Source organism: Streptomyces sp. NPDC056883 (genome assembly GCF_042788835.1).
In the GTDB taxonomy this organism is placed as follows: domain Bacteria; phylum Actinomycetota; class Actinomycetes; order Streptomycetales; family Streptomycetaceae; genus Streptomyces; species Streptomyces stoeckheimensis.
In genome coordinates this window covers 324,590-419,966 of the sequence record NZ_JBHUBS010000007.1, presented here as the reverse complement: position 1 = coordinate 419,966, position 95,377 = coordinate 324,590, and the positions used below count along the sequence as shown (strand labels likewise).

General features: G+C 71.6%; 75 protein-coding genes (1 of these 75 only partly in view). 30 read left to right on the top strand and 45 right to left on the bottom strand.

What is annotated here, in order from left to right; all coding sequences use genetic code 11:
* Positions 1-112: 112 nt before the first annotated feature.
* From msrB to ACFRU2_RS20495, 4 genes are all read right to left on the bottom strand, one after another.
* Positions 113-520, bottom strand: a complete 408-nt coding sequence (gene msrB / locus ACFRU2_RS20510) for a peptide-methionine (R)-S-oxide reductase MsrB (RefSeq protein ID WP_382973971.1) — start codon at positions 518-520, stop codon at positions 113-115.
* Positions 521-556: 36 nt separating this feature from the next.
* Positions 557-1,951 (bottom strand): UDP-N-acetylmuramate--L-alanine ligase, encoded by a 1,395-nt coding sequence (gene murC, locus ACFRU2_RS20505; protein WP_382973969.1) that lies wholly within the window; start codon positions 1,949-1,951, stop codon positions 557-559.
* An 88-nt stretch (positions 1,952-2,039) separates the two neighbouring features.
* Positions 2,040-2,507, bottom strand: coding sequence for an indole-3-glycerol phosphate synthase (locus ACFRU2_RS20500; RefSeq protein ID WP_382973967.1), 468 nt, complete (start codon positions 2,505-2,507; stop codon positions 2,040-2,042).
* Positions 2,508-2,654: 147 nt separating this feature from the next.
* Positions 2,655-3,428 carry a pyrimidine reductase family protein gene (locus tag ACFRU2_RS20495; RefSeq protein ID WP_382973965.1) on the bottom strand — a complete coding sequence of 258 codons (774 nt, stop codon included), beginning with the start codon at positions 3,426-3,428 and terminating at the stop codon, positions 2,655-2,657.
* Between the two features lie 36 nt (positions 3,429-3,464).
* On the opposite strand from ACFRU2_RS20495, the gene zapE reads away from it, so the two are divergent.
* The 5 genes from zapE to ACFRU2_RS20470 all read left to right on the top strand — a co-directional run bounded on the left by zapE (position 3,465) and on the right by ACFRU2_RS20470 (position 8,998).
* Complete coding sequence (gene zapE, locus ACFRU2_RS20490) at positions 3,465-4,568, top strand: cell division protein ZapE (RefSeq protein ID WP_382973963.1); 1,104 nt, start codon at positions 3,465-3,467, stop codon at positions 4,566-4,568.
* A 61-nt stretch (positions 4,569-4,629) separates the two neighbouring features.
* Entirely contained in the window at positions 4,630-5,061 is a 432-nt protein-coding gene (locus ACFRU2_RS20485; protein ID WP_382973961.1) for an OsmC family protein, read from the top strand.
* Positions 5,062-5,217: 156 nt separating this feature from the next.
* A complete protein-coding gene (locus tag ACFRU2_RS20480; protein ID WP_382974038.1) occupies positions 5,218-6,660 on the top strand; it encodes an alkaline phosphatase PhoX in 1,443 nt (480 codons plus the stop codon).
* A gap of 455 nt (positions 6,661-7,115) precedes the next feature.
* On the top strand, positions 7,116-8,042 hold the full coding sequence (locus tag ACFRU2_RS20475) for a PPK2 family polyphosphate kinase (RefSeq protein WP_382974036.1): 927 nt from the start codon (positions 7,116-7,118) through the stop codon (positions 8,040-8,042).
* Positions 8,043-8,059: 17 nt separating this feature from the next.
* Positions 8,060-8,998, top strand: a complete 939-nt coding sequence (locus ACFRU2_RS20470) for a polysaccharide deacetylase family protein (RefSeq protein ID WP_382973959.1) — start codon at positions 8,060-8,062, stop codon at positions 8,996-8,998.
* Positions 8,999-9,023: 25 nt separating this feature from the next.
* Here ACFRU2_RS20470 and ACFRU2_RS20465 read toward each other — a convergent pair whose 3' ends face one another.
* A complete protein-coding gene (locus tag ACFRU2_RS20465; RefSeq protein ID WP_382973957.1) occupies positions 9,024-9,233 on the bottom strand; it encodes a hypothetical protein in 210 nt (69 codons plus the stop codon).
* Between the two features lie 100 nt (positions 9,234-9,333).
* Here ACFRU2_RS20465 and ACFRU2_RS20460 point away from each other — a divergent pair, with 100 nt between their 5' ends.
* The 5 genes from ACFRU2_RS20460 (at position 9,334) to ACFRU2_RS20440 (ending at position 15,426) form a co-directional block, all read left to right on the top strand.
* Positions 9,334-10,092 (top strand): aminoacyl-tRNA hydrolase, encoded by a 759-nt coding sequence (locus ACFRU2_RS20460; RefSeq protein WP_382974034.1) that lies wholly within the window; start codon positions 9,334-9,336, stop codon positions 10,090-10,092.
* A gap of 154 nt (positions 10,093-10,246) precedes the next feature.
* Positions 10,247-11,704 carry a DUF692 domain-containing protein gene (locus ACFRU2_RS20455; protein WP_382973955.1) on the top strand — a complete coding sequence of 486 codons (1,458 nt, stop codon included), beginning with the start codon at positions 10,247-10,249 and terminating at the stop codon, positions 11,702-11,704.
* Positions 11,701-12,777: a TIGR04222 domain-containing membrane protein gene (locus tag ACFRU2_RS20450; RefSeq protein WP_382973953.1), complete on the top strand. Its 1,077-nt coding sequence runs from the start codon at positions 11,701-11,703 to the stop codon at positions 12,775-12,777. The genes ACFRU2_RS20455 and ACFRU2_RS20450 overlap by 4 nt, the downstream gene beginning before the upstream one ends.
* An 84-nt stretch (positions 12,778-12,861) precedes the next feature.
* Entirely contained in the window at positions 12,862-13,647 is a 786-nt protein-coding gene (locus tag ACFRU2_RS20445; RefSeq protein WP_382973951.1) for a TIGR04222 domain-containing membrane protein, read from the top strand.
* 81 nt (positions 13,648-13,728) lie between these two features.
* A complete protein-coding gene (locus tag ACFRU2_RS20440; protein ID WP_382973949.1) occupies positions 13,729-15,426 on the top strand; it encodes an alpha/beta hydrolase in 1,698 nt (565 codons plus the stop codon).
* Positions 15,427-15,531: 105 nt separating this feature from the next.
* Here ACFRU2_RS20440 and hemQ read toward each other — a convergent pair whose 3' ends face one another.
* Both hemQ and hemG read right to left on the bottom strand, forming a co-directional pair.
* The gene (gene hemQ / locus ACFRU2_RS20435) at positions 15,532-16,245 is read right to left on the bottom strand and encodes a hydrogen peroxide-dependent heme synthase (protein WP_243331434.1); all 714 of its coding nucleotides are present in this window, start codon (positions 16,243-16,245) and stop codon (positions 15,532-15,534) included.
* Between the two features lie 4 nt (positions 16,246-16,249).
* On the bottom strand, positions 16,250-17,752 hold the full coding sequence (hemG, locus tag ACFRU2_RS20430) for a protoporphyrinogen oxidase (RefSeq protein WP_382973947.1): 1,503 nt from the start codon (positions 17,750-17,752) through the stop codon (positions 16,250-16,252).
* A 182-nt stretch (positions 17,753-17,934) separates the two neighbouring features.
* Between hemG and ACFRU2_RS20425 the strand changes: the two genes are divergently transcribed.
* Positions 17,935-18,987 carry a DUF4349 domain-containing protein gene (locus ACFRU2_RS20425; RefSeq protein WP_382973945.1) on the top strand — a complete coding sequence of 351 codons (1,053 nt, stop codon included), beginning with the start codon at positions 17,935-17,937 and terminating at the stop codon, positions 18,985-18,987.
* Between the two features lie 64 nt (positions 18,988-19,051).
* On the top strand, positions 19,052-20,440 hold the full coding sequence (locus ACFRU2_RS20420; protein ID WP_382973943.1) for an FAD-dependent oxidoreductase: 1,389 nt from the start codon (positions 19,052-19,054) through the stop codon (positions 20,438-20,440).
* On the opposite strand, the gene ACFRU2_RS20415 is transcribed toward ACFRU2_RS20420, so the two are convergent.
* Together ACFRU2_RS20415 and hemE are read right to left on the bottom strand one after the other, a co-directional pair.
* Positions 20,437-21,522 (bottom strand): NADAR domain-containing protein, encoded by a 1,086-nt coding sequence (locus ACFRU2_RS20415; protein ID WP_382973940.1) that lies wholly within the window; start codon positions 21,520-21,522, stop codon positions 20,437-20,439. The genes ACFRU2_RS20420 and ACFRU2_RS20415 overlap by 4 nt on opposite strands.
* Positions 21,523-21,624: 102 nt before the next feature.
* A complete protein-coding gene (gene hemE / locus ACFRU2_RS20410; RefSeq protein WP_382973937.1) occupies positions 21,625-22,689 on the bottom strand; it encodes a uroporphyrinogen decarboxylase in 1,065 nt (354 codons plus the stop codon).
* A 91-nt stretch (positions 22,690-22,780) separates the two neighbouring features.
* On the opposite strand from hemE, the gene ACFRU2_RS20405 reads away from it, so the two are divergent.
* The 6 genes from ACFRU2_RS20405 to ACFRU2_RS20380 all read left to right on the top strand — a co-directional run bounded on the left by ACFRU2_RS20405 (position 22,781) and on the right by ACFRU2_RS20380 (position 30,304).
* Complete coding sequence (locus ACFRU2_RS20405) at positions 22,781-23,443, top strand: DUF3000 domain-containing protein (protein WP_243331447.1); 663 nt, start codon at positions 22,781-22,783, stop codon at positions 23,441-23,443.
* A 278-nt stretch (positions 23,444-23,721) separates the two neighbouring features.
* Positions 23,722-24,384, top strand: coding sequence for a response regulator transcription factor (locus ACFRU2_RS20400; RefSeq protein ID WP_214956508.1), 663 nt, complete (start codon positions 23,722-23,724; stop codon positions 24,382-24,384).
* A 133-nt stretch (positions 24,385-24,517) separates the two neighbouring features.
* Complete coding sequence (locus ACFRU2_RS20395) at positions 24,518-25,831, top strand: HRDC domain-containing protein (RefSeq protein ID WP_382973934.1); 1,314 nt, start codon at positions 24,518-24,520, stop codon at positions 25,829-25,831.
* Between the two features lie 123 nt (positions 25,832-25,954).
* The gene (locus ACFRU2_RS20390) at positions 25,955-26,809 is read left to right on the top strand and encodes a ferritin-like domain-containing protein (RefSeq protein WP_382973931.1); all 855 of its coding nucleotides are present in this window, start codon (positions 25,955-25,957) and stop codon (positions 26,807-26,809) included.
* Positions 26,810-26,939: 130 nt separating this feature from the next.
* A complete protein-coding gene (locus ACFRU2_RS20385) occupies positions 26,940-28,166 on the top strand; it encodes an acetyl-CoA C-acyltransferase (RefSeq protein WP_250742043.1) in 1,227 nt (408 codons plus the stop codon).
* A complete protein-coding gene (locus ACFRU2_RS20380) occupies positions 28,163-30,304 on the top strand; it encodes a 3-hydroxyacyl-CoA dehydrogenase NAD-binding domain-containing protein (protein ID WP_382973928.1) in 2,142 nt (713 codons plus the stop codon). The genes ACFRU2_RS20385 and ACFRU2_RS20380 overlap by 4 nt, the downstream gene beginning before the upstream one ends.
* Before the next feature lie 105 nt (positions 30,305-30,409).
* On the opposite strand, the gene ACFRU2_RS20375 is transcribed toward ACFRU2_RS20380, so the two are convergent.
* From ACFRU2_RS20375 to ACFRU2_RS20350, 6 genes are all read right to left on the bottom strand, one after another.
* Positions 30,410-31,681 (bottom strand): phosphodiester glycosidase family protein, encoded by a 1,272-nt coding sequence (locus ACFRU2_RS20375; RefSeq protein ID WP_382973926.1) that lies wholly within the window; start codon positions 31,679-31,681, stop codon positions 30,410-30,412.
* Complete coding sequence (locus ACFRU2_RS20370; RefSeq protein WP_382973923.1) at positions 31,674-32,393, bottom strand: hypothetical protein; 720 nt, start codon at positions 32,391-32,393, stop codon at positions 31,674-31,676. Before ACFRU2_RS20370 ends, ACFRU2_RS20375 begins: the two co-directional genes overlap by 8 nt.
* The gene (locus ACFRU2_RS20365; RefSeq protein WP_382973921.1) at positions 32,390-33,157 is read right to left on the bottom strand and encodes a rhamnogalacturonan acetylesterase; all 768 of its coding nucleotides are present in this window, start codon (positions 33,155-33,157) and stop codon (positions 32,390-32,392) included. Before ACFRU2_RS20365 ends, ACFRU2_RS20370 begins: the two co-directional genes overlap by 4 nt.
* Before the next feature lie 19 nt (positions 33,158-33,176).
* Complete coding sequence (locus tag ACFRU2_RS20360) at positions 33,177-37,616, bottom strand: glycosyltransferase (protein WP_382973918.1); 4,440 nt, start codon at positions 37,614-37,616, stop codon at positions 33,177-33,179.
* Entirely contained in the window at positions 37,613-38,794 is a 1,182-nt protein-coding gene (locus tag ACFRU2_RS20355) for a CDP-alcohol phosphatidyltransferase family protein (RefSeq protein ID WP_382973915.1), read from the bottom strand. The genes ACFRU2_RS20360 and ACFRU2_RS20355 overlap by 4 nt, the downstream gene beginning before the upstream one ends.
* A gap of 218 nt (positions 38,795-39,012) precedes the next feature.
* Entirely contained in the window at positions 39,013-40,614 is a 1,602-nt protein-coding gene (locus tag ACFRU2_RS20350) for a hypothetical protein (protein WP_382973912.1), read from the bottom strand.
* A 175-nt stretch (positions 40,615-40,789) separates the two neighbouring features.
* Between ACFRU2_RS20350 and ACFRU2_RS20345 the strand changes: the two genes are divergently transcribed.
* Positions 40,790-41,857, top strand: a complete 1,068-nt coding sequence (locus tag ACFRU2_RS20345) for an LCP family protein (RefSeq protein ID WP_382973909.1) — start codon at positions 40,790-40,792, stop codon at positions 41,855-41,857.
* A gap of 52 nt (positions 41,858-41,909) precedes the next feature.
* Here ACFRU2_RS20345 and ACFRU2_RS20340 read toward each other — a convergent pair whose 3' ends face one another.
* The 7 genes from ACFRU2_RS20340 to ACFRU2_RS20310 form a co-directional block, all read right to left on the bottom strand.
* Positions 41,910-42,425: a GNAT family N-acetyltransferase gene (locus ACFRU2_RS20340; protein ID WP_382973906.1), complete on the bottom strand. Its 516-nt coding sequence runs from the start codon at positions 42,423-42,425 to the stop codon at positions 41,910-41,912.
* Between the two features lie 22 nt (positions 42,426-42,447).
* Positions 42,448-43,962, bottom strand: a complete 1,515-nt coding sequence (locus tag ACFRU2_RS20335) for an amino acid permease (protein ID WP_382973904.1) — start codon at positions 43,960-43,962, stop codon at positions 42,448-42,450.
* Positions 43,963-44,063: 101 nt separating this feature from the next.
* A complete protein-coding gene (gene dxs, locus ACFRU2_RS20330; RefSeq protein ID WP_382973901.1) occupies positions 44,064-45,980 on the bottom strand; it encodes a 1-deoxy-D-xylulose-5-phosphate synthase in 1,917 nt (638 codons plus the stop codon).
* A gap of 252 nt (positions 45,981-46,232) precedes the next feature.
* Positions 46,233-47,504: a sugar ABC transporter permease gene (locus ACFRU2_RS20325; RefSeq protein ID WP_382973898.1), complete on the bottom strand. Its 1,272-nt coding sequence runs from the start codon at positions 47,502-47,504 to the stop codon at positions 46,233-46,235.
* Entirely contained in the window at positions 47,501-48,289 is a 789-nt protein-coding gene (locus ACFRU2_RS20320) for an ATP-binding cassette domain-containing protein (RefSeq protein ID WP_112447331.1), read from the bottom strand. Before ACFRU2_RS20320 ends, ACFRU2_RS20325 begins: the two co-directional genes overlap by 4 nt.
* Positions 48,290-48,454: 165 nt before the next feature.
* Positions 48,455-49,558, bottom strand: a complete 1,104-nt coding sequence (locus ACFRU2_RS20315) for a substrate-binding domain-containing protein (protein ID WP_250742056.1) — start codon at positions 49,556-49,558, stop codon at positions 48,455-48,457.
* Between the two features lie 130 nt (positions 49,559-49,688).
* A complete protein-coding gene (locus tag ACFRU2_RS20310) occupies positions 49,689-50,903 on the bottom strand; it encodes an ROK family protein (RefSeq protein WP_382973896.1) in 1,215 nt (404 codons plus the stop codon).
* A 600-nt stretch (positions 50,904-51,503) separates the two neighbouring features.
* Here ACFRU2_RS20310 and mgtA point away from each other — a divergent pair.
* Both mgtA and ACFRU2_RS20300 read left to right on the top strand, forming a co-directional pair.
* Positions 51,504-54,224 (top strand): magnesium-translocating P-type ATPase, encoded by a 2,721-nt coding sequence (mgtA, locus tag ACFRU2_RS20305; RefSeq protein ID WP_382973894.1) that lies wholly within the window; start codon positions 51,504-51,506, stop codon positions 54,222-54,224.
* A 33-nt stretch (positions 54,225-54,257) separates the two neighbouring features.
* Complete coding sequence (locus ACFRU2_RS20300) at positions 54,258-54,989, top strand: MgtC/SapB family protein (RefSeq protein WP_382973891.1); 732 nt, start codon at positions 54,258-54,260, stop codon at positions 54,987-54,989.
* Here ACFRU2_RS20300 and ACFRU2_RS20295 read toward each other — a convergent pair.
* The 5 genes from ACFRU2_RS20295 to ACFRU2_RS20275 all read right to left on the bottom strand — a co-directional run bounded on the left by ACFRU2_RS20295 (position 54,982) and on the right by ACFRU2_RS20275 (position 62,611).
* Complete coding sequence (locus ACFRU2_RS20295) at positions 54,982-55,911, bottom strand: carbohydrate ABC transporter permease (protein ID WP_375950674.1); 930 nt, start codon at positions 55,909-55,911, stop codon at positions 54,982-54,984. The two genes, ACFRU2_RS20300 and ACFRU2_RS20295, sit on opposite strands and share 8 nt — an antisense overlap.
* Before the next feature lie 12 nt (positions 55,912-55,923).
* Positions 55,924-56,868: a carbohydrate ABC transporter permease gene (locus tag ACFRU2_RS20290; RefSeq protein WP_250742061.1), complete on the bottom strand. Its 945-nt coding sequence runs from the start codon at positions 56,866-56,868 to the stop codon at positions 55,924-55,926.
* 43 nt (positions 56,869-56,911) lie between these two features.
* The gene (gene ngcE, locus ACFRU2_RS20285) at positions 56,912-58,363 is read right to left on the bottom strand and encodes an N-acetylglucosamine/diacetylchitobiose ABC transporter substrate-binding protein (protein ID WP_382973889.1); all 1,452 of its coding nucleotides are present in this window, start codon (positions 58,361-58,363) and stop codon (positions 56,912-56,914) included.
* Between the two features lie 305 nt (positions 58,364-58,668).
* Complete coding sequence (gene acnA, locus ACFRU2_RS20280; protein WP_382973886.1) at positions 58,669-61,383, bottom strand: aconitate hydratase AcnA; 2,715 nt, start codon at positions 61,381-61,383, stop codon at positions 58,669-58,671.
* A gap of 154 nt (positions 61,384-61,537) precedes the next feature.
* Positions 61,538-62,611 carry a LacI family DNA-binding transcriptional regulator gene (locus tag ACFRU2_RS20275; RefSeq protein ID WP_382973884.1) on the bottom strand — a complete coding sequence of 358 codons (1,074 nt, stop codon included), beginning with the start codon at positions 62,609-62,611 and terminating at the stop codon, positions 61,538-61,540.
* A gap of 93 nt (positions 62,612-62,704) precedes the next feature.
* On the opposite strand from ACFRU2_RS20275, the gene ACFRU2_RS20270 reads away from it, so the two are divergent.
* Positions 62,705-64,735, top strand: coding sequence for an amidohydrolase (locus ACFRU2_RS20270; protein WP_382973881.1), 2,031 nt, complete (start codon positions 62,705-62,707; stop codon positions 64,733-64,735).
* Positions 64,736-64,807: 72 nt separating this feature from the next.
* On the opposite strand, the gene ACFRU2_RS20265 is transcribed toward ACFRU2_RS20270, so the two are convergent.
* Positions 64,808-65,677: a haloalkane dehalogenase gene (locus tag ACFRU2_RS20265; RefSeq protein WP_382973878.1), complete on the bottom strand. Its 870-nt coding sequence runs from the start codon at positions 65,675-65,677 to the stop codon at positions 64,808-64,810.
* Between the two features lie 119 nt (positions 65,678-65,796).
* Here ACFRU2_RS20265 and ACFRU2_RS20260 point away from each other — a divergent pair, with 119 nt between their 5' ends.
* From ACFRU2_RS20260 to ACFRU2_RS20250, 3 genes are all read left to right on the top strand, one after another.
* Positions 65,797-66,288, top strand: coding sequence for a MarR family winged helix-turn-helix transcriptional regulator (locus ACFRU2_RS20260; RefSeq protein WP_382973876.1), 492 nt, complete (start codon positions 65,797-65,799; stop codon positions 66,286-66,288).
* Between the two features lie 78 nt (positions 66,289-66,366).
* A complete protein-coding gene (locus ACFRU2_RS20255) occupies positions 66,367-67,896 on the top strand; it encodes a helix-turn-helix domain-containing protein (protein ID WP_382973873.1) in 1,530 nt (509 codons plus the stop codon).
* Positions 67,897-68,054: 158 nt separating this feature from the next.
* Positions 68,055-68,462 (top strand): hypothetical protein, encoded by a 408-nt coding sequence (locus tag ACFRU2_RS20250; protein ID WP_382973870.1) that lies wholly within the window; start codon positions 68,055-68,057, stop codon positions 68,460-68,462.
* A gap of 121 nt (positions 68,463-68,583) precedes the next feature.
* Here ACFRU2_RS20250 and ACFRU2_RS20245 read toward each other — a convergent pair whose 3' ends face one another.
* Positions 68,584-69,231: an ADP-ribosyltransferase gene (locus ACFRU2_RS20245; RefSeq protein WP_382973867.1), complete on the bottom strand. Its 648-nt coding sequence runs from the start codon at positions 69,229-69,231 to the stop codon at positions 68,584-68,586.
* A gap of 201 nt (positions 69,232-69,432) precedes the next feature.
* On the opposite strand from ACFRU2_RS20245, the gene ACFRU2_RS20240 reads away from it, so the two are divergent.
* Both ACFRU2_RS20240 and ACFRU2_RS20235 read left to right on the top strand, forming a co-directional pair.
* Complete coding sequence (locus ACFRU2_RS20240) at positions 69,433-70,050, top strand: excalibur calcium-binding domain-containing protein (RefSeq protein ID WP_382973864.1); 618 nt, start codon at positions 69,433-69,435, stop codon at positions 70,048-70,050.
* Between the two features lie 118 nt (positions 70,051-70,168).
* Positions 70,169-71,569 carry a cytochrome P450 gene (locus tag ACFRU2_RS20235; RefSeq protein WP_382973862.1) on the top strand — a complete coding sequence of 467 codons (1,401 nt, stop codon included), beginning with the start codon at positions 70,169-70,171 and terminating at the stop codon, positions 71,567-71,569.
* A gap of 48 nt (positions 71,570-71,617) precedes the next feature.
* Here the strand turns inward: ACFRU2_RS20235 and ACFRU2_RS20230 are convergent, their stop codons facing one another.
* Positions 71,618-73,180: an MFS transporter gene (locus ACFRU2_RS20230; RefSeq protein ID WP_382973859.1), complete on the bottom strand. Its 1,563-nt coding sequence runs from the start codon at positions 73,178-73,180 to the stop codon at positions 71,618-71,620.
* A 111-nt stretch (positions 73,181-73,291) separates the two neighbouring features.
* Between ACFRU2_RS20230 and ACFRU2_RS20225 the strand changes: the two genes are divergently transcribed.
* Entirely contained in the window at positions 73,292-75,379 is a 2,088-nt protein-coding gene (locus ACFRU2_RS20225; protein ID WP_382973857.1) for a prolyl oligopeptidase family serine peptidase, read from the top strand.
* 104 nt (positions 75,380-75,483) lie between these two features.
* Here the strand turns inward: ACFRU2_RS20225 and ACFRU2_RS20220 are convergent, their stop codons facing one another.
* From ACFRU2_RS20220 to ACFRU2_RS20200, 5 genes are read right to left on the bottom strand one after another with little or no spacing between them, the layout of a single operon-like run.
* Complete coding sequence (locus ACFRU2_RS20220; protein WP_382973855.1) at positions 75,484-76,509, bottom strand: ABC transporter ATP-binding protein; 1,026 nt, start codon at positions 76,507-76,509, stop codon at positions 75,484-75,486.
* A complete protein-coding gene (locus ACFRU2_RS20215) occupies positions 76,506-77,540 on the bottom strand; it encodes an ABC transporter ATP-binding protein (RefSeq protein ID WP_382973852.1) in 1,035 nt (344 codons plus the stop codon). Before ACFRU2_RS20215 ends, ACFRU2_RS20220 begins: the two co-directional genes overlap by 4 nt.
* Positions 77,540-78,526: an ABC transporter permease gene (locus ACFRU2_RS20210; protein ID WP_382973849.1), complete on the bottom strand. Its 987-nt coding sequence runs from the start codon at positions 78,524-78,526 to the stop codon at positions 77,540-77,542. The genes ACFRU2_RS20215 and ACFRU2_RS20210 overlap by 1 nt, the downstream gene beginning before the upstream one ends.
* Entirely contained in the window at positions 78,523-79,533 is a 1,011-nt protein-coding gene (locus ACFRU2_RS20205; RefSeq protein WP_382973847.1) for an ABC transporter permease, read from the bottom strand. The genes ACFRU2_RS20210 and ACFRU2_RS20205 overlap by 4 nt, the downstream gene beginning before the upstream one ends.
* A gap of 31 nt (positions 79,534-79,564) precedes the next feature.
* Positions 79,565-81,310, bottom strand: a complete 1,746-nt coding sequence (locus ACFRU2_RS20200) for an ABC transporter substrate-binding protein (protein WP_382973844.1) — start codon at positions 81,308-81,310, stop codon at positions 79,565-79,567.
* A 177-nt stretch (positions 81,311-81,487) separates the two neighbouring features.
* Here ACFRU2_RS20200 and ACFRU2_RS20195 point away from each other — a divergent pair, with 177 nt between their 5' ends.
* Positions 81,488-82,930, top strand: a complete 1,443-nt coding sequence (locus ACFRU2_RS20195; RefSeq protein ID WP_382973841.1) for a hypothetical protein — start codon at positions 81,488-81,490, stop codon at positions 82,928-82,930.
* Here the strand turns inward: ACFRU2_RS20195 and ACFRU2_RS20190 are convergent.
* From ACFRU2_RS20190 to ACFRU2_RS20150, 9 genes are all read right to left on the bottom strand, one after another.
* Positions 82,927-83,637 carry a GntR family transcriptional regulator gene (locus tag ACFRU2_RS20190; protein ID WP_250742080.1) on the bottom strand — a complete coding sequence of 237 codons (711 nt, stop codon included), beginning with the start codon at positions 83,635-83,637 and terminating at the stop codon, positions 82,927-82,929. The two genes, ACFRU2_RS20195 and ACFRU2_RS20190, sit on opposite strands and share 4 nt — an antisense overlap.
* An 88-nt stretch (positions 83,638-83,725) precedes the next feature.
* Positions 83,726-84,658 carry an ornithine cyclodeaminase family protein gene (locus ACFRU2_RS20185; RefSeq protein ID WP_382974032.1) on the bottom strand — a complete coding sequence of 311 codons (933 nt, stop codon included), beginning with the start codon at positions 84,656-84,658 and terminating at the stop codon, positions 83,726-83,728.
* A 23-nt stretch (positions 84,659-84,681) separates the two neighbouring features.
* The gene (locus ACFRU2_RS20180; protein ID WP_382973838.1) at positions 84,682-85,713 is read right to left on the bottom strand and encodes a proline racemase family protein; all 1,032 of its coding nucleotides are present in this window, start codon (positions 85,711-85,713) and stop codon (positions 84,682-84,684) included.
* On the bottom strand, positions 85,710-86,714 hold the full coding sequence (locus tag ACFRU2_RS20175) for a proline racemase family protein (protein ID WP_382973836.1): 1,005 nt from the start codon (positions 86,712-86,714) through the stop codon (positions 85,710-85,712). The genes ACFRU2_RS20180 and ACFRU2_RS20175 overlap by 4 nt, the downstream gene beginning before the upstream one ends.
* A gap of 27 nt (positions 86,715-86,741) precedes the next feature.
* A complete protein-coding gene (locus ACFRU2_RS20170; protein ID WP_382973833.1) occupies positions 86,742-87,671 on the bottom strand; it encodes a dihydrodipicolinate synthase family protein in 930 nt (309 codons plus the stop codon).
* A 112-nt stretch (positions 87,672-87,783) separates the two neighbouring features.
* Entirely contained in the window at positions 87,784-89,229 is a 1,446-nt protein-coding gene (locus ACFRU2_RS20165; RefSeq protein WP_382973830.1) for an NAD(P)/FAD-dependent oxidoreductase, read from the bottom strand.
* Positions 89,210-89,545 carry a (2Fe-2S)-binding protein gene (locus ACFRU2_RS20160; protein WP_382973828.1) on the bottom strand — a complete coding sequence of 112 codons (336 nt, stop codon included), beginning with the start codon at positions 89,543-89,545 and terminating at the stop codon, positions 89,210-89,212. Before ACFRU2_RS20160 ends, ACFRU2_RS20165 begins: the two co-directional genes overlap by 20 nt.
* 449 nt (positions 89,546-89,994) lie before the next feature.
* The gene (locus tag ACFRU2_RS20155; RefSeq protein ID WP_382973826.1) at positions 89,995-91,149 is read right to left on the bottom strand and encodes an NAD(P)/FAD-dependent oxidoreductase; all 1,155 of its coding nucleotides are present in this window, start codon (positions 91,147-91,149) and stop codon (positions 89,995-89,997) included.
* Between the two features lie 48 nt (positions 91,150-91,197).
* Complete coding sequence (locus ACFRU2_RS20150) at positions 91,198-93,618, bottom strand: collagenase (RefSeq protein ID WP_382973824.1); 2,421 nt, start codon at positions 93,616-93,618, stop codon at positions 91,198-91,200.
* 180 nt (positions 93,619-93,798) lie between these two features.
* On the opposite strand from ACFRU2_RS20150, the gene ACFRU2_RS20145 reads away from it, so the two are divergent.
* On the top strand, positions 93,799-95,190 hold the full coding sequence (locus ACFRU2_RS20145; protein ID WP_382973822.1) for an aminopeptidase P family protein: 1,392 nt from the start codon (positions 93,799-93,801) through the stop codon (positions 95,188-95,190).
* Between the two features lie 75 nt (positions 95,191-95,265).
* Here ACFRU2_RS20145 and ACFRU2_RS20140 read toward each other — a convergent pair whose 3' ends face one another.
* Positions 95,266-95,377, bottom strand: the final stretch of a protein-coding gene (locus ACFRU2_RS20140) for a hypothetical protein (protein WP_382973819.1). The gene runs 254 nt beyond the window's last position; the window shows 112 of its 366 coding nt (coding positions 255-366); its start codon lies off the right edge, out of view; it ends in the stop codon at positions 95,266-95,268.

The window sequence follows — 95,377 nt, the reverse complement described above, 5'->3', positions numbered from 1 at the left end:
TTTTGGGTGGGTTGGAGAAGGGGGGGTGGGGGAGGAACCGGGCGGAAACCCCTGAGAAGAAGGGGGGGGGGGCTTGGGTGCCGGGCTTTGCCGGGCCAGAACCCCGGCCCCGTCAGCCCTCGGCGGGCGTGAGCCGCAGGGAGATGCTGTTGATGCAGTACCGCTGGTCCGTGGGGGTCGGGTAGCCCTCGCCCTCGAAGACGTGGCCCAGGTGGGAGCCGCACCTCGCGCACAGGACCTCGGTGCGGACCATGCCGTGGGTGACGTCCGCCTTCAGTTCGACCGCGTCGGAGTCCTTCGGGTCGTAGAAGGACGGCCAGCCGCAGTGCGACTCGAACTTCTCCGTGGAGCGGAACAGTTCGGAGCCGCAGCCGCGACAGCTGTAGACGCCCTCCGTCTTGGTGTCCGTGTACTCACCGCGGAATGCGGGCTCGGTCCCGGCGAGGCGCAGTACCTGGTACTCGGACGGGGTCAGCTCCGCCTGCCACTGCTCGTCCGTCTTCTCTACCTCGTACGACATGACTGATCTCCCGTTTTCCCGCTCTTCCCAGAGCCGTCAGTTCGACAGACGGGCCAGGATGGCCGGCCCCAGGTCCGTGACGTCGCCCGCACCCATGGTGAGAACGAGATCGCCGGGCTTGGCCATTCCCGCGATGACGTCGGCGACGGCTTCCTTGGCGTGCTCGGGGGTGACGTCGGCCCCGGCGGCGCGGGCGGCGTCGATGATGATCTCGCTGGTGATCCCGGGGACCGGGTCCTCGCGGGCCGGGTAGATGTCCAGGACGACCGAGGCGTCGGCGAGGGCGAGGGCCTGGCCCATCTCCTTGCCGAGTTCCTGGGTGCGGGAGAAGAGGTGCGGCTGGAAGACGACCAGGATGCGGGAGTCCCCGGCGGCTCCGCGGATGGCCTCCAGGTCGGCGGTCATCTCCGTCGGGTGGTGCGCGTAGGAGTCGATGACCTGGACCCCGGCGGCCTCGCCCTTGAGCTGGAGGCGGCGCTTGACCCCGGTGTACTTGCCGAGGGCGGAGGCCAGGTTGTGCGCCGGGATGCCGAGCGCGACGCCGGCGGCGAGGGCCGCGACGGCGTTGTGCGCGTAGTGGCGGCCGGGCACCGACACGGTGAAGGTGAGCATCCGGCCGTCGATGACGACCGTGACCTCGCTGGTCAGGCCGCGCGGGGTGATCTTGGTGATCCGGACGTCGGCGGTGGGCTCCTCGCCGTACGTGACGATCTGGAGGGCGGGGTTGCCGCTGACCCGGCCCGCGATCTCGGCCGCGCCCGCCTGGCCGTGGGCGATGACCAGGGTGCCGCCGGCCGGGATCTTGCCGACGAAGGTCTCGAAGGACTCGTAGATCTCGTCCATCGACGCGTAGTTCGCGTGGTGGTCGAGTTCGGCGTTGAGGATGATCGCGACCTGGGGCGTGTACTTGTGGAAGCTGCGGTCGCTCTCGTCCGCCTCGGCCACGAAGATGTCGCCCTCGCCGTGGTGGGCGTTGGAACCGGGGGCGTCCAGGTCGCCGCCGATGGCGTACGAGGGGTCCAGGCCCAGCGCCGAGAGGGAGACGGCCAGCATCGAGGTGGTGGTGGTCTTGCCGTGGGTGCCCGCGACGGCGATCGGCCGCAGGCCGTCCATCAGCCCGGCCAGGGCGTCGGAGCGGTGCACGACGGGGATGCCGAGCTCGGCGGCGCGGGCCAGCTCCGGGTTGTCGGCGCGGATGGCGCTGGAGACGACCACGCAGGTGGCGTCGTCGGCGAGGTGGCCGGCGGCGTGCCCGATGTGGACCGTGGCGCCGTGGGCGCGCAGCGCCTGGGCGGTCTCGGAGTCACGGGCGTCGCTGCCGGCCACCTGGGCGCCGCGCTGGGCCAGGATCTTCGCGATGCCGGACATGCCGGCGCCGCCGATGCCGATGAAGTGGGGCCGTTCCATGGCGGTCGGCAGGCCGGGCTTCATTCAGGTAGCTCCAGGATCGAGTGCGTACGTACGGCAGCCGGTGCGCGCGTACGGGGACGTACGGATGCGCGGTCCGGCCGCCTCCACCCTATTCCTTGTGGGCGAAGAGCTTGAGCACCGGAACGCCGACCTTGTGGCGCGCCCGCGAGGCCCAGTCCCGGTGGAAGAACTCCTCGACGTAGTGCGGGGCGGTCAGCACGATCACCTCGTCGGCGTTGGTCTCGTCGACCACCGCCTTCAGCTTGTCGAGCGGATGCTCGTCGACGATCTGCCCGACGGCCTTGGCGCCCTTGGCGCGCAGCGACGCAAGGGAGTGTTCGATCGCCAGTTCGGCCGGACCGCGGGCCGCCTCGCCCTCCGGTTCGTCGCCCTCGTGAATGGCCTCGGGAAGCTCACCGAGCGCTACGTCGTCGATGGCGCGCAGCAGCCGGTCCCGGTCGCCGCGGGGCTGCATGAGGACGATGAAGGAGACCTGCTCGTCTCCGTGGAGGGTCGTGACGAAGTCCACGTCGACGGGGGTCAGCGGCTGCTCGATCATCAATACGCTCGTGAACACGGACGCCCTCTCCTTCGTGGGCCGAGGCCGGCCGGCCGGCCCCTGCGGAAACCATCCTGCCCCGCTGTCGCACGGGGCCTGTGCGGTTATACCTGCCCACTACTGTGCCCAGCGGAAGCTAAGCGGAACGACAAATTCCGCCCCTCTTCAGATCCGACGGTAACGCGTGAAGAGAAACCCGGCCTCTTCCAGCAGGCAGGCCGGTGCGAGCCGGTGCGGAACCGTGACGGAGGGGCCGCCGGAGATCCGCTGGGCGTCACCCGCCGTGAGCACCGGCGAGATCGTCAGGCACAGCTCGTCCAGCGCGTCCGCGGCCACGAACTGCCCCAGCAGCCGGGGCCCGCCCTCGGTGAGCTGGCGGCGCAGCCCCCGGTCCGCGAGTTCCCGTACGGCCCGGGCCGGATCCACACCCGTCCCGTCGCCGGCCACCACCACCTGCGCCCCGGCCTTGGCGGCCTCGGCGACCCGGTCGGCGGGGGCGGCGGCGCCCGTGAGCACCAGGGTGGGCACCAGCGGGGAGGTGAACAGCGGCAGCGAGAAGTCCAGGTCCAGGCTCGCGGAGACCACGGCGATGGCCGCGGCGGGCCCCTGACCCGCGGCGGCGCGGCGGGCGGCGAAGGCCTCCCGGGCCCGCGCGGGGCGGTAGCCCTCCTGGCGAACCGTTTCCGCGCCGACGACCACCACATCGGCCAGGGCCCGCAGGGTGCCGAAGATCCGCATGTCGGTCTCGCCCGAGATCGGCTGCGAACGCCCGTCGTGCTGGGCCGCGCCGTCCAGCGTGGAGACCATGTTGGCCCGCAGCCAGTGGCCGTCCGGGCCGAGCCCGGGGTACTCGTACGCCTCGGCGAGTTCGTCCAGCGACCACTCACGGTCGGTCTGGTCCGCTGATGTCTGATCGGTCACAGGGAACAGGCGTCGCATCGGTGCAGTGTGCCACGCCCCGTAGAGTTAAGAGCTGTGTCAACATCACTCTCGCCCTCAGCGTCAGCCTCCGGGCGGCCCCCGATAGCCGACGCGGGACCGCAGTCCCTGTGCGCCCGCGAGCCGCGGGTGCCCGCCGAACGGCTGGTGGCCGAGATGGTGCCGCCACCGCGCTTCGACTCGGTGCGCTTCGACACCTACGACCCGGACCCGGCCCAGCCCAGCCAGTCCGAGGCCGTCACCGTCCTCGCCGGCTTCGCCGCCGGCCTCGGCGGGGCGCACGCGAGCGGCTCCGGCAAGCGGCGCTGGTTCGCGAAGAAGCCGGCGGTCTCCACCGCCCCCCGCGGGGTCTACCTCGACGGCGGCTACGGCGTCGGCAAGACCCACCTGCTCGCCTCCCTCTGGCACGCCACCCCGGCCGAACCGGCGCTCAAGGCCTTCGGCACCTTCGTGGAGCTGACGAACCTGGTCGGCGCGCTCGGCTTCCAGCAGACGGTGCAGACCCTCGGCGGGCACCGCCTGCTGTGCATCGACGAGTTCGAGCTCGACGACCCGGGCGACACCGTCCTCGTCTCCTCCCTGCTCAGCCGCCTGGTCGAGCAGGGCGTGGCGCTGGCCGCCACCTCCAACACCCTGCCCGGCAAGCTCGGCGAGGGCCGCTTCGCCGCCGCCGACTTCCTGCGGGAGATCCAGGGGCTCTCCGCGCACTTCCGCCCGCTGCGCATCGACGGCCAGGACTACCGCCACCGCGGCCTGCCCGAGGCTCCCGCGCCGTTCTCCGACGAGCAGGTGACCAAGGCCGCGTACGCCACCGACGGCGCGAGCCTCGACGATTTCCCGGGGCTGCTGGAGCACCTCGCGCGGGTCCACCCCAGCCGGTACGGGGCCCTGACCGACGGCATAACGGCCGTCTGCCTCACCGATGTCGGCCCGGTCCCGGACCAGTCGACGGCGCTGCGGCTGGTGGTCCTGGCCGACCGGCTCTACGACCGGGAGGTCCCGGTCCTGGCGGCGGGCGTCGCCTTCGACCGGCTGTTCAGTGACGAGATGCTGAACGGCGGCTACCGCAAGAAGTACTTCCGAGCCATCTCGCGGCTCACCGCGCTGGCGCGCGACGCAAAGCCCCTGGTGTCCCAGTAGGTTTGGGGACGTCGGCCCGTTCCACGGGCCGGCCGTTTCCACTTCTGCGAAGGGATCCACCATGGCTGGCGCCACCCGCAATGCACACGCCGTCTGGGAAGGCGACCTGTTCGAAGGCAAGGGCGTCGTCACGCTCGACTCGTCCGGCCTCGGCAGCTACCCCGTCTCCTGGCCCGCACGGACCGACGCGGAGGCGAACGGGCGGACCAGCCCGGAGGAGCTCATCGCCGCCGCGCATTCGAGCTGCTTCAACATGGCCTTCTCGAACGGTCTCGCGAAGGCGGGCAACCCGCCGACCAAGCTGACCACCTCGGCCGCCGTCACCTTCGTGCCGGGCAAGGGCATCACCGGCATCCACCTCACCGTCGAGGGCGAGGTGCCGGGCCTGGACAACGACGCGTTCGTCGCCGCGGCCGAGGACGCCAAGCAGAACTGCCCGGTCAGCCAGGCCCTGACGGGTACGACCATCACCCTCAGCGCGAAGCTGGCCTGACACCCGCCCGTCCGGCGCGGCCTGGATCGGCCGCGCCGGGCACCGGCGGCAGGGGACGGCGCGGCGGAGCCTGACCCGCCGGGCAGCCGTGGTACCACGGCTCGGTCCTCTGTCCTGACCCACCGCCGGGAGTTCCCCATGCCGCCCAAGCCGCCGATGTCCCTCAGCCGGCGCAGCCTGCTCGCCGCCGGTTCCGTCTCCTTCGCCGGAGCGCTCGGCGCCCTCTTCGCCGGAGCCGGCCCCGGGTCGGGGGCGGGGTCGCGAGCGGAGGCAGGAGCGGGAGCGGGAGCGGGAGCGGGCAAGGGAGCGCCCGCGAGCACGGGCGCGGGTACGCGCAAGGCCGCCCCGGTCTCCCGCCACGGCTACGGCCCGCTCGTGGCCGACCCCGCCGGGCTGCTCGATCTGCCCGCCGGGTTCGCGTACCGCGTCCTCTCCCGCGCCGGCGACCCGCTGCCGTCGGGCGAGGGCACCGTCCCGGGCAACTTCGACGGCATGGCCGCCTTCGACGCCGGGCAGGGCCGCGTCCGGCTGGTGCGCAACCACGAGAACCGCACCACCGCCGCCCTGCGGGTCCCTCCCGTCGAGGGGCTCACCTACGATCCGTACGCCCGGGGCGGCTGCACCCTCCTCGAGCTGGACCCGACCGGCCGGGTCACCACCGAGCGCGTCGCCCTCGCGGGCACCGCCGTCAACTGCGCGGGCGGCCGTACTCCCTGGAACACCTGGCTGTCCTGCGAGGAGACCGAGGACCGGGCGGGCACCGCCGGCTACACCCGCGACCACGGCTACGTCTTCGAGGTCGACCCCGCCGACCCCCGCCGCTCCGGGGCCGTCCCGCTCACCGCGATGGGCCGCTTCGCGCACGAGGCCGTCGCCGTGGACCCGTACAGCGGTGTGGTCTACGAGACGGAGGACGCCTTCGTCGAACCCTTCGGGCTCTTCTACCGGTTCCTGCCCGCCCGCCCCCTCGGCGGCCTCGGCTCCCTGCGCGCGGGCGGCGAGCTGGAGGCCCTGCGGGTCCCCGGTCTGGCGAACCTCGCGGTGGTGGACGAGCCCGGATCCGAGTTCCCGGTGGAGTGGGTCCCGGTGCCGGACCCGTCCGCGGCCGCGACCCCGATCCGGCTCCAGGACTTCGGACCCGGCGGGATCACCCACGCCCAGAAGCTGGAGGGCTGCTACTGGGGCGACGGCGGCGTCCACTTCGTCTCCAGCTACTCCCGCACCCGCGAGGGCTCCCCCGCCGACCACCACGGCCAGGTGTGGTTCTACGACCCGCTGCGCGCGCGGCTCCGGCTGGACGTGGTCTTCGGCCCGGCCGCCGACATCCAGCTGCCCGGCGACTCCCCGGACAACATCTGCCTGGCCCCCGACGGCGGCCTGATGGTGTGCGAGGACGGCGGCGGCGCCCAGTACGTCTTCGGCGTGACCCCGGGCGGCGAGGTCTACCCGATGGCCCGCAACGCGGCCGACATCGGGAAGCCGGGGGCGCCGGAGTGGGGCGAGTTCGCCGGGGTCACCTTCTCCCCGGACGCCCGGACGATGTACGTGAACGCCTATACGCCCGGGACCACCTTCGCGGTGACGGGCCCTTGGCAGTGACCCGTACCGCCTTCCGGCCCGCCCGTACCGCCTTCCGACCCGTCCGGCCTGGCCTTTCGTCACGTCGCGGTCCACTGCGTTGTGGTGGAGGATCGTAGGGAGTCGACGGAGCGAGGTAGGTAGCGGTGGCCAAGAAGGACAGCAAGTCCACCAAGTCCGCCAAGGGCGCCAAGGCCGAGAAGGCGAAGGCCGGGGCATCGGCCAAGGCGGAGAAGGCCGAGAAGCCGGAGAAGGCGGAGAAGGCCTCAAAGGCGGACCGGGCGGAGGCCAAGGCAAGGGCCAAGGCCGGGGCGACGGCCGGGGCCGCCAAGGGCGCCGGCTCCGAGAAGCCCGCCAAGGCGGAGAAGAAGGCCGATCCCGAGACCGGCAGCACCACCGGCACTGCCAGCGCCGCCGCCACCGCCACCGGCGGGAAGCCGAAGTCCAAGCCCCTCTCCCTCCGCGAGCTGCTCCGCATCTCGGCGGAGAACTCCAAGGGGTCCAAGGGCGGCGCCCGCAAGTCCGGCGGGCACGGCCACGGACACGGGAACGCGTACGGGTACGACGCCCCCCTGAGCCCCCTGCTCCGCGTCCCCTCCGGCGAGCGCGTCGACCTCGGAGCCTTCCACACCGGAGCGACCCCGGCCGGTCCCACCGACAAGGCGGCCGGCGTGGCCGCCACCGCGCTGATGGGCGAGCGGCTCGCCTCCCTCCAGGAGCGGCTCTACGCCGCCAGCACCGCCGGCGACCGCCGCCGGGTCCTGCTCGTGCTCCAGGGCATGGACACCAGCGGCAAGGGCGGCACCGTCAAGCACGTGATCGGCCTGTTCAACCCCTCCGGCTGCCGGATCAAGGCCTTCAAGGCGCCCACTCCGGAGGAGCAGAACCACCCCTTCCTGTGGCGCGTCATGAAGGCGCTCCCCCAACCGGGCGAGATCGGCATCTTCGACCGTTCGCACTACGAGGACGTCCTCATCGCCCGCGTCCGCGACCTGGTGCCGCGCAGTCAGCTGGGCCGCCGCTACGCGCAGATCAACCGGTTCGAGAAGTCCCTCGCCGACGACGGGGTCACCGTGGTGAAGGTCTTCCTCCACATCGGCTACGAGGAGCAGCGCAAGCGGCTCCTGGAGCGGCTCGACAACCCGGACAAGCACTGGAAGTTCAACGTGGGCGACATCGAGGAGCGCTCCGCGTGGCCCGCGTACCAGCAGGCGTACGAGCTGGCCCTGGAACGCTGCTCCACGGACGTCGCGCCCTGGTACGTGGTCCCCTCCGACCGCAAGTGGTACCGCAACTGGGCCATCAGCAAACTGCTGCTGGAGCATCTGGAGGGCATCGCGCCGCAGTACCCGAAGGGTGACTTCGACGTGGAGGAGTGCCGCACCCGTCTGCTTGCCACATAGTCATATATTTTGCGCATGTGACCATCTCAGTGCGCAGGACGGCTGCCGTCGCGGCCGTAGCAGCTCTCAGTGCCGCCCTCGCCGCGTGCGGGGGCGGCACCGGTACGACGGACGCCGGCGGCCGGGCCCGGATGGGAGCCTCCGCGGCCCCCTCCGCTCCGGCCTCCGCGGCCCCTTCCGCCGCGGGGTCCGCCACCCCGCCGCCGAGCCCCGGGAGCAGCCCGCCGGCGACGCCGCAGGCCGGCGCTCCGGGCAAGGCGCCGACCATGGCTCCCGGTCCGGGCGGTCTGACCCCCGTCTTCGACCGCGCGAAGCAGCGGACCGACAAGACGGTGGCGCTGACCTTCGACGCCGACATGACTTCCGACCAGGGGCCGCGTGCGGCGGGCGGCGAGCACTTCGACAACCCGCAGCTGATCTCCACGCTGCGCACCCTCAAGGTGCCCTCGACGGTGTTCATGACGGGCCGCTGGGCCGAGGAGTACCCGGACCAGGCGAAGTCCATCGGCACGGACCCGAACTTCGAGATCGCGAACCACTCGTACAGCCACCACGCCTTCAAGTCGCCCTGCTACGGGCTCCCCACCCTCGACGAGGCCGCCGCCCGCGCCGACGTGGACCGGGCCTTCGAGGCCTTCCGCAAGGCGGGCGCGGTCAACACCGTCCCGTACTTCCGCTTCCCCGGCGGCTGCTACGACGACCAGGCGCTGCGGGCCATCTCCACGGCCAAGGTCACGGCCGTCCAGTGGGACGTGGTCAGCGGGGACGCGTTCGCGAAGGATCCCGACGCGGTGGCCGAACAGGTCCTGTCCGGGGTGAAGCCCGGCTCGGTCGTGGTCATGCACTGCACGCGCAGCGCCGCCCCGGTCACCGAGGAGGCCATCCGGAAGATCGTCCCGGAGCTGCGCAAGCGCGGCTACCGCTTCGTCAAGGTCTCCGACCTCATCGGAAAGTAGCCGGCCGCGGCGGAGCCGGCCGGAGTCAGCCGGAGCAGGCCGTGCGCTGCGCGTCCTGCCACTCGCACACCGGGCACAGCACCACGCCCGGTGTCGCGACCCCGTACTCGGTGGGCTTCCCGCACTCCACGCAGTCGGCGTAGGGCGGCCCGGCCACCCGCCCGGCGGGGGCCGCGGGGGCGGGACAGTACGAAAGGTCGGTGGAGTCGGGCGCGTGCTGCTCCGTCTGGTCCATGCGTACGAGCCTACTGCGCGGCCCGCGCGGTCAGTGGGCGGCGGCCGTCCCGGGCCCCTCGGGCATCGGCCCGGAGGCGGAGGCTGGCATCCTTGGCCGGATGAGCACCGAGGACACGCGCCACAGCACCCTTGTACCCGCAGTACCCGCAGTCGGGTCCGACAGCCCCTTCCGGCAGGAGCGGATCGCCCGCGACGACGCACCGCAGTACGTCCTCCCGCTGGTGGTGCGGATCGAGAAGGCGGAGCCGCCGGCCCGGACCGACGCCCTGGAGACGGCCGCCCGCGCCGTGCTCGTCCTGCTCACCGACGAGCGGTCGGCCGGCGAGGGCGAGTGGGCGGCGGCGGTCCGGGACTGGCAGGACGCGCGGATCCGCAAGGTGGTGCGCCGGGCGCGCGGGGCGGAGTGGCGCAAGGCGGGGACCCTGCCGGGCCTCACGGTGCAGGGCGCGGACTCGGAGGTACGGGTCTTCCCGCCGGTCCCGCTCGACGGCTGGCCCAAGGAGCTGGCCAAGCTCCAGGTGTCGGGCACCGATCTGGACGACCCGGAGCCCGTCGCACCGGCGGAGGCCGGACTGCCGGTCCTCTGGCTCAACCCCGGCCTGGACATGTCCGCCGGCAAGGCCATGGCCCAGGCCGGACACGCGGCGCAGCTGGCCTGGTGGGAGCTGACGGGCCCGGAACGGGCCGCGTGGCGGGAGTCCGGCTTCCGGCTGGCCGTACGGACGGCCGCGCGCGAGCGGTGGGCGGAGCTGTCCGGGAGCGGGCTGCCGGTGGTGCGGGACGCGGGGTTCACGGAGATCGCGCCCGGCTCCTGCACGGTGGTCGCGGACCATCCTGCGCTGCGGGCGCGGCTGTAGCAGGGGTCCGCCGGGCCCGGCCGTCCCGGCATCCGGAAAGGGGCCCGGGCCGGGAACCTCAAATGTTGCTCTGAACGTCCCCCTGGGCGGGTTGGCCCGGCTCCGTCGGGGCCATGACATCGGCACACGGACCGATGAGAGGGGGCGAGGGGACATGAAGCCCATGGCACACCTGGGGGTGGGCATCGGCTGGCGGCCGGAGATCGCGGGGGCGGTGGAAGGCCTGCCGGGCCTGGACTGGGTCGAGGTGGTGGCGGAGAACATCTGCCCCGGCCACCTGCCGGAGTCCCTGCTGCGGCTGCTCGAGCGGGGGGTCCGCGTGGTGCCGCACGGCGTCTCGCTGGGCATCGGCGGCGCCGACCGCCCGGACCCGGCGAAGCTGGCCGCGCTCGGGGAGCGGGCGGTGGCGCTGGGGGCTCCGCTGGTCACCGAGCACATCGCCTTCGTACGGACCTCCTCGGTGGCGCCGGGACCGCTGCTCGAAGCCGGGCACCTGCTGCCCGTGGCGCGGACCCGGGACGCGCTGGACGTGCTCTGCGAGAACGTACGGATCGCGCAGGACGCGCTGCCGGTGCCGCTCGCGCTGGAGAACATCGCGGCGCTGGTGTCGTGGCCCGGGGAGGAGCTCACCGAGGCGCAGTTCCTGACCGAGCTGGTGGAGCGGACCGGGGTGCGGCTGCTGATCGACGTGGCCAACCTGCACACCAACCGGGTCAACCGGGGGGAGGACCCGGTCGCCGTGCTGGACGGGATCCCGCTGGAGGCGCTGGCGTACGTGCACGTGGCCGGGGGTGTGGAGCGGGGTGGGGTGTGGCACGACACGCATGCGCATCCCGTGCCGCCGGAGGTGCTGGCCGTTCTTGCGGAGCTCCGCTCCCGGGTGGACCCGCCGGGGGTCCTGCTGGAGCGGGACGACGACTTTCCGCCGGAGGCGGAGCTCGCGGGTGAGCTGGCCGCGATCCGGGGGGTGCTGGGCGGCCCTGCGGGGGCTGTCCCCTACCCGCCCTTCCACCGTTCCCCGGGCGCTGCCCGGACCCCCCTGGGGCTCCGCCCCAGACCCCGCGCCTCAAACGCCGGCGAGGCTGGATCGGGCTCGGCCCCGGATCTCGCCGCCAACCGCGGCGAGGGGGGATTGGGCCCCGCCCCGGTCCTCGCCTCCAACCGCGGCGAGGCTGGCTCGGGCTCCGGTGAGGGTGGGTCGGGTGCCGTGCGGACGCGGGTCGGGATCGGGCAGGCCGCGCTGTTGTCGGCGCTGGTGGGCGGGACGCCCGTGCCCGAGGGGTTCGACCGGCAGCGGGTGCGCGTGCAGGCGCGGGCGCTCGCGGCCAAGCGGGCCGGGATCGTGGCGAAGGTGGCGCCCGAGCTGACCGGGATCCTGGGCGGGGAGGACGCGTACCGGGAGGCCTTCCTCGGCTATGCCCGGCACCGGCCCATGACCGCCGGATACCGGCGCGACGCACTGGACTTCGCCGAGCACCTGCTGGTCCGGGACCTGCCCGCCGACCCCGCCGCCCGGCGCCGACTCACGCTCTGGTGGCGGGACCGGGCCGGGGCCAGGCCGCCGGGCCGGGCCGTGCGCTGGGCCCGCGCCCTCGTGGGGAGGGCGGCGTGAACTTCTTCGACCTCCTCGCCGTGGCCGTCTGGATCGGCGTCATCACCTCCAGCGTGCTGCTCCTGCGCGGCCTGCGGCGGTCGCGGCCGGCCACCCTCGGCCCCGCCCCGCGCCTGCACGACCTGTCCGAGGCCGCCTTCATGGCCGGCGGGCCCGGCGCGGTGGTGGACGCCGCGCTCGTCTCGCTGCTCTGCGACGGGCGGATGCTGGTCGGCGGGCCCGGCATCGTCCAGGTACGGCCGGGGGTGCGGGGCGGCGACCCCGCCCAGCGGGCCGTGCTCCAGGCCTGCCAGGGCGCCCCGTCCGGGTGGCTCTACCAGATCCGCTACGCCGCCATGCGGGACCCGGCCGTGCAGGAGACCGGCGACGCGCTGGCCGCCCGCGGGCTGATCGCCACCCCCGGCGGCCGCCGGCGCTGGCCGCGGCACGGGGTGATCCAGGCCGTCGTGTGCGGGGTGGTGCTGCTCCTCTCGCTGCCGCTCACCTTCGTCGCCTTCGTGCTCCAGGAGGGGGCCGGGCCCGTCGGGGTGCCGTTCATCGCCGAGGTGCTGCCCGTTCTGCTGGGCGGCATCGTCGTGGGCGTCACGGGCGCCTCCCGCGCCCGGCAGCGGATCACCCCGGCGGGGGCCGCGGCGCTGCGCGCCGTCCGCGCCCACTACGGGGCCGACCAGAGCCCGTACGTCCAGACCTCGCTGTTCGGGCTGCGGGGCCTGCGGGACCCGTACCTGCGCGAGCAGTTGGTGCCCGCGGCCCGCGGGACCCGGCTGGCGGCCGCCCAGTCCCGTGTGCGTACCGGCGATTCGGGGTCCTCCTGGGAGTCCGGGGCCGAGGTGATCCCGGTCGTCTGGTGCGCGGGGTCCGACGGCGGCGGGTCCGACGGCGGCGGTGGATCCGGCGGGTCGGGCTGCGGTTCCTCGGGCTCGGTCTGCGGCTCCTCCGGGAGCGGGTGCGGGGGCGGCGGGTCCAGTGGGTCGAGCTGTTCCGGCAGCTCCGGCGGCTCGAGTTGTTCCAGTGGCTCCAGCAGCTCGAGTTGTAGCAGTTCGTCCAGTTCCAGCTGTGGCAGCAGTTCCTGATCATCCATCACGGACCCGTCACGAGCTGCTCACACCTCGACGGAAGCCTGTACCTGCAGGTTCCACATCTTGTAGAACTCGGACATGTTCTGGGTCCTGTTCCTCCTCCTTGCCTGGGCAGGGCTGCTGTTCGCGTGCACCCGCCTCCTGCGGGCCGCCGCCGAACCGGCGGACCCCGCGCCCGGCACCGCCGCACGCCACCACCACGACGAGCTGAGCCTGTACGAGGCCGCCTACCTCGCGGGCGGTCCGGAGCGGGTGGCCGAGCTGACGCTGCTGTCCATGCAGCGCCAGCGGCGGCTGCTGCTCGCGTACACGGGCTGGGCGACGGTGGTGGACCCGGTGGGGCGCGATCCGCACGAGTGCTCGGTGCTCGGCGCGTTCGGGCCGGACGGGCAGGAGCCGGTGACCTCCGTACGGGCGGTCGCGGCGCGGGATCCTGCCGTACGGGCCCTCGCGGACCGGCTCGGGGAGGCCGGTCTCGCGCTGCGCGAAGGGGCCCAGCAGGAGATCGACGCGGGGATCCGGGCGGTCCGGCAGGCCACCGTGCTGGTCCTCGCCATGGCGGCGGCCGCGCTGTGCGTACCCGATCCGGGCACCACGACCACGATGATCCTGTGCTGGTTCGCCCTGCCGCTGATCCTGGCGCTGGGCTGCCTGGCCATAGCCCGTGTCGAGGGCCACGCGCAGTCCGGGTGGGCCTCCCCCGCCGGCCGGCGGCTCCTCGTGGAGCTGGGGCGGGAGCGGGGCGTCCGGGGCTCGCTCACGGCGGTGGCCCTGCGGGGGCTGCGCGCGGTCACGGAACCCGAGCTGCGGGCGGCGCTCGCCTACGGCAGGCGGGGCCGGATCCCGCGGCAACAGGGGCATTGAGCGCGACACCGGCCGGTGGTCCTGTACAGGGGGCCGCCCGCCGGATCTCATCGGACGGTCCGATGAAATGAGAGGCCCGCCATGCGCATGCCCCGGGTGCCCGCCACGGTCGTGCCGGCCGCCCTCGCGCTGGCCGTTTCCCTGCCGATGACCTCCGCCGCCGGGGCCGCTGTCGGGGCCGCTCCCCCGGGCCCGCCCCGGGTGACGGCGGCCGCTGCGGCCACTACGGCCACCGAGGCCGCCAGGGCCGCCGGTGCCGGACTCGCAGCCCGTCAGGCAGCCCGCGACCGACTGGAGTTCGGGCCGTGCCCCGTCGCCGAGGGGCTCGGGCCGGACGTGCGGTGCGGCACGCTCCGGGTCCCGGTCGACTACGCCCGACCCTTCGGGGAGCAGACCGAGATCCTCGTCAGCCGGGTCGCCGCCTCCGGCGCGGGCGGGGTCCGGCGGCAGGGGGCGCTCGTGTACAACCCCGGCGGACCGGGCGGCAACGGCCTGTTCTTCCCGCTCGTCGCCGGCCTGCCCGAGTGGCGCCGCATCGGGGCCGCCTACGACCTCGTCGGCTACGCCCCGCGCGGTGTGGGCCGCTCGGAGCACCCGCTGTCCTGCCAGGACCCGGCGCAGTACGCCCAGGCCCCGGCCGGGGCCGCCGGGGCGCGGCCGGACGCCGCCGCCAAGGAGGCGCGGATCGCCGCTGCGCGGGCCTACGCCCGCGGCTGCGCGGAGCGGGCCGGGGCCGCCCTCGGCTCGTACACGACCCTGAACAACGTCCGCGACCTGCACGTGCTGCGCGCCGCGCTCGGCGAGAACGGGCTGACCTTCATGGGGGCCTCGTACGGCACGTACCTCGGCTCGGTCTACGCCACCCTCTACCCCGGCCACGTCCGCCGGATGGTCTTCGACTCGGCCGTCGACCCCGATCCGCAGAAGATCTGGTACCGCAACAACCTCGCCCAGGCCCCCGGCTTCGAGCGCCGCTGGGCCGACTTCCGCGCCTGGACGGCCCGGCACCACGCCGCGTACGGGCTCGGCGCCACCCCCGAAGCGGTGCAGGCGAGTTACGACCGGGTGCGGGACGCGCTCGCCCGCGAGCCGGCGGGCGGGGTGGTCGGCACCGGGCAGCTGCACTCCGCGTACTTGCGGGCCGCGTACTACGACGAGGTCTGGCCGGGCCGCGCGGCTGCCCTGGCGGCGTTCCTGCGCGGTGATCCGCGCCCGCTCGTCTCGCTCGCCGCTCCGGATCCGGCAGCGGCCGTCGAGGGCGAGAACGCGACCGCCGTCTACACGGCGACCCTGTGCAACGACGCCCCGTGGCCCGGCGACTGGGAGACCTGGGACCGCGACAACACCGAACTGGCCGGCACGGCCCCCTTCGAGACCTGGGCCAACGCCTTCCTCAACCTGCCCTGCGCCTTCTGGCCGGTGCGCGAACGGCAACGGCCGGTGGACGTCGGGCCACGGCCGGACGCGCCGCTCCCCCGCACGCTGATCGTCGCGGCCGAACGCGACGGCGCCACCCCGTACGAGGGCGCGCTGGAGCTCCAGCGGCGGCTCGGGCCGCGGGCGGGGCTGGTGACGGAGGTGGGGGCCGGCACCCACGGGGTGGTCGGCGGACGCAATGACTGCGTGGACGCCCACGTGGAGCGGTACTTGCTGACGGGTGACACGGCAGGGTCACGTGTCACGTGTGCGCCGCATCCGGAGCCCGCACCGGTGTCGCTGGACGACCGGGCAGCGATCGCCCGGGGGCACCCCAGGGCGTTGCTGCCGCCAGTCGTCTGAACTTCCGGGCGGGATCTCCGGCTGCGTCGATTCGGGGGCAGGGCCTCCCGATCCCCGGAGGACGCCGGTCAGCGGTCCTCCGGTCCTTCCCCCCAGGGGAGGTCTCTAGGCGAGTCCGGCCACCAGATCGGCGACGGACTTGCGGCGCCCGGTGTAGAAGGGCACCTCTTCGCGGACGTGCATGCGGGCCTCGGAGGCGCGCAGGTGGCGCATGAGGTCGACGATGCGGTACAGCTCGTCGGCCTCGAAGGCCAGCAGCCATTCGTAGTCGCCGAGCGAGAAGGAGGCGACGGTGTTGGCGCGCACGTCGGGGTAGCCGCGGGCCATCATGCCGTGGTCCTTGAGCATGCGGCGGCGGTCCTCGTCGGGCAGCAGGTACCAGTCGTAGCTGCGCACGAAGGGGTAGACGCTGACGTAGTCGCGCGGCGTCTCGTCGGCCAGGAAGGCCGGGATGTGGGACTTGTTGAACTCGGCCGGGCGGTGCAGGGCCATGTTCGACCAGACCGGCTCCAGCGCGCGGCCCAGCTTGGTGCGGCGGAACAGGTTGTAGGCGGTCTGCAGCTCGTCGGAGGTCTCCGCGTGCCACCAGATCATGATGTCCGCGTCGGCGCGCAGGCCGGAGACGTCATAGGTGCCGCGGACGGTGATGTCCTTGGCGGCCAGCTGGTCGAACAGCTCCTGGACCTCGTCGGCGAAGCCGGCGCGGTTCTCGGGGAGCACGTCCTTCAGCTTGAAGACGGACCACAGGGTGTAGCGGATGACCTCGTTGAGGTCCTTCGCCTTCTTCCCCGCGTTGGGAATCTTCTCTGGTGCAGTCATGTGTCTATTGTCCCGTGTGCTGATCAGTGGTCGGTGCCAGGGGTGCCCCAGCGGCCCCCAACGTGGCGATCACCACGTCGGCGGCCTTGCCGGCGCTCGCGATGCAGGCCGGGATGCCGACCCCGTCGTACAGCGCTCCGCACACCGCGAGGCCCGGCAGGGCCGCGACGGCGGAGCGGATCCGGGCCACCCGGCCGAGGTGGCCTACGGGGTACTGGGGCAGGCCGCCGTCCCAGCGGGTGACGGTGGTGGCCACCGGGCGGACGGCGGGCGCGAGGCCCACGGCCGCGCCGAGGTCGGCGAGGGAGACCTCGACCAGTTCTTCGTCGGAGCGCTTCAGGTCGCCCTCGTCGCCGTGGCGGCCGACGGAGGTGCGCAGCAGGAAGAGGTCGGGATCGGTCCCGGCCCAGGCCCACTTGTTGCTGGAGAAGGTCGAGGCCTTGATCGTCCGGCCGTCCACGGGCGGTACGAGGAATCCGCTCGCGCCGCCGTCGGCGATCCCGGCCGGCAGGTCGGAGCGGCGCAGGGCCATCGTGACCAGGGCCATGGAGGCGTACTCGACCCCGCGCAGCTCGGAGGCCGCGGAGGGCGCGATCCGGTCGAGCAGACGGGCGGCGGGTCCGGCCTGGACGGCCAGGACCACCGCGTCGGCCTCGATGGGCTCGGCGCCGCCCGGACCGTCGGCGACCACGCGCCAGCCGGTGGCGGTACGGGTCAGCTCGCTCGCGGGGCTGTCGAGGAGGATCCGGGCTCCGGCCGTCCGGCAGGCCTCGGCGACGGCGAGCGGGAGCCTGCCGATGCCGCCGTCGATGCCGGAGAAGACGGGACCGGTCTGCCCCGCCCGGGCCGCCCGGGCCTGCAGTTCCCGTACGCCCTCGCCCAGGGAGGCGTGGGTGCGGGCGACGTCGAAGAGCTGCGGGACGGCGGCCCGCATCGAGATGCGGTAGGCGTTGCCTGCGTAGACCCCGCCGAGGAGGGGTTCCACGAGCCGGTCGACGACCTCGCGGCCCAGGCGGGCGGCGACGTACTCGCCGAGGGCCACGTCCTCGCCGATCGCAGCGCTCTCGGCGGGCCCGAGCGCCCGCTCGGCTCCGGCCCGGGCCAAACCCTCCGCGGACAGCACCCCGGATGCGGCGAGCGGGCCCAGGTCGCCGGGCACGCCCATGACGTGACCCCCCGGCAGGGGGCGCAGCACGCCGCGGGTCCAGAGCCGGGCGGTGGCGGTGGCGGGCGGCTGCAGGGCCTCGCCGAGGCCCACCGCGCGGGCCAGTTCGAGTGCTTCGGGGCGGCGGGCGAGTACGGATTCGGCGCCGAGGTCCACGCACAGGCCGGCCAGTTCGCCGGAACGCAGCTTGCCGCCGAGGCGCGGGCCGGCCTCCAGGAGGGTGACGCGAAGGCCCTCGGCGAGCAGCCGGTGGGCTGCCGCGAGGCCCGCGATGCCGCCGCCGATGACGACGACGTGGCCGGCGGGGGCCGGCCGGTCCGTACGGGTGTCCGCTTCGTGCATGGACACATCGTCTCAGACCGCTCATCGGGCGATCACCGAGGCCTGACCGTGACCGCTTCGGCATCACCTCGGAACCGTGCGTACGAAACCCGCGAGGAGGCCGCGTACGTCAGAACGTCGAAACGTCAGAGCCTCGCAGCCCGGACACCCACGCATCCGACGACTACCAGGGGGACCCAACGATGCAGACCCAGCACAGACGTTACGGGCGGTACGGACGGCGTTCCGCGACGGCCCTCGCCGCGCTCTCCCTGACCGGGGCCCTCGTCCTCACCGGCTGCGGCGCCGACGGCGCCACCTCGGACAAGGCGGCGGTCGCGGCGGACGCGAAGGCGCCGGAGGCGGCCGTCGGGCAGGGCGGGGCGGCGGCTGCCCCGGCGGCGTCGGGGGCCCCGGCCCCGGGCGCCGACAAGAACCAGCCGCAGGCTCCCGCCGTCCGCACGCAGATCATCCGGACGGCGACGCTGGGCGTGGAGACGGCCGACGTCCAGAAGGCGACGGCCGGGGCCCGGACGGCGGCGGAGAACGCGGGCGGGTACGTGGGCAACGAGGGCACCACGCGAGCGCCCGACGGGTCGATGACCTCGACGGTGACCCTGCGGGTGCCGGGCGAGCGCTTCGACGCGGTCCTGGCCGCGATGGAGGGCGCCGGGAAGCTGCTCAACCGCAAGGTCGAGGCGCAGGACGTGACGCAGAAGGTCGCGGACGTCGACAGCCGGGTCAAGTCCCAGCAGGCGAGCGTGGCGCGGGTGCGGGAGATGATGGAGAAGGCCTCGGGGCTGTCCGAGGTGGTCACCCTGGAGTCGGAACTCAGCAAGCGCCAGGCCGATCTGGAGTCGCTGCTCGCCCAGCAGACGGCGCTGAAGGACCAGACCTCGCTCGGCACGATCACGCTGACGTTCTCGGAGCCGGGCAAGCCGCCGGCCAAGGAGGCCGAGAAGCCGGATCCGGGCTTCCTCGACGCCCTGGCGGGCGGCTGGAAGGCCTTCGCCGCCGTGCTGCTCTACATCCTGATGGCGCTCGCCGCGGCCTCGCCGTTCCTGCTCAGCGGCGGGTTCCTGCTGCTCGCCTTCCGGCAGTACCGCAAGTGGCGGCCGGCGAAGGAGAAGCCCGGCGCGGCGCCGCGCCTTCCCGCACAGGGCGGGCCGAACTGGCCGGGTCACACGGCCGCCACACCGGCGGACCCGGCGGATCCGGCCGATTCGAACGCGACGCCGCCGCAGGTCCGGGACTGACCACCCGTGCGCCCGTACCGTGACCCCCGCAGACTTCGGCGGCGGGGAAGGACGGTACGGGCGCATGGCGAACGGCACGGAGCGGCTGGTGGTGGTGGGCGGTGACGCGGCGGGGATGTCCGCCGCGTCACAGGCCCGGCGGCTCAAGGGCCCGGCGGAGCTGGAGATCACCGCCTTCGAGCGCGGGCACTTCACCTCGTACTCGGCGTGCGGGATCCCGTACTGGATCGGCGGCCTGGTCGACGGCCGGGACGAGCTGATCGCCCGGACGCCCGAGGAGCACCGCGCGCGGGACATCGACCTGCGGACGCGGACGGAGGTCGTGGAGCTGGACCTCGCGGGGCAGCGGGTGCGTGCCCGGGATCTGGACTCCGGTTCCGAGTACTGGACGGGGTACGACAAGCTCGTCCTCGCCACCGGCGCCCGGCCGGTCCGCCCCCGGCTGCCCGGCATCGGCGCGCACGGGGTGCACGGGGTGCAGACGCTGGACGACGGGCAGCGGCTGCTGGCGGATCTGGAACGTACGGCGGGCCGCCGGGCGGTGGTCGTGGGCGCCGGGTACATCGGCGTGGAGATGGCGGAGGCCCTGCTCGGGCGGGGCTTCGAGGTCACCGTGCTGCACCGGGGCGAGCAGCCGATGTCCACGCTGGACCCGGACATGGGCGGTCTGGTGCACGGCGCGATGAACCGCATGGGGATCCGTACGGTCGCGCGCGCAGAGGTGACGGAGATCCTCACGGACGGGGAGGGCCGGGCCCGCGCGGTGACCACGGCGGCCGGGGACGAGTACCCGGCGGACGTGGTCGTCCTGGGCATCGGCGTCGAGCCGCGCACGGCCCTGGCCCGCGCGGCGGGCCTGCCGCTGGGCGAGTCGGGCGGCCTGCTGACCGACCTCGCCATGCGGGTCCGCGGCCACGAGAACATCTGGTCGGGCGGCGACTGCGTGGAGGTCCTGGACCTGGTGGCGGGCCGGATGCGGCACATCCCGCTGGGCACGCACGCCAACAAGCACGGCCAGGTCATCGGCTCGGGCGTCGGCGGCGGCTACGCGACCTTCCCGGGCGTGGTCGGCACGGCCGTGAGCAAGGTCTGCGACCTGGAGATCGCCCGTACGGGCCTGCGCGAGCGGGACGCCCTGTCCGTCGGCCTCCGCTTCGTCATGGCGACGATCAGCTCGACGAACACGGCGGGCTACTACCCGGAGGCGGCGGAGATGACGGTGAAAATGCTGGCGGAACGCCGCACGGGCCGCCTCCTGGGCGTCCAGATCGTCGGCGGCGCGGGTTCCGCGAAGCGGGTGGACGTCGCAGCGGTGGCCCTGACGGCCGGCATGACGGTGGAACAGGTGGTGTCCCTGGACCTGGGCTACGCGCCCCCGTTCTCCCCGGTGTGGGACCCGGTCCTGGTCGCCGCCCGCAAGGCGGTCTCCGCGGTACGGGCGGCGGGGGTCTAGCCGGCCCGGCCCGGGCCGGGGCCCACGCCCGCGGCGAGGAGTTCGGAACGGATCAGCTCGAGCAGGCGGCCGACCCAGTTCCGGCCGCCGCCGCGGGAGCCCTCGTCGCGCCAGAAGGGGGAGTCGGAGCCGCTGTAGAGGATCGCGCCCTCCCCGGTGGCGGCCAGCAGCTCGGCGAGCCGCGGGTGCTGGTCGAACTTGGCCCGGAGCAGCCCGGCCATGACGGCGAGCCGCCGGGCCGCCCAGTCCGCGCGGCCCGCGGCCCCTCCGCCCAGCTCCTGCGCCTCGCGGGCGGTCGCGGCGGCGCGGATCCGGTCGTGGTCGGCCCGGTCGGCGGCGAAGAGCGCCCAGTAGCCGTGCACCACGGTGGGGTATGTCTCCCCTGCGTAGGTGAAGGGGGCGTCGTAGTCGTTGCGCAGCGCGAACGCGCCGAGTTCGGCGGGCCATCCCCGGGGATACACGGTCTCGCTGAGGACGACCGGTGGCTGTGGGGCCCCGACCGGCACATCCGCGTACCGGACGGCCCGCTTCTGCTCGGCCCGCTCCACGCTCGCGTCCACGTCGGTGAAGTAGTCCAGGGCACCTTGGTGCAGTTCCGGCGTGGCAACCGGCCCGTCCCCGTCCACCGGCTCTCCGAGGTCGGTCACCAGGATCCGCAGCGGCCGGTCCTGCCGGTCCATGTCCCCCAGGACGAAGACCCGCCGGTGGGCCGGGACGGCCAGGTAGGCCTCCCGGAGCAGGGACCGGTTGGGCTCCGTGGTGTCCCGCTGGTAGCCGCGGACGGCCTCCCAGAGCCGTTCGGCGGTGGTGGGCCGGCCCGCCAACCGGGAGATCTCGTCGGCGACTTCCGCCAGGAAGCTCTCGTCGGTCCGCGGCTCGGGGTAGCGGGCGAGCCACTTCGAAGGGGGGACGGTCCGCTCGCGGCCGTCCGGCCGTGTGAGCGCGACCTTCCCCGAAGCCAGCAGCCGCGCGAGCCCGGCGAGATCGGTCGCCCCGTAGCCCCCTCGACTGATCCTGCCGTCCGCGTAGACGAACAGGTCCTCGGGGAAGTAGCCGTCTCCCAAGTCGTGCTTGCCCCACACGAGGCACCAGGCCCCGTTTATTGTTTCCCCGTCGGATATGCGAAACGTCGGCCCGTGCCATGTCATGCACGGCACGGTACCGACGTCGGCGCAGTCTCGGGTCTAGACCGCCGTCTGCGTGTGGACGTAGTCCACCAGGCGGGTCAGGGCGTCCGGGTTGGTCGTCGGGAGGACGCCGTGGCCGAGGTTGAAGATGTGGCCCTCCAGGCCGGACGCGGCGGCCAGGACCTCGTCCGTCTTCTTCTCGACCGCCTCGGGGGTGGAGAAGAGGACCGCCGGGTCCAGGTTGCCCTGGAGCGCCTTGCCGGGGCCGACCCGCTTGACGGCTTCGTTCAGGGAGACGCGGTAGTCGACGCCCATGACGTCCGCACCGGCCTCGCCCATGAGGCCGAGCAGTTCGCCCGTGCCCACGCCGAAGTGGATGCGCGGGACCCCGTACGAGGCGACGGACTGGAGGACCTTCGCGGAGGCGGGCATCACGGAGCGGCGGTAGTCCGCCGGGGCGAGCGCGCCGACCCAGGAGTCGAAGAGCTGGACGGCGGAGGCGCCGGCCTCGATCTGCACCTTCAGGAAGGAGGAGGTGATCTCGGCGAGGCGGTCCAGCAGGTCGGCCCAGAGCTCCGGGTCCCCGTACATGAGGGCCTTGGTGTGCTCGTGGTTCTTGGAGGGGCCGCCCTCGACCAGGTAGCTCGCGAGGGTGAAAGGCGCACCGGCGAAACCGATCAACGGCGTGGAGCCGAGTTCACCCGTGAGCATGCCGATCGCCTCGGTGACGTACGAGACGTCCTCCGGGGTGAGGTCGCGCAGCTGTGCGAGGTCCTCGCGGCGGCGGATCGGCTGGGCGACGACCGGGCCGATGCCCGGCTTGATGTCCAGGTCGATGCCGATGGCCTTCAGCGGGACCACGATGTCGGAGAAGAAGATGGCCGCGTCCACGTTGTGGCGCCGGACCGGCTGCAGGGTGATCTCGGTGACCAGGTCGGGCCGCATGCAGGATTCCAGCATCTGCGTGCCCTCGCGCACCTTGCGGTACTCGGGGAGCGAGCGCCCCGCCTGTCGCATGAACCACACGGGGGTGTGCGGTACCGGCTCGCGCCGGCACGCCTTCAGGAAGGCGGAATCGTACGTCTGGCTCGGCGTGCCCGTGGGGCGGGTGTTGGCGCTCACGACTCAAATCTTCGCACGTATGAAGAAGTGCCCGGCCCGGCGCGGGTGTCCCTGCGCCGTACGGGCGCTCGTTCCGCCTAGTCTTCCCCGCATGGCTGCGGCTCAGGGACGATTTTCAGATGGCGCTGACGGTACGGACAGCGCGAAGGACAGCTCCGTCCCACTCCCGTTCCGGCGGGCGGTCGACGGCTTGAAGAAGGCGAGGCTGCGGCAGGGGATCGAGATCGATCCCACCAAACCGCCACAGAGACTGGCACCCCACGCGTACGCGCTGGAGGCCGCGGTCGTGGACGGTGACGAGGACCTGGCCGACGGCCGGCTCATCCTCCTGCACGACCCGGCCGGGCACGACGCCTGGCAGGGCACCTTCCGGCTGGTGACGCTCGTACGGGCGGAACTGGAGCCGGAGATGGCCGTGGACCCGCTCCTCCCCGAGGTGTGCTGGTCCTGGCTGACGGGGGCGCTGGACGCGCGCGGGCTGACGTACGGGGAGGCGAGCGGGACCGTCACGATGGCCGCCTCGCACTACTTCGGCGGGCTCGGAGAGCGGCGTCCGGCGACGCAGATCGAGATCAGGGCCTCCTGGACGCCGCGCGAGGGAGTGGGCGGGGTGCCGGACACCGCCGCACACCTGTCGGCATGGTGCGAACTGCTGTGCCAGATCGCGGGGCTGCCGCCGGTCGGACCGACCGAGACGGTGACGGGCGTGGTCTCGCTGCCCCAGCGGCGCGGTCCGCATCACCCTCAGGGGTAACAGCCCGAGGCCACGGCCCCTCCCGGCGCGCCGACCCGCACCCGTTGCCGGGTCGGATCGCCGGGGCCGGATGTCGTTACGGGGCGCCCCTTGCGGGCTTCTGATCACCCTATGATCGATCGTGCGTCCGAATTGCCCGAATTGTTACTCACCAAATCGTGATCATTCCCTAAAGCCGGGCGGGTGACGTGCCGAAGGAGTCATAGACCATCCGCACGGTTCGCACCGGCTTCCTTCCCCGAGCCGGCCGTCCCGCCACTCCCCCCCAGGAGGCCTAGGTGTCCGTTCTTCTCGAGCAGCCCGCAAGCCTGGTCGCCTACCGCCCGAACAAGCCGACGGCCATGGTCGTCGTGGCCGACCCGCGCGTGCGTTCCACCGTGACCCGCCATTTGTGGGCCCTCGGAGTACGCGACGTGATCGAGGCGTCGTCCATCGCGGAGGCCCGCCCACGCATCGGCAGCCCGCGCGACATCTGCGTGGCCGACGTGCACCTGCCCGACGGTTCCGGTCTCACCCTGCTCTCCGAGACCCGCGCCGCCGGTTGGCCGAACGGCCTGGCCCTGTCCGCCGCCGACGACATCGGCGCCGTGCGCAACGCCCTCGCGGGCGGAGTGAAGGGCTACGTCGTCACCGGCACCCGGACCAACATCGGGCTCCCGTCCCGGCCCGGCGCCGCCCCCATCGGCGCCGCCGCGGCCCGTATGCACCGCCGTCCCCCGGGTGCCCCGAGCCACCCGGGCGGCTACCGAGAGCTCTCCGGCCGCGAGGTCGAGGTCCTGCGCCTCGTCGCGGAGGGCCAGTCCAACAAGGCCATCGGCGTTTCGATGGGCCTGTCCGCCCTGACCGTCAAGTCCCACCTCGCACGGATCGCCCGCAAGCTGGGCACCGGCGACCGGGCCGGGATGGTCGCCGTCGCCCTGCGGACCGGGATCATCCACTGACCCGGCCGATATCCCCCGAAGTCCCCTGGGAGAACTCCCGGAGAACCCGGGGAAACGTCCGTCCTCCCCCCTCGCGCCCGTCGCCGGAACGTTCCGGCGACGGGCGCGTCGTATCCACGGATACCCTTGACCGGTGACCGACGCCCAAGAAACCGCAGCAGGCCTGCGCACCACCACCGGGGGCGGCCCCCCGGACGACGAGGTTTCGTCCGACGGGCTGCCGATTCCCTTGCTAGAACCCCGTGAGGGCATCCCCCCGGTGGTCGCCGACGCGGCCGCGCTCGCCGAGGTGGTCGCGGCCTTCGCCGCGGGCACCGGACCCGTCGCCGTGGACGCCGAGCGCGCCTCCGGCTACCGCTACGGCCAGCGTGCCTACCTCGTACAGCTGCGCCGCGAGGGTGCGGGCTCCGCACTGATCGACCCGGTGGGCTGCCCCGACCTCTCCTCCCTCGGCGAGGCCCTGTCCGGCACCGAGTGGATCCTGCACGCCGCCACCCAGGACCTGCCCTGCCTGCGCGAAATAGGCATGGCGCCCACCTCCCTCTTCGACACCGAGCTGGCCGGCCGACTGGCCGGCTTCCCGCGGGTCGGACTCGGCGCGATGGTCGAGGGGGTCCTCGGCTACGTGCTGGAGAAGGGCCACTCCGCCGTCGACTGGTCGACCCGTCCGCTCCCCGAGCCGTGGCTGCGCTACGCCGCGCTCGACGTGGAGCTGCTGGTGGACCTGAGGGACGCGCTGGAGAAGGAGCTGGACCGGCAGGGCAAGCTGGAATGGGCCCGCCAGGAGTTCGACGCCATCTGCGCCGCACCGCCCGCGCCGCCGCGCAAGGACCCGTGGCGCCGTACGTCCGGCATGCACAAGGTGCGCCGGCGCCGGCAGATGGCCGTGGTCCGGGAGCTGTGGGAGTCCCGGGACCGGATCGCGCAGCGACGTGACGTGTCACCGGGCAAGGTCCTGGGTGATGCCGCGATCGTCGAGGCCGCGCTCTCCATGCCGCTGAACGTGCAGGCCCTCTCCGCCCTGCCCGGCTACGGGCAGCGCATGGGCCGGCGCCAGCTGGACCAGTGGATGGCCGCCGTGGACCGGGCGAAGGCCCTGCCCGAGGCCGAGCTGCCGCTGCCCGGGGCCACCCCGGCGGGTCCGCCGCCGCCGCGCTCCTGGGCGGACAAGGACCCGGAGGCCGCGGCGCGGCTGGCTGCGGCCCGTACGGCCGTGTCGGCACTGGCGGAGGGGCTGAACCTGCCGCAGGAGAACCTGATCACTCCCGACACGGTCCGCCGGCTGTGCTGGGAGCCGCCGCTGCGGCTGGAGGCCGACGCGGTGGCCGAGGCGCTGGCGGGCTACGGAGCCCGCCCGTGGCAGATCGAACAGGTGACGGACGCCCTGGTCACGGCTCTGGCCGCGACCGCGCCCGTGGCGGCGCCGGCGCCCGAGCCGGAAGACTGACGCACCCGCACCCGCAGTTCGTGACGGAGCCCCCCGGCCCTTCGGCCGGGGGGCTCCGTCATGTCCCGGTTCCGCTACAGCCGGGCCCGGCTTCTTTTGAACACGCTCAAAGACCACTAGTTTTTGAACGTGATCAAACATGGGTGGGGATACGACACGTGGCTGGCCGATTTCGAAACCGAACGGGAGCGCCGGGCCGAGCGCGGCGATCCGGACTGGGGCCGGGCCGCCGCACTCCCTCCGGAGCTGGTCCGGAGCCTGCAGCGGTTCCAGGTCGGGGAGGACGGGGACGGCTCCGCGCTGATCGGCAAGGCCGACCGCGCGGGTGACCCGGTGTACGCGCGGGCCGTACGGCTCTTCGTGGCGGAGGAGCAGAACCACGCCCGGATGCTGGCACTGCTGCTGGAGGCCGGAGGCGCGGGAACCCTGGCCGGGCACTGGAGCGACACGGTGTTCGTCCGGCTGCGGCGACTGCTGGGCCTGCGGGTGGAACTGCTCGTGCTGATGGTGGCGGAGGTGGTGGCCCTGCGGTACTACCGGGCCGTCCGGGACGGAGCCCGCGACCCGCTGGCCTCCGAGGTCGCCCGGCTGATCCTCGCCGACGAGGAGCGCCACGTCCCCTTCCACTGCCTGCGCCTGCACGAGGCGCTGGCGCCCCTGCCCGCCCCCGCCCGCCGGGCGGCGGTCACGGCCTGGCGGGCCACGCTCGCCGCCGCGGCCGTGGTGGTCGCCGTCGACCACGGCCCGGCCCTGCGCACCCTGGGCGTCCGCCGCCGCACCTTCGTGGCGGACACCGTCCGCGCCTCGGCCCCCATGGCCGCCGCCATCGCGGCCGCGGGCTCCCCCGACCCCGCAGGCCCCGCAGGCCCCGCAGGCCCCGCAGGCCCCGTACGCGCCCCGAGGGGGCGCCTGCGGGCGCCGTCGGGCCGGTCCGGCCGCACCTTCGCAGCGCGTGCGCGCCGGGGCGGCGGAGTGTGACCTTCGCCGCTCCTTCCAGGGGGGCTGTCCATGCCAGTTACCGGCAAGTAGCATGGAGAGGTGAGCGGGCGCTCAGCAATGAGCTCGCCCCCGCGCAGCAGTGCACACCCGCACCTGGAGGAGAGCCAACGTGCCTCGTACCGTCAGGGACGTCGTCTTCGTCGACGGCGTCCGCACCCCGTTCGGCAAGGCGGGCCCGAAGGGCATCTACAACGAGACCCGCGCCGACGACCTCGTCGTCAAGGCCATCCGGGAGCTGCTGCGCCGCAACCCGGACCTGGACCCCGCCAAGATCGACGAGGTCGCCATCGCCGCGACCACGCAGATCGGCGACCAGGGCCTGACGCTGGGCCGCACGGCCGGCATTCTCGCGGGCCTCCCGCAGTCCGTCCCGGGCTACTCCATCGACCGCATGTGCGCCGGCGCGATGACCGCCGTGACCGCCGTCGCGGGCGGTGTGGCCTTCGGTGCGTACGACGTCGCCCTCGCCGGCGGTGTCGAGCACATGGGCCGCCACCCCATGGGCGAGGGCGTGGACCCGAACCCGCGCTTCGTCTCGGAGAAGCTGGTCGACGAGTCCGCCCTGTTCATGGGCATGACCGCCGAGAACCTGCACGACCGGTACCCGACGATCACCAAGCTCCGCGTCGACGAGTACGCCGTGCGCTCGCAGGAGAAGGCCGCCAAGGCGTACGCCGACGGCAAGATCCAGCCGGACCTGGTGCCGATCTCGGTGCGCAACAACAACGAGGCGGCCGGTGAGACGGGCTGGGGCCTGGTCACCGCCGACGAGCCGATGCGTCCGGGGACCACCCTGGAGAACCTGGCGAACCTCAAGACCCCCTTCCGTACCCACGGCAAGGTCACCGCGGGCAACGCCGCCGGTCTCAACGACGGTGCCACGGCCGCGATCATCGCGTCCGAGGACTTCGCCCGCGAGAACAACCTCCCGGTCAAGATGCGCCTGGTCTCGTACTCCTTCGTGGGTGTCGAGCCGGAGGTCATGGGCTACGGCCCGATCCCGGCCACCGACAAGGCCCTCGCGCAGGCCGGTCTGACGATCGACGACATAGGCCTCTTCGAGGTCAACGAGGCGTTCGCGGTCCAGGTCCTCGCGTTCCTGGAGCACTACGGCATCGCCGACGACGACGCCCGCGTCAACCAGTACGGCGGGGCCATCGCCTTCGGTCACCCGCTCGCCTCCTCCGGCGTCCGCCTGATGACCCAGCTGGCCCGCCAGTTCGAGGAGCAGCCGGAGGTCCGCTACGGCCTGACCACCATGTGCGTCGGCTTCGGCATGGGCGCCACGGTCGTCTGGGAGAACCCGAACTTCACCGCCGAGGGAGACAGCAAGTGAGCACCACCACCACTGAGCTCCTGAAGGGCGCGGCCGAGCTGTTCCCGGACGAGGTCGTCACGCGCGCGCTCGTACGCCACCTGGACCTGCCGTTCGGCGCCGGGCGCTTCGCGCTCGTCACGCTGGACAACGGCCTGGACCACACCAAGCCGACCACCTTCGGCCCGCAGTCCCTCGCCAACCTGAACGCGGCGATCGACCAGGTCGAGCAGGAGGCCCTCGCGGGCTCCATCGTCGGTGCGGGCCTGACCGGCAAGCCGTTCATCTTCGCGGTCGGCGCCGACCTCAAGGGCGTCGAGCTGCTGAAGAAGCACGACGAGGCGCTCGCCATCGGCAAGGGCGGCCACGACGTCTTCAAGCGCCTCGCGGCGCTGGCGGTCCCCACCTTCGCCTACTACAACGGCGCGGCGATGGGCGGCGGTGTCGAGGTCGGTCTGCACTGCACCTACCGCACCGTGTCCAAGGCCATCCCGGCCTTCTCGCTGCCCGAGGTCTTCCTCGGCCTGGTTCCGGGCTGGGGCGGCTGCGCCCTCCTCCCGAACCTGATCGGCGCGGACCGCGCGGTCTCGGTCATCATCGAGAACTCGCTGAACCAGAACCGTCAGCTCAAGGGCAAGCAGGTCTTCGAACTCGGCATCGCGGACGCGCTGTTCGAGGGCGCGGACTTCCTGGAGCAGTCGCTCCTGTGGACCGCGAACGTGCTGAACGGCACCACCGAGGTCGTCCGCGACGAGATCGACCGCGGCGAGGCCTGGGACGCGGCGGTCGCCCGCGGCCGCTTCATCGCCGACTCCAAGGTGCACGGCGCGGCCCCGGCCGCCTACCGCGCGCTGGAGATCATCGAGGCTGCCAAGGACGGCGACCTGCAGAAGGGCTTCGACGCCGAGGACACCGCGCTCGCGGACCTCATCATGGGCGGCGAACTGCGCTCCGGCATCTACGCCTTCAACCTGGTCCAGAAGCGCGCCAAGCGCCCGGCCGGCGCCCCGGACAAGAACCTGGCCCGCCCGGTCACCAAGGTCGGCGTCGTCGGCGCGGGCCTGATGGCCTCGCAGCTGGCGCTGCTGTTCCTGCGCCGCCTGGAGGTGCCGGTGGTCCTCACCGACATCGACCAGGAGCGCGTGGACAAGGGTGTGGGCTACGTCCACGCCGAGATCCAGAAGCTGCTCGGCAAGGGCCGCATCAACCAGGACAAGGCCAACCGCCTGACCGCCCTGGTGACCGGTGTCCTGGACAAGGCCGAGGGCTTCGCGGACGCGGACTTCATCATCGAGGCCGTGTTCGAGGAGATGTCCGTCAAGCAGAAGGTGTTCGCGGAGGTCGAGGCGGTCGCCCCGGCGCACGCGATCCTCGCCACCAACACCTCCTCGCTGTCGGTCTCGGAGATGGCCTCCAAGCTCCAGCACCCGGAGCGCGTGGTCGGCTTCCACTTCTTCAACCCGGTCGCGATCCTCCCGCTGCTGGAGATCGTCCGCGGCGAGCAGACCGACGACGCCTCGCTGGCCACGGCCTTCGGTGTCGCGCGGAAGCTGAAGAAGACCGCGGTCCTCACCAAGGACGCCCCGGCGTTCGTCGTGAACCGCATCCTGACCCGCTTCATGGGCGAGATCCAGAACGTCATCGACGAGGGCACCCCGGTGGTCACCGCCGAGAAGGCCATCGAGCCGCTCGGCCTGCCGATGTCCCCGCTGGTGCTCCTGGAGCTCGTCGGCCCGGCGATCGGTCTGCACGTCTCCGAGACCCTGAACCGCGCCTTCCCGGAGCGCTTCACGGTGTCCCCGAACCTGGCGGCCGTGGTCAAGGCCGGCAAGCGCGGCTTCTACGTCTACAACGCGGAGAACGGCTTCAAGCCGGAGCTCGACCCCGAGGTCGCCGCGCTCCTGGTCCAGGGCGACACCGTCCTGACCGAGGAGCAGGTTCGCGACCGCGTCCTGGACGCGGTGGCGCAGGAGATCGGCCTGATGCTGGAGGAGGGTGTCGTGGCCGAGGCCCAGGACATCGACCTCTGCCTCATCACGGGCGCGGGCTGGCCCTTCCACCTGGGCGGGGTCACCCCGTACCTGGACCGCGAAGGCGTCTCCGAGCGGGTGAACGGCAAGAAGTTCCTGGCGCCGGGCGTGGCGAGCGTTCCCGCGTAACGAGCGGCAGCCGGCAGCACGAAGAGCGGGCCGTACGGGAGGAGATCCCGTACGGCCCGCTTTTCACTGCCCGCTTTTCACTGCTCGAATTTCAGTGCTCGAACTTCACTGCTCGAAGATGCCGATCCCGTTGGCCACGGGCCGCTCCGAGGGCTCCGCGCCCTCGGCCCCGCGCGGGGTGTTGCGCAGCTCGTCGCGCACGATCATCGTGGTCGAGCCGCCGCCGTCGAACATCAGGGCGTCCCGCGCCCCGAGCGAGGCCATGAGCTTGGCCGTCTGCATGACCGTGGCGCCCGCGTCCACCCCCGGTGCCCGGCCGTCGATGGTCACCAGGAGGAGGCTTCCGTTCTTGGTGACGCCGACGGCGGTCCGCGGGGCCGTCTTCGTGGGCGACGTCGGCTCGCCGATGTCGGGGACTCCGTCGCGCAGCAGCCGGTAGCGGCCGCCCACCGCCGTCTCGACGGGACCGGGGACCACCGCTCCGGACGCGTCGTTCATGACGAAGGAGGTGGTGAGCGCGGCACCGGGCTGGGCGTTCGTGCGCAGCCAGTCGGTTCCGGTTCCGATCCCGTAGAGGGTGCTGCCGTTCTTGGGAACGGCCCCTCCGGCGGGTTTGCGGACGCTCGTCACCCGGCCGTCGGCGTCGAGCAGGACCTCCATGCTGCCCGGCGGGCCGGGAGGCGTGCGCTCTCCCCACTCCGGGGTGAAGGCCACGAGCTCGTCGGTGTCCGTGCAGAGCCCGCCGTACGGTTCCTGCATCGGCTCCTCGGTGACCGCCAGGAGGTCACCGCCGACGCCCCCGCAGCCGAGGACGCGGCCGGGCACCCGGTTGATGCCGTCCAGTTCCTGGGGCACGCCGTCGTCCGAGACCACCACCCCGTCGGTGGAGACCTCGTCGACCCGGGCGCTGAGCTTGCCGCGGTTGTAGCCCAGGAGCAGGGTGGGCCGGCCCTTGATCGCCTCGCTGAGGACCTTGCCGCCCTCGGTGTAGAGGCCGAGGGGGTCTCCGTCGTAGCCGGCGTAGCTCTTGCCGGTGCTGATGTCGAAGAAGGAGGCGTTGACGGCGGCCAGCGCCCCGAAGGACTCGGCCATCTTGCGCACCGTCTCGGCGTGCGCCACGGCGGGGCCGTGCATGCCCGCCACCCTGACCTTGGCGTCGGGACGGATGGTCAGGACCCGCACGTGCGAGCTCTCCTCGCCGTCGAGCTTGCGCACGGACTCCTTGTACGTGACCCCTTCGGGCAGCTTGAGGTCCTCGGGCTGGGTGCCCGAGGGGACCGGGTCGTCCGGGGGCCGCGGGTCCGCGGTGCATCCCGCGAGGGCGACGGCCACGGACACGGCCAGCGCGGCGGCGGCGAGCCGCGTGCGCCTAGCCACGGACGGCGCCGAGCGCGCCGGGAGACGCACCGAGGTCGCCGACGCGGACGACCACGTGGCCCTCGGCCACGTGCCCGCCCTGATCCTCGTAGGTGCACACGAAGCGGTCGTAGCCGTGGAACGAGTGGGGGGCCTGGTAGGTGACCGTGCCGTCCGGAGAGCAGCCGAGCATGCCGTACCGGGCGAGGGTCACTCCGGTCACCCGCAGTCCCTCGGCGCCCGCCGGCAGCGACACCACTTCGCCGGGGCGCAGGTCCAGGCGTCGCGCCGGGATGCTGTGGCGGCGCACGTAGTAGCCCTTGTCCTCGATGCCCGAGGAGGCGGAGAGCTTGTCGCCCTGGAAGGGCATGACGCCGACGACCGCGCGCGGCACCACGACCGCGCCGTCCGAGCCCTCGTCCAGGACGCGTACCGTGAAGGTCGCGGTGGCCGGCTCGTCGCCCGACGCGAAGAGCGCGTAGCGGCCGTTGGGCAGCTTGCGCAGGCCGCCCTGGAGGTCCTCGACGACCACTCCGTCCTCGAGGCTCTCGCCGAGGACGTAGCCGTACGTGCGGAACGCTCCGCCCGACGGGGTCACCGTCATGGCGATCTGGAACTGCGTGCCCGGCACCAGGGGGTACGCCGGGTCCGCCGTGGCGAGCACGTCGAGCACCCCGGTGTACGGCCCTTGAGTGGCCCAGGCTCGGACCAGGGGGAACCAGTTCCCGCTCACTTCATGCCTCCCGCGACACGTGTCTTGGTCATCTGATCGAAGACGGCGTCGTCGAGGAACTCCACCACCTGGTCCGCGTCGAAACCCGTCTCCAGGTTCCGGAAGAACTGCGCGGGCAGCATGCCCTGCACCAGCAGCCGGCTCGCGATGAACCGGGAGCACTCCAGCGCCCCGTGGCTGCGCAGGCGCGAATCGTCGGCCGCCCCCCGCGGGTAGTTGGGGTGCTCTCCCGGCGCGAGGTGCACGAAGAGGCTCTTCGTGCCCTCCGGGCCGAGCTGGCGCCACCAGCCGGTGCTCCACTCGTTCAGGTCGATCAGCGGCACGGTGAGCTCGACCGCCACCTCGCGCATCGCGGCCGGGTGCATCACCAGGGGCCGGCGCATGTTGCCGAAGCGGTCGAAGACCCGGCGTTCGTGGCTGGTGACGAGCACCGGGTGGGCGCCGCGGTCCCGCGCCTCGTTCACGTAGCGCCGCAGATTGGTCTGGAACGCGCCGAACGGCTCGGCGTGCGGGCCGGGCCGCTCGTCCGTGTCGCTGAGGCCGAAGGAGACGACCAGGAGGTCTTCCGGCCTGATGTTCTCCAGGATCCAGCCGAGGTGTCCGTGTTCCATGAAGCTCTTGGTGCTCGCGCCGTCGCGGGCGCAGTTGACCACCTCGACGCCCTGCAGGAACAGGGGGAGCGTCTGCCCCCACCCGGCCATCGGTGCCGTGCTGCGCCGGCGGCTGCAGACGGTGGATCCGCCCGCCAGGTATATCGACGTCATCGTGCGACCTTCACGTCTCTCAGAACTCCCCGAATCCGCGTTCCCCGAAGTGCAGCCGGGCCCGCTCGTCACCCACGAAGTTGGAGTCCATCGTGTCGATGACCTTGAAGGCGCGCTCACAGTTCGAGGTGTCGCGCAGGATGAAGAAGTCGTCCACGCGCTGCTTGTACTGCGGTTCCAGCTGGAAGTTCCGCTCGAGGACGCCGATGATCTCCTGCACCGCGTGGTCGACGGTCCGGCAGGCCGGGCCGAAGCCGTCCCTGTCGATGTCGAAGTACCCGCGCTTGTAGTGCTTGCTGTAGAAGGACTCGTCGTCGAAGTTCGTGTAGACGACCGGCTTGCCCATGTACGCCACGTCGAAGAACACCGAGGAGTAGTCGGTGACCATCATCGAGCACTCGCGCATGGCCAGCTGTACGTCGCGGCCCGTCGAGGACACGATGATCGACGGGTGTTCGATCTTGAAGTGCTGGAGGTAGGGCCGGATCTCGTAGTGCGGCATGAACTCCAGCTCGACCCCGTGGTACTGGAGCGCGGCGAGCAGCCGCTCGTTGCGCAGCAGGGACGAGAAGAAGCGGTAGTACTCGGACGCCGCGAACGGGATCTCGGGCTTGGCCGCCTTGTTGTACGAGGGCGCCACGATGTCGCGGCGCCACGTGGGCATGACCAGGACCCGCCGGAGGCCCGGCACCGGCTCCAGCGCGTCGAACCGGGGCATGCCCGTGGCGGCGACGCGCCCGTAGCCGTAGCCGCAGTGCTCGGCGGTGTAGGACCGCTCGCTGCGGCCCGTGCTGAGGACCATGTCGACGTTGGTGGTCTGGCCGTGGATCGAGGCGACGACGTCGTTGTAGCCGACGCCGTGCCCGAGGAACACGCGCTTGTAGCGCAGCAGGTCGCCGTAGCCGCGCAGGAAGGAGCGCTTGTTGAGGCCCGGGAAGCCGAGGTAGGCCTCCAGGTCGTAGGAGTTGATCAGGCGCTCGGCGTGCAGCAGGTACGCGCGGTGCTTCCACGAGAGCCTGTCGATGACCTGCCCGTACTGGGCGACCTTGTCCCAGTCGTGCGCGTCCCGGTTGATCGAGTAGTAGATCTTGCGCTTGGGCTGGTTCAGCCGGATCCACTTGAAGAGGTGGTAGCTGTTGTCCTGGGCGGTGTCCTCGCGTTCACCGATGATCCAGATGCCCCTGCCGTGCAGGTAGGGGTACGTCAGCCAGTACATGAAGCGGGTGCGCCAGCCGGGACGGCCCGGGAGGGAGTTGCGCAGCTCCTCGCGGAAGCGGTGCATCTTGTCCTTGCGCCGGGCCGAGAAGCCCTTCACCCAGCGTGCGGTGACCTGCTCCTCCTCGTCGATGGACAGGACGAAGCGCTGCTTGCCCGAGGTGTGCACGCCCTTGAAGCGGTGCATGTTCATGCGGGCCGCGAGCTTGATGTCGTGGTGGCGGTCCTCGTCGAGGACCCGGATCACCATGGTCAGCTCGGCGTTGGCCAGGGCGTTGAGCGCGGACGGGCGCGCCGTGGCGCGCCAGCCGGCGAACCAGTCCTGGTTCTTGCGGGTGCGCCAGCGGTCGCGGCGGTAGACCTGCTCGACGGGGAGCGCCACCTCGCGCCGTCCGTCGGAGAACACCAGCTGGATGCGGTTGGTGTACTGGGTGTCGATGTCGACGCCGGAGATCACGAGGAGGCCCTCGAGCTGGATCTCGTCGCCCTTCCAGACGAAGGTCTCCATGACGGCGTTGGACCGCGGGACGCGCAGCAGCTTCGTCTCCACCGGGTCGCTCGCGAGGCGCCGGTAGATGCCTTCGTCGTCGAGGAAGAGCCGGGGCAGGAACTCCGGCGCGCCCAGCGGGTCGGCGAAGAGTTCGAGGTTGCCCGTCACGATCGCGTGGTGCTGGACCTTGGACTGCGGGTGCGTGGCGTACTGCAGGATGATCTCGTCGGGGATCTTGCCGTAGACCGACGCGAGCAGGGGAAGGACCCCGGCGAGCTCCGTCTTGCTCATGATGCGGTGCATGTTGCGCACGTAGGGCTGGAGCGAGCGGACGACGAAGCGGTGGGCCAGGCGGACGACCCGGGGCGGGGCGCCCTGGACCGACGTCAGGACGTACTCGGCCAGCCGGACCCGGTCCACCGCCTTGGCGGGGTCGTTCCAGGGCCGGTCGAAGAGCGAGTTCTGCTTCTGTTCCTCGCGCTCGAAGAAGCGGGCGCCGGGTGCGACGGTCACCGTCTTCGTGAACAGCAGGGCCGGGACGGTGAACCAGTCGTCCTCGAGGCCGTGGCCCGGCCCGCACCGGAAGCCGTGCTCGCGCACGAAGGAGGTCTTGAAGAGCTTGCCGCCGAGCCGGGTCGAGAAGACGAGGTACGGGGCGTCGGCGAGCTTGCGGATGGCGCCCTTGGTGGTGAAGTAGCGCTCCCACGGCTCGTCCTTGCCGAGCCACGGGCCCGGGAAGTTGTCCGCCACGCCGACGACGGCGTCGGCTCCCTTGGCCTTGCGGGCCGCCGTGAGCAGCCGGCCCACGGAGTCCTCGCCGAGGATGTCCCGGGCCCGCGCGAACATCACGTAGGGGGCGGCGACGTACTGCAGGCCGTTCTCGAAGGCGATGCGCGCGCCGAGGCTGTGCTGGGTGACGACCATCGCGTTCGGGTAGTAGGCGGCGAAGGCCGCCAGCTGCTGGGCGGTGGTGTCGTTCGAGCCGTCGTCGACGAACACCACCTGGGTGCCGCCGAAGCTGCCCTGGGCCACGAGGGAGGAGAGGAACTCGCGCAGGTGGTACTCGTCGTTGTGGCACAGGACCACGAGCGCCGCGACGTACTGCTCGGGGGGCTGGACGGGGCCGGTCGGCTGGGCGTCCTGCCACCACAGCCAGGGGGTTCCCCGGTCGGAGGCCTTCGCCTGCAGTTCCTCGGTCTCGGGGCGCAGGCCCAGGTTCCCGCTGATGGTCTCGTAGACCTCGTGGACGCCCTTGGCGGAGGCGTAGCGCAGGCTGGTGGCGTCGAGTCCGCTGACGTTGAGGGCGGTGGAGGCCCGTTCACCGTCGTGCCGGAGCTGGACGAAGAAGTTCCAGTGCCCCGCGCGGTCGGCCTTGTCCAGGGTGGAGGTGAGGTCGACGGTGGCGTGGTAGCGGATCCACTCCGCGTCGATCTCCACGCTGGAGACGGGGAAGTGGTAGTCGGTCTTGGAGCTGCGGCGCCGCAGCACCGCGATGAGCTCGACCTTGTCGTCGGGGCGGACCCGGCCGAACTGGTTGCGTATCGCGCCCGCTATGTGCAGTTCGCCGTCGACCAGCTCGACGGAGGTCGCCTGGTTGTAGAGCCGGGATTCGGCGAGGCTCTGGCCGGTCAGATCGAGCTCGGTGACCTCGAGGAAGCGCTCGGCGTCGGGGTGGCGCAGCAGCGATCCGGACCAGAACACCCGCCCGTCGCGCTCCACGACGTCGGAGCTGATGACGCTGCGGCGGCGCATGTAGTCGGCGGCCGACACGGCGATGTCGACGCGGCCGTGCATCAGGCCGAAGGCGCGCACCCGCTCCATGGGCCCGCACAGCTCGTAGGTGGTGGGCTCCAGGGTGCGCAGGTACGGGGCCACGGCCGCGAGGAAGCCGTTGCGGTAGTTGCGGTCGCCGCTGCGGAGCTCGGGGGTGTACAGGCGCAGGTCGTGCGAGAGGAACTTGGCGGCCTTGCGGGCCAGCAGGTCGGGCCGGCCGACGCTGTGCAGGAAGCTGTCGGTGTACTGGTGCACCCGGATGCGGTCGCCGATGCTGCGCAGTTCGTGGCGGCGGTTGGTGATCGAGGGCTGGTCGGACTCCCGCTCCCACATCCACCGGTAGACGGGGGTGGCGAGGATGGTGAACGAGCGCGCGTGGAAGTTCGCGACCGTGGAGAAGTACGTGTCCTCGAAGAAGACGCCCTCGGGGAAGCGGATGCCGAAGTTGTTGAGGTAGTCCCGCCGGTACAGCTTGCCGGCGGCGATCGGGTCCTCGAAGAGCTCCGGCATGGCCGACAGGCCGCCGACCGTCTGGTCGGCGGGGTACAGCTGCGGCTGCCAGACGGTGACCTCGTCGGTGGCCTGGTTGATGCGCACGACGCGGCCGGCCGTGACCTCCGACCCGGTGACGACGGCGGAGGAGAGCAGGGTCTCGACGGCCTTGAGCGGCAGCTCGTCGTCCGCGTCGAGGAACATCACGAACTGGCCGGAGGCCGCTTCGATGCCGTTGTTGCGGGGGGCGCCGCAGCCGCCGCTGTTCTGCGGCCGCTCGATGATGCGCACCCGGGCGTCCTGGCGGGCGAACTGACGGGCGACGCCCTTGGTGCCGTCGGTGGAGCAGTCGTCGACGACGAGCACCTCGATGCCCCGGTGCGTCTGGGCCACGGCCGACTGGAGTGCGCGGGCAAGGGTGGCGCTCGCGTTGTAGGCCGGAATGACGATCGTGACGCCGTACGGAGAGATGTCGACCGGGAAACTCATCTGGGGTGGCGCTCTCGTTCGGCGTAGTCAGGTCGCTGCGAGTTCTGCGAGGGGATCTGGGCCAGCTGCATCGTGTCGGTCACGCTGCCCGTGAACTGATCCGTGTAGGCCCGCGGGAACGGCTCGAATCCGGGGTCCTCGTAGGGCTCGGGTGCGGGGAACATCTGGGCGGGATCGATCGCGCCCAGGTCCTCCTCGCCGCGGCGCCGGTGGCGTCCTGCGTGCAGGTGCGGGGCGATGGAGCCGGCCCTGGAGGGGATGTTGCCCGGGTCGAGGCGTTCCATGGTGCGCGTGAAGTCGCGGGTGGAGAGCCAGAACTTGAACATGATCACGAGCTCGAAGCCGCCCATCAGCACGGCGGACACGGCCGTGGTCCACAGGATGTGGCCGATGACGGGTCCGACGATGAAGATGAACATCTGGAACTCGATGCCGCTGATGAGGTGCGGCCGGATGCGGCTCTGCACCAGGGCGTGGCGGAACCGTGCGTACCAGGGGAAGCTCTCGCGGAACTGCTGGTGGAGGTCGATGACCTCGGCCTGCTCGACCTGAGCGGTCTCCCGCTTGAGTTCGTCGGCCTGACCGAGGGGGTTCTCCCGCAGGAGGTCCTCGATGAAGACGACCTTCCGCTCCTCCTCCTCGATGCCCTCCTCGGCCTGACGGGCGAGGGTGACGGCCTCGATCTTGTTACGCATGGACATGCGCATCTTGTAGATCTGGAGGGCGTCGACGTAGCGGAGCATGTCGAGGAAGATCACGACGAGGGCGGCGAGGAGGTAGACCTCTTCGTCGTGCTGCAGGAACTGCCCGCCCATGAGGGCCAGCGCGCAGAAGAGCACGCGGATGCGGTCGAAGACGTAGTCGAGCCAGCCGCCGAAGATGGTGCCGTTGCCCTTGAGGCGGGCGAGCTTTCCGTCGATGCAGTCGAGGATGAAGCTGATGTGGTACAGCCCCGCGCCGATGCAGAGGGAGAGCCAGTCACCCTGGAGGAAGAACCAGGCCGAGCCCAGGCCGACGTAGAGCGCGGCCCACGTCACACGGTTGGGCGTCACGAAGTTCCAGCGCGCGAACACGCAGACGAGGCGGGTCGCGATCGGATCGACCAGAAGGACCGTCCACCAGGCGTCCCGTTTCTTGCACGTGAGCTTCTGGACGGCCTTCAGTGACAGCTTGGACATAACCCCTCAGTCGTCAACGGCGCGAACCTGGTCAACAGAGCGCCTGCGCCCACCCCACGAGACACGAAAGCGAGCACCGCCCCCGTGACGCCGAACGTTCACCTATGGTCCAGGTAAATGGGCGCTCAATGACCATAACAAGTCACGCGTGGCACCATCCAGCACGCAAGGCGGCCATTGCTGTGCTTAAACCTGTATATCCAGGACTTAAACGATCCTTAGTGGACAGTCCACGGAGTGAACTCCAAGCCCTGAGATCCCAGTTGCTGGCGCGCCACGCGGAGCCTTCCGTCCATTCCCACTGTGGCGATCACCACACGGCCCCGGCTGTCGAACGCCGCGGCCGGCGGAACCACCGAGGGCTCCCCGGATTCCTCCCACCACACCCCGGTGTCCGGCCGCCCGTCCGGGTAGGCACCGATCGCCGTCACTCCCCCGGTGCCCTCGCGCACGAGCACCGTGCAGCCCCAGCCCTGGATGTCGGCTCCCGCCACCCCGGCGACCGGCCCGATCCCCTCCGGCCCGCCGAGCCCTATCGGCACCTGCGCGCCCGGCCACCAGACGCAGACCTCGTTGCTCCCCGCGTAGCGGAAGCGCACGACGCCGCCCTCCGCGGCCACCGAGAGGCTGCCCGGGTACGGGCTCACGGGAATCCGCCGGTTCTCCACCCAGGCCGCCTTCACGTCCTGCTGGAAGAAGTGCCCCGCGGACGCGGTGTCGCGCGCCCTCGCCACCACGTGCACCCCGCCCTGCGCGGCCGGGAAGGCCACCAGCTCGTCGGCCACCCGCAGCCCGCCCAGCGCTTCCCAGCCGGCCATACGGCCCTTCGGGGTCTGCCGCCGCACGCTGATGCTGTGGCCGAAGTTGCGCACGAACACGTGCAGGACGCCGTTCGCGTCGAAGGTGGCCACGGGGAAACCGGTTTCCCGGGCCATCTGCCAGCTCGCGGCGTTGGGATTGCCGACCGTGGTCCAGGGGCCGAGGGGCCGGCCCGTCTGGTACTGGGCGGCGTACACCACCTCGACGTCGGAGCCGCTGTCCTTGCGCTTGGTCCGGCTCAGGCCGATCAGGTACGCGTAGCCCTCGGGGCCCCGCAGCACGGTCAGCGCCGGCAGCAGCTCCGGGCCCTGGAGCAGTTCCGGTCCGCTCCAGCCCTCGGCCTCGGTGCGTCCCTCGGTCCAGCGGACCACGCCGGCGGCCGTCGGCAGGTAGGCGGACAGCCGCCCGTCCTTGCCCGTGAGCAGCCACTGGGTCGGCCGGGGATAGCGGGAGCAGGCCGCGGCCGGCAGCGCCGGGTCCGCGCCGGCCCGGCGGCAGTCCACGAACACCGGGGTGCCGACGGCGAGCTGATAGCGACGTGCGGCCCTGAGCGTGCTGCGCGCCACCTGTCCGCGTGCGGCCGGCTCGCTGACGATCGGGAGCTTGCGCTCGCGGTCGAAGTCGCTGTGCGCGGGGTCCGGGTCGAGGGTGCGTACGCGTACGGGTTCGATCTCGTGGAGGACGTCGAGGATCTGGCCCGTGAGGTTGCCGTCCGCCGCGTACAGGAGGAACGGTTCCCCGGGGAACCTGCACCCGCGCCGCTTCGCCTGGGCCACGGCCGCTTCCATCGCACGCTGCTCGGCGGGTGCGCCGCCGTCGAGCCAGACCAGGTCGATCACCGAACCGGCCGGTTCCGAGTTGATCAGGGGCACGGCGTCGGCGGGGCCGGCGACGACGATGGCCACCGCGGATGCCCCGCCGGCCTGCGAAGGGGAACCCTGCTGAAGCTGCTCGCGCGAGGCGTCACCGCGTCGTGCACGACGTCCGGCATTTCGGGCCATGGCTTCCGCTCCCCCTCCCCCGCGCTGTGGGGACTCCTGTGTTTTCCGCATCACGGCCGACCAGGAGGACGATAAGCGCACTCCCATTCGACTCGGAAATCTGCTTATAGTGCAGCGGCATCCGGCCACCCTTGCCCGCTGCCCTCCGACCCAGGGCCCCGAGGATTCGAGCAGTATGACCCAAGACACCACCGTACGCAGTCGTCGGCGAACCACGGGGCGCGGGGTGCGTCCGCGCAGACGACGCGTCCTGAGGATCGTCCTGCTCGTACTGGTTCTGTTGCTGCTCGGCGCCGCCGGCACCGGCTGGTGGGCATACAACCACCTCAACGGGAACATCGACAGTGTCGACCTGGACCAGGCGATCGGTGTCGACAACCGGCCGGCGAAGGTCCCGGACAGCGGGCAGAACATCCTGGTGCTCGGCTCCGACTCGCGCGCCGGCGCCAACGGCGAGCTCGACCACGGCGATGTCAGCGGCTCCCGCTCGGACACCAACATGCTGGTGCACATACCCGAGGGCCGTAAGAAGGCCACCGCGATCAGCATCCCCCGCGACACCCTCGTGACCCGGCCCGAGTGCAAGGACGAGAAGGGCAAGACGATCGCCGGCGCGAACCGCGTCATGATCAACAGCGTCATCGGCACCGGTGGTCCGGCCTGTGTCGTCAAGACCGTCGAGCAGATGTCCGGCATCCGCGTCGACCACCTCGTGAAGGTGGAGTTCGCCGGCTTCAAGGAGCTGGTGGACGCCCTCGGCGGCGTGGACGTGACCATCGACAAGCCCATCAAGGGCGGCCTCAACCTCGACGCGGGCACGCACCGCCTCAACGGCACGGACTCGCTCAAGTTCGTTCGCACCCGCCACGGTTACGGGGACGGCAGCGACCTCGGGCGCATCGACCTCCAGCAGAAGTTCATGATCGCGATGCTGTCCGAGATCAAGAAGCAGGACGCGCTCAGCAACCCGGCCCGGCTCTACAAGCTCGCCGACGCCGGCACCAAGGCGCTGACCACGGACGCCGAACTCGACTCCCTCAAGGGCCTGTCGGACTTCGCCCAGAGCATGAAGGGCGTGGATCCGGAGACCATGGAGACGATCATGCTTCCGGTCGCCTACGACAAGATCGACAAGAACCGCGTGGTCGCCGTGGAGCCGCAGACCGGCCAGCTGTGGGACGCCCTGCGCAAGGACGAGCCGATCCCCGCCTCGGCGAAGAAGTCCCCCGCCACCGGCGGCTGACCGCCCCCGCTTCGTAGCCCCGGCCCCCGATGGGGGCCGGGGCTCGTCGGCGTTACGAGCCGTCGCCGCGCAGCACCGCGCGCCAGTCACTGCTCGCGTGCCACTGCCCCGGCGGGTACTCGAACCGCACCTCTCCGAGGAGTGCGAACCCGGCCGCGCGGCACACCGCGTTGGACGCCGCGTGCTCGACGGACGGGAAGGCGTGCAGGTGGCGGCGGGTGCCGTGGACGCCCGCGTGGGCGACGAGCGCCCGGGCCGCGCGGGCCGCGAGCCCCCGGCCCTGGAACTCGGGGAGGATGCCCCAGCCGGTTTCATAGACCTCCTCGTCCTGCCAGACCCGTTCCCAGAAGCCGATGCTGCCCACGGTCTCCCCGTCGGCCACGACCCGGAACATCCGCCCGGCCCCCGGCTCCCGGGCGCTCAGCGCCAGGTAACGCCGGTGGCGGTCCCTGAGCTTGGCCTCGGTCTCCGGGCCGCCCAGGTGCTCCGTCATGGCCGGCTCGTTCTTGCGCAGCAGCAGCCAGAAGTCGTCTTCCGCCCAGGGTTCCAGTCCTACGGTGATCTCCATGCCCTCACCGTACGCAGGAGGCTCAGCGGCCTTCCCGAGCAGGGTTGGCCGTCATTCCCTCGCCCCGGCCCAGCCGGCTGTGCTGCTTCCCGTAGAGGAAGTAGACGACGAAGCCGAGCACCATCCAGATCCCGAAGCGCAGCCAGGTCTCGGCCGGCAGGTTCAGCATCAGCCAGACCGATGCGGCGATCGACACGATGGGCACGAACGGCACCCACGGGGTGCGGAAGGACCGGTGCAGGTCGGGCCGGGTGCGGCGCAGGACCATCACGCCGAGCGCGACGACGACGAAGGCGAAGAGGGTGCCGATGTTCACCAGGGTCGCCAGCTCGTTGATGCTGGTGAACCCGGCGACGATGGCGATGATGACGCCGAGCAGGATCGTCGGCCGGTACGGCGTACGGAACTTCGGGTGGGTCCGCGAGAAGAAGCGCGGCAGCAGGCCGTCGCGGCTCATCGCGAAGAACACACGGGTCTGGCCGAGGAGCAGGATCATGCACACGGTGGTCAGGCCCACGGCGGCGCCGAAGCTGATGATGCCTCCGAAGACCGGATGGCCGGCGGATTTGAAGGCGTCGGCCAGCGGGGCGCTGACGGAGAGCTCCTTGTAGTTCTGCATGCCGGTCACCACGATCGACACCGCCACGTAGAGCACGGTGCAGATGATCAGCGAGCCGAGGATGCCGCGCGGCATGTCCCGCTGCGGGAGCTTGGTCTCCTCGGCGGCGGTGGCCACCACGTCGAAGCCGATGAAGGCGAAGAAGACCACGGAGGCGGCGGTGAAGATGCCCATGACGCCGAAGTTGGTGGGGTCGTAGCCGAAGAGCAGCTGGACGAGCGGGGCATCCAGTCCGGAGCCGCCCTTCTGCGGTTCGGCCGGCGGGATGAACGGCGTGTAGTTGGACTTCGTGATGAAGAACAGGCCCGCGATGATCACGATGAGCACCACCGTGACCTTGATCGCGACGACCACCGCGGTGATCCGCGCGGACAGCTTCACCCCGACGACCAGGATCACGGTCAGCACCAGGACCAGCAGGAAGGCGAGCAGGTCGAAGTGGCCGCCCGGAACGTCCGGCCCCTGGAGGGAGGCGGGCAGGTGGACGCCCGCGTTGTCCATGAGCGAGCGGACGTACCCCGACCAGCCGACGGCGACGACCGCGGTGCCGAGCGCGAACTCCAGCACGAGGTCCCAGCCGATGATCCAGGCGGGCAGCTCGCCGATCGAGGCGTACGAGAAGGTGTACGCGGATCCGGCCACCGGGACGGTCGAGGCGAACTCGGCGTAGCACAGGGCGGCCAGCGCGCACACGATGCCGGCGGCGACGAACGCGAGGGCCGTGGAGGGTCCGGCGGTCTCCTTGGCGACCTTGCCCGTGAGGACGAAGATGCCGGTGCCGATGATGACGCCGACGCCGAAGACGGTGAGGTCCCAGGAGGAGAGCGACTTCTTGAGCTGGTGTTCCGGCTCTTCCGTGTCGAGGATCGACTGCTCGACCGACTTGGTACGGAAGGGACCGTTCAGGTTCCTACTCACCGACGCACCTCCGCAGGAGAGACCGCATCGAAACGAAACGGGCCGGAAGGCCCACCCTCCAAGGGTGACCCTCCCGGCCCGTGACGTGCAACCGCAGATGATCAGTCGACGGCGGCGGCCGGCTCGCTGTCGTAGCGCCCGTCCAGCTTGGCCACCAGGCCGGTGACCTGCCGCGCGATGTCCGGGGCGGTCAGACCGATCTCGGCCATGACCTCCTTGCGCGTGGCGTGGTCCAGGAAGCGCTGCGGAATCCCGAAGTCACGCAGCGGTACGTCGACGCCCGCGTCCCGCAGTGCCTGCGCGACGGCGGAGCCCACGCCACCGGCGCGGCTGTTGTCCTCGACGGTGACCACCACGCGGTGGCGGTCGGCGAGCGGGGCCAGGGCCTCGTCCACCGGCTTGACCCAGCGGGGGTCGACCACGGTCGTGGAGATGCCCTGCTTGTCGAGCAGGTCGGCGATCTCCAGGCACATCGGGGCGAGTGCGCCGACCGAGACGAGCAGTACGTCCGGCCGGGTGACCTCGTCGGCCGGACGGCGCAGCACGTCCATGCCGCCGATCCTGCCGACGGCCGGGACCGCCGGGCCGACGACGCCCTTGGAGAAGCGCACGACCGTCGGCGCGTCCTTCACCAGGACGGCCTCGTTCAGCTGGGCGCGCAGCTGCTCGGCGTCGCGCGGGGCGGCCAGGCGCAGGCCCGGGACCACCTGGAGGATGGACATGTCCCACATGCCGTTGTGGGAGGCGCCGTCGGTTCCGGTGACACCGGCGCGGTCCAGGACGAAGGTGACCCCGCACTTGTGCAGGGCCACGTCCATCAGGACCTGGTCGAAGGCGCGGTTGAGGAAGGTCGCGTAGACCGCGAAGACCGGGTGGGCGCCGCCGGAGGCCAGGCCCGCCGCCGAGGTGGCGCCGTGCTGCTCGGCGATGCCGACGTCGAAGATCCGGTCCGGGTAGGCGTCGGCGAACTTCTTCAGGCCGACGGGCTGGAGCATGGCCGCGGTGATGGCGACGATGTCCTTGCGCTCCCGGCCGAGCTTGACCATCTCGTCGGCGAAGACGGAGGTCCAGCTGGCGGCGTCGGTGGAGACGGGCAGGCCGGTGTCCGGGTGGATCACGCCGACCGCGTGGAAGCGGTCCGCCTCGTCCTGGACGGCCGGCTCGTAGCCGCGGCCCTTCTGGGTGAGGCAGTGCACGATGACCGGGCCGCTGAAGCGCTTGGCGCGCTGGAGGGCCGATTCCAGGGCCTCGATGTCGTGGCCGTCGATGGGGCCGATGTACTTCAGGCCCAGGTCCTCGAACATGCCCTGCGGGGCGATGAAGTCCTTGAGGCCCTTCTTGGCGCCGTGCAGGGTCTCGTAGAGGGGCTTCCCGACGACCGGGGTGCGCTCCAGGAGGTCCTTGCCGCGGGCCAGGAAGCGCTCGTAGCCGTCCGTGGTGCGCAGGGTGGCCAGGTGGTTCGCGAGGCCGCCGATGGTGGGGCCGTACGAGCGCTCGTTGTCGTTGACGACGATCACCAGGGGGCGGTCCTTGGCGGCCGCGATGTTGTTCAGCGCCTCCCAGGCCATGCCGCCGGTGAGGGCTCCGTCGCCGATGACCGCCGCGACGTGGTGGTCCTCCTTGCCGAGCACCTCGTTGGCCTTCGCGAAGCCGTCGGCCCAGCCCAGCACGGTGGACGCGTGCGAGTTCTCGATCACGTCGTGCTCGGACTCGGCGCGGGAGGGGTAGCCCGACAGGCCGCCCTTCGTGCGCAGGCCCGCGAAGTTCTGGCGGCCGGTGAGCAGCTTGTGCACGTAGGCCTGGTGGCCGGTGTCGAAGAGGACCTTGTCCTTGGGCGAGTCGAAGACCCTGTGCAGAGCGATCGTCAGCTCGACGACACCGAGGTTGGGGCCGAGGTGCCCGCCGGTCTTGGAGACGGCGTCGACGAGGAAGGTCCTGATCTCTGCGGCGAGCTGATCCAGCTCCTCCTGGCTGAGCCGGTCCAGATCGCGCGGTCCCTTGATGCGGGTCAGCAGCACCCGTGCCTCCTTGCAGTCGCTTGCTGGTCTGCCGAGTCTAATCTTCGCCGGTTGGGCGTCGTTAAAGCGCGGTCCCAGTCAGGTCACACCTTTGTCATACCTGTACACATCAGTACGGAGTCACACCCCCCAAAAGGGGGAATACCCGTACATTCACACGTACACGCCTACGCACAGGTGCCCGGCACCACAGGAAGTGGCACCGGGCACTGTGACGGTTCTTACCGCCGTGTCACGCTCCGCTCACGCCGGTCAGGCGCGCCCGGCCGTCTTCTGCGTCTTGCGGGTGACCGAGTCGATCACCACGGTGGCGAGGAGGACCGCGCCGGTGATCATGTACTGGATCGGCGTCGCGATTCCCTCCAGGGCCAGACCGTACTGGATGGAGGTGATGACCATGACGCCGAGGAGGGCGTTCCAGGTCCGGCCGCGGCCGCCGAAGAGGCTGGTGCCGCCGATGACGGCCGCCGCGATCACGTTCATCAGCAGGTCGCCGGCGCCGGCGCTCTGGTTGGCCGCTGCGATCTTGGAGGCCCAGAAGAGGCCGCCGATCGCCGCGAAGGTGCCGGCGATCGCGAAGACCGTGATCCGGACCCGGTTGACGTTGATGCCGGCGCGCCGGGAGGCCTCGACGCTGCCGCCGAGGGCGAAGACCTGGCGGCCGAAGGTGGTGCGCCGCAGGACGAAGTCCGTGCCGACCAGGGCCAGCAGGAAGAGCACGATCGCCAGCGGCAGGCCCTTGTACTGGTTGAAGACGAAGGCCGGACCGAAGGTGAACACGGCGAGGAGCCCGGTGCGCAGCAGGATCTCGCCGAGCGGGCGGGAGGGGACCCCTGCGGCGGCGCGGCGCCTGTTGTCGGAGAACGTGGCGAGGAAGTACCCCACCACCGCGAGGGCGGCGAGCCCGTAGCCGACGGCCACGTCCGAGAAGAAGTACGTGGTCAGCTGCCCGACCACACCCTCGGAGTCGAGGTTGATCGTGCCGTTGCTGCCCAGGATCTGCAGCATGGCGCCGGACCAGAAGAGCAGGCCCGAAAGGGTGACGGCGAAGGCCGGGGCGCCGATCTTGGCGAAGAAGAAGCCGTGGAGGGAGCCGATCAGGGCACCTCCGGCGATCGCCGCGAGGATGGACAGCCATTCGTTGACGCCGTTGGTGACCGAGAGGACGGCCACGATCGCGCCCGAGACGCCGCTGACCGAGCCGACCGAGAGGTCGATCTCGCCGAGCAGCAGGACGAAGATGATGCCGACCGCCATCATGCCGGTGGCCGTCATCGTGATCGCGATGTTGGTGAGGTTCTCGGCGCCGAGGAAGTTCGAGTTCAGCCCCTGGAAGATGCTCCAGATGATGATCAGGCCGAGGACGACGGGCACGGAGCCCAGGTCGCCGGCCTTCAGCTTGCGGCCGAACTCGTTCACGTACCCGGCGAGGCCCTGCTCGCGGACGAGCAGGCGGGGGTCCACGGCCGGGATGGCGTCGTGGGCGGCCGCCGGATTGACGGGGTCTATGTGCTGGGTGCTCACTTGCGGGCCTCCCCGGTGCGGGCCGCCCGGCGGGTCACGGCGTTGTCCGTGGCCCCGGTGATGGCGGAGATGATCTCTTCCTGCGACGTGTCCTTCACGGAGAAGACGCCGTTGTTGCGGCCCAGCCGCAGGACGGCCACCTTGTCGGCCACGGCCTTCACGTCGGCCATGTTGTGGCTGATGAGGATGACGGCGTGACCGCGCTCGCGCAGCCGCTCGACCAGGTCGAGCACCTGTGCGGTCTGCTCGACGCCGAGGGCGGCGGTGGGCTCGTCGAGGATCACGAGCTGGGGCTCGCCCAGCATGGAGCGGGCGATCGCCACGGTCTGGCGCTGACCGCCGGAGAGCGAGGCGATGGGAATGCGGACACTGGGGATCCGGATGGACAGGGTGGTCAGGAGCTCGCGTGCGCGCCGCTCCATCTCCACCTCGTCGAGGATGCCGCGGCGCTTGAGCTCGCGTCCCAGGAAGAGGTTGCCGACGACGTCGATGTTGTCGCACAGCGCGAGGTCCTGGTAGACCGTCGCGATGCCCAGGTTCTGAGCGTCGTGGGGCTTGGTGATCGAGACCGGACGGCCCTCCCACTCGATGACTCCGTCATCGATGGGGTGCACGCCGGCGATCGTCTTGACCAGCGTGGACTTACCGGCGCCGTTGTCGCCGACGAGGGCGACCACCTCGCCGGAGTGGATCTCGAGTTCTACGTCGGTGAGGGCCTGAACGGCACCGAACCGCTTCGAGACCCCTCGCAACGCCAGTACGGGCGCAGCGGACACATGAACCATCTCCTTGCCGCCTGACCGGCGGGGATGTCGTACAAAAAGAGCAGGACCACGGGGGAAAGCGAGAGAAACGTTTCTGTTCTGTCCGGCGCCCCGCCGGTGGCGGGATGGAGGCGGGAGCGCCGGACAGGCACGGGGGCCGGCTCGGGTGACCGAGCGGCGGGGGCCTTACTTCAGGCCGGCGGCGGCGCAGGCGGCCGCGTACTTGTCGGTGCAGATCTCGTCGACCGTGTAGACGTTGTCGCGGATGACGGTGTCCTTCACGTTCGCCTTGGTCAGCGAGACGACCGGGATCAGCAGGGACGGGACGCCCTTGGTGGTGGGGCTGTCGACCTTGGCGGTGGCCGTGGTCGCGATCGGCTCACCCTTGGCGAGGGCGACGGCCATCTTCGCGGCGGCCTCGGCCTCGGGGGCGTACGGCTTGTAGACGCTCATGAACTGCTCGCCCGCGACGATCCGCTGCACACCGGCGAGTTCGGCGTCCTGGCCCGTGACGGGGGGCAGGGGGGACACGCCGGCCGCCTTGAGGGCGGTGATGATGCCGCCGGCCATGCCGTCGTTGGCGGAGTAGACGCCGATGACCTTGTCCTTGCCGAGCGCCGAGAGGGCGGCCGCCATGTTGGTGTTGGCGTTCTCCGGCTTCCACTCGACGGTGTCGTACTCCTTGCCGACGTTCACGTTGCCGTCGAGGACGGAGTGCGCGCCCTTCTTGAACAGCGCGGCGTTCGGGTCGGTGACGGAGCCGTTCATCATGACGATCTGGCCGTCCTTGGCCTTGGCGCCCAGGGCCTCCAGGAGCGCCTTGCCCTGGACCTTGCCGACCTCTTCGTTGTCGAAGGAGGTGTAGGCGTCGATCGGGCCCTCGGCGAGGCGGTCGTAGGCCACGACCGGGATGCCGGCCTCCTTGGCCTTCTTGACCGAGCCGGCGATGGCCTTGGAGTCCACCGCGTCGATGATCAGGACGTTCACCTTGTTGGTGATCATCGTGTCGACCTGCGAGTTCTGCGTGGTCGCGTCCTGCTTGGCGTTGGCGTAGACGACCTCGCCCTTGCCCGCGGTCAGGTCCTTGACCGCCTTCTCGATGAGCGGCTTGTCGAACTTCTCGTAACGCGCGGTCTGGTTCTCCGGCAGGAGCAGCCCGACCTTGATCGCGCCGCCCTTGACCGCGCCGGTGGCGTTGTCCTTCTTGTCCCCGGACTCCTTCGCGCTGCCACAAGCGGCGAGCGAGACGGCCATGGTTCCGGCGGCAACGGCGACGGCAACTCTGCGCATACGCGTGTTCATTACTTGAACCTCCCTGACGAGGCCGCAGCACTGCGGCCGAGGTGGATGTGAGTCAACCCCGGCCGCGAGTTTGTCGTCAAGGAGTGAATGCTTAACGAGATGACAACGACGCCATTCGTTATCTAGCTGAAGACAAGACGGCGGGAGCTCGCACTCCACTTCCATTTTCCGCCAAAAGCGTCGAATCGCCCATCTCGCTCAGTACGAGGGCCAGCGCCCCCAGCACCTCGGCGCGCCCGCCCAGCGACCCCGTGAGCACCGACAACTGCCTGGCCGCACTGGGGATCGCGTACCTCCCCACGGATTCACGGATGGGAGCCAGCACCAGTTCACCCGCGTCCGCGAGCGAGCCGCCCAGGACCACCCGGCTCGGGTTCAGGAGGTTGCACAGGCTGGCCACGCCGCTGCCGATGTGACGGCCCACGTCCGTGATGACCCGACGGCAGCCGGGGTCCCCGTCGCGGGCCAGCTCCACCACCCGTTCCATCGTCAACTCCGGTCCGTGGCTGCCCTGCAGGAGCGGCAGCACGTACCGGGCGGCGGCGAAGGTCTCCAGGCAGCCGCGGTTGCCGCAGCGGCAGACCGGACCCGATTCGTCCAGCGTGATGTGCCCGATCTCGCCCGCGGTGCCGCCGGGTCCGCGGTAGATCTGGCCGTTGATGACCAGCCCCGCGCCGACGCCGCTGGCGACCTTGATGTAGGCCAGGTCCTTCACTCCCCGGCCGCTCCCCCAAACGAGTTCACCGAGGGCTCCGAGGTTCGCGTCGTTGTCCACGTAGACCGGTACGCCCAGGCGCTGCGAGAGCTCGCGCCGCGGGTTGATCCCGGCCCAGCCCGGCAGGATCGCGGTGGACCCGAGGGTGCCGGACTCCACGTCGATGGGGCCCGGCACGCCGAGCCCGACGCCGATGATCTTGTCGCGGCCGATCCCGATGCCCTCGACGAGCCGTCCCACCAGGGATTCCGCCCGGTCGAAGCCGTCGACCCAGGAGGCGTCCACGTCCAGCGGCTCGGACTCCTCGGCCAGCACCTGGTGCGCCAGGTTCCCCACCGCCACCCGCAGGTGGGTGTGGCCGAAGTCGACGCCGATCACGATGCCGGCGTCCCCACTGAGCGAGACGCTGCGCGCCCGCCTGCCCCCGGCGGAGGTGTCCGTGACCTCGACGGTCCCGGCCTCCTTGAGCTCCCGGACGATATTGGAGACCGTGGCCGCCGACAGTCCGGTGCTCCGGGCGATCTCCGCCTGGGTCAGCGAACCGGCGAGCCGTACCGCCCGTACGACGCGCTCCAGATTGGCGCGATGCAGTGAGGACTGCGATCCGGGAGTCTGCACGACTCATTCACTCCTGCCCATAAGCAACGGCAAGCCGTCGCCCCCCGGCCGGGGCCGTCAGCGGCTGCACGCTCCCACTGACACGAGACCCCGGCGTCTCTCCAACTTGTGAACCTTAAGTCGAGCCTTTGCGCCTCGCGACGTCAAGAGGCCGCCGCAGCACGAATCGGCCACTACCGGTCATAAGTATGAGAGAAACCTCCATCCTGATCGTGCTACGGTCGCCGTGGCGCTTGTCTCCGTGGCCTTCAATCGGCTTTCACGGCCCGACAGGGTGCCCTTCGCAATGACAGTGCTACGCAAGGAGGTGTTCGGGATGAGTCCCGATCGAAGTCCTTGCAGCGCTCTCTTCGGCTGAGCTCTCTGAGCGGCCGGTCTCTCTTCGAGTGTGCACGCCCGCGGCCCCGCGCCGCCTCCGTGCGTTTCTGCATTCACCTTCGTAACCCCTTCCGCACGCCCTGACGCTTCCGTCCGGCGCGCGTCATCCATGCCCACCGGCGTGCCTCGTGGCCGTACGTGCCACCGTGCGCCGACCCATGATCACTCCACGTGACCGTGCGGCTCCGCGCTGCCCGGACACCGTGGAGGGAGGTATTCGTCATGACCATGCTCACCCCCCGTACCCCCACGAAGCTCGCACCCCCGGGCCGGGCCCGCCGCGAGCGCAAGGCGGCCGAGCTGGAGGCCCGTACCCGGGCCGTCGGCGAGCGGCTCGCCGGGATCAGCGCCCGCTCGGGCGTCCAGGTCCTGCAGGAAGTGGATGCTTCCCGCAACGGCCTCACGCACACCGAGGCCGCACTGCGCCTGGAGCGCCACGGCTCCAACGTCATCGCCCAGGAGCGCGCCCCGCGCTGGTACGTCCAGCTGGCGAAGGCGTACGCGAACCCCTTCATCGCCGTCCTCGTCTTCCTGGCCGCCGTCATGTACTGGCAGGAGCCCGGCGACCCGGGCGTCGTCATCCTCTCGGTGATGGTCGGGATCAGCGGCCTGCTGCGCTTCTGGCAGGAGTACCGCTCGGGCCGGGCGGCCGACGCGCTCAAGCAGCTCGTCACCACCACCTGCGCGGTGCAGCGCCGGGCCGGCAGCGGCTCCGGACCGACCACCTTCGAGATCCCGATGGACCAGGTGGTCCCGGGTGACGTGGTCAAGCTGGGCGCCGGCGACCTGATCCCGGCCGACCTGCGGCTCATCACCGCCAAGGACCTGATGGTCGGCCAGGCCGCCCTGTCCGGGGAGTCCCTGCCGGTCGCCAAGGCCGACACCCGCACGGACGACCTCGGACAGAGCGACACCACCGACCCCGTCGAGGCCGACAACCTCTGCCTGATGGGCACGTCGGTGACCTCCGGCACCGCCACCGGACTGGTCGTCGCCACGGGCTCCGACACCTACTTCGGCTCGATGGCCGGCTCCCTGGTCGGCGAGCGCCCGGAGACCAACTTCGACACCGGGGTGCGCAAGGTCAGCTTCCTGCTGATCCGCTTCATGCTGGTGATGGTCCCCGTCGTCTTCATGATCAACGGCTTCACCAAGGGCGACTGGGAGGCCGCCTTCCTCCTCGGCATCGCCGTGGCGGTCGGTCTGACCCCCGAGATGCTGCCGATGGTCGTCTCCGCCAACCTGGCGCGCGGCGCGGTGGCCATGTCCAAGCGCAAGGTGGTCGTCAAGCGGCTCAACGCCATCCAGAACCTGGGCGCGATGGACGTGCTCTGCACGGACAAGACCGGCACCCTCACCGAGGACCGGATCGTCCTGGACCGCTACCTCGACGTGCACGGCGACGAGGACAACGAGGTCCTGGAGTACGGCTACCTCAACGCACACTTCCAGACGGGCCTGAAGAACCTGATGGACCAGGCGGTCATCGACCGCGTGGGCGAGGCCGAGGAGGTTGTCGTCGATGCTCGCTTCTCGATGGTCGACGAGATCCCCTTCGACTTCGCCCGGCGCCGGATGTCCGTGGTCCTGAACCGCAACAGCATCGTGGGCGGCGCCGGCCGGCCCGAGCACGTCATGATCACCAAGGGTGCCGTCGAGGAAGTCCTCGCCCTGTGCACCCACATGACGGACCGCGGGCAGAAGGTGGAGCTGACCGAACAGCTCCGGTGGCACGTCACCCGCATCGCCGAGGACAACAACCGCCAGGGCCTGCGCGTCCTGGCCGTCGCCACCCGCACGATGGACGGCGCGCGCTCCACCTACACGGTGGCCGACGAGGACCGGCTCACCCTGGTCGGCTTCCTCGCCTTCCTCGACCCGCCGAAAGCCGACGCCGCCCGGGCCCTGCAGGGCCTGGCCGACAAGGGCATCGCGGTCAAGGTGGTCACCGGCGACAACGAGCAGGTCGCCGCCCGGGTCTGCGCCGATGTCGGCCTCACGGTCGGCCACGTGGTGGGCGGCACCGAGATCGACGCCCTCGACGACGCCCAGCTGCGCGCGCTGGCCGCCCGTACGACGGTCTTCGCCAAGGTCAACCCGGTCCAGAAGGCCCGGATCGTACGGGCCCTGCAGGCCGACGGCCACACGGTCGGCTTCCTCGGCGACGGCATCAACGACGCGGCCGCGCTGCGCGACGCGGACGTCGGCATCTCGGTGGACACCGCCGTGGACATCGCCAAGGAGTCCGCCGACATCATCCTGCTGGAGAAGGACCTGACCGTCCTGGAGCAGGGCGTGATCCAGGGCCGGACCACCTTCGGCAACACGATCAAGTACATCAAGATGACGGCCAGTTCCAACTTCGGCAACGTCTTCTCGGTGCTGGTGGCGAGCGCCTTCATCCCGTTCCAGCCGATGCTGGCGATCATGCTGCTGGTGCAGAACCTGGTCTACGACATCGCCCAGCTGGCCACCCCGTGGGACCGCATGGACGAGGAGTACCTGCGCAAGCCGCGCAACTGGGACGCCAAGGGCATCGGCCGCTTCATGCTCTGCATCGGACCGATCAGCTCGATCTTCGACATCGCGATGTTCGTCATCATGTGGAACGTGTTCGCCGCCAACACCGAGGCGCACGCGGCGCTCTTCCAGTCCGGCTGGTTCATCGAGGGCCTGCTCTCGCAGACCCTGGTCGTCCACATGATCCGTACCCGCAAGATCCCCTTCATCCAGTCGCGGGCGTCCTGGCCGGTGATGGTGATGACCGTGCTCGCGGTGCTGACCGGGCTCTTCCTGCCCTTCTCGCCGCTGGCCGCCTCGCTGGGCTTCGTACCCCTGCCGGCGAGCTACTTCCCGTGGCTGATCGGCGTCCTGCTGGCGTACTGCACGCTCACGCAGCTGCTGAAGACCGTGTACATCCGCAAGTTCGGCACCTGGCTCTAAAGGTCCGCACGAAGAGAAGGAGGGAGAAGGCCGATGATGCTCACCGAATGGGAGATGGCCGGGCACCTGGTCGCTGCGCTCGGATTCGGGGCGGCCATCGGCCTGGAACGGCAGTGGCGGGCCCGGATGGCGGGCCTGCGGACCAACGCCCTGGTGGCGGGCGGGGCCGCGCTGTTCGTCCTGCTCTCGCAGTACGGGTTCATCAGCGAGGTCTCGGTGGTCCAGTACGACGGCTCGCGGGTCGCGGCGCAGATCGTCTCGGGGATCGGCTTCCTGGGCGCCGGCGTGATCATGCGCGACGGGCTGAGCGTGCGGGGCCTGAACACGGCCGCGACCCTGTGGTGTTCGGCGGCCGTGGGCTGCCTCGCGGGCACCGGGATGTTCGTCCTGGCGGCCTGCGGCACGGTGGGCGTGGTGGGGGCGAACCTCCTGCTGCGCCCGCTGGGCCGGCGGATGGACCGCGAGCCGGGGGGCGGGGCCGAGGTGGCCACCGACTTCCACTTCGAGGCCGTGTGCCTGGAGGCGGAGGAGGCCCACATCCGCCACCGGCTGGTCGACGCGCTGGGCCGGCCGGGCTACCAGCTGCGGTCGATCCGCAGCCAGGACGGCCCGGAGGCCGGCCTGGTGACGGTGTCCGCACTGCTGACCGCCGAGGGCGAGGGGGGCCGGATGCTCGAGGAAGCCGTCAGCAACCTCTCTCTCGACCCCTCCGTCTCGGCGGTCAGCTGGTCGGTGGTTCCCGACCCCTCCGCCACCGCTACTTGAGCGTGGCGGACGTCAGTCCGGCCTGGATCTGCCGCTGGAAGGACAGGTAGACCACCAGCATCGGGATCATCGCGATGGTCACACCGGCGAACAGCACCGGCAGGTCCGTCTCGTAGCCCATCTGGTACTGCAGCTGGATCAGGCCCTGGGTGAGCATGTAGCGCTCGGGGTCCGATCCGGTCTGCGGCTGCATCAGCACGGAGGGCAGGATGTACTGGTTCCACTGGCCCAGGACATTGAATATCCCGACGCTGATCAGGCCGGGCTTGGCCATCGGCAGCATCACCTGGAAGAAGATCCGGGTGTGGGAGGCCCCGTCGATCACCGCCGCCTCGTGCACGGCCGTCGGCAGCGTCCGGAAGAACGAGTGCATGAAGAAGACGGTGAACGGCATCGAGTACGCCACGTACACCAGGATCAGGCCCTGGTACGAGTTGAGCATGTCCAGCCGCTTCACCATGAAGAACAGCGGGACGAGCGCCAGGAAGACCGGGAACATGGCCCCGCTGACGAAGAAGTAGTAGATCGGCCGGTTGCCCCAGAAGGGGTAGCGGGCCAGGACGTACGCGGCCATCGAGCCGAGCAGCATCGTCAGCGGGACGGAGAACACCATCACGATCAGCGTGTTGGCGAAGTAGTCCCCGATGCCCTTGTCCCAGGCCCGCCCGAAGGCGTCGAAGTGCCAGTTGCTCGGCCAGCTCAGGGCCGAACTGCCGATCTGCACGTCGGTCTTGAAGGAGCCGAGCACCAGCCAGATCAGCGGCAGGACGATCAGTATCCCCCACACGGCGAGGAAGCCGTGCGAGAAGACGTTGAGCACCATGCCGTCGGAACCGCTCTTGCTCTTTCCGCGGGGCTGCCCGGTGGCGGCGGAGCGCTTCTCGGCCGCCGCCTCGCCCGGTGCTTTGATCACAGTGGTCATCGTGGTCTCCCGCTAGAACTCGACGTGCTCGCGGCGAGTGGCCCGCAGCGTGATGGCGGAGAGGATCAGGGTCAGGGCGAGCATGACGACCCCCATGGCGCAGGCGTAGCCGGCCTGGCCGAAGTAGAGGAAGTTGCGCATCAGCACCGTCGCCATGACCTCGCTGTGGTGGTCCGGTCCGCCGCCGAACTGGCCCGAGGTCATGGTCGACACGAGGACGAACATGTCCATCGCGGCGATGCCCAGATAGACCGCGGAGGTCTGCACAGAATCCCACAGCAGGGGCAGCGTGACCTTGAAGAAGGTCTGGGCGCGCCCCGCGCCGTCGAGCAGTGCGGCTTCGTAGATGTCCTTGGGGACCGACTGCATGGCCGCCGAGAACAGCACGAGGTAGAAACCGACCCCGTGCCAGACGACGACGAGCAGCAGGCACCAGAGGACGAAGTTGGGCTCGTTGAGCCATTCGATGGGGTGCGCCGGGTCGACCAGGCCCAGTTTGGTGAGGAAACCGTTCAGCAGGCCCCCCTCGTCACTGCGGTACACGGCTCCGAAGAGCACCGCGAGGATGGCGAGGGAGAGCACCTGCGGGAAGAAGTAGATCACCTTGTAGAGGGCGGAGCCCGCCACCCCCTGGACCCCGCCCGCTCCGCTGCGCCCGCCGGCGTTCAGCATGAAGGCGAAGAACAGGGAGATCAGGATGGTGACCGTCGGGACGAACACCAAGAGCAACAGGTTGTGCAGCAGTGCGCCGCCGAAGACCTCGTCCTTCATCAAGGCCGAGTAGTTGTCCAGCCCGACGAAGTCGAAAGTCGGTGACTGACCCGTCCAGTTGGTGAAGGAATAGCCGAACGTCTGAATGTACGGCCAGATGACAAAGGTCAGGTACAGCGCAAGGGGCAGGATGAGGAAGCCGGCGATGAAGCCGCCCCGCCCCTTGCTGTTTGCTACGTGGCTCATGGTGTCCGTCCCTGGTGTTTCCGGATGCCCGGTGGACGCGGTGTCAGCTGCGCTTGTTGTTCTTGGCGTTCGGGTCCTCGGTCGCCTTGTTTACCGCAGCCTGGGCCCGCTTGATCCATTCCTTGGGCTGGATGCGCTTGGCCATCAGCTCATTGGACGCGTTCTCGAGCTCGGTGCCCATCGCGCTGTACCAGTCGGAGTAGCGGTAGTTGAACGTGTTGTCGCCGGCCGACTTGAGGGCGGCGACGGCCGACTGGGTGCCCGGGCGGAGCTTGACCGCCGGGTCCACGCCGTCCTTGAGGACGGTGAGGGAGTTGGCCTGCTGGGCGAAGAGGGTCGACCACTCGCGGGACAGCATCGAGCGGAGGAACTCCAGGCCGCCGGCCTTGTTGGCGGCCTTCTCCGGGACGATGAAGGGCTCGCCGGCGCCGGCGCGGATGGCCTCGAACGGCAGCTTGGAGCCGGGCAGCACCGGCATCGGCAGGAACTGCATGTCGAAGTCTTCCGGGGTCTGCTTGAGCTGCTCGTTCTCCAGCCAGGAGCCGGAGGTGATGAAGGCGGCCTTGTACTGGTTCCACTGGGTCTGGGACTCGGTGTGCGTCAGGCCGTTGGTGCCCGGCATGAGCAGGTCCTTCTCGACCAGCTCGTAGACCGCCTCGACGGCCTCCAGCGCGACCGGGTTGTCCGCGAAGGCGTTCGGCTCGAGGTTGTCGATCGCCTTCATGGCATCCAGGCCGCCCTTCTTGGCGATCAGGTCCATGATGGCGACGTTGATGTAGTAGGGGTACTTGCCCTGGTGGGCCAGACCGCCGATGCCGGCCGCCTTGGCCTTCTGACAGATGTCCATGAACTCGGCCCAGGTCTTCGGCGCGGTCCAGCCCTTCTCCTTGAAGAGCTTGCCCGAGTACCACAGACCCCACACGGTGTAGACGTACTGCAGGGCGACGAACTTGCCGCCGATCATGCCGCCTTCGATGGTCCCGGGCATCAGCGTGTCCCGGACCTTCTTGCTCGGGTCGTCGAGCGACGGGGCGTCGAGGACCACGGTGAGGTCGGCGAGCTGGTTGCCCTTGGCGAGCACGTCCAGCTTGATCTGCTGGGCGCCCGAGTCGTCGACGACGTCCGGCGGGTTGCCGCCGTTGAAGCGCGGCTGCAGCTTGGAGGTGATCTCCTGGGTGGCGAGGTGCGAGGAAGTGGTGCCCCACTTCTTGTCGAACGCCGCTTCCCAGGCCTTGGCGTAGTCGTCGCCGTAGCCGCCCTTGAAGACGACCACGTCGAGCTTGCCGCCCTTGGCAACGCCGAACGGGTTCTCCTTGGTGGCGGTCACCTTGGACTCGTTGCCCTTGGTCGTCTCGTCCGAGCCGGAGGCGCAGGCGGACAGGAAGCTCATCGTCGGTACCGCGATGAGGCCGAGTGCCGCGGAGCGCTTGATCAGGTCCCGGCGGCCGAAGCCCTCACCGTTGCTGTGCTCGCCGTGGGCGGAGGTGGATCCCATGCTCAAGTCCTCGCCTTCGTCAGGAGTGTGAAGGAGGAAGGAAAGTGCGACTGCTGCCGCCCAGCGGACATCACCGCAGGTCCCCGCCGTCCCCCCGTCCGGTGCCGCTCGTTTCGCGGTGACCCGGACGGGCACAGGTATAGTCCACTTCCGCTCCTGTGAGCAAGATCATGTACAGGTATGGGCCCCGGCTTTTCCGAGTTGAGACCTCACCGTCACCTGAGCTGGACCGTCGGAGCCGCCCGCAGAAACGGAAGGGCCGTACCTCCTTAACGGAAGTACGGCCCTTTGGTGCCGATTTGCGCTTAGCCGCGAATGAGGTTGCGGAGCACGTACTGCATGATTCCGCCGTTGCGGTAGTAGTCCGCCTCACCCGGGGTGTCGATGCGGACGACCGCGTCGAACTCCACGCCGGTGTCGGTGCTGACCTTCACCGTGCGGGGGGTGGTGCCGTTGTTCAGCTCCTCCACACCGGTGAAGGAGAAGGTCTCCTCGCCGGTGAGGCCCAGGGAGGCCGCCGTGGCGCCCTCGGGGAACTGCAGGGGCAGGACGCCCATGCCGATCAGGTTGGAGCGGTGGATGCGCTCGTAGGACTCCGCGATGACGGCCTTGACGCCGAGCAGGGCGGTGCCCTTGGCGGCCCAGTCGCGCGAGGAGCCCGAGCCGTACTCCTTGCCCGCCAGGATGACCAGCGGGATGCCGGCGGCCTGGTAGTTCTGCGAGGCGTCGTAGATGAAGGCGACCGGGGCGCCCTCGACGGTGAAGTCGCGGGTGAAGCCGCCCTCGGTGCCCGCCGCGATCTGGTTGCGGAGGCGAATGTTGGCGAACGTACCGCGGATCATGACCTCGTGGTTGCCGCGACGGGAACCGTACGAGTTGAAGTCGCGGCGCTCGACGCCGTGCTCCGTGAGGTACTTGCCGGCCGGGGTGTCGGCCTTGATGGCGCCGGCCGGGGAGATGTGGTCGGTGGTGACCGAGTCGCCCAGCTTCGCCAGCACACGGGCGCCGGCGATGTCGGAGACCGGGGTGGTCTCCATCGTCATGCCCTCGAAGTAAGGGGGCTTGCGCACGTAGGTGGACTGCGGGTCCCACTCGAAGGTGTTGCCCGTCGGGATCGACAGCGCCTGCCACTGGGCGTCGCCCGCGAAGACGTCCTGGTAGGACTTGTTGAACATGTCTTCGCCGATCGCGTTCGCGACGACGTCGTTGACCTCGGCCTCGGTGGGCCAGATGTCCGCGAGGAAGACCGGCTTGCCCTCGGAGTCGGTGGCGATGGCGTCCTTGGTGATGTCCACCTTCATGGAGCCCGCGATGGCGTACGCGACGACCAGCGGCGGGGAGGCCAGGTAGTTCATCTTGACGTCGGGGTTGATGCGGCCCTCGAAGTTGCGGTTGCCCGAGAGGACCGAGGTGACCGCGAGGTCGGCGTCGTTGATCGCCTTGGAGATCTCCTCCTCCAGCGGACCCGAGTTGCCGATGCAGGTGGTGCAGCCGTACCCGACGAGGTTGAAGCCCATCTTGTCGAGGTACGGGGTCAGGCCGGCCTTGTCGAAGTAGTCGGTGACGACCTTCGAGCCCGGGGCCAGGGTGGTCTTGACCCACGGCTTGCGGGTCAGGCCCTTCTCGACGGCCTTCTTCGCCACGAGCGCCGCGGCGACCATGACGTAGGGGTTCGAGGTGTTGGTGCACGAGGTGATCGCGGCGACGGTGACGGCGCCGTGGTCGATCTCGAAGGAGGTGCCGTCGGACAGGGTCACCGGGGTGGGCTTGGTGGGCACACCGTTGGAGGACGCCGGGGCGTCGGACGCCGGGAAGGACTCCTTGCCGGCCTCCTCGTCGTCGGAGACGTAGTTGCGCACGTCCTGAGCGAACTGCTGCGAGGCGTTCGCGAGGACGATGCGGTCCTGCGGGCGCTTGGGACCGGCGATGGAGGGGACGACCGTGGAGAGGTCGAGCTCCAGCTTCTCGGAGAAGTCCGGCTCGGCGGCCGGGTCCAGCCACAGGCCCTGCTCCTTGGCGTACGCCTCGACGAGCGCGACCTGCTGGGCGTCGCGGCCGGTCAGGCGCAGGTACTTCAGGGTCTCGCCGTCGATCGGGAAGACGGCGGCGGTGGAACCGAACTCCGGCGACATGTTGCCGATGGTGGCGCGGTTCGCGAGGGAGGTGGCGGCGACGCCCTCACCGTAGAACTCGACGAACTTGCCGACGACGCCGTGCTTGCGGAGCATCTCGGTGATGGTCAGCACGAGGTCGGTGGCGGTGGTGCCGGCCGGCAGCTCGCCGGTCAGCTTGAAGCCCACGACGCGCGGGATCAGCATGGAGACCGGCTGGCCGAGCATCGCGGCCTCGGCCTCGATGCCGCCGACGCCCCAGCCCAGTACGCCCAGGCCGTTGACCATCGTGGTGTGCGAGTCGGTGCCGACGAGGGTGTCGGGGTACGCCTGGCCGTTGCGGACCATGACGGTACGGGCCAGGTGCTCGATGTTGACCTGGTGGACGATGCCGGTGCCCGGGGGGACGACCTTGAAGTCGTCGAAGGCGGTCTGGCCCCAGCGCAGGAACTGGTAGCGCTCCTTGTTGCGGCCGTACTCCAGCTCGACGTTCTGGGCGAACGCGTCGGCCGTACCGAACTTGTCGGCGATGACCGAGTGGTCGATGACCATCTCGGCGGGCGAGAGCGGGTTGATCTTCGCGGGGTCGCCGCCGAGGGCCTTCACGGCCTCGCGCATGGTGGCGAGGTCCACGACGCAGGGGACGCCGGTGAAGTCCTGCATGATCACGCGGGCCGGCGTGAACTGGATCTCCTCGCTGGGCTGGGCCTGCGAGTCCCAGTTTCCGAGCGACCGGATGTGGTCGGCGGTGATGTTCGCGCCGTCCTCGGTACGGAGCAGGTTCTCCAGCAGGACCTTCAGGCTGTAGGGAAGGCGGGCGGAGCCCTCGACCTTGTCCAGCTTGAAGATCTCGTACGACTCGTCGCCCACCTGCAGCGTGCTGCGGGCGTCGAAGCTGTTCGCCGACACGACAGTCTCCTTCATGCATGAATTCGCGCGTATTGCCGCAATCCTGCCGCGAGGCACTCTGGCCTTTCCGCTAAGGTGAGGCTAAGTTAGGTAACCCTTACCAGCGGGGCGGCTGCGGCACGTCCGGGGCAGATATCTCGATGTCGAGATAACTCTAGTACATGCCGGGGGGCCGGGACGAGGCACGCACCCTCAGCCCCGCCGGTACGGTCAGCCGCCCAGTGGATTCCGCATGTCCGGATTCGACGAGCTTGACCAGGGACGAAACCGCCGATTCGGCGATCCGCTCCGGATCGAAGGTGACGGTGGTCACGGAAGGTTCGTTCTCGGCGTACGCCGGGTCCTCGCTGGCACAGACCAGCAGCAGGCCCCCAGGGCCGTTCCCCGGTCCGCCGCCGGGGATGCCGATGCCGTGGCGCGCGGCGGCGGCCAGCACCTGCCGGCCCCCCGGGTCGTATACGCAGTACACGGCGTCGGGGCGGTCCGGCCCGGTGAAGGCGGAGTCGAAGGCGTGCCCGGCGTCGTCATTGGGGTCGAAGGGGATCACGAGCGGAGCCCGGCCCCGCTCGGCGCACCAGTGTTCATAGGCTGACGTGACGGCCCCGGTGTAGAACTCCCGGCCGTAGCCCGCGTGCAGCGCGATCCGCCGGGCGCCGGAGGCCGCCAGGTGGTCGAGCACCTCGCGGGTGGTGGCGGTGTGGTCGTTGTCCACCCACACGTCGCCCGGCCGCGGATCGCCCGGCGGTCCGTCGAATACCACCGGCAGCCCCCGCGCCCGCAGGGCGCGCAGCACCGGGTCGTCGGCCGGGCTGTCGATCAGCAGCATCCCGTCCACCGCCAGGGTGTGCCACAGCGGCTCGGCGCCGCGGTCGGCGGGCAGCGTGGTCAGGGCGTAGCCGTGGGCGTGCGCCGCCGAGGTGGCGGCGACGAGCAGCCGGGCGTAGTAGGCGATCCGCGCGAAGTCCCAGGCGAAGCCGGCGTACGTGGTCACGGCGATGCCCAGGCTGCGGTTGTGCGGCCCGCGCCGGGCTCCGTAGCCGAGGGCCCCGGCGACCTCGCGCACCCGGCGGCGGGTGGACTCGCCGACGCGGCCGGTGCCGTTGAGCGCGTGGGAGACGGTCGCGGTGGAGACCTCGGCGGCGCGGGCTATGTCGGCGAGGGTCGGGCCGGGCACCGGCGCGGGCGCGGGCATCGGGACCGGGCCGGAGGCGTGAAGGGGGGCGGGCACGGCGCCATCGTACGGATTCCGTCGCCGGAGGCGGCTTCTGGTTAAGCCCTTAATCAAACAGCGTCCTGGCCACGCCAACGTTTGGGAGTGTGCATGCCGTCTTCTCCTTCCCCCCGGTCCCCGCTGTCCGCCCGGTCCGCGGCTTCCTCGCCGTTCGCGGCTTCTTCGTCGTCCGCAGCTTCCTCAGCGTCCTCGGCGGCCTCGGCTTCCTCGGCGGCCGCGCTGTCGCGCCGGGGGCTCCTCGCGGCCGCCGGAGCCGCGGGCGCGGCGGGTCTGCTGGGCGCGGGCCCCGCCTCGGCCGCCTCCGCCCCGCACGCCGGCGGGCGGAACTCGGCCGCGCTGGTGATCCGCAACGCCTCTGTTTTCACGGGGGTCACCGGGACCGACCACCGGGGGCCGGTGCGGGCCGTCGCGGTCGGCCGGGACGGGAAGATCCTCGCCACCGGGACCGACGCCGCGCTGCGCCGGTACGTGGGCCGGGACACCGAGGTGGTCGACGCCCGCGGCACCACCGTGATGAGCGGGATCCACGACGGCCACGTCCACCCGCTCGGGGCCGGCGAACGCTCGCTGTCCCCCTCGCTGGAGAGCGCGGAGACCACCCCGGCCGAGCTCCTGGAGATCCTCACCGGCTTCCTCGCCGACACCGGCGGCGCGGGCGCCGAGCCCGGCTGGCTGGTGGTGGAGGACTGGAACCCGGTCGGGCTGCTCCCCACGGGCACCGCTCCGCACCACTCGATGCTGGACGCGCTGCCGACCCGGCGGCCGGTCGTCCTGATCGGCGGCGACGGGCACAACCTGTGGGCCAACCAGCGGGCCCTGGACATCGCCGGGATCACGGCGGCCACGCCCGACCCGGTCGGCGGCAAGGTGGTCAAGGGCGCGGACGGGAAGCCGACGGGCGTCCTCAAGGACGACGCCCAGGGGCTGGTGCGGCGCCTGATACCCGAGCACACCCGCGCCGAACTGGTCGCGGCGTGCGCCGAGGTGCTGGGGCTGGCCGCCGCGTCCGGGGTCACCACGATGATGGACGCCCTGGTGGGGCGGCACGAACTGGAGCTGTACCAGGCGCTCTCCGCGGCGGGCCGGCTGCCGCAGCGGATCGTCCCCGCGATCCGGCTGGACGCGGACCAGGCCAAGGACCCGGCGGGCTCGCTGGCGTACGCGCGCGGACTGCGGCGGGAGTTCGAGGGCGTGCGGGGGCTGCGGTTCGGGATGATCAAGGTGTTCCTGGACGGGGTCATCGAGTACCCGGCACAGACCGCCGCCCTGCTGGAGCCGTACCTCGACGGGAACGGCAAGCCGACCGCGAACCGGGGCGAGCTCTACACCTCGGCGGCGGACTACGGCCGGCTCAGCGCCGCCTTCAACCGGGCGGGCTGGCAGATGCACGCCCACGGACTCGGGGACCGGGCGGTACGCACCGCTCTGGACGGGTACGCGTACGCCCGGCGGGCCACGGGGCAGCGGGACGCCCGCAACGCGGTGGCGCACCTGCAGATCGTGGACCCCGCGGACCTGCGGCGCTTCGCTCAGCTCGGGGTCGCGGCGTGCATGCAGCTGCAGTGGGCCACGCGGGACACCTGGACGGTGGAGGCGCTGCTCCCCTACATCGGGCCCGAGCGGCACCGGTGGCTGTACCCGGCGCGCAGCCTGGAGAAGGCGGGCGCACGGCTGACGGGCGGTTCGGACTGGCCGGTGGACGCCCTCCAGGTGTGGAACCAGCTCCGGACGGCGATCGACCGGCAGGGCGCGGAAGGGGCCGGCGAGCTGTACCGGGAGAAGGAGGCGCTGAGCCGGGACAGCACCTTGCGGATGCACACCTCGGGAACGGCGTGGCAGCTCCGCCAGGAGCAGCTGACCGGCACCGTGGAGCCGGGCAAGGCGGCGGACCTGGTGCTCCTGGACCGGGACGTGACGCGCTGTCCGGTGGCCGACATCAGCGGGACGGGCGTACGGATGACCCTGGTCGGCGGGCGCGTGGTGCACGAGGCGGATTCCGAGGCGGGCCGGGCGGCTTCGGCCCGGCTGGCCCGCGCCGCGGCGGCGGGCGCGCGCCCGGCCTCGTACGCCTCGGTCCACGGTGGCGGCGGCAAGGGCCGGCACCACGCCTGCGGGCACTGACGGGAGCCGGGTTCCGGGGCGGGGGCCGCGCGTGGCCCCCGCCCCGGCCGGCCCGGCCCCCGCCCCGGCCGCTCAGCCCGCAAGGCCGTGGCGGGCTGCCCAGGCCGTGACGGCGGCGGCGATCTCCTCGGGCCGGTCCTCCGGGCAGAGGTGGGCGGCCGCTCCGCCGTACTCGCTCTCCAGCGCGGAGATGTGCTCCTCGCTCCACGCGACCAGCTCGGGGCCGACCATCAGGGCGGGCGAGCCGTCGAAGTGGAGCAGGAGCTTGGGCACCTGCGGGCTGGCGGCCAGCCAGGCGTCGTACGCCTCGACCCGGGCGACCACGTCCGCCGGTTCGCCGCCGATCGGCAGGGAGCGGGCGAACCGGAGCAGGGGGACCCGGCTCTCGGGGGTCGGGTAGGGGGCGGCGTAGACGGAGTGGTCGGCCTCGCTCATGGGGTTCAGCACCGTCTTGCCGATGCTGTCCTCGATGAAGAGGTTCCGCTCCAGGATCATCTCCTCCCCGACCCCCGGGGTACGGATCGCCTCGAACCGGGCGCGGGCGGCGGGCGGGTACTCCTCCCAGGTCATCGGGCGCAGGATCGTCTCCATGAAGGCGAGCCCGCGGACCTGCTCCGGGTGCCGGGCGGCCCGGTCGAAGGCGAGCGCCCCGCCCCAGTCCTGGCCGACGAGGACGACCTCGTCGAGGCCGAGGGCGTCGAACCAGGCGTCGAGGTAGCGGGCGTGGTCGGCGAAGCGGTACTCGCCGCCGGGCTTGCCGGAGCGGCCCATCCCGATGAGGTCGGGGGCGAGGACGCGGACCCGGCCCCCGATCCGGGGCAGTACGCCCCGCCACAGGTGGGAGGAGGTCGGGTTGCCGTGCAGGAAGACGAAGGGGACGCCGTCGGGGGCGCCGAGCTCCTCGTAGTACATCGTCGAGTCGAGTACGTCGATGACGGGCATGGCGGAACCATCCGTTTCGTTTCGATTCATTGGCGCCACTAACGTTAGGGACGCCAACGTTTGTGACACCAACGAAGTTAAATCGTTAGTGCCACGAACGCAAGGGGTACGATCCCGCCATGACCACGGAAGAGGACCAGGGCGCCCCCGCCCTCCCCGCACGACTGCGCGAACTGCCCAGCCGGCTGCTCTCACAGGCCTCGGCGCACGCCACGCGCCTCGTCACCGAGGGGCTGAGCGGGGCGGACGCGCGCAAATGGCACTACGCGACCCTGGTCGCCCTGGACGAGTTCGGACCCGCGAGCCAGGCGGCCTTGAGCGGCCGCACCGACATCCACCGCAGCGACCTGGTCGCCGTCATCAACGAACTCGCCGCACGCGAGCTGGTCGAGCGGACCCCCGACCCGGCCGACCGGCGGCGCAACGTCATCACCCTGACGACCGCCGGCCGGCGCCGGCTGCGCAAGCTGGAGCAACTGCTCGCCGCGGCCCAGGAGGAGCTTCTGTCCCCTTTGTCCGCACCGGAGCGCGAGCAGCTCGTCGACCTCCTCGGCCGGCTCGTCGCGCACCACGCACACCGCGGCCCCACCATGGGAGCTGACGACCGGTAAGTCCCTTTTCGTGCCCGTTGACACCCGTCTGCCACGCCCAACGCGGGCAACATCTCATATCTGAGATACGGTGCATCCATGGCAGACGACTACCTCGTACGCATCGGCAAGCTCATCCGTGACGCCCGGCAACACCGTGGCTGGACACAGAGTCAGCTCGCGGACGCCCTGGGCACCAGCCAGAGCGCCGTGAACCGCATTGAGCGCGGCAACCAAAACATCAGCCTTGAGATGATCGCCCGCATCGGGGAAGCCCTCGACAGCGAAATCGTCTCCCTGGGCTACGCCGGTCCGATGCACCTGCGCGTGGTCGGCGGCCGCCGTCTGTCCGGCGCGATCGACGTCAAGACGAGCAAGAACGCGTGCGTGGCCCTGCTGTGCGCCTCGCTGCTCAACAAGGGCCGTACGGTCCTTCGCCGGGTCGCCCGCATCGAGGAGGTCTACCGCCTCCTGGAGGTCCTGAACTCCATCGGCGTCCGCACCCGCTGGATCAACGACGGCATCGACCTGGAACTCGTACCGCCGGCCCGCCTCGACATGGACGCCATGGACGCGGACGCGGCGCGCCGCACCCGCAGCATCATCATGTTCCTCGGTCCCCTCCTCCACCGGATGGACCACTTCAAGCTGCCCTACGCCGGCGGCTGCGACCTCGGTACCCGCACCATCGAGCCGCACATGATCGCCCTGCGCCGCTTCGGCCTGGACATCACCGCGACCGAGGGCATCTACCACGCCCAGGTCGAGTCCGGCATCTCCCCGGACCGCCCGATCGTGCTGACCGAGCGCGGGGACACCGTCACCGAGAACGCGCTGCTGGCCGCCGCCCGGCACGACGGCACCACCGTCATCCGCAACGCCTCCTCCAACTACATGGTCCAGGACCTGTGCTTCTTCCTGGAGGCGCTCGGCGTCCGGGTCGACGGCGTCGGCACCACGACCCTGACGGTCCACGGCGTCCCGAACATCGACGTGGACGTGGACTACTCCCCCTCCGAGGACCCGGTCGAGGCGATGAGCCTGCTGGCCGCGGCGGTCGTCACGGAATCCGAACTCACCATCCGCCGGGTCCCGATCGAGTTCATGGAGATCGAGCTCGCGGTCCTGGAGGAGATGGGCCTCGACCACGACCGCTCCCCCGAGTACGCGGCCGACAACGGCCGCACCCGCCTGGTGGACCTCACCGTCCGCCCCTCCAAACTCGAAGCGCCGATCGACAAGATCCACCCGATGCCCTTCCCCGGGCTGAACATCGACAACGTCCCCTTCTTCGCCGCCATCGCGGCCGTGGCCCAGGGCCAGACCCTGATCCACGACTGGGTGTACGACAACCGCGCCATCTACCTCACGGACCTCAACCGCCTCGGCGGCCGCCTCCAACTCCTGGACCCCCACCGCGTCCTGGTCGAGGGCCCCACCCGCTGGCGCGCGGCAGAAATGATGTGCCCCCCGGCCCTGCGCCCGGCGGTGGTCGTCCTCCTGGCGATGATGGCGGCCGAGGGCACCTCGGTCCTGCGCAACGTCTACGTCATCAACCGCGGCTACGAAGAACTGGCGGAACGCCTCAACTCGGTGGGCGCCCAGATCGAAATCTTCCGCGACATCTAGGAAGCCGGTCGGGTCGGACGAAGCCCCCGCCTACGGGCGGGGGCTTCTCCGTGCGCCGTGCGCTCGGAGGGCATCCCGGGACGAAGGGAAGTGCCCTTCTCCGACCGACCCTTGGGACGGATCACCCTCCCAGCGCCCGCGGCGGCTAGCCTCCCGCCGTGACTACGGACAACAGCAACAGGTACGCCCTCGTCAAGCTGCGCGCCGAGGTGGAGACACTCCCGTGGAGCGCCGACGAGGACCCGCTGGGCCGCACCTGCAACGGCTGGGAGGACGGGATGTCCCTGGAGGACATCTACCGCAGCAGCCGCGGGATCTGGGCGTTCGACCCGGACAAGGCCGAGGAGTGCAGCCACGTCCTCTTCGCGGCCGGCGGGCGGATCCGGCTCGTCATCGAGCTGACCGGCACCGAGTCCGGCCTGCGCCGACCCGACAGCGGGGCGAGGATGCGTGCCTTCGTCGGGGACATCGTCACCTCCGGCCCGGTCTACGACCAGTGGTTCGAGCAGCCCGCCCCCGTCACCAGCACCAACCCCCGGCTGCTGATCACCTACTTCAACGCCTGACCCGGATCCCAGCCGACCCCCACTCCGCCGCCGGCCCCGGCCCCCGAGCCGCCGAAGGGCGACGGCAACGGTGGCGGTGGGGATGCCGGAGCTAGCCGGGCAAGTGGAACGAACGGCTGGTTCAGCCCGGGTAGTTGGTGCGCCAGGGCTCGTAGTGCGGGTTGTCCTCGCAGCGGTCCATGATCTCCACCTTCTTCACCGTGTCCACCGGGCAGACGGCCACGATGAACGAGCGGGCGATGCCGCCCGGGAAGGCCACCTCGACCTGGGAGGCGTATTTGTGGGTGTCGCCGATGGTCTGGTTGACGTCCACCCCGCCCGGGGCGTCGATGTAGTAGTTCCAGCCGCTCTTCCAGGACTTGTACAGGTCGTGGTTGTACGTGGTGGAGACGTACGGGGAGGGCTGGTTGACCAGGACGTAACTCTCGATGTCGTACTGGCCGTTCAGGGTGTCCTTCGGCAGGAAGCCCTCCTCGAAGACCACCGCCGGCGGGCGGCCGTCCGAGCGGTAGAGCTGCTTGCAGTTGATCCGCCAGGACGGGGAGGGCGTGATCCGCTCCACCTCCACGCGTTCGTCGGCGGCGGCGAAGAGGTGGTCCTGGACCCGGGGGCAGGAGTTCGCGGGAGCCGCCGCGTGGAGGGATCCCCGGGCGGAGGCGGGGGCAGAGGCAGGGGCTGAGGCGGACGCGGAGGCCGGGGGCAGCAGGGCGGCGGCGAGGGCGGTCGCGAGCACGGCGGCGCGACGGCGCAGGGCACGGATGGTGATCATGGGCCCACCCTGGCGTCATCGCGCCGTGCCCGGGGGCATCCTCACCCGTTGGTGAGCGTGTCGGGTCCGTTCCGACTGGCTTTGTTCGGGGGCGAGTTGGTGATGGAACGATCCTGCGGAGCGAGCCGAAGCGCGCCCGGGGGGCTGGGTAGGCTCCTATGCCGAGGCGGTTCGACGCCGTGGGATCTTGGGGGCAATTTCATGTCTGGACGTAGAGGTATCGCCATAGCCGGCGCCGTGGCGGCCGCCGTCCTGCTGCTCGCCGGGTGTGGGGAACCGGCCGCCACGGAGGGCAAGGACTCCGGCACACCGGGGTCCTCGCCCGCCCCGAGCGGGTCCGGGCCCTCGATGCCGGGGCTCATCGGGAAGACGTCCACCGAGGCCGAGGCCCTCGTGAAACCGGTGCTCCCCAAGCCGGTCGAGGCGCGCAGCGCCTACGACGACGTCCCGCTCGCCGCCGACCACGGCCAGTGGGCGGTCTGCTTCCAGACCCCGGCGGCCGCCACCCCCGTGACGGGCGACGCCTCCGTCGAGATCTCGCTCGTCGCGCCCGGAACCCCGTGCCCGGCCGCCGCCGGCGCCTCCCTGCTTCCGCCCAAGGGGCCGGGCCCCGCCAAGACCCCGGTCCCCTCCGCGGAGCCGGGGCATCCGAAGCCGAAGCGGCCGAAGTCCGGTCCGACCCCGGCCCCCGGGCCGAAGGACGTCAGTTACCGGAACTGCGCCGAGGCCAGGGCCGCGGACGCCGCTCCGATCCGGCGCGGTCAGCCCGGGTACAGCAGGCACCTCGACCGCGACGGCGACGGTGTCGCCTGCGACTAGGAGCAGAGGAAGGGGTCAGCCCGACGGCGATATCCGGCCTGATGGTCCACCGGCCCTCGCACCCGGTGGGCCGCCGCCCCCAGAATCGCCCTGTCGGCACAGTTCTGAGGGCGGAGTCATGGCAGCAGCGCAAGCACCACGGACAGACAGCAGCGACCGTACGGGGATCCCCCGGCTGGAGGGTTCCCCGCTGCTCGGGTCGCTCGCCGATCTGAAGTCGGACGCCCTCGGTACCTACCAGCGGGCGCGGCACCTGCACGGCGACGTCGTGCGGATCGCGGCCGGTCCGCCGGGGCTGCGCACCGAGCTGCACTGCGTGTTCTCGGCGGAGGGGGCGCAGCAGGTGCTGGCCGCGCAGGCGGCCAATTTCCGCAAGGACAACGCCCTGTACCAAGAGGTCCGCGACGCCCTCGGCAACGGTCTGCTCACCAGCCAGGACGAGGACTACCTGCGCCAGCGGCGGCTGGTGCAGCCGCTGTTCACCAAGCGCCGGGTGGACGGGTACGCGGCCGCCGTCGCGACCGAGACCGCTGCCACCCTCGACGCCTGGGAGGCGGCGGCTGCCCCGGACGGGGTCGTCGACGTCGCGGACGAGATGATGACCCTGGCGCTGCGCGCCGTCGCCCGGATCCTCTTCGGCACCGACGTGGACGCCACCGCCGACGTCGTGGACCGGTCCTTTCCGGTCATCACCGCCTACGTGATGCGCCGCGGCTACTCCCCCGTCAACGTGCCCCGCGACTGGCCCACTCCGGGCAACAAGCGGGCGGCCGCAGCGATGGACGAGCTGTACGCGGTGTGCGACGGAATCATCGCCGAGCGCCGCAGCACGGCAGCGGGGGCGACCGGCGAGGACCTGTTGTCCTTGCTCGCCGCCGCGAGCAGTGTGGACGACGGGGAGTTCGACGCCACCGAGCTGCGCGAACAGGTGCTGATCTTCCTGCTCGCCGGGCACGAGACGACCGCCACCTCGCTGGCCTTCTCCCTGCACCTGCTGGCCCGCCATCCCGAGCTCCAGGACCGGGCCCGCGCCGAGATCACCGCGGTGCTGGGCGACCGTACGCCCGAAGCCGCCGACCTCGACCGGCTCCCGTACCTCACCCAGGTGCTCAAGGAGGCCATGCGGCTCTACCCGGCGGCCCCGGTGCTCGGTCGCCGCTCGGTGGCCGCGGCGGAGGTCGACGGGCACACCATCCCGGCCGGTGCCGACGTGATCGTGGCGCCCTGGGTGACCCACCGCCACCCCGGCTACTGGCCGGACCCGGAGCGTTTCGATCCCGACCGGTTCACCCCGGAGGCGGAGGCGGCCCGGCCGCGTTACGCCTGGCTGCCCTTCGGCGGCGGACCGCGCGCCTGCATCGGGCAGCACTTCTCCATGCTGGAGTCGGTGATCGCGCTGGCGATGCTGCTGCGGGCCTACGAGTTCGAAGCGGTGGACACCGAGGTGCCCGTCACCGCCGGGATCACCTTGCGCACCACCGGTCCGGCGCGCTGCCGGATCCGTCGCGCCGGCTCCTGAGCCGCCGGCCGGCCGTGGGCCTGACCCCGCGGCCGGCCGACCGCCGGGTCAGGCCCCCGCGGCCGGTGTGTGGTTGCCCTGGAGGCGGGCGAGGTCCGAGGGCCGCACCTGGATGACGAGGAGCGCGATCAGCGCCGTGATCAGGGTGAACACGGCTGCCGCCACGAAGGCGGCGCTGACGCCCGAGGTGAGGACCTGGTCGCTCCAGGGCTTCGGGTACTGCTTGGTCTTGGCGAAGAACAGCTTCTGTTCGGGTGTGGCGGTGCGCAGGAAGGAGCCCGCCTGGTCCTTGGCCTCGTTGCGGCTGGCCGTGCCGAAGACGGTGACCAGGATGGACAGGCCCAGCGAACCACCCACCTGCTGCATCGCGTTCAGGAGTCCGGAGGCCGCGCCCGATTCCCGGTCGGGGACGTTCGAGAGGGCCATCAGGGTCAGGGACACGAACTGCATGCCCATGCCCGCGCTGAACAGCAGCATCGGGCCCAGGATGCTGCCCAGGTACGTCGAGTGGATGTCGGTCTGCGTGAGCCAGGCCAGTCCGGCGGCCGAGAGCAGGGAGCCGGTCACCATGAACGGCTTCGGCCCGAACTTCGGGAGCAGCTGCGAGGTCATTCCCGCCGTCACCGCGATCATCGCGCTGACCGGCAGGAAGGCGAGCCCGGCCCGCAGCGGGCTGAAGCCCAGCACGTTCTGCACGAACAGGGTCAGGAAGAAGAACATGCCGAAGATCGCGCAGGCGAAGAAGAGCATGATCGCGTACGTGCCGGCCCGGTTGCGGTCGGCGAACATGTGCAGCGGGGTGATGGGCTGGGGCGAGCGCCGTTCGTTGACGACGAAGAGGGTCAGCAGGACCACGGCCGCCGCGAAGGAGCCGAGCGTCAGCCCGTCCAGCCAGCCGTCCTGGGACGCGCGGATGAATCCGTAGACCAGTGCCACCATGCCGATGGTGGAGAGCAGGGCGCCCGCGAGGTCGAAGTGTCCGGGGCGGCGTGCGGATTCGCGGATCACCTTCGGGGTGACCAGGGCGATCAGCAGCGCGATCGGGACGTTGACGAAGAGCACCCAGCGCCAGTTCAGCCACTCCACGAGCACACCGCCGGCCAGCAGTCCGATCGCGCCGCCGCCGGCCGAGACGCCGGCGAAGACCCCGAAGGCCCGGTTGCGTTCGGGTCCTTCGCGGAAGGTGGTGGTGATCAGTGCGAGGGCGGTCGGGGAGGCGATGGCGCCGCCGACGCCCTGGAGGGCGCGGGCGCCCATCAGCTGGCCGGCGTTCTGGGCGAATCCGCCCAGCAGGGAGGCCAGGCCGAAGAGCAGGACGCCGAAGATGAAGACGCGCCGCCGGCCGAGGATGTCGCCGGTGCGGCCGCCGAGGAGCAGCAGTCCGCCGAAGGTGAGGGTGTAGGCGTTGACGACCCAGGACAGGCTCTCGGTGGAGAAGTCGAGTGCGGTCTGGATGTGCGGCAGCGCGATGTTCACGATGGTGATGTCGAGAACGACCATGAGCTGGCAGGAGGCGAGCACGAACAGAGCTAGCCCGTGATGGCCTTCGCTGTCTTGGACCTTGCCGTCGGTCCCGGTGCTGGTACTGCTCGGCGTAGCGTTCGGGTCCACTTTTTCGACGCTAAACCTGTACTGGGGGTGACACCACTCGAACGGCCTAGGCCATGTGGCATATGCCGTGTGATATGTGCCCTGTAGTATTTCACATGACACACTGATTCCATGGATCGCATGGATGACTTCCTCAGGCTCTCCGCGAGCACCGCCCGGTTCACCTACGGCGCCCCGCGCGCCTTCTCCTTCGGCGACGAAGGCCGGCTCCTCTGGTTCCTCCGCTCCACGGGTCCGACCGATCCCTTCGACAGCCTCTGGGTCCTGGACACCGCCACCGGCGCCGAAACCCGGCTCGCCGACCCCCGCGAACTGTCCCCCGAGCCCGCGCCCCTCCCCGTCGTCGAGCGCCGGCTGCGCGAACGCTCGCGGCTCGTCGCGGCCGGGATCGGCTCGTACGCGCTCTCCGCCGACGGGCTCACCGCGGTGTTCGCGCTCTACGGGCGCCTGTACGAGGTCACCTGCTCGGCGGAAGCCGGAGCGCCCGCGCAGCCCAAGGAACTCCCCACCGCCGGGGCCGTCTTCGACCCCCGCCCCAGCCCCGACGGCTCGCGCATCGCCTACGTCACCGGCGACGCCCTGCACACCGTCCCCGGCGGCCGGGTCAGCCCCGAGGACGGAGCCCGCTGGGGCGTCGCGGAGTTCGCCGCCGCCGAGGAACTCGACCGGCACCGCGGGCACTGGTGGGCCCCCGACGGCGAGCGCCTGCTGGCCGCCCGCGTCGACGAATCCGCCCTCCAGCGGCGCTGGTTCGCCGACCCGGCGCACCCGGAGCTGCCGGCCGAGGACTTCGCGTACCCCGAGGCCGGCGGCCCCAACGCCGACGTGCGGCTCTGGGTGCTCGGACCGGGCCCGGACGCCGCCGTGCGGCTCGACTGGGACACCGAGACCTACCCCTACTTCTCCGACGCCGACTGGGACTCGCCCACCGAGATCCTGCTCACCGTGCACGACCGGCTCCAGCAGACCGTCCTGCTGCTCTCCGCCGACCCGGACACCGGCCGCACCCGGGAGCTGTCGCGCACCACGCACCCCCAGTGGGTGGACCCCATGCTCCCCGGCGCCCCGGCGCGCCTGGCCGACGGCCGGATGCTCACCTCGGCCGACACCCCCGGCGGGGCCGCCCGCGCGCTCGCGCTGGACGGCGTACTGATCACCGGGGACGGGCTCCAGGTCCGCAAGGTGGCCGGCGCCCACGGGAACCGACTGCTGATCGAGGCCGGGCAGCGCGACCCCTCCGAGCAGCAGGTGCTCCTGCTGGACCCGGACACGGGCGGCCTGACCCCGCTCGCGGACGGGCCCGGGGTGCACACCGTCCAGGCCGCAGCGGGGGCGCTGCTGCTGACCTCCGCCGACGCCGACGGGATCCGGCGCGTCCTGCGGAGCTCCGACGGGCGGGAGTTCGTGCCCGGCGACCTGTCGCAGCCACTGCCGTACCGGGTGGTCCCGGTGCTGGAGCGGGTCACCGAGCACGCCGTGCCCACCGCCCTGGTCCTGCCGCGCGGGCACGTCCCCGGCACGCGGCTGCCCGTCCTGATGGACAGCTACGGCGGCCCCGGCATGCAGGACGTCAGCGCCGAGCCGCGCCGCTGGCAGCACCGGCAGTGGTGGGCCGACCAGGGCTTCGCCGTGGTCACCGTCGACAACCGCGGCACCGCGTACGTCTCGCCGCGGTACACGCACGCCATGTACCGGGGCTTCTCCGAGGTCACCCTGGAGGACCAGGTCGCCGCCCTGCAGGCGCTCGGGGCGCGCCACGGCGACCTCGACCTGACCCGGGTCGGCATCCGCGGCTGGTCGTACGGCGGCTACCTCTCCGCGCTCGCGGTGCTGCGCCGCCCGGACGTCTTCCACGCCGCGGCGGCCGGGGCCGCGCCGACCGACTTCCGGCAGTACGACACGGCGTACACCGAGCGGTACCTGGGGCTGCCCCAGGAGCACCCGGAGGTGTACGAGCGGGACAGCCTGCTCCCCGACGCCGCGGGCCTGCGCCGGCCGCTGCTGCTGGTCACGGGGCTGGCCGACGACAACGTCCACCCCTCGCACACCCTGCGGCTCTCGCAGGCCCTGACCGACGCGGGCCGCCCGCACCAGCTCCTCGCACTGCCCGGGGTCACCCACATGACCCCGGGCGGGACGCGGGAGAAGGTCATGGCGCTGGAGCTGGAGTTCTTCCGCAAGGAGCTGGGCCTGGCCTGAGGAGGGCGGCGGCTCAGGAACGAAGCGAGGGCCCCGGAGCGAGATCGTCGCTCCGGGGCCCTCCCCGTACCCGGGTTCCCCGCCGGTCCCCCGGGAGTCCGCGGCTACGCCATGTGGCAGGCCACCTCACGGGAGGCGACCGTCCGCAGCAGCGGCCGTTCGGTGCGGCAGATCTCCTGCGCCACGGGGCACCTGGGGTGGAAGGTGCAGCCCGGGGGCGGGGCGGCCGGACTCGGCGGATCGCCGAGCAGCACGATCCGCTCGCGCCGCCGCTCCGCCGCCGGGTCGGGCAGCGGGACGGCGGACAACAGCGCCCTGGTGTACGGGTGCTGGGGGTTCTCGTAGAGCGACTTCTTGTCGCCCATTTCCACGATCCGGCCGAGGTACATGACGGCGACCCGGTCGCTGACCCGCTTGACGACCGAGAGGTCGTGCGCGATGAACACGTAGGCCAGGCCCAGTTCGGCGCGCAGCCGCTCCATCAGGTTGACGATCTGCGCCTGGACGGAGACGTCGAGCGCCGAGACCGGTTCGTCGGCGACGATCAGCCGGGGGTTGGTGGCGAGCGACCGGGCGATGCCGATGCGCTGCGCCTGGCCGCCGGAGAACTCGTGCGGATAGCGGTCGATGTGCTCCGGGATCAGTCCGACGAGCTCCATCAGCTCGGCGGACCGGCGACGGGCGTCCGCCGCGCTCGAACCCTGCACGAGCAGCGGGTCGGAGATGATCCGGGCCACCGTCTGGCGGGGGTTGAGGGAGGAGTGCGGGTCCTGGAAGACCATCTGGAGGTTCCGGCGCAGCGGGCGCAGGGCGCGCTGGGAGAGCCTGCTGATGTCCTTGCCGTCGAACTCCACGCTTCCGGAGGTCGGTTCCAGCAGCCGGACGAGCATCCGCCCGGTGGTGGACTTGCCGCAGCCCGACTCCCCTACGAGGCCCAGGGTGCGGCCGGCCTCCAGGTCGAAGGAGACTCCGTCGACGGCGCGCACGGGCGCCCCCCGGCGCCCGGTCGCGGACCGTCTGCCGGGGAAGGCCATCGTCAGGTCGCGGACGCTCAGCAGCGGCGGCGGGACCTCGGCGCGGGCCGCCGGGACCCGGGCGGTGCGGGGGCCCGTCTGGTTCGGCGTGGTCATCGGGTCACCTCCCGTACGGCGCCGGCGAAGTGGCAGGCCGTCTCGCGGCCGGCGTCGCCGTACGGCCGGAGTTCGGGCCGCACCGAGGCGCAGCGCTCCCGGTCCTCCTCGCCGCTCGCGGCGGCCACGGCACACCGCGGGGCGAACGCGCACCCCGGGGCGGGGGCGAGCAGGGAGGGCGGGGAGCCGGGGATGGCCCGCAGCGGTTCGTCGTCGGCGTCGTCCAGCCGGGGCAGGGAGTCGAGCAGCCCCCGGGTGTACGGGTGCGCCGGGTCGGCGAACAGGTCGTCCACCGGGGCCTGTTCGGCGGCCCGGCCGCCGTACATGACGAGCACCTCGTGGGCGACGCGGGCGACCACGCCCAGATCGTGGGTGATCATGACGACGCCGAGTCCGCGCTCCTGCTGGAGGCCGGCGATCAGCTCCAGGATCTGCGCCTGCACGGTGACGTCGAGCGCGGTGGTGGGCTCGTCGGCGATGAGCAGGTCGGGTTCGCAGGCCAGCGCCATGGCGATCATCGCGCGCTGGCGCATGCCGCCGGAGAACTGGTGCGGGTACTCCCCCGCCCGGCGGGCGGGTTCGGGGATGCCGACCTCGCCGAGCATGTCGACGGCGCGCCGCTTCGCCGCGGCCCGGCCGGCCCGGAAGTGGACCCGGAAGTGCTCGGCGATCTGCTCGCCGACCGTGTAGTAGGGGTGGAGGCTGGACAGCGGGTCCTGGAAGATCATGGCCATCTTGCGGCCGCGCAGCTTGGAGAGCTCCTTCTCGGACTTGGTGGTCAGTTCCTGTCCGTCGAGGGCGATGGAGCCGCCGATCTCGGCGCCCCGGTGCAGGCCCATGACGGCGAGGGAGGTGACGGACTTGCCCGAGCCGGACTCGCCGACGATGCCGAGCGTGCGTCCGGCCTCGACGGTGAAGCCGAGGGAGTCGACGGCGCGTACGGTGCCGCGCGGGGTGGTGAAGGTGACCTGCAGGTCGCGGACTTGGAGCAGCGGGGTCGCGGGGGCCGCGGCGTGCGAAGGCGGAGCCATCAGTACCTCACCCTCGGGTCGATGACGGCGTACAGGAGGTCGACGGCGAGGTTCGCGACGACGATGAAGAAGGCGGCCAGCAGGGTGACCCCGAGGACCACGGGCTGGTCCGAGTTGACCAGGGCCCCGTAGAAGAGCCGCCCGATGCCGGGGAGTCCGAAGATGGACTCGGTGATGACGGCGCCGGCGAGCAGGCCGCCGAGGTCCATGCCGAAGATGGTGAGGATCGGGGTCATCCCGGAGCGCAGTCCGTGCTTGACCACGACGGTCCGCTCGGGCATCCCCTTGGCGCGGGCGGTGCGGATGTAGGGCTCGGCCATTGCCTCGATCATCGAACCGCGGCTCTGGCGGGCGTACATCGCGGCGTAGAGCAGGGCGAGGGCGGTCCAGGGGAGGAGCAGGTTGCTCGCCCAGGCGAGGGGGTTGTCGGTGAAGGCCTGGTAGGTGGGATAGGGAAGGAGCCCGGCGATGCGGATGACTCCGTAGATGAGCATCACGGAGGTGAAGTACACGGGCAGGGAGGCGGCGGCGACCGCGCCGACCATGAGCGCCTTGTCGGTGGCCGTGTCCTTGCGCAGGGCGGCGGTGACTCCCGCGCCGAGGCCGAGGACGAGCCAGAGGGCGGCCGCGCCGACGGCGAGGGAGGCGGAGACCGGGAGCCGGTCCATGAGCAGGTCCCACACGGGCAGGGAGTTCTCGTAGGAGTAGCCCAGGCAGGGGAAGTCGCACTGGACGGCGTACTGGCCGGTGCCGAGGGTGCGTCCGGTGAAGATCCCGGTGAGGAAGTCGGCGAACTGCCGCCACAGCGGCCGGTCCAGGCCGAGGTAGGCGCGTACGTCGGCCAGCCGCTCGGCGCTGCAGGTCTTGCCGCAGGCGGCCGCGGCCGGGTCGGCGGGGAGTACGTAGAAGATGAGGAAGGTGATGGCGGCGATGGCCAGGAGGACGCCGGCGAGGGCGAGCAGCCGGCGCGCGAGGTAGAGGATCACGTACGGCCGCCCCTCGGGTCGAGGATGTCGCGCAGGGCGTCGCCGAGCAGGGTGAAGGCGAGGACCGCGAGGAAGAGGAAGAGGCTCGGGATGACGAAGTACATGGGGTCGGTCTCGTAGAAGGCCACGGACTCGGCGATCATCTGGCCCCAGGAGGGGGTGGGCGGGCGCACGCCCACGCCGAGGTAGCTGAGCGCGGCCTCGGTGCTGATCATGCCGGGGATGAGCAGGGTGGTGTAGGCGATGACCGGGCCGGAGACCCCCGGGAGGATGTCGCGGGTCAGGATCCGCCAGGAGCTGGATCCGCCGACGCGGGCGGCGTCCACGTACTCGCGGTGTTTCAGCGAGAGGGTCTGGCCGCGGACGACGCGGGCGACGCCGGGCCAGCCGAAGACGCCGATGACGACGGTCATGAGGACGATCCGGTTGACGTCCTTGGCCACCGACAGCATCGCGATCATGAAGATGAGGGAGGGGAAGGACATCGTCAGGTCCATCAGCCGGGACAGGACGGTGTCGGTGCGCCCGCCGAAGTAGCCGGCGGCGATTCCGGCGGCGGTGCCCGCGACGACCACGATGGCGGTGGCGGCGAAGGCGATGAGCAGCGAGACCTGGGCGCCGTGGACGACGCGGGCGAACAGGTCGCGGCCGGTGACGGGTTCGACGCCGAGCCAGTGGTCGGGGCTGATCCCGCCGAAGGAGCCCAGCGGCTGGCCGCCGAGGTAGGGGTCGATGGCGGACTTGTCGAACTCGTCCGGGGACCAGCCGCCCAGCGCGCCCAGCCAGGGGGCGGTGACGGCCATCAGGACGAAGAGCAGGACGACGCAGAGGCTGACGCGGACGGCGGGGCGGCGGCGGAGTTCCCGCCGGGCGAGCTGCCAGGGGCTGCTGCCGGGCGCCGCCGCGGGCTGGACGGTGGGGTCGGCGCCGGGGGCCGGTGCCCCGCCCGGAGCCGGAGCCGACGCCGGGGCCGCCCGGCCGTCGGCGCCGGATGCGGTGGTGGTCATGGTGTCAGAAATTCCATGTTCCCCTGTTCCCTCAGCCCTGGCTCTTCGACGGGTCCTTGAGGCCGACGGTGGCGTAGTCGACCTGGCCGACCCAGACGGGGTGGCCGAAGGCGCCGGCGATGTTGGTGCCGACGAGCAGCGGCTTGCGCTCCAGCAGGAGGGGGATGGCCGGGGACTTCTTCATGATCTCGGCGTCGAGGTCGATCCAGGCCTCGTTGGCCTGCTTGGCGTCGGCCATGGCGTTGATCTCGTCGATCCGCTTCATCGTCGCGTCGTCGCGGAACTGGGCGTTGTTGCCCTGGTTGCCCTTGTCCTTGATGGTGCGTCCGTCGAAGACGAAGGGGATCCAGGTGGAGCCGGACGGGTAGTCGGGGCACCAGCCGGCGAGCGACATGTCCGGGGTGGTGGAGAGGTCGCCGATGACGTCGTAGTAGGCGCCCGGGTCGACCGTGTCGATGACGACCTCGACGCCGGCACGGGCGAGGCCCTGCTGGAGGGCCTCCGCCTTGCCCTTGTCGCCGGTGGAGACGGCGAGCGAGACCTTCAGGGTCTCCTTGCCGGCCGCCTTGAGGAGTTCCTTGGCCTTGGCGGGGTCCCCGGACGGGGCGATCTTGAGCGTGTCGGCCTGCTTGCCTCCGGACATGGCCGGGGGCAGGTAGGCGGTGGCGATCTCGTTGAGGGCGGGGCCGCCGCCCGCGGTGATCACGGCCTCCTTGTCCACGGCGTACTGCATGGCCTCGCGGACCTTGGGGTCGTTGAAGGGGGCGCGCGAGTTGTTGAGGTGGAGCATCTCGGTACAGCCCTGCGACTCGGCCAGCAGCCGCGACTTGATCTCCGGCTTGGGCAGCACCTTGGGGGCGCTCTCGGGCCGCATGTCGGACCACTGGACGGAGGAGGCGTCGGCGCCCTCCCCGGCGATGATCCGGTCGTCGATCTGACCGCCCTTGAGGCCCATGACGACCACGAACTTGTCGGGGTAGGCCTTGCGGACGGTGTCGGTCTTGGCGTCCCAGTGCTCGTTGCGGACCAGGACGAGCTTCTTGTCGCGGTCGTACGACTCGATCTTGTACGGGCCGGAGGAGAACGGGCGGGCGTCGTACTGCGTGCCCTTCTCCTGCGACTCGGGGACCGGTGCGAAGGTGGGGAGGGTCGCGGTCGCGGAGAACTCGGCGACGGGCCGCTTCAGTTCGAAGACGATCGTGCGGTCGTCGGGGGTCTTGACGGAGTCGAGGTGCTTGCCCTGGAGCGGACCCTTGTAGCCCTCGGCGCCGGCCAGGTACTGGGCCGCGTAGTCGGGGCCGCCGGTGAGGTCGGGGGCCATGGAGCGCTCGACGTTGTACTTGATGTCCTGGGCCTTGATGGGCGATCCGTCCTCGTACTTCACGCCCTCCTTCAGGGTGAACGTCCAGGTGCGGCCGCCGTTGGAGGGGGTGCCGAGGTCGGTGGCGAGGTCGGGGACGAGCTCGCTGCCGGCCTTGCCCGGCTCCGCCTTGAAGGTGACCAGGGTGCGGTAGAGGAGGCGGGTGCCGAAGTCCATGGTCGGCATGACCCAGTTGCGGGCGGGGTCGAGGTGGGCGAAGTCCTGGTTGGACAGGACGGTGAGGGTGCCTCCCTTGACGGGTGCGCCGCCGAGGATCTTCCCGTCGTTGGCGGAGGCGGGGTTGGAGGCGCCACCGCCTGCGGCGGAGCCCTTCTTGGGGTCGGAGCAGCCCGAGGCGCCGAGTGCGAGTGCGGCCACCAGGGCGGTGGCGAGGGCGAGTTGGGTGCGCTTGGTCATGGGTCACTCCAGTGAAGGGCCGCGCTCTATGATGTGACCGGTAACATAGTAATGTGAAATTGTACTGACAAGGGGTTGGAGCCGCCGTTATCCAGCCGTGTCCAAATCCGCCCGCACGCGCGGGCCTTGGGGACGCCGACCGGGCGGGGCGGTGAGGGCAACGCCTATGCTCCCGCCATGGATCCGATAGAGCCCCCCGAGCCGCCTCCCGGCCCTCCCGAGCTCGTGCATCCGGCCGCAGTGCTGACCGGGTTGACCCGGAACGACGCCCTGCCGGAGGAGCTGGCGGTACGGCTCCTGCCGCACGACCTGGCACCGCTGCGGCTGGCTCTGCGGGAGGGGTTCGCACCGAGTCCGTCCCTGTGCGAGGAGTACCTGGCACAGGGCGAGTCGCAGGCGCTCGCGCACAACGCGGCGCTGCCGCCCGAGATCGCCGCACGGCTCGCGGCCGATCCGGACCCCGAGGTGCGTGCGGTGCGCGCGGAGCTGGAGAGCGCCGGCGCCGGGCGACACGCCCTGTTCGCCGCCGACCCCGAAGCCCAGGTGCGGATCGCCCTCGCGGGCCGACCCGACCTGTCCGCCGCATCCCTGGCCGCGCTGGCCACCGACACCGACGCCGGGGTGCGCGCGGCGCTCGCACGGCGGCCGGAACTGCCCGAAGACCTGCTCCGGAGGCTACTCACCGACACCGAGCCGAAGGTACGGGCGCGCGCCTGCGGGCACGGCGCACCCCCCGACCTGCACGCCGCCCTGCTGGCCGATCCGGCCACGCGCAAGGACGTCGTACGTTCCCTGGAACTGGACCCGGACACGGCCTCGGCTCTGGCCGCCGACCCCGACGAGGAGGTACGAGCCAAGCTCGCCGCCCACCCGGCGCTGCCTCCGCGGGTACGCGACGTACTGGCGCGGGACACGAGCCCCGACGTGCGGGGGAGGGTCTTCGCCCGCGCGGACACCCCACCGGAGCTGCGTGACGAGATCCACGCGTGGCTGACTGCCGGAGCCCTCCGGTCCGAAGAGGACTGGGAGAACGCGGAAGAGGACGACGTCTTCTGCGAGATCACCCTCGAGTTCCTGGAGATGGGGTCCTACCCCTGGGTCGCGGCCGACCCCGTCCCGTACGCCGCCTCCCCCTATCCGGGGCTGCGGCGCGCGGCGGCGCGCAGTGAGCGGCTGCCGGCCGAGCTGCTGCGGGGGATGCTCGACGACGAGGACCCGACGGTCCGCATGATCGCTCTGGAACGGACGCCCGACGTGGACCCCGCCACCGCCGAGGACATCGAACGGCGCCACGGACGGTCGAAGTTCCTTGACCGGCCCGCGGATTACTTCCCGTTCGCGCCCGAGACGCTCCGACGCTTCGCCGCCGACCCCGACCCCCGGATGCGCCTCCTCGCGCTGCGTGACCCGGACGTGCCCGCCGCGCTGCTGGAGCGGCTGGCGGCGGACGAGGACCACACCGTACGGCGGGCCGTCGCCGAGGACTCCCGGACGGCCACGGGCACGCTGCTGCGCCTGCTCGGTGACGGCTCGGAGGCCGTCGCCATGTCCGCCGCCGCCTCCCCCGGCCTTCCGGTGGAGGCGATGCGCGCGGTGCTGGACCTGGCCGCCCGGGCCTAGAGGCCCGAGCCCAGGCGGCCCTTCGGGCGGCCCACCGGTTCGTCGCGGCCCTGGGCCCAGAGGGAGCGGACGTGGCCCAGGTGGCGGGTCATGCAGGCTTCGGCCGCCTCCGCGTCGCCGCTGAGCATCAGATCGAGGAGCTCGATGTGCTCCTCGGCGGAGGAGACCAGCTTGCCGGCCTCGTCCAGGCCCGTCAGGCCGTAGAGGCGGGAGCGCTTGCGCAGGTCGCCGACCGTTTCCACCAGGCGGTCGTTGCCCGAGAGGCCGAGCAGGGTGAGGTGGAAGCGGCGGTCGGCCTCCAGGTAGCCGATGAGGTTGTGCTCGCGCGCGCTGGTGACGATCTCCTGCGCGATGGGGCGCAGGGCCTCCAGGGCCTCGGGCGTGGCGATCTTCGTGATCTTGCCGATGGTCGGGACCTCGATCATCGTGCGCAGCTCGGTGTACTGGTCCAGATCGCGCTCGCTGACCTCCGTGATGCGGAAGCCCTTGTTGCGGACCGGCTCCACCAGGCCCTCGCGGGCCAGGTCGAGCATGGCCTCGCGCACGGGGGTGGCCGAGACGCCGAGCTCGGCTGCGAGGCCGGGGGCGGAGTAGACGCTCCCGGGGCGCAGTTCACCCGCTATCAGGGCTGCCCTCAGGGCGTGGCCGACCTGGTCGCGGAGCCGTTCCTGAGCCTTGATGAGACTGTGCTGCTTCAGGTCACCCATTGCATTTCCTCCGAGACCGCTCACACCGCCGGCGTGCGGAGGAACAGCGTACAATGTCACGTTGCGCCTGCTCCTCATAGATACCGCCTCAGCGGACACCACTCCCGGCGGCCTCGAACAAGGCGACCGCCACAGCGAGATCTTCCCAGGCCATGCCCACACTCTTGAAGAGCTGTGGACAACTCGCCGCCCCCGCACCCGGCATCCGGCCCGCGACCAGGTCGGCCAGGGTGCCGCTGATATGACCGGCGCCGATCGCCCCTTCCGCCTCCGGCACCAGCAGGTCCCCCGCCTCGCGCAGAGCCGCCGCACGCGACTCCACGTACACGGCCGCCCGCCGGACCAGCGCCGTGTCCACCTCACGGGCGTCCGGCTCGTGCGAGCCGACGGCGACCACGGTGGCGCCCGGCGCGATCAGCCGCCCGTCGAAGAGGGGTTCGCGGGAGGTGGTGCAGCAGATCACCAGGTCGGCGTCGGCCACTTCCGCCGCCGCCCCCGTCCGGGCGGGGACGCCCAGCCCCCGCGCGTGCGCCGCCAGCTTCTCCGCGCCGGCGGCGCTGCCCGCGGACCCCGCACGGGCCACGACCACCACCTCCGCCAGCTGCCGCATCGCGTGCACCGCGTCGAGGTGCCCGTACGCCTGTGGTCCCGAGCCGAAGAGCAGCAGCCGCAGCGGCCGCCCGGCCGGGGCCAGGTGGCGCAGCGCGAGCGCGGAGACCGCCGGGGTGCGCAGGGCGGTCAGCGCCGCCCCGTCGAGCAGGGCGAGGGGGCGCAGGGTGGGCCCGTCCAGGAGGAGGTAGGACCCCGTGATCCGGGGCAGTCCGAGCGCCGGGTTCCCCGGGGCCACCCCGGCGATCTTCACGCCGGCGTAGGCCCCGGTGGCGGCCGGCATGAGCAGCAGCTCCCCGCCGCCGGGCACGGGCAGGGCGCTGCGCGGCGGGCAGGTCTCCGGGTCCAGCCCGGCCCGCAGTACGCCGGCCAGCGCGTCCGCGGCGGCGGCCGGGGTGAGCAGCCCGGCCATCTCTGCGCCCGACAGCTGGGGGATCACAGCTGGAACCCTGCGCCGAGCGCGTCCTGCGGGTCGACGCTGAAGAGGTGTTCGCCGGTGCGGTACGCCGTACCGGTGACCTCCGTGACCACGCCCTCCGCCACCCGCGCGGCGACGCGGCCGGTGAACACCGTGCCCACCACCGACTCGTGCAGCAGGTCCTCCCCCTCCCCCAGCCGCCCGTCCTCGGCCAGCAGCGCGAGCCGCGCCGAGGTGCCGGAGCCGCAGGGCGAGCGGTCGATCTGCCCGTCGGCGAAGACGGTGACGTTGCGCTGGTGCGGCCCGAAGGGGGTGTCGGGGAGCTCCTCGTACAGGGTCACCCCGTACACCCCGGAGAGCAGCGGCCCGTCCGGGTGCCAGGTCCCGGGGTGGGTGGCCAGGGCGGCGCGGATCTCCTTCCCGGCCCGTACGAGTGCGGGCAGGGAGGCCGGGGTCACCTCCAGGCCGAGGTCCCGGGCGGGCAGGGAGGCGTAGCAGGCCCCGGCGTGCGCGATGTCCACCTCGGCCATGCCGAGGGTGGTGGCGACGGGCACCTTGCGGGCGCTGGTACGGGCCGGGACGTTGCGGAAGGTGACCCCGGTGGTGCGGCCCCCCGCACGGTGCACGGTCGCGGCGACCCGCCCCGAGGGCACGTCGATCCGCACCTGGACGTCCCCGTCGTCCGGGGCGGCGACCCGGCCGGTGTCCACGGCCCAGGCGCCCAGCGCCATGGTGCCGTGGCCGCAGGCGGTGGAGTAGCCGTCCTTGTGCCAGAACAGCACCCCGAAGTGGGCCCCGTCGTCGTCGGGCGGGACCACGAAGCCCCCGTACATCCCGGCGTGCCCGCGCGGCTCCTGCACGAGGAGCCGGCGTACGTCGTCCAGCGGGCCGCGCCGGGGGGCGGTGCCCGATCCGCCCGGTCCGATGGCGGTGGCGCAGCGCTCGGCGACGGTGTCCCCGGGCACGGGCAGCGCTCCCCCGGAGGTGAGGTCGACGATGCGGAAGGGCTCGCCGGCGGTGTGGTAGTCCACGGTGCGTACGACGGTCACAGGAGGAACCCTCCGGGGAACGGGTCGGACGGGTCGAGGAAGTACTGGGCGGTGCCGGTGATCCAGGCCCGGCCCGTGACGGTGGGCACGAAGGCCGGGCGGCCGCCGACGGTGGTTTCGCCGATGAGGCGGCCGGTGAACTCGGTTCCGATGAAGGACTCGTTGACGAAGTCCGTGTCCAGGGGCAGGAGTCCGCGGGCGTGGAGCTGCGCCATGCGGGCGCTGGTTCCCGTACCGCACGGCGAGCGGTCGAACCAGCCGGGGTGGATGGCCATCGCGTGCCGGGAGCGGCGGGCGTCGGAGCCGGGGGCTGCGAGGTAGACGTGCTTGACCCCGCCGAAGGAGGGGTTCTCGGGGTGGACGGGCCGGTCCGGGGAGGCGTTGATCGCCTCCATGACGGCCAGTCCGGCGGCGAGCAGGTCGTCCCCGCGCTCCCGGTCGAAGGGGAGCCCGAGGGCGTCGAGTTCGACGAAGGCGTAGAAGTTGCCGCCGTAGGCGAGGTCGTAGGTGACCGTGCCGTATCCGGGGACCTCGGCCTTGAGGTCGAGGCCGACGCAGAAGGCCGGGACGTTGGTGAAGGTGGCGGCGGTGGCCGCCCCGTCCTCGACCCGGACGGCGACGCTGACCAGCCCGGCCGGGGTGTCGAGCCGGACGGTGGTGACCGGCTCGACGAGGGGCACCATGCCCGTCTCCACCAGGACGGTGGCGACCCCGATGGTGCCGTGCCCGCACATGGGGAGCAGGCCCGACACCTCGATGTAGAGGACGCCGAAGTCGGCGTCGGGGCGGGTGGGGGGCTGCAGGATGGCGCCGCTCATCGCGGAGTGGCCGCGCGGCTCGTACATGAGCAGGGTCCGCAGGTGGTCCAGGTGCTCGATGAAGTGGAGCCGCTTGTCGGCCATGGTGGCGCCGGGGATCACCCCGACTCCTCCGGTGATCACCCGGGTGGGCATGCCCTCGGTGTGCGAGTCCACCGCGTGGTAGATGTGACGGGTGCGCATCAAGTCCCCCTCGGACTTCGGACTGGGTTAGTTGAGGCCCTCGGCGAGCGCCTTCTCGGTGGCGGCGCGGACGCCGGCCTCGATCTCGCCGGTGAGCGGGAAGCGGGGCGGGCGGGTCGGGCCGCCGGGGCGGCCGGCCAGGTCCATGGAGAGCTTGATGGCCTGGACGAACTCGGTCTTGGAGTCCCAGCGCAGCAGGGAGTGCAGGGACTTGTAGAGCGGCAGGGCGGTGTCGAGGTCTCCCGCGACGGCGGCGCGGTAGAGGGTGGCGCAGGCCTGCGGGAGCGCGTTGGGGTACCCGGCGATCCAGCCGACCGCTCCGGCCAGGGCCAGTTCGAGCAGGACGTCGTCGGCGCCGATCAACAGGTCGAGTCCGGGGGCCAGTTCGGCGATCTCGTAAGCACGCCGCACGTCCCCGCTGAACTCCTTGACGGCGACGATGGAGCCGTCGGCGTGCAGCCGGGCGAGCAGGGACGGGACGAGGTCGACCTTGGTGTCGATGGGGTTGTTGTACGCGACCACGGGCACGCCGACGCGGGCGACCTCGGCGTAGTGGGCGCGTACGGCGTCCGCGTCGGCCCGGAAGGCGTTCGGCGGCAGCAGGAGCACGGATCCGGCGCCGGCCTCGGCGGCCTGCTCGGCCCAGCGGCGGGATTCGGCGCTGCCGTAGGCGGCGACTCCGGGCATGACGCGGGACCCGTCGCCGGCGGCCTCGACGGCGGTACGGACGACGCGGGCGCGCTCCTCGTCGGTGAGGGTCTGGTACTCGCCGAGGGAGCCGTTGGGGACGACGCCGTCGCAGCCGTTGGCGATCAGCCAGGCCACGTGTTCGGCGTAGGCGTCGTGGTCGACGCTCAGGTCTTCCCGCAGGGGCAGGGTGGTGGCGACCATGATGCCGTGCCAGGGGCGGGTGCGGGTGTCCGTACCGGCGGGCGCGGGGGTGTGCGCGTGGGTCATGAGGATGCTCCCTAGGGTGATGTGTGACATTTTACTAGTGGGTATGACGTGGCCACAAGAGCTGCGGCCGCCCTGTCGGCGGTCCCGTCAGGGAAGTTCGCCCGAAAGCGCCTCAGCGAGGCGGCTCGGCGGGGAGTGCGGCGAGGTGGCGGAGCGGGACCGGGCAGGACAGCGGCCTGCGGTCCGGGGCCGGGTCGGTCCCGGCGAGGGCGGCGACGGCCGGCCCGCACATCCGGCCCTGGCACCAGCCCATCCCGGCCCGGGTGAGGAGTTTGACCGTACGGGCGTCCCGCGCCCCCAGGTCTTCCACGGCCTCCCGGATCCGGCCCGCCGGAACCTCCTCGCAGCGGCACACGTCGGTGTCCTCGCGCAGCCAGCCGGTCCAGCCGGGGCCCGGCCGGTGCGCGCCGGCCATCGCGGCGGCGAAGGCGCGCAGTCTCGTACGGGTACGGACGAGGCGCGCCGGTACCGGTCGGCCCGCGATGGAGTGGGCGGCGATCCCCCCCTCGGCCAGGGCCAGTTGGGCTCCGCCGATGCCGCCGGTCTCCCCGGCGGACCAGACCCCGGGGACGGAGGTGCGCTGTTCGGCGTCCAGGTCCAGGGCGACGGTGGCGTCCGGGCTCGGGCGGGTGGCGCAGCCGAGACCGGTGGCCAGCTCCAGCTGGGGCACGAGCCCGTGGCCGACGGCCACGGCGTCACAGGGGATGCGGCGGGCGGTGCCGGGGAGCGGGCGCCAGTCGCGGTCGAGGCGGGCCACGGTGACGGCCTCGACCCGGTCGGTGCCGTGGGCCTCGGTGACGGCGTGCCGGGTGAGGAGGCGGACCCCGTGGCGGAGCAGGGCCCCGCCGTACGTGGCGCCTTCGGCGAGCTTGCCGGGGTTGCGGAGCAGCGCGGGGGTGTGGGCGGCGTAGCCGGTGTACGCGGCGGCCTCCACGACGGCGGGCACCCGGGCTCCGGCGGCGGCGAGCGAGCCGGCCACGGCGAGCAGCAGGGGGCCGCTCCCGGCGACGACGACCCGGCTGCCCGGGAGCACGAGCCCGGCCTTGAGCATGGCCTGCGCCCCGCCGGCCCCGACGACCCCGGGCAGGGTCCAGCCGGGGAAGGGGAGCTGGCGCTCGTAGGCGCCGGTGGCGAGCAGGACGGTACGGGCCCGGACGGTGGCGGGGGCCTCGTCGGGGCCGGCGACGGCGTGCAGGGTCCAGGCGGGGCCGGTGCCGGGGCTCCCGGCGGGGTCCGGGGTCACCGTCCAGACGTGGTGGTGGGGGAGGTACGTGATCCGGCCGGCCGACACGTGGGCGCGCAGGGCGGCTTCGCGCGAGGCGAAGGCGGACCATCCGTGGTGCAGGGCCTCGGGGCGGGCCGCGCCGAGGCCGGGCGCGGGGTGGCGGAAGTACTGCCCGCCCGGGCGCTCCCCCGCGTCCAGGAGGGTGACGCGCAGGCCCAGACCGGCGGCCGTGACCGCGGCGGCGAGGCCGGCGGGGCCGGCGCCGACGATGGCGAGGTCGGCGGGGCCGACGGGGTCGGCGGGGGCCGGGGTGTCAGACGGCGAGGTCGTCATGGCCGGTCCCTTCCTGGGTGGTGACGTGGTCGCCCGGGCGGGCGGGGACGAGGCACGCGCGCTGGTTCGGGCGGCCGTTGACGGTGACGAGGCAGTCGTAGCAGCTGCCGATCCCGCAGAACGCTCCGCGGGGGGCGGCGGTTTCGCGGGTGGTGCGCCAGGCGAGGATGCCGGCGGACCAGAGGACGGCGGCGATGGTCTGGCCCGACTGGGCCGGGAGTTCGCGGTCGTCGAAGCGGAGGCTCCAGGTTTCCGCGGGGGTGCCGCCCACGAGGTCGCGGGGTGACCTTCGCCGGCCCCTCGTCGCTTCGCTCATCGCTTCCGTCCTCCTCGATTCCTCTGACTCTGTACGCGTTCCGCACCGCGGTTGCCGACCCTGCGGGGCAGTCCCCTACCCGCCCTTCCACCGTTCCCCGAGCTCCGCCCGGACCCGGTCCTCAAACGCCGGACGGGCTGGGAAGGGGTACCGGGCTGCGCCCGGACCCCTCGGGGCTCCGCCCCGGACCCCGGTCCTCAAACGCCGGACGGCTGAAAAGCCCCTGGGGCTCCGCCCCAGACCCCGCGCCTCAAACGCCGGCGGGGCTGGATGTGGCCGACCCCCGATTGCCCGTAGGGCAATTCCAGCCCCTCCGGCGTTTGAGGAGCGGGGGTGCGGGGGCTGGCCCCCGCGAACGGCGCCGCACCCGGCAACGGGTCCGGGGCGGAGCCCCGGGGAACGGGCGAAGGGTGGGTAGGGGACTTCGGCCCGCGCAGCGACACCCCCGGTCATCTCGTGGGCTCCGCGAAGCGGGACGGGGTGAAGGGGGTCGGGTCCAGAGCGGGCTCGGTGGACGTCAGGGCTGCCGTGATCAGGGCTCCCGTCGCCGGGGCCAGGCCGATGCCCGCGCCCTCGTGGCCGCAGGCGTGGAACAGGCCCGGGACCCGGGGGTCCGGACCGATCGCCGGGAGGTGGTCCGGCAGGTACGGGCGGAAGCCGTGGTAGGTGCGGAGCACCTTGACGTCCGCCAGGACCGGGAAGAGGGCCGCCGCCTGCGCCGCCAGCCGACGCAGCGCCTCCGTCGACAGCGAGCGGTCGAAGCCGACCCGTTCGCGGGTGGCACCGATCAGGACCGGCCCCGCCGGGGTGCCCTCGACCACCGCCGAGGACTGCAGCGCCGCCGACCCGCTGGCGACGTCCGCGATGTAGTCCGCGGCATAGACCTTGTGTCGCACCACCCTCGGCAGCGGCTCCGTCACCAGGACGAAACCCCGCCGGGGCAGCACCGGAAGGCCGACTCCGGCCAGCGCGGCCACCGCCCCGCCCCAGGTGCCGGCCGCGTTGAGCACCGCCGGGGCGAGGAGGTCGCGGCGAGGCGTACGGACTCCGCGGAGTTCGCCCGCCGGGCCGCGGAGGAACTCCGTGACCTCCTCCCCGAGGTGGAGCACCACACCCGGCGCCGCGGCCAGCAGCTGCGCCGCCGCCTGGGCCGGCTGGACCTGGGCGTCCTGCGGGTAGTGGAAACCGCCCGCCAGGTCCGGGGCGAGGTGGGGCTCCAGTTCGCGCAGCTCTCCCGGTCCCACCTCGACCGCGTCGACGCCGGCCGCGCGCTGGCCGTCCGCGAAGCCCCGTAGGGCCTTCACGGTGGCCTCGTCGGCGGCGACGACCAGACCGCCCTTGGCCTCGTACTCGATCTCCCCCGGGAGTTCGAGCGCGAGCTCCCGCCAGAGCCGCGCCGAGAGCAGCGCGAGGTCCAGCTCGGGGCCCGCCTCCTTGTCGGAGACGAGCAGGTTGCCTTCGCCGGCGCCGGTCGTGCCGCCGGCGACCGGGCCGCGGTCGACGACGGCCACGCGGAGTCCGGCGCGCGCCGCGTAGTACGCGCACGCGGCTCCGACGACGCCTGCGCCGATGATCACGAGGTCCAGGGGGTGTCTCTTGGGCACGGCAGTAATATGTCACATATCTCTAGAGGGGGACAGAGGTGGCCGAGGTCAGCCGCGCAGCGGACCCTCGCAGCTGTAACTCGACGTACCCGCCACGTGGTTGGTCCAGACGTCCAGCGCACCGAAGGAGCAGTTCATGTCCGCCAGGTTGTTCGAGGCCGCACCCGCCCGGTCGAGGATGAAGTAGTCGACCGTCTCGGACATGTCCTTGAAGTTCTGGTCGTCGCTGCGCCAGTCCTTCAGGTTCGCCGTGATCCTGCCGGTACAGGTGAACCGGCGCTTGCCCGGCTCGCCGTTCTCCACGCAGTCCGGCGTGTTGTACGTGGCCGTCGCGAAGGTGGACTTCACGTCCGCGAGCGCCGCGTCGCGCAGCTGCGCGTTCGGGGTGAAGGCGGTGTTCGGCACGAACAGCTGGTCGACCTTGGCGATCTGGGCGTCCAGGAACCGGTCGTAGCCGGTCTGGACGGCCGCGTCCCGGCCCATCCTGCTGCGCCAGGCGTCGAAGCCCGCCGGGTTGTCGGCGCGCAGGTGGCCGTACATCGCCCGCAGCTCCGAGGGCCGCTCGGTCCACAGGAACTCGAAGAAGGCGCCCGAGTACCCGTAGAAGCGGAAGCCGTCGTTGGCGTACGTGGCATGCAGGAGCTGGTCCACCGACATGCGCGGGCCGCCGCCGGCGGTGTCGGCGATGATGCTCTTGATCAGGGACTTGCGTACGGCGATGCCGTTGTCGCGGGTCGCGCCGTCGAAGAACTCGGCGGTGCCCTCGTCCATGGCGGTCGTGCGGTCGCCCTCGTACCAGGCGCCCTGGCCGAAGGTGCCGGGGACGGCGAAGCGGCCGTTGAGGTAGTGCGTGTACTCGTGGCGGAAGAGCTCTTCCAGGGTGAGCTGGGAGTCCTGCGGGACGCGGCGCTGGTAGGTGTAGAAGGTGGCGCCGTTCTCGATGTAGATGCCGCCGTTGTTGGTGCCGTAGCCGGTGAGGATCGGGTGGTAGTTCACGTAGTCCGCGCGGGAGGCGTAGAGCACGATGTTCAGGGTGGCGTTGACGTCCCCGGCGATCGGCTGGTCGGTGCCCACCACCCGGTGGTACTGCGTCTTGACCTGCTTGCTCGCGTAGTAGAGCTGGTCGACGGTGGCCCGGTCGAGGGCGGTGCGGACCTTGATGGCGCCGCTGTCGTACGTGTAGGTGTTCGGGAAGAGCTCCCGCTCGATGTCCTCCTTGCACACCCCGTACGGCTTGCACGCCTGGTAGAAGTTGAGCCAGGAGACGGCCTTCGCCCACGGCTCGCTGCCGTCCCCGAAGGCGGCCCTGGCCGGGGCGAGGAGCGCGCCGAGGTCGGCGGTGGTCGCGTCCTTCAGGCCCGCGATCTGGCCGAAGCGACCGAACTCGGCGATGGCGTCGCGCGCCACCCAGGCGTTCGCGGTGCCCTTGAGGTGGGCGTACGTGGCGAAGTTCTTGAAGGTGGCGCGGTACGGGGCGTCGGCGGCGGCCGCCGCGTGGAACGCGGTGTCGTTGTTGTACACGCCGAGGTAGTTGACGGAGAGGGCGGCGAGGGCCGCGCCCGCCCAGGCGGTGTCCAGGTGCGTCGCGGTGTGCGACGGGTCCATGGTGGCCAGGACGTTCTTGATCAGGCCGAGCTGGTGGTGACGCAGGCCGGGCGCGCTGCCGGCGTAGAGGGCCTCGCGCAGGGTGCGGGCGTTGGAGCCGGTGGCGTCGAAGGTGCGGGCGGCGCCCGCGAAGGCGGCGATGGCCTGGCGCATGGCGTCGACGGTCGGGGCGTCGGTGACGTCGATCTCGGTGCGGGAGTGGTCGTGGTAGGCCACGGCGTGCAGGTAGGTGAACATCTCCTCCAGGTGGGAGGAGTTCAGGCCGTCGTGGGAGGCGGCCAGGCCGGATATCCGGCGGGAGACGGCCTGCACGTGGGCGTCCGACATCACGGGGGCCAGGCGGGCGTCCCAGGTCCAGATGAGGCCCGAGAGGCAGCCGCCCTTGGCCGCCGTGACGGCCGGGTCGGCGAGGAAGTCGGCGAACTGCTCCGGGGTGAGCCCGGTGATCCCGTCGAGGGTGCAGGGGACGCCCGCGGCGGTTCCCCGGGCGGCGGCGGCGGCGAGCCTGCCGCTCTTCGTGGCCGTCACGGCGGCGGGCGCGGTGACGGCGCCGGGCACCTTGCCTTCGGCGATGGCCCGGCCGTCCGGGACCTGACCACCGGGAACCTGGCCACCCGGGGCCGGTGCGGGCGCGGGAGCCGCCTGCTGCGCGTCGGCGAGGTGCTCGACCTCGTCGAACGGGTTCGCTCCCGCCTCGGCTCCCGCAGCGCCCCCGGTGAAGGTGCCGGACGCGGAGGGACCCGCCGCGTCGGCGCGGGTGCCGGTCTCGGCGGCCTGGGTCACGGCCTGGCCGGCGGTGACGAGGAGGGTGACCGCGACGGCGGCGGAGAGGAGGGACGTGCGCACGACTCTGTGCTGGGACACCAAGGACTCCTGGCTGTGAAGGGCGGTGAGGGGAAGGTGCGGAACTGCCCTGCTTCACGCGGCGTTTGGCGGGGATTAACGCGGACTACACGGCGCGGTGTGAGCTGTAACATAGTAATGTGAAATTGCACTGACAAGACCTGTGCGCCCACCAGTTCGCATCTTCTTGAGGGAGCCCCTGTGACCGACACCCCCTCCCGCCCCACCGCCGGGCTCAACATCGGCAGCCACGACCTGCCGGTATCGGCCGAGTTGTCCCGCTTCATGGCGTCGGACTGGGCGGCCTCTCCCCTGCCGGACGCCGCGCGCGTCCCCTCGTACGCCGTCACCCCCGCCCGCCGCGCACGCCTCTCCGCCCGCTTCCCGGGCGAGCGGCTGATCATCCCCGCGGGCGAGCTGAAGGTCCGCAGCCACGACTGCGACTACCGCTTCCGCCCGCACAGCGCCTACGCCTGGCTGACCGGGCTCACCGGCGAGGACCAGGTCGGCCACGTCCTGGTCCTGGAGCCGGCCGGCCCGCACGGGCACGAGGCCGTCCTCTACCTGCGCCCGCGCTCACTGCGCAGCGGCGGCAACGAGGAGTTCTACCGCGACCGCCGCTACGGGGAGTTCTGGGTCGGCCGCCGCCCCGACCTCGCGGAGGCCGAGCGGCTCTCCGGCATCCGCTGCGCCCACCTGGACGCGCTGGGCTCCCCGACGGGGCGCGATGCCGCCGCGGACCCGGAGCTCGCCGCCGCCCTCTCCGAACTGCGCCTGGTCAAGGACGCCTGGGAGGTGGCCGAGCTGCAGCTCGCCGTCGACCACACCACCGCCGGGTTCGAGGACGTCGTACGGGACCTCCCGCGCGCCCTGGCCCACCCGCGCGGCGAGCGGTGGATCGAGGGGGTCTTCAACCGCCGCGCCCGGGCCGAGGGCAACGGCACCGGCTACGAGACCATCGCCGCGTCGGGTGCGCACGCCTGCGTGCTGCACTGGATCCGCAACGACGGCCGGCTGAACGCGGGCGACCTGCTCCTGATGGACGCGGGCGTGGAGACCGACGGTCTCTACACGGCCGACGTCACCCGCACCCTGCCGCTGTCGGGCCGGTTCTCCCCCGTCCAGCGGCAGGTCTACGAACTGGTCCTGGCCGCGCAGGACGCGGGCATGGCGGCGCTGCGGCCGGGCGCGAGCTTCCGCGACTTCCACCGGGCCGGAATGCGGGTGATCGCGGAGGGGCTCGCGGAGTGGGGGGTGCTCAAGCACGCCGAGGGCGACCTGCACCGGCGCTACACCCTGTGCAGCAGCGGGCACATGCTCGGACTCGACGTGCACGACTGCGCCAAGGCGCGCGCGGACACGTACCTGGACGGGGTCCTGGAAGAGGGCCAGGTCCTCACCGTGGAGCCGGGGCTCTACCTCCAGCCCGACGACGAGACCCTCCCGCCGGAGCTGCGCGGCATCGGCGTGCGCATCGAAGACGACCTGGTGATCACGGCCGAGGGCGCCCGGCTGATGTCGGGTGCCCTGCCGCGCACGGTGGCGGGCATCGAGGAATGGATGGGGAACCTGCTGGAGGACGGCAGCCGGTAGCGGGCCGCCGAGCGGGGGTGCGCCCCGGTACGCCCGGGCCCCGGTACGCCGGGGTCCGGGCGGTCAGCCAGTGGGTCAGTCGTTCCAGTTGTTCCCGTTGCGGTAGCCGCCGTCGTGGCCGCCGTCGTTCCAGCCGCCGTCACGCCAGTTGTTCCCGTTGTCGTGGTTCCAGCTGTCGTTGTCGTTC

Coding starts and splice junctions, on each gene's coding strand:
- msrB (WP_382973971.1), bottom strand. CDS start 520: ATGTCGTACGAGGTAGAGAAGACGGACGAGCAGTGGCAGGCGGAGCTG.
- murC (WP_382973969.1), bottom strand. CDS start 1,951: ATGAAGCCCGGCCTGCCGACCGCCATGGAACGGCCCCACTTCATCGGC.
- ACFRU2_RS20495 (WP_382973965.1), bottom strand. CDS start 3,428: ATGCGACGCCTGTTCCCTGTGACCGATCAGACATCAGCGGACCAGACC.
- ACFRU2_RS20485 (WP_382973961.1), top strand. CDS start 4,630: ATGGCTGGCGCCACCCGCAATGCACACGCCGTCTGGGAAGGCGACCTG.
- ACFRU2_RS20480 (WP_382974038.1), top strand. CDS start 5,218: ATGTCCCTCAGCCGGCGCAGCCTGCTCGCCGCCGGTTCCGTCTCCTTC.
- ACFRU2_RS20465 (WP_382973957.1), bottom strand. CDS start 9,233: ATGGACCAGACGGAGCAGCACGCGCCCGACTCCACCGACCTTTCGTAC.
- ACFRU2_RS20460 (WP_382974034.1), top strand. CDS start 9,334: ATGAGCACCGAGGACACGCGCCACAGCACCCTTGTACCCGCAGTACCC.
- ACFRU2_RS20455 (WP_382973955.1), top strand. CDS start 10,247: ATGAAGCCCATGGCACACCTGGGGGTGGGCATCGGCTGGCGGCCGGAG.
- ACFRU2_RS20445 (WP_382973951.1), top strand. CDS start 12,862: ATGTTCTGGGTCCTGTTCCTCCTCCTTGCCTGGGCAGGGCTGCTGTTC.
- ACFRU2_RS20440 (WP_382973949.1), top strand. CDS start 13,729: ATGCGCATGCCCCGGGTGCCCGCCACGGTCGTGCCGGCCGCCCTCGCG.
- hemQ (WP_243331434.1), bottom strand. CDS start 16,245: ATGACTGCACCAGAGAAGATTCCCAACGCGGGGAAGAAGGCGAAGGAC.
- hemG (WP_382973947.1), bottom strand. CDS start 17,752: ATGCACGAAGCGGACACCCGTACGGACCGGCCGGCCCCCGCCGGCCAC.
- ACFRU2_RS20425 (WP_382973945.1), top strand. CDS start 17,935: ATGCAGACCCAGCACAGACGTTACGGGCGGTACGGACGGCGTTCCGCG.
- ACFRU2_RS20420 (WP_382973943.1), top strand. CDS start 19,052: ATGGCGAACGGCACGGAGCGGCTGGTGGTGGTGGGCGGTGACGCGGCG.
- ACFRU2_RS20405 (WP_243331447.1), top strand. CDS start 22,781: ATGGCTGCGGCTCAGGGACGATTTTCAGATGGCGCTGACGGTACGGAC.
- ACFRU2_RS20365 (WP_382973921.1), bottom strand. CDS start 33,157: ATGACGTCGATATACCTGGCGGGCGGATCCACCGTCTGCAGCCGCCGG.
- ACFRU2_RS20360 (WP_382973918.1), bottom strand. CDS start 37,616: ATGAGTTTCCCGGTCGACATCTCTCCGTACGGCGTCACGATCGTCATT.
- ACFRU2_RS20355 (WP_382973915.1), bottom strand. CDS start 38,794: ATGTCCAAGCTGTCACTGAAGGCCGTCCAGAAGCTCACGTGCAAGAAA.
- ACFRU2_RS20350 (WP_382973912.1), bottom strand. CDS start 40,614: ATGGCCCGAAATGCCGGACGTCGTGCACGACGCGGTGACGCCTCGCGC.
- ACFRU2_RS20345 (WP_382973909.1), top strand. CDS start 40,790: ATGACCCAAGACACCACCGTACGCAGTCGTCGGCGAACCACGGGGCGC.
- ACFRU2_RS20340 (WP_382973906.1), bottom strand. CDS start 42,425: ATGGAGATCACCGTAGGACTGGAACCCTGGGCGGAAGACGACTTCTGG.
- ACFRU2_RS20320 (WP_112447331.1), bottom strand. CDS start 48,289: ATGGTTCATGTGTCCGCTGCGCCCGTACTGGCGTTGCGAGGGGTCTCG.
- ACFRU2_RS20315 (WP_250742056.1), bottom strand. CDS start 49,558: ATGCGCAGAGTTGCCGTCGCCGTTGCCGCCGGAACCATGGCCGTCTCG.
- mgtA (WP_382973894.1), top strand. CDS start 51,504: ATGACCATGCTCACCCCCCGTACCCCCACGAAGCTCGCACCCCCGGGC.
- ACFRU2_RS20300 (WP_382973891.1), top strand. CDS start 54,258: ATGATGCTCACCGAATGGGAGATGGCCGGGCACCTGGTCGCTGCGCTC.
- ACFRU2_RS20295 (WP_375950674.1), bottom strand. CDS start 55,911: ATGACCACTGTGATCAAAGCACCGGGCGAGGCGGCGGCCGAGAAGCGC.
- ACFRU2_RS20290 (WP_250742061.1), bottom strand. CDS start 56,868: ATGAGCCACGTAGCAAACAGCAAGGGGCGGGGCGGCTTCATCGCCGGC.
- ngcE (WP_382973889.1), bottom strand. CDS start 58,363: ATGGGATCCACCTCCGCCCACGGCGAGCACAGCAACGGTGAGGGCTTC.
- ACFRU2_RS20270 (WP_382973881.1), top strand. CDS start 62,705: ATGCCGTCTTCTCCTTCCCCCCGGTCCCCGCTGTCCGCCCGGTCCGCG.
- ACFRU2_RS20265 (WP_382973878.1), bottom strand. CDS start 65,677: ATGCCCGTCATCGACGTACTCGACTCGACGATGTACTACGAGGAGCTC.
- ACFRU2_RS20260 (WP_382973876.1), top strand. CDS start 65,797: ATGACCACGGAAGAGGACCAGGGCGCCCCCGCCCTCCCCGCACGACTG.
- ACFRU2_RS20255 (WP_382973873.1), top strand. CDS start 66,367: ATGGCAGACGACTACCTCGTACGCATCGGCAAGCTCATCCGTGACGCC.
- ACFRU2_RS20245 (WP_382973867.1), bottom strand. CDS start 69,231: ATGATCACCATCCGTGCCCTGCGCCGTCGCGCCGCCGTGCTCGCGACC.
- ACFRU2_RS20240 (WP_382973864.1), top strand. CDS start 69,433: ATGTCTGGACGTAGAGGTATCGCCATAGCCGGCGCCGTGGCGGCCGCC.
- ACFRU2_RS20235 (WP_382973862.1), top strand. CDS start 70,169: ATGGCAGCAGCGCAAGCACCACGGACAGACAGCAGCGACCGTACGGGG.
- ACFRU2_RS20225 (WP_382973857.1), top strand. CDS start 73,292: ATGGATCGCATGGATGACTTCCTCAGGCTCTCCGCGAGCACCGCCCGG.
- ACFRU2_RS20220 (WP_382973855.1), bottom strand. CDS start 76,509: ATGACCACGCCGAACCAGACGGGCCCCCGCACCGCCCGGGTCCCGGCG.
- ACFRU2_RS20215 (WP_382973852.1), bottom strand. CDS start 77,540: ATGGCTCCGCCTTCGCACGCCGCGGCCCCCGCGACCCCGCTGCTCCAA.
- ACFRU2_RS20205 (WP_382973847.1), bottom strand. CDS start 79,533: ATGACCACCACCGCATCCGGCGCCGACGGCCGGGCGGCCCCGGCGTCG.
- ACFRU2_RS20200 (WP_382973844.1), bottom strand. CDS start 81,310: ATGACCAAGCGCACCCAACTCGCCCTCGCCACCGCCCTGGTGGCCGCA.
- ACFRU2_RS20195 (WP_382973841.1), top strand. CDS start 81,488: ATGGATCCGATAGAGCCCCCCGAGCCGCCTCCCGGCCCTCCCGAGCTC.
- ACFRU2_RS20190 (WP_250742080.1), bottom strand. CDS start 83,637: ATGGGTGACCTGAAGCAGCACAGTCTCATCAAGGCTCAGGAACGGCTC.
- ACFRU2_RS20185 (WP_382974032.1), bottom strand. CDS start 84,658: ATGGCCGGGCTGCTCACCCCGGCCGCCGCCGCGGACGCGCTGGCCGGC.
- ACFRU2_RS20175 (WP_382973836.1), bottom strand. CDS start 86,714: ATGCGCACCCGTCACATCTACCACGCGGTGGACTCGCACACCGAGGGC.
- ACFRU2_RS20170 (WP_382973833.1), bottom strand. CDS start 87,671: ATGACCCACGCGCACACCCCCGCGCCCGCCGGTACGGACACCCGCACC.
- ACFRU2_RS20165 (WP_382973830.1), bottom strand. CDS start 89,229: ATGACGACCTCGCCGTCTGACACCCCGGCCCCCGCCGACCCCGTCGGC.
- ACFRU2_RS20160 (WP_382973828.1), bottom strand. CDS start 89,545: ATGAGCGAAGCGACGAGGGGCCGGCGAAGGTCACCCCGCGACCTCGTG.